The organism is Streptomyces sp. CNH189, from assembly GCF_000527195.1.
In genome coordinates, this window is the sequence record NZ_AZUS01000007.1 from 113,049 (window position 1) to 228,391 (window position 115,343).

87 protein-coding genes (2 of these 87 cut by a window edge) are annotated in these 115,343 nt (G+C 72.8%); 40 read left to right on the forward strand and 47 right to left on the reverse strand.

Going from position 1 to position 115,343, the window contains the following annotated elements; translation table 11 throughout:
- Both B100_RS0112020 and B100_RS0112025 read right to left on the reverse strand, forming a co-directional pair.
- On the reverse strand, positions 1-104 hold the start of the coding sequence (locus tag B100_RS0112020; RefSeq protein WP_024884684.1) for a type I polyketide synthase. The gene continues 4,147 nt to the left of window position 1, outside the view; the window shows 104 of its 4,251 coding nt (coding positions 1-104); it begins with the start codon at positions 102-104; its stop codon lies off the left edge, out of view.
- Complete coding sequence (locus tag B100_RS0112025; RefSeq protein ID WP_024884685.1) at positions 101-1,798, reverse strand: fatty acyl-AMP ligase; 1,698 nt, start codon at positions 1,796-1,798, stop codon at positions 101-103. Before B100_RS0112025 ends, B100_RS0112020 begins: the two co-directional genes overlap by 4 nt.
- 214 nt (positions 1,799-2,012) lie before the next feature.
- Between B100_RS0112025 and B100_RS0112030 the strand changes: the two genes are divergently transcribed.
- The gene (locus B100_RS0112030) at positions 2,013-3,425 is read left to right on the forward strand and encodes an MFS transporter (protein ID WP_024884686.1); all 1,413 of its coding nucleotides are present in this window, start codon (positions 2,013-2,015) and stop codon (positions 3,423-3,425) included.
- On the opposite strand, the gene B100_RS0112035 is transcribed toward B100_RS0112030, so the two are convergent.
- On the reverse strand, positions 3,373-4,878 hold the full coding sequence (locus B100_RS0112035) for an AMP-binding protein (RefSeq protein ID WP_024884687.1): 1,506 nt from the start codon (positions 4,876-4,878) through the stop codon (positions 3,373-3,375). The genes B100_RS0112030 and B100_RS0112035 overlap by 53 nt on opposite strands.
- A 183-nt stretch (positions 4,879-5,061) precedes the next feature.
- Here B100_RS0112035 and B100_RS0112040 point away from each other — a divergent pair, with 183 nt between their 5' ends.
- Positions 5,062-6,282 carry a helix-turn-helix domain-containing protein gene (locus B100_RS0112040; protein ID WP_024884688.1) on the forward strand — a complete coding sequence of 407 codons (1,221 nt, stop codon included), beginning with the start codon at positions 5,062-5,064 and terminating at the stop codon, positions 6,280-6,282.
- A 27-nt stretch (positions 6,283-6,309) separates the two neighbouring features.
- Here B100_RS0112040 and B100_RS33890 read toward each other — a convergent pair whose 3' ends face one another.
- The 4 genes from B100_RS33890 to B100_RS0112060 all read right to left on the reverse strand — a co-directional run bounded on the left by B100_RS33890 (position 6,310) and on the right by B100_RS0112060 (position 10,331).
- Positions 6,310-6,918 carry a carboxymuconolactone decarboxylase family protein gene (locus B100_RS33890; RefSeq protein WP_024884689.1) on the reverse strand — a complete coding sequence of 203 codons (609 nt, stop codon included), beginning with the start codon at positions 6,916-6,918 and terminating at the stop codon, positions 6,310-6,312.
- A gap of 202 nt (positions 6,919-7,120) precedes the next feature.
- Positions 7,121-8,200, reverse strand: a complete 1,080-nt coding sequence (locus tag B100_RS0112050) for a hypothetical protein (RefSeq protein WP_037722614.1) — start codon at positions 8,198-8,200, stop codon at positions 7,121-7,123.
- A gap of 366 nt (positions 8,201-8,566) precedes the next feature.
- Positions 8,567-9,031 carry a hypothetical protein gene (locus B100_RS0112055; RefSeq protein WP_051489976.1) on the reverse strand — a complete coding sequence of 155 codons (465 nt, stop codon included), beginning with the start codon at positions 9,029-9,031 and terminating at the stop codon, positions 8,567-8,569.
- 13 nt (positions 9,032-9,044) lie between these two features.
- Positions 9,045-10,331: a molybdopterin-dependent oxidoreductase gene (locus tag B100_RS0112060; RefSeq protein WP_024884692.1), complete on the reverse strand. Its 1,287-nt coding sequence runs from the start codon at positions 10,329-10,331 to the stop codon at positions 9,045-9,047.
- A gap of 115 nt (positions 10,332-10,446) precedes the next feature.
- Between B100_RS0112060 and B100_RS0112065 the strand changes: the two genes are divergently transcribed.
- Positions 10,447-11,823 carry a hypothetical protein gene (locus tag B100_RS0112065; protein ID WP_024884693.1) on the forward strand — a complete coding sequence of 459 codons (1,377 nt, stop codon included), beginning with the start codon at positions 10,447-10,449 and terminating at the stop codon, positions 11,821-11,823.
- Positions 11,824-11,838: 15 nt separating this feature from the next.
- On the opposite strand, the gene msrB is transcribed toward B100_RS0112065, so the two are convergent.
- The 4 genes from msrB to B100_RS0112085 form a co-directional block, all read right to left on the reverse strand.
- Positions 11,839-12,246: a peptide-methionine (R)-S-oxide reductase MsrB gene (gene msrB / locus B100_RS0112070; protein WP_024884694.1), complete on the reverse strand. Its 408-nt coding sequence runs from the start codon at positions 12,244-12,246 to the stop codon at positions 11,839-11,841.
- Between the two features lie 14 nt (positions 12,247-12,260).
- Complete coding sequence (gene murC / locus B100_RS0112075) at positions 12,261-13,649, reverse strand: UDP-N-acetylmuramate--L-alanine ligase (protein WP_024884695.1); 1,389 nt, start codon at positions 13,647-13,649, stop codon at positions 12,261-12,263.
- Between the two features lie 81 nt (positions 13,650-13,730).
- Positions 13,731-14,204, reverse strand: coding sequence for a hypothetical protein (locus B100_RS0112080; protein WP_024884696.1), 474 nt, complete (start codon positions 14,202-14,204; stop codon positions 13,731-13,733).
- A gap of 216 nt (positions 14,205-14,420) precedes the next feature.
- Complete coding sequence (locus B100_RS0112085; protein WP_024884697.1) at positions 14,421-15,233, reverse strand: pyrimidine reductase family protein; 813 nt, start codon at positions 15,231-15,233, stop codon at positions 14,421-14,423.
- Between B100_RS0112085 and zapE the strand changes: the two genes are divergently transcribed.
- The 6 genes from zapE to B100_RS0112115 all read left to right on the forward strand — a co-directional run bounded on the left by zapE (position 15,232) and on the right by B100_RS0112115 (position 22,914).
- Positions 15,232-16,371, forward strand: a complete 1,140-nt coding sequence (zapE, locus tag B100_RS0112090) for a cell division protein ZapE (protein WP_051489977.1) — start codon at positions 15,232-15,234, stop codon at positions 16,369-16,371. The genes B100_RS0112085 and zapE overlap by 2 nt on opposite strands.
- Before the next feature lie 642 nt (positions 16,372-17,013).
- On the forward strand, positions 17,014-18,468 hold the full coding sequence (locus B100_RS0112095; RefSeq protein WP_106966989.1) for a SulP family inorganic anion transporter: 1,455 nt from the start codon (positions 17,014-17,016) through the stop codon (positions 18,466-18,468).
- Positions 18,469-18,627: 159 nt separating this feature from the next.
- The gene (locus B100_RS0112100) at positions 18,628-20,022 is read left to right on the forward strand and encodes a PhoX family protein (RefSeq protein WP_024884700.1); all 1,395 of its coding nucleotides are present in this window, start codon (positions 18,628-18,630) and stop codon (positions 20,020-20,022) included.
- A 150-nt stretch (positions 20,023-20,172) separates the two neighbouring features.
- The gene (locus B100_RS0112105; protein WP_024884701.1) at positions 20,173-21,699 is read left to right on the forward strand and encodes an FAD-dependent oxidoreductase; all 1,527 of its coding nucleotides are present in this window, start codon (positions 20,173-20,175) and stop codon (positions 21,697-21,699) included.
- 162 nt (positions 21,700-21,861) lie between these two features.
- A complete protein-coding gene (locus B100_RS0112110) occupies positions 21,862-22,704 on the forward strand; it encodes a polysaccharide deacetylase family protein (RefSeq protein WP_024884702.1) in 843 nt (280 codons plus the stop codon).
- 18 nt (positions 22,705-22,722) lie between these two features.
- Positions 22,723-22,914: a hypothetical protein gene (locus tag B100_RS0112115; protein ID WP_024884703.1), complete on the forward strand. Its 192-nt coding sequence runs from the start codon at positions 22,723-22,725 to the stop codon at positions 22,912-22,914.
- A gap of 36 nt (positions 22,915-22,950) precedes the next feature.
- Here B100_RS0112115 and B100_RS0112120 read toward each other — a convergent pair whose 3' ends face one another.
- Both B100_RS0112120 and B100_RS0112125 read right to left on the reverse strand, forming a co-directional pair.
- Positions 22,951-23,214, reverse strand: coding sequence for a hypothetical protein (locus B100_RS0112120; RefSeq protein ID WP_024884704.1), 264 nt, complete (start codon positions 23,212-23,214; stop codon positions 22,951-22,953).
- 198 nt (positions 23,215-23,412) lie between these two features.
- Positions 23,413-23,778, reverse strand: coding sequence for a gas vesicle structural protein GvpA (locus B100_RS0112125; RefSeq protein ID WP_024884705.1), 366 nt, complete (start codon positions 23,776-23,778; stop codon positions 23,413-23,415).
- Between the two features lie 103 nt (positions 23,779-23,881).
- Between B100_RS0112125 and B100_RS0112130 the strand changes: the two genes are divergently transcribed.
- The 3 genes from B100_RS0112130 to B100_RS0112140 all read left to right on the forward strand — a co-directional run bounded on the left by B100_RS0112130 (position 23,882) and on the right by B100_RS0112140 (position 28,763).
- Positions 23,882-24,601: a peptidyl-tRNA hydrolase gene (locus B100_RS0112130; protein WP_024884706.1), complete on the forward strand. Its 720-nt coding sequence runs from the start codon at positions 23,882-23,884 to the stop codon at positions 24,599-24,601.
- A 200-nt stretch (positions 24,602-24,801) separates the two neighbouring features.
- The gene (locus B100_RS0112135) at positions 24,802-26,400 is read left to right on the forward strand and encodes an alpha/beta hydrolase (RefSeq protein WP_024884707.1); all 1,599 of its coding nucleotides are present in this window, start codon (positions 24,802-24,804) and stop codon (positions 26,398-26,400) included.
- Positions 26,401-26,699: 299 nt separating this feature from the next.
- Positions 26,700-28,763, forward strand: coding sequence for a neutral/alkaline ceramidase (locus tag B100_RS0112140; RefSeq protein WP_024884708.1), 2,064 nt, complete (start codon positions 26,700-26,702; stop codon positions 28,761-28,763).
- Between the two features lie 72 nt (positions 28,764-28,835).
- Here the strand turns inward: B100_RS0112140 and B100_RS34825 are convergent, their stop codons facing one another.
- Both B100_RS34825 and B100_RS0112150 read right to left on the reverse strand, forming a co-directional pair.
- Positions 28,836-29,510: a phosphatase PAP2 family protein gene (locus B100_RS34825; RefSeq protein ID WP_024884709.1), complete on the reverse strand. Its 675-nt coding sequence runs from the start codon at positions 29,508-29,510 to the stop codon at positions 28,836-28,838.
- An 81-nt stretch (positions 29,511-29,591) separates the two neighbouring features.
- A complete protein-coding gene (locus B100_RS0112150; RefSeq protein WP_024884710.1) occupies positions 29,592-30,110 on the reverse strand; it encodes a squalene/phytoene synthase family protein in 519 nt (172 codons plus the stop codon).
- A gap of 186 nt (positions 30,111-30,296) precedes the next feature.
- On the opposite strand from B100_RS0112150, the gene B100_RS0112155 reads away from it, so the two are divergent.
- Positions 30,297-31,622 (forward strand): MbnB/TglH/ChrH family RiPP precursor modification enzyme, encoded by a 1,326-nt coding sequence (locus B100_RS0112155; RefSeq protein ID WP_037722621.1) that lies wholly within the window; start codon positions 30,297-30,299, stop codon positions 31,620-31,622.
- Between the two features lie 68 nt (positions 31,623-31,690).
- Here B100_RS0112155 and B100_RS34830 read toward each other — a convergent pair whose 3' ends face one another.
- Entirely contained in the window at positions 31,691-31,990 is a 300-nt protein-coding gene (locus tag B100_RS34830; RefSeq protein ID WP_158686714.1) for a hypothetical protein, read from the reverse strand.
- A gap of 309 nt (positions 31,991-32,299) precedes the next feature.
- Here B100_RS34830 and B100_RS0112165 point away from each other — a divergent pair, with 309 nt between their 5' ends.
- Both B100_RS0112165 and B100_RS0112170 read left to right on the forward strand, forming a co-directional pair.
- A complete protein-coding gene (locus B100_RS0112165) occupies positions 32,300-33,079 on the forward strand; it encodes a TIGR04222 domain-containing membrane protein (protein ID WP_024884713.1) in 780 nt (259 codons plus the stop codon).
- A 122-nt stretch (positions 33,080-33,201) separates the two neighbouring features.
- The gene (locus tag B100_RS0112170; RefSeq protein WP_024884714.1) at positions 33,202-34,830 is read left to right on the forward strand and encodes an alpha/beta hydrolase; all 1,629 of its coding nucleotides are present in this window, start codon (positions 33,202-33,204) and stop codon (positions 34,828-34,830) included.
- Between the two features lie 13 nt (positions 34,831-34,843).
- Here the strand turns inward: B100_RS0112170 and hemQ are convergent, their stop codons facing one another.
- Both hemQ and hemG read right to left on the reverse strand, forming a co-directional pair.
- A complete protein-coding gene (gene hemQ / locus B100_RS0112175) occupies positions 34,844-35,575 on the reverse strand; it encodes a hydrogen peroxide-dependent heme synthase (RefSeq protein WP_024884715.1) in 732 nt (243 codons plus the stop codon).
- Positions 35,576-35,580: 5 nt separating this feature from the next.
- Entirely contained in the window at positions 35,581-37,038 is a 1,458-nt protein-coding gene (gene hemG / locus B100_RS0112180; protein WP_024884716.1) for a protoporphyrinogen oxidase, read from the reverse strand.
- A 158-nt stretch (positions 37,039-37,196) separates the two neighbouring features.
- On the opposite strand from hemG, the gene B100_RS0112185 reads away from it, so the two are divergent.
- Complete coding sequence (locus B100_RS0112185; RefSeq protein WP_024884717.1) at positions 37,197-38,189, forward strand: DUF4349 domain-containing protein; 993 nt, start codon at positions 37,197-37,199, stop codon at positions 38,187-38,189.
- A 37-nt stretch (positions 38,190-38,226) separates the two neighbouring features.
- A complete protein-coding gene (locus tag B100_RS0112190) occupies positions 38,227-39,624 on the forward strand; it encodes an FAD-dependent oxidoreductase (protein ID WP_024884718.1) in 1,398 nt (465 codons plus the stop codon).
- An 85-nt stretch (positions 39,625-39,709) separates the two neighbouring features.
- Here B100_RS0112190 and B100_RS0112195 read toward each other — a convergent pair whose 3' ends face one another.
- The gene (locus B100_RS0112195) at positions 39,710-40,069 is read right to left on the reverse strand and encodes a hypothetical protein (RefSeq protein WP_024884719.1); all 360 of its coding nucleotides are present in this window, start codon (positions 40,067-40,069) and stop codon (positions 39,710-39,712) included.
- A 133-nt stretch (positions 40,070-40,202) separates the two neighbouring features.
- Here B100_RS0112195 and B100_RS0112200 point away from each other — a divergent pair, with 133 nt between their 5' ends.
- The 3 genes from B100_RS0112200 to B100_RS0112210 all read left to right on the forward strand — a co-directional run bounded on the left by B100_RS0112200 (position 40,203) and on the right by B100_RS0112210 (position 43,745).
- Entirely contained in the window at positions 40,203-41,027 is an 825-nt protein-coding gene (locus B100_RS0112200) for a rhomboid family intramembrane serine protease (RefSeq protein WP_024884720.1), read from the forward strand.
- A gap of 49 nt (positions 41,028-41,076) precedes the next feature.
- On the forward strand, positions 41,077-42,612 hold the full coding sequence (locus B100_RS0112205) for a glycoside hydrolase family 43 protein (RefSeq protein WP_106966990.1): 1,536 nt from the start codon (positions 41,077-41,079) through the stop codon (positions 42,610-42,612).
- Between the two features lie 77 nt (positions 42,613-42,689).
- On the forward strand, positions 42,690-43,745 hold the full coding sequence (locus B100_RS0112210; protein ID WP_024884722.1) for a LacI family DNA-binding transcriptional regulator: 1,056 nt from the start codon (positions 42,690-42,692) through the stop codon (positions 43,743-43,745).
- Between the two features lie 15 nt (positions 43,746-43,760).
- On the opposite strand, the gene B100_RS0112215 is transcribed toward B100_RS0112210, so the two are convergent.
- The 5 genes from B100_RS0112215 to hemE form a co-directional block, all read right to left on the reverse strand.
- Positions 43,761-45,485, reverse strand: coding sequence for a CocE/NonD family hydrolase (locus B100_RS0112215; RefSeq protein WP_486585628.1), 1,725 nt, complete (start codon positions 45,483-45,485; stop codon positions 43,761-43,763).
- 5 nt (positions 45,486-45,490) lie between these two features.
- Positions 45,491-46,387: a carbohydrate ABC transporter permease gene (locus B100_RS0112220; protein WP_024884724.1), complete on the reverse strand. Its 897-nt coding sequence runs from the start codon at positions 46,385-46,387 to the stop codon at positions 45,491-45,493.
- Positions 46,387-47,409 (reverse strand): carbohydrate ABC transporter permease, encoded by a 1,023-nt coding sequence (locus B100_RS0112225; protein ID WP_024884725.1) that lies wholly within the window; start codon positions 47,407-47,409, stop codon positions 46,387-46,389. Before B100_RS0112225 ends, B100_RS0112220 begins: the two co-directional genes overlap by 1 nt.
- 9 nt (positions 47,410-47,418) lie before the next feature.
- A complete protein-coding gene (locus tag B100_RS0112230) occupies positions 47,419-48,708 on the reverse strand; it encodes an extracellular solute-binding protein (RefSeq protein WP_024884726.1) in 1,290 nt (429 codons plus the stop codon).
- Positions 48,709-49,014: 306 nt separating this feature from the next.
- On the reverse strand, positions 49,015-50,082 hold the full coding sequence (hemE, locus tag B100_RS0112235) for a uroporphyrinogen decarboxylase (protein WP_024884727.1): 1,068 nt from the start codon (positions 50,080-50,082) through the stop codon (positions 49,015-49,017).
- Between the two features lie 190 nt (positions 50,083-50,272).
- On the opposite strand from hemE, the gene B100_RS0112240 reads away from it, so the two are divergent.
- From B100_RS0112240 to B100_RS0112280, 8 genes are all read left to right on the forward strand, one after another.
- Positions 50,273-50,947, forward strand: a complete 675-nt coding sequence (locus B100_RS0112240) for a DUF3000 domain-containing protein (RefSeq protein WP_037722623.1) — start codon at positions 50,273-50,275, stop codon at positions 50,945-50,947.
- 269 nt (positions 50,948-51,216) lie between these two features.
- Positions 51,217-51,879, forward strand: coding sequence for a helix-turn-helix transcriptional regulator (locus B100_RS0112245; protein WP_006130493.1), 663 nt, complete (start codon positions 51,217-51,219; stop codon positions 51,877-51,879).
- Positions 51,880-52,068: 189 nt separating this feature from the next.
- Positions 52,069-53,349, forward strand: coding sequence for a ribonuclease D (locus tag B100_RS0112250; protein WP_024884729.1), 1,281 nt, complete (start codon positions 52,069-52,071; stop codon positions 53,347-53,349).
- Between the two features lie 193 nt (positions 53,350-53,542).
- Positions 53,543-54,856 (forward strand): Trk system potassium transporter TrkA, encoded by a 1,314-nt coding sequence (gene trkA, locus B100_RS0112260; protein ID WP_024884730.1) that lies wholly within the window; start codon positions 53,543-53,545, stop codon positions 54,854-54,856.
- Entirely contained in the window at positions 54,853-56,400 is a 1,548-nt protein-coding gene (locus B100_RS0112265) for a TrkH family potassium uptake protein (protein WP_024884731.1), read from the forward strand. The genes trkA and B100_RS0112265 overlap by 4 nt, the downstream gene beginning before the upstream one ends.
- 385 nt (positions 56,401-56,785) lie before the next feature.
- Entirely contained in the window at positions 56,786-58,609 is a 1,824-nt protein-coding gene (locus tag B100_RS0112270) for a hypothetical protein (RefSeq protein ID WP_024884732.1), read from the forward strand.
- A 166-nt stretch (positions 58,610-58,775) separates the two neighbouring features.
- A complete protein-coding gene (locus B100_RS0112275; RefSeq protein WP_024884733.1) occupies positions 58,776-59,993 on the forward strand; it encodes a thiolase family protein in 1,218 nt (405 codons plus the stop codon).
- A complete protein-coding gene (locus B100_RS0112280) occupies positions 59,990-62,119 on the forward strand; it encodes a 3-hydroxyacyl-CoA dehydrogenase NAD-binding domain-containing protein (protein WP_024884734.1) in 2,130 nt (709 codons plus the stop codon). The genes B100_RS0112275 and B100_RS0112280 overlap by 4 nt, the downstream gene beginning before the upstream one ends.
- A 107-nt stretch (positions 62,120-62,226) precedes the next feature.
- On the opposite strand, the gene B100_RS0112285 is transcribed toward B100_RS0112280, so the two are convergent.
- The 5 genes from B100_RS0112285 to B100_RS0112305 form a co-directional block, all read right to left on the reverse strand.
- Entirely contained in the window at positions 62,227-63,615 is a 1,389-nt protein-coding gene (locus B100_RS0112285; protein WP_024884735.1) for a GDSL-type esterase/lipase family protein, read from the reverse strand.
- 17 nt (positions 63,616-63,632) lie between these two features.
- Positions 63,633-66,497 carry a stealth conserved region 3 domain-containing protein gene (locus B100_RS0112290; RefSeq protein ID WP_024884736.1) on the reverse strand — a complete coding sequence of 955 codons (2,865 nt, stop codon included), beginning with the start codon at positions 66,495-66,497 and terminating at the stop codon, positions 63,633-63,635.
- 7 nt (positions 66,498-66,504) lie between these two features.
- Positions 66,505-67,449, reverse strand: coding sequence for a hypothetical protein (locus tag B100_RS0112295; RefSeq protein WP_024884737.1), 945 nt, complete (start codon positions 67,447-67,449; stop codon positions 66,505-66,507).
- Positions 67,446-69,155 (reverse strand): stealth family protein, encoded by a 1,710-nt coding sequence (locus B100_RS0112300; protein ID WP_051489978.1) that lies wholly within the window; start codon positions 69,153-69,155, stop codon positions 67,446-67,448. The genes B100_RS0112295 and B100_RS0112300 overlap by 4 nt, the downstream gene beginning before the upstream one ends.
- 374 nt (positions 69,156-69,529) lie before the next feature.
- Positions 69,530-70,651, reverse strand: a complete 1,122-nt coding sequence (locus B100_RS0112305; protein ID WP_078540873.1) for a hypothetical protein — start codon at positions 70,649-70,651, stop codon at positions 69,530-69,532.
- 333 nt (positions 70,652-70,984) lie between these two features.
- Here B100_RS0112305 and B100_RS0112310 point away from each other — a divergent pair, with 333 nt between their 5' ends.
- The gene (locus tag B100_RS0112310) at positions 70,985-72,067 is read left to right on the forward strand and encodes an LCP family protein (protein ID WP_024884740.1); all 1,083 of its coding nucleotides are present in this window, start codon (positions 70,985-70,987) and stop codon (positions 72,065-72,067) included.
- 69 nt (positions 72,068-72,136) lie between these two features.
- On the opposite strand, the gene B100_RS0112315 is transcribed toward B100_RS0112310, so the two are convergent.
- Positions 72,137-73,156: a hypothetical protein gene (locus B100_RS0112315; RefSeq protein ID WP_024884741.1), complete on the reverse strand. Its 1,020-nt coding sequence runs from the start codon at positions 73,154-73,156 to the stop codon at positions 72,137-72,139.
- A gap of 102 nt (positions 73,157-73,258) precedes the next feature.
- Here B100_RS0112315 and B100_RS0112320 point away from each other — a divergent pair, with 102 nt between their 5' ends.
- Positions 73,259-73,624 carry a hypothetical protein gene (locus B100_RS0112320; protein WP_024884742.1) on the forward strand — a complete coding sequence of 122 codons (366 nt, stop codon included), beginning with the start codon at positions 73,259-73,261 and terminating at the stop codon, positions 73,622-73,624.
- Positions 73,625-73,698: 74 nt separating this feature from the next.
- Here the strand turns inward: B100_RS0112320 and B100_RS0112325 are convergent, their stop codons facing one another.
- Positions 73,699-81,081 carry a type I polyketide synthase gene (locus B100_RS0112325; RefSeq protein ID WP_024884743.1) on the reverse strand — a complete coding sequence of 2,461 codons (7,383 nt, stop codon included), beginning with the start codon at positions 81,079-81,081 and terminating at the stop codon, positions 73,699-73,701.
- Between the two features lie 161 nt (positions 81,082-81,242).
- Here B100_RS0112325 and B100_RS0112330 point away from each other — a divergent pair, with 161 nt between their 5' ends.
- The 6 genes from B100_RS0112330 (at position 81,243) to B100_RS0112355 (ending at position 87,401) form a co-directional block, all read left to right on the forward strand.
- Positions 81,243-82,265, forward strand: coding sequence for a 3-oxoacyl-[acyl-carrier-protein] synthase III C-terminal domain-containing protein (locus B100_RS0112330; protein WP_024884744.1), 1,023 nt, complete (start codon positions 81,243-81,245; stop codon positions 82,263-82,265).
- Positions 82,262-83,194, forward strand: a complete 933-nt coding sequence (locus B100_RS0112335; RefSeq protein WP_486585629.1) for an alpha/beta fold hydrolase — start codon at positions 82,262-82,264, stop codon at positions 83,192-83,194. Before B100_RS0112330 ends, B100_RS0112335 begins: the two co-directional genes overlap by 4 nt.
- Positions 83,195-83,333: 139 nt before the next feature.
- Positions 83,334-84,932 (forward strand): AMP-binding protein, encoded by a 1,599-nt coding sequence (locus B100_RS0112340; RefSeq protein ID WP_024884746.1) that lies wholly within the window; start codon positions 83,334-83,336, stop codon positions 84,930-84,932.
- Positions 84,929-85,966, forward strand: coding sequence for an NAD-dependent epimerase/dehydratase family protein (locus B100_RS0112345; RefSeq protein ID WP_024884747.1), 1,038 nt, complete (start codon positions 84,929-84,931; stop codon positions 85,964-85,966). The genes B100_RS0112340 and B100_RS0112345 overlap by 4 nt, the downstream gene beginning before the upstream one ends.
- Positions 85,930-86,190: an acyl carrier protein gene (locus tag B100_RS0112350; RefSeq protein ID WP_024884748.1), complete on the forward strand. Its 261-nt coding sequence runs from the start codon at positions 85,930-85,932 to the stop codon at positions 86,188-86,190. Before B100_RS0112345 ends, B100_RS0112350 begins: the two co-directional genes overlap by 37 nt.
- The gene (locus B100_RS0112355; protein ID WP_024884749.1) at positions 86,187-87,401 is read left to right on the forward strand and encodes a beta-ketoacyl-[acyl-carrier-protein] synthase family protein; all 1,215 of its coding nucleotides are present in this window, start codon (positions 86,187-86,189) and stop codon (positions 87,399-87,401) included. Before B100_RS0112350 ends, B100_RS0112355 begins: the two co-directional genes overlap by 4 nt.
- Before the next feature lie 75 nt (positions 87,402-87,476).
- Here the strand turns inward: B100_RS0112355 and B100_RS0112360 are convergent, their stop codons facing one another.
- Positions 87,477-88,997: an amino acid permease gene (locus B100_RS0112360; RefSeq protein ID WP_024884750.1), complete on the reverse strand. Its 1,521-nt coding sequence runs from the start codon at positions 88,995-88,997 to the stop codon at positions 87,477-87,479.
- 182 nt (positions 88,998-89,179) lie between these two features.
- Positions 89,180-91,114 (reverse strand): 1-deoxy-D-xylulose-5-phosphate synthase, encoded by a 1,935-nt coding sequence (gene dxs / locus B100_RS0112365; protein WP_024884751.1) that lies wholly within the window; start codon positions 91,112-91,114, stop codon positions 89,180-89,182.
- 228 nt (positions 91,115-91,342) lie between these two features.
- On the opposite strand from dxs, the gene B100_RS0112370 reads away from it, so the two are divergent.
- On the forward strand, positions 91,343-91,975 hold the full coding sequence (locus B100_RS0112370; protein ID WP_024884752.1) for a LysE family translocator: 633 nt from the start codon (positions 91,343-91,345) through the stop codon (positions 91,973-91,975).
- A 133-nt stretch (positions 91,976-92,108) separates the two neighbouring features.
- Here B100_RS0112370 and B100_RS0112375 read toward each other — a convergent pair whose 3' ends face one another.
- From B100_RS0112375 to ngcE, 7 genes are all read right to left on the reverse strand, one after another.
- Positions 92,109-93,404, reverse strand: a complete 1,296-nt coding sequence (locus B100_RS0112375) for an ABC transporter permease subunit (protein ID WP_024884753.1) — start codon at positions 93,402-93,404, stop codon at positions 92,109-92,111.
- Complete coding sequence (locus B100_RS0112380; protein ID WP_024884754.1) at positions 93,401-94,192, reverse strand: ATP-binding cassette domain-containing protein; 792 nt, start codon at positions 94,190-94,192, stop codon at positions 93,401-93,403. Before B100_RS0112380 ends, B100_RS0112375 begins: the two co-directional genes overlap by 4 nt.
- Before the next feature lie 178 nt (positions 94,193-94,370).
- Positions 94,371-95,471: an ABC transporter substrate-binding protein gene (locus B100_RS0112385; RefSeq protein ID WP_037722631.1), complete on the reverse strand. Its 1,101-nt coding sequence runs from the start codon at positions 95,469-95,471 to the stop codon at positions 94,371-94,373.
- 134 nt (positions 95,472-95,605) lie between these two features.
- Entirely contained in the window at positions 95,606-96,817 is a 1,212-nt protein-coding gene (locus B100_RS0112390) for an ROK family transcriptional regulator (protein WP_024884756.1), read from the reverse strand.
- A 227-nt stretch (positions 96,818-97,044) separates the two neighbouring features.
- Positions 97,045-97,953 (reverse strand): carbohydrate ABC transporter permease, encoded by a 909-nt coding sequence (locus tag B100_RS0112395; protein WP_024884757.1) that lies wholly within the window; start codon positions 97,951-97,953, stop codon positions 97,045-97,047.
- Entirely contained in the window at positions 97,950-99,011 is a 1,062-nt protein-coding gene (locus B100_RS0112400) for a carbohydrate ABC transporter permease (protein ID WP_024884758.1), read from the reverse strand. The genes B100_RS0112395 and B100_RS0112400 overlap by 4 nt, the downstream gene beginning before the upstream one ends.
- 7 nt (positions 99,012-99,018) lie before the next feature.
- Positions 99,019-100,362 carry an N-acetylglucosamine/diacetylchitobiose ABC transporter substrate-binding protein gene (ngcE, locus tag B100_RS0112405; protein WP_037722679.1) on the reverse strand — a complete coding sequence of 448 codons (1,344 nt, stop codon included), beginning with the start codon at positions 100,360-100,362 and terminating at the stop codon, positions 99,019-99,021.
- 676 nt (positions 100,363-101,038) lie between these two features.
- Between ngcE and B100_RS0112410 the strand changes: the two genes are divergently transcribed.
- Positions 101,039-104,845, forward strand: coding sequence for a GH92 family glycosyl hydrolase (locus tag B100_RS0112410; protein WP_078540875.1), 3,807 nt, complete (start codon positions 101,039-101,041; stop codon positions 104,843-104,845).
- Positions 104,846-104,958: 113 nt separating this feature from the next.
- Positions 104,959-106,923 carry an alpha-glucuronidase gene (locus B100_RS0112415; protein WP_024884761.1) on the forward strand — a complete coding sequence of 655 codons (1,965 nt, stop codon included), beginning with the start codon at positions 104,959-104,961 and terminating at the stop codon, positions 106,921-106,923.
- Positions 106,924-106,937: 14 nt separating this feature from the next.
- Here B100_RS0112415 and B100_RS0112420 read toward each other — a convergent pair whose 3' ends face one another.
- Genes B100_RS0112420 through B100_RS0112440 form a run of 5 tightly spaced genes read right to left on the reverse strand, consistent with a single transcriptional unit; the run spans position 106,938 to position 112,710 of the window.
- Entirely contained in the window at positions 106,938-107,621 is a 684-nt protein-coding gene (locus tag B100_RS0112420) for a hypothetical protein (protein WP_024884762.1), read from the reverse strand.
- A complete protein-coding gene (locus tag B100_RS0112425; RefSeq protein ID WP_024884763.1) occupies positions 107,618-109,135 on the reverse strand; it encodes a GH39 family glycosyl hydrolase in 1,518 nt (505 codons plus the stop codon). The genes B100_RS0112420 and B100_RS0112425 overlap by 4 nt, the downstream gene beginning before the upstream one ends.
- A complete protein-coding gene (locus B100_RS0112430; protein WP_024884764.1) occupies positions 109,132-110,790 on the reverse strand; it encodes an ABC transporter substrate-binding protein in 1,659 nt (552 codons plus the stop codon). Before B100_RS0112430 ends, B100_RS0112425 begins: the two co-directional genes overlap by 4 nt.
- Before the next feature lie 55 nt (positions 110,791-110,845).
- Complete coding sequence (locus tag B100_RS0112435) at positions 110,846-111,727, reverse strand: carbohydrate ABC transporter permease (protein WP_024884765.1); 882 nt, start codon at positions 111,725-111,727, stop codon at positions 110,846-110,848.
- The gene (locus B100_RS0112440) at positions 111,721-112,710 is read right to left on the reverse strand and encodes an ABC transporter permease subunit (protein ID WP_024884766.1); all 990 of its coding nucleotides are present in this window, start codon (positions 112,708-112,710) and stop codon (positions 111,721-111,723) included. Before B100_RS0112440 ends, B100_RS0112435 begins: the two co-directional genes overlap by 7 nt.
- Before the next feature lie 250 nt (positions 112,711-112,960).
- Between B100_RS0112440 and B100_RS0112445 the strand changes: the two genes are divergently transcribed.
- Complete coding sequence (locus B100_RS0112445; RefSeq protein ID WP_024884767.1) at positions 112,961-113,953, forward strand: acetylxylan esterase; 993 nt, start codon at positions 112,961-112,963, stop codon at positions 113,951-113,953.
- A gap of 299 nt (positions 113,954-114,252) precedes the next feature.
- Here the strand turns inward: B100_RS0112445 and B100_RS0112450 are convergent, their stop codons facing one another.
- Positions 114,253-114,594, reverse strand: coding sequence for a hypothetical protein (locus tag B100_RS0112450; RefSeq protein WP_158686715.1), 342 nt, complete (start codon positions 114,592-114,594; stop codon positions 114,253-114,255).
- Between the two features lie 272 nt (positions 114,595-114,866).
- A protein-coding gene (gene acnA / locus B100_RS0112455; protein ID WP_024884769.1) for an aconitate hydratase AcnA crosses the window boundary here: on the reverse strand, positions 114,867-115,343 show its 3' portion. 2,247 nt of this gene lie beyond the right edge of the window; only the last 477 of its 2,724 coding nucleotides appear in the window; its start codon lies beyond the right edge, outside the window; the stop codon is at positions 114,867-114,869.

Genomic DNA, 115,343 nt, shown 5'->3' on the forward strand with positions numbered 1-115,343 from the left:
TCGGCGAACGGCCGGTCGTCGGTCACGTCCTCGGGGCGCACGCCGTACCACTCGCCGAGCCGGTCGGCCAGCACCTCCCGTACGAGCCGCGCCGTGGCGCTCACAGCGCCTCCGCCCGCAGCGCGCCGGAGCGCAGGCGTTCCCGGCAGGCGGCCCTGGCCACCTTGCCGCTGGAGGTGCGCGGCACCGTGCCCGCCTCGACGAGCACCAGCTCCGCCAGCCGCAGTCCGTGCCGCGCCGCGACCGCGGCCCGCGCCCGGGCCAGCCGCTCGCGGGCCTGCGCCCCGTCGGCCGTGGTGCCCCGCCGTACCTCGGCCACCACCACGAGGTCCTCCGGGCCGTCGTCGTCGTCGCGCGGGACGGTGAAGGCGGCCAGCCGGTCCCGGCGTACCACGTCCAACGCCGCCTGCACGGTCTCCTCGAGGTCCTGGGGGTAGTGGTTGCGGCCGTCGACGACGATCAAATCCTTCAGCCGCCCGGTCACCAGCAGCCTCCCGTCGTGCAGTGCGCCCAGGTCACCCGTGTGCAGCCAGCCGTCGCGGAAGGTCTCGGCGCTGCGTTCGGACTGCTTCCAGTAGCCGGTGCCCACGTTCGGGCCGCGCACCTGGATCTCGCCGACCCGCCCCTCGTCCAGCACGGTGCCCGACTCCGGGTCGGCGACGCGCACCTCCTGGCCGACCGGCCGGCCGCACGTGGTGAGCCGTGCCGTGCCGCCGGGCCGTACCTCCACCCGGCCCTCAGCCAGGGCCCCGGCGTCGCACTCCACGGTCAGCGGCGGCTCGTCGCGGCGGTCGGCGGTGACGAACACGGTGGCCTCGGCGAGTCCGTAGGCGGGGCACAGGGCCTCGGCGGCGAGACCGGCCGGGCCGAAGGCGTCGAGGAACCGCTCCAGGGTGGCGGGCCGCACCGGCTCACTGCCGTTGAGCAGCGCCGCCACCCGGTCGAGCCGCAGCCCGGCCACCTCGTCGGCGCCGACACGGGTGACGCAGTAGTCGTACGCGAAGTTGGGCGCGGCGCTGACCGCGCCCGGGTACCTGCCGAGCAGGCGCAGCCAGCGCACCGGGCGTTCCAGGAACGCCACGGGGTCGAGCAGGACGGAGGCGAACCCGGCGTGGACGGGGGCGGCGACGCTCAGCACCAGGCCCATGTCGTGGAAGAGCGGCAGCCAGCCGACGGTGGTGTTGCGTCCGGGGGCGGCGTCGAAGGCGGTGACGGCCTGCCGGGCGTTGGCGACGACGTTGGCGTGGGTCACCATCACCCCGGCCGGGGTGCGGGTGGAGCCCGAGGTGTACTGAAGGTAGGCGACGTCGTCGGGGGCGGGGCGGGGCAGCTCTGTGGCGGGCGGGCCCTGCGGCAGCGCGTCCACGGTCGTCACGGGCAGGCGCCCGCCGGTCACCCGTTCCACCTGCTCCCGCGACGGCCCGTCGGTGAGCACATGGGCCGGTTCGCAGTCGTCGAGCACGGCGGCCAGCCGGCCCCCGTGGCCCGCGAGGTCGGGCGTGAACAGGGGGACCGCGATGACTCCCGCGTACAGGCAGCCGAGGAAGGCCGCCGTGTAGTCGAGGCCCTGCGGCAGCAGCAGCGCCACCCGGTCACCCGGCCGCACCGTGCCGTGCAGCCGCCCGGCGACCGCGCGGGCCCGCGCGTCGAGGCCCTGCCAGCTCAGCGTGCGGTGCACACCGGCCGAGTCCGGTGCGGGAAAGGCGACGTACGTGACGGCGGGCCGATGGGCGCTGTGCGCCGCCCAGTACCGCAGCCGGTCGGTCAGCAGCGGGGCGGGCTCGAAGGTGTCGGTCATCTCGACTCCACTGTGTTGACGGGCGGTTCGGCTGAGGCCCTAGGTTCCGCTTTCGTGCGGCGGTGGCAGAAGACGGGCCGTTGACAGACCGTCCAACAGCGACTGTCAGCGCGGTGACAACACCCGCCCCGGCAATCAACGGCTCGCACAGCAGTGCCGGGAGCACCGGCCCCCGCACAATCCGTGGGACGCATCCGGCGGGAAGGGCGAGGTCATGCATCGTGGAAGGCTGTCGGCGTTACTGGTCCTGATGGCCCTGACCGGCTTTCTGACCACGCTGGACAACACGGTCATCAACGTGGCGCTGCCCACCGTCCAGGAGGATCTGGGGCTGGACGTCGCGGACCTGGAGTGGGTCGCGGCGAGCTACGTCCTGTCGTTCGGGACGCTGCTCCTCGCCGGCGGGCGGGTCGCCGACCTCGCCGGGCGGCGCGCCGTCATGGCCGTCGGCGTCGTGGTGTTCACCGTGTCCTCGTGCGCCGCCGCCCTCGCGGACAGCGGTACGGCGCTGATGGCGGCACGGGCCGTGCAGGGCGCCGGTGCCGCGCTGATCGTGCCCGCGTCCCTGGCGATCGTCGCCATGGACCTGCCGGCCCGGCGCCGCGCCACCGCCATCGGGCTGTGGACGGCGTCCCTGGCCCTGGCCCTGGCGCTCGGACCGGTCATCGGCGGGTTCGTCACCGAACACTGGGGCTGGACCTGGATCTTCCTGCTCAACGTGCCCTTCGGGGTGCTGGCCCTGCTGCTGGTGCCGGCGGTCCCGGCGGCCGGCCGGCGCGGCACGGTCCGGTGGTCCGCCTCGCTGCTGGACGTGCCGGGCGTCGTCCTGTCCGCCGTGGCGCTGTTCCTGCTCACCTACGCGCTCGTGAAGGGCGGCGAGCACACCTTCTCCACGCCCCCCGTCCCGCTGTTCCTGTGGCTGTCGGCCCTGACCGGCGCCGCTTTCCTGTTGGTGGAGGCGCGCGCCTTCCTGCCTCTGGTGGACCTGCGGATGCTCCGCGACCGGATCCTCGTCGGCGGTGTCGCGGCGCAGGTGCTGTGGGGCGTCGGCGTCAACGGCGTGTTCTTCTTCACCGCCCTCTACCTGCAACAGGTCCTCGGCTTCTCCCCCGTGGAGGCGGGCGCGGTGTTCCTGCCGCTGGCCGGTGCCCTGCTGGTGTGCACACCGTTCGCCGAACGCGCCGCCCGGATCCTGGGCGCCCACCGTTCCATCGCTGCGGGGCTGGCGCTGGTCGCGGCGGGACTGCTGCTGGTCTCCGGAACCGGCGCGGACGCCTCCTACGTGGATCTGCAGCCGGGACTGCTGCTCATCGGCGTCGGTTCGGCCCTGACCACGCCCCTCACCGTGCGGTCGATCGCCGACGTCCCCGCCACCCGGACCGGCATGGCGTCGGGTCTGGTGAGCGCGGCACGGGAGATCAGCGGGGTGTTCGGCGTGGTCCTGGTCGGCATCGTGCTCACCCGCACCGAACGGGACGCGCTGGCGGACGGGGTGGCCCCGCACACCGCGTTCCTCGACGGCTACGACACGGGACTGCGGCTGGCCGCCGGCTGCGTCCTGCTCGGCGCGGTGGTCAGTGTGGTGGCGCTGCGGCGTCCCGGCCGCCACCGTCGCGGAGCAGCGTGACGAAGCCGTCGGGGCCGCGTACGGCGAGGAGGCCGGTGCGCAGCCAGCCGCCCGCCGGGCGCCCGGGGTGGTCGCCGATCTGGGGTCCGCGCAGCAGGAGTTCGCCCGCGTGACCGGGCAGCACGTCCACGTCGGGGAAGCCTTCGACGGCGATCCTCGCCCGGGTGCGCGGCACCGTCAGTCCGGCGGTGCCCGGACGGGCGTCGGCGGTCGGCGGGTTGGCCAGGGCGACTCCGGCGGCGGCAGCGGGACCGTACGCCTCGATGACGCGGGCGTCCAGTGCCGCCCGTAACCGCTCGCCGGTGACGACGTCCAGCGGGGCCGTGACGACGGTGCGCACGGTGGCCAGGGCTTCGCGTTCGTGGGCGGGACGTTCCAGGAGGCGGCGCAGGTCCGCGGGGGGCGCCACCAGGACGGTGGGCGCGTGCCGGCGGGCCGCCCGCAGCGCGGCGAACGGGTCCCCGTCGGGCACCAGCACGGTCCGTGCCCCGGCCAGGAGCGCCGCCGTGACCAGGACGATCCCCCGGGTGTCCGACAGCGGGACCAGCGACAGCAGCCGTGGCTTGCGTGGTGCCGGGGCGGCCTGCCAGGCGACGACCTGGTGCGCCGCCGCCACGATGTTGCGGTGGCGCAGGGACACCCGCGTGCCGTCGCGGCGATGCACGAGGACGGCGACGTCGTCGGGTTCCGGTCCGCCGGACCAGTCCCAGTCCCGGTCCCCGGACGGGTCCGGCCGATCGGGCGGCCGCCGTTCCAGGTCCCGGTAGGCCACGATGTCCACGGGTCCGCGCCGCGGCCGAGGGTCCCGGGCGGCGGTGGCGCCGTACGACCCGCCGGAACCGGCCCGTTGGGCGGGGATGTGTCGCGCGTTCGGGGCCGGCCGGAGCGCCGCGACGGCCCGGGCCGGCCCGACGGGCGGCTGCTCGCCGGGCACGTCGGCGGCCCGCGGTTCCGCGGCCCGCCGACGGGAGGCGCCGGCCCTGCGGGCCGGCTCGGTCTCCACGGTCACGACGGCCCGCAGGAACCCCCGGTCCCCGCTCGCGGCGATCTCCCCGAGCCGCTCCTGCGGTACGACGGCCACCACGGCGTGGGCCAGTGCCCGCCGGGAACCGGAGGGGCGGACCGGTACGACGACCGCGCCGAGCCGCCACGCGGCGTGGCAGAGCACCACCGCCTCCGGGCAGTCGGGCAGCAGCATGGCCAGGTGGTCGCCGCGCCGCAGACCGAGCCGGGAGAGCGCCGGGGCGATCCGCGCGACCGCCCGGCGCAGGGCGCGGAAGCCGGTCCGGTTCCCCCGCGTGGCCAGGGCCGTACGGACGCCGTACCGGTGGGCGGCGGCGTCGAGCAGGTCGGGCAGCGTGTCCCGGGGCACGGGCAGGTGCCAGGGCACGCCGGAGGCGTAGAAGCGCAGTCCGGGTTCCTCGGGAGGCCGTCGCTCGAACAGATCCGTCATGTGCGGGATGGTGACCCATCACACCCTGTGGCCACTTGTGTCCGTACGCACAGGACAATCGGCCTCGTTGTCACTTGAATGACATACCCCGCGCCGGGATCCCGCCCGCCGCCGACAAGTCCGCTCACCGACCGGGCGGTACGGTGCGCGGGCCCCTGATGTCCCCCACACCGAGGGAGCGCCATGGCCGACGGAGCCCGCACCAGGACCGGACCTTCCCGCGGTGACGCGCCGCTCACCGCCCTGCCGGTTGAACTTCTGGACCACTTTCGCCCGTTCCTCGACGAGATCACCGAGGAGGTCGTCCGGACCATCGGCGTCGAGGTCGCCGAGTACGCCCGCCCCGCGGACGAGACGTACACGCACGTCATGAACCGGGGTGTGGCGCAGGCCCTGGAGGGCTTCCTCGCCCGTCTGTCGGGAACCGGGACCGACTGGGAGGACGTCAGGGCCACGTACCGGCGGATCGGGAAGGGCGAGGCCGACGAGGGGCGCAGTCTCGACTCGTTCCAGGCGGCGCTGCGGATCGGCGCCCGGGTGACCTGGCGCCGGGTGTGCGAACTCTTCGAGGTCCACCGGCTGCCGCCGGACGTGCTCATCTCGCTGGGCGAGACGATATTCCTGCACCTCGACGAGATGGCCGCCGCGACCGCCTCCGGGTACACCGAGGCCCGGCTGCACGCCGCCGGTGAACTGCAGCAGCGGCGGGGGCGGTTGATCGACCTGCTGACGGCCGACCCGGCGGTCTCGCCGGAGGCGGTCGCCGACCTCGCCCGGACCGCGCAGTGGCCGCTGCCCCGGGAGATCGCCGTCGTCGTCGCCGACCTGCCCGAGGAGTCGGGGTCCGTGCGCCCCATCGTGCCGACGGAGTTCCTCGCCCGGTTCGACGGACAGCCGGGCATCATCGTCGTGCCCGATCCGCAGGGCCCGGGCCGGGAGCGGGCCATCGCGGGGGCGTTACGCGGCCTGAACGCGGCGCTCGGACCCACCGTCGCCCTCGACTCCGGCGCCCGCTCGCTGCGCTGGGCCCTCGACGCGCTCGACCTCGCACGGCGCGGCGTCCTGCCCGGCACCGGGCTGGTCCGCTGCACCGACCATCTGGCGACCCTGCTGCTGTTCCGCGACGAGGACCTCGTCGACGCGCTCGCCCAGCAGTACCTCGGGCCGCTGGACGCCGTGCGCCCTCCCCAGCGTGAGCGGCTCGCCGAGACCCTGCTGTGCTGGCTGAGCTGCGCCCGCAACGCCAGCGAGGTCGCCCAGCGGCTCGCCGTGCATCCGCAGACCGTCCGGTACCGGCTGCGCCAGTTGGAAGAGGTCTTCGGCGACCAGATACGTGATCCGACGGCGCAGTTCGAGATGCAGCTCGCGTTGCGCTCACTGCGGCTGCGCCGCCCGCCGGAGTGAGCCGGGCGGCACCGGGGCGCGGGACGGTCAGCCGGCCGGTTCCCCCGCCGGCTGCCTGTCGAGCTGCACGCCGACCGTGTTCAGGGTGAGGGCGATCATGACGTAGTGGCCGATGAGCATGCACAGTTCGAGGGCCTCGTCGGGCGTGCAGTGGTCGCACAGGGCGGACCAGGAGGCGTCCGACAGGGTGCCGGAGGCGAGGATCTCGTCGGTGGCCCCGACCATGGCCCCCAGACGGGGGTCGTCGAACCGCGGTGACTCGGTCGCCGCGGCGCGCTTGTGGTGCTCCGGCACTCCGGCGGCCGCGGCCATGGGGCTGTGCAGGGACCATTCGTAGACGCACCCCTGCCGCCAGGCCACCCTCAGGATGACGAGTTCCTTCTCCGCCGCCGGGAGGCGGCCCTTGAGGAGGATCTGGGAGAGGAAGACCGCGTGTGCGGGGAAGATGCCGCGCAGCCGGGCCAGGGTGCGGAAGACGTTGTAGTCGTGCGGGACCCGGGCGCGCCGGCGGATCAGACGCAGCACCAGGCGGGCCGTCGGGCCCAGCGACCGGGGCGCCGCCGGTTCGATCCGGGCCCGGGACGCGAGGTGCCAGTTCCCGGCCGGAAGGTCGTCGAGCACGGGATGTTCGGTCACAGCCATCGTCCTTTCGCCAGGACGGAGATCGCGGCCGGACCGGCGGACGTGCGGTGCTTCCCTGTGCCGACCCGCTGACGTGTGCCGTGCGCTGCCCCGGAATGTAGGGCACACGTACGCGCCGGTCAATGAGGACGGCAGCCCGCCGATCGGCCCGCGTCCGTCACGGACACGGGCCGTTCACGGTCGGGTCGTCACCGGCCTAGGAGCGGGTCGCGGTCACGCAGCCGTCGGCCCCGGTCGCCGTGCCGACGGGCTCGCTGCGGTCGTACGGGTCGAGCCGGGACTCGTCGGCGGGCTGCTCGTCGGCCCTGCCGAAGGGGGGTACGAAGTAGCCGGTCGGGCCGGAGCACCCGCCGTTGGTCATGTCCACCGAGTACGACACGAGCGACATCGTGTCCGGTTCGGTGATGACCTTGGACGGGTCGTCCCAGCTCATCACCACCTCGCGCCGGACGATCGTACGGATCACTTCCGCGTCCGCCCCGCCGTCCCCCGCCGCCGGGGTGACCGGGTAGACGAAGGTGACGTCCGCCGTGACCTCGACGGCGCCCCGCTCGCCCTCGCGGTAGGTGAGCCGGCCGCGCGTCTTGACGACGTCGCCGACCAGTTCGGCCTGGTCCGGGCGGAAGCGGCTGAACAGCAGCAGCGGGTCCGTCTCCTCGGTGGGCGTCGCCGACGACAGCGCCGCGCGCAGATACTCCCGCACGTCCCGCTGATGCGGACTCAGCAGCGCGATCGCCCGCTCGGGACGCTTCCCGCGCAGCACACCGGAGTCGAGGCCGGCGGCCACCATGAACTCCTTGCTCCGCCGCAGCGCCCGCTCGACCTGGGCCGCGTCCATCCAGCCGGTGGCCCTGGCCGGGGGCACCGTGATCCCGTCGGGTCCGTCGGCCCAGCGGGCGGCGGGCGAGCCGCGGAACGGCTCGTCGAGCGTCGGGCGCAGGGCCCGCTCGGCGCCGGGGGCCGCGGTGGGCCGCTGCGACTCGGCGGCCATGGGCGTCCCGGCCGGCTCGCCGCCGTCGCCGCCGAACCATCCGACGACCTGCTGCGGGAACAGCGCCACGAGGACCAGCGCGACGGCCGTGACCAGCCCGGTCACGTACCAGCCGGTGCGGCGCCCGCGCGTGGCCGGCGTGTAGGTACGCCACCCCTCCGGCTGCCCTCCGCCCTTGCGCAGCCGTGCCTGCACCTCGCGGGCGCGCGCGGACGGCTCCACGGGCGCGTCGGCCGCGCCGTCCACCGACTCGCGCAGGAACCGCTCCCATTCCTCGTCCGGCATGGACGACCCGCCCTGCCCCCCGGCCCCGCTCACTCGGTGGTCCCCTTCCCCCTCGGGCCGGCCCCCGGCCGACCGTGACGATCACCGCTCATCCTAGGCCGCCCGTGCGGACCACGCCTCGGCCGGTCCGGGGCCGATCCGGCGGGTCAAGTCGGAGGTGAGCGACGGCCCTTCGCAGCCCGGTCGATCCGGGTCCGGGACGTCCGCCGCGAGGCGGACGCGGGAGTCGACGCGGTGGGGGTCCCCCGGTTCGAGCGAAGCCGAAGGGGGCGTAAGGGACCGACGACAACACCGCCGGGGCCGTTCAGGGCAGTGGGGTGAGGCGTGACAGGCCCCGCGTCTTCGGCATGCTCCGCCGGACAGGCCCTAGTCCTCCGGTACGGGGCTGCGGCGGCCCGTGCGGATCGCGAACAGGACCGCCGAGCCGGCGAACAGCGCCGCCGTCACCAGCAGCCAGCGGGCCGCGAAGCCGTCGGCGGACAGGGCGGTGACGGCCGCGTAGCGTTCCGACACCCGTCCGGTGATCAGCGGGAACCACACGAGGAGCAGCAGCCCGGACAGCACGGCCGGCACCCGTACGTGGTTCACCCAGGCCGCGCGCCGGCCGGTGGTGGTGATCAGCGCCCGGTCGGCCGCCGCGTACAGCGGCAGCAGCACCAGGTCGTGGATCAGGGCGGCACCCACGAACCACACGGTGATCATCAGCCAGTCACCGTCGAGCAGCCGTACGCCCGCGTACGCGCAGAGGGCGAACGAGCACAGCAGCACCAGCAGGTGGAACGGGCTGCCCAGCACCGGCCGGGGCACCCGGTTCAGCGGGGAACGTCGCATGACAGGCAACTCCTCACAACTCACCGAAGGTCAGCCGGGCGACCCACTTGGTGTTGAGCACGCCGGGGGCGGCGGGGACGATGACGCGGGCCGGGTGGCCGTGGTCGGGGGTGAGCTCCGCACCGTTGACGGACAGGGCCAGCAGCGAGCGCCCGTCGGCGACCTGTCGGGCGCTCAGCGCGGCGTGCCGCCAGGTGCCGCGCGGTTGCAGGGACTCCACGAACACGTCGACCGGGTCGTCGTGGCCGGCCAGCGCCGCGAGGTCCCGCAGCCGCACCCCGCGCCATTGCTGGTCGGACGTCGACCAACCCTCGACGCAGGCGATGGGCAGCGCGGCCTCGTGCTGCGGCAGGGTGAGCAGTTCGGCCTTGCTGAGCCGTACCGTGCCGCCGCGCCCGGTGACGGTGAGCCGCCAGGCCTCCTCGGTCGTGTCGTCGGGGCGGATGCCCGCGTACTCGGCCGTCTTGTTGACCTGGAAGGCGCCCGGTCCGCTGCCCGGTTCGGACCCGCCGTGCGGGGCGAGGACGGCCGTCTCACGCAGCGGCCCGTCGAAGTTGCGCCCGGCCGAGGTGGCGACGAGCAGCAGCGAGCCGCCGCCGACCAGGCCGAGCGCCCCGCGCCGGGACACGGTGGGCGGGTCGGGCCGGGGGGCGGCGAGATCCCCGACGGGCGCCTCGACCGGGTCCTCGTCCCCTCCCTCGCCGGCGCCCCGCCGCATCCGGCGCAGATTGCGGAAGGCCGCCGGCGCCTTCAGCACGGTGTGGGCGAGGAACGCCCCGAAGAACACCCAGGCGCCGTAGAAGTGCAGCGGGTAGAACGAGCCCGGGAAGATGTAGTCGAGCTGCACGTTGAGGATGCCGGTGGTGAACTCGAACAGCGCCCCGCCGACCAGGAGGAGCAGCGAGATCCGCTCCAGGGCGTGGGTGACCGAGCGGGCCGGCGGCAGGGTGAACAGCCTGGGCACGACCGACCACAGCTTGGCCAGCAGGACCGGCACCAGCGCGAGCCCGAGCGTGACGTGGACGCCCTGGGTCAGCCGGTACAGCCAGGGCGGATCGGTGGGCCAGGAGAAGAGGTAGAAGCCGAGGATCCCCTTGCCGGGGGTCCGGTCGTTCACCGGTGACAGATCCGGGTTGTACGCGGCGTACGACACCAGGCCCGTGACGAACATGACGGTGATGCCGGCGAGCAGGACCACGCCGAGCACCGACGTGAACCGGGGACCGCGCAGGGGGCTGCGCCAGAAGTCCGGTGCGAAGGGGCCGCGCGGGAGGCGGCCGGGGAGGGAAGACCGTGCCATGTGCCGACCGTAGGTCGGCTCCACCCCGGAAGAGGGTCCGCAACCGGTGACGAAACGCTGACGTCCCCGCTCGTCAGCCGCTTGCCGCAGGCTCGGCGGCCTAGCGTGTGACGACGTGAAGCGCACATCTCCCCGCACCGACCCCCGCGACCCGGTCCGCGGCTCCCGCGGCCCGCTGCTCGACGGGTACGCCGTCGTCGCCGCCGCGGCGCTGGTCCTGGTCGCCGCCCTGGTCGGCACCCGCATCCAGAATCGCTACGGCACCCTCCGTGTGGGCTGGCCGCCCCTGGTGGGGAACTGGATGCCGCACGTCGGCCCGGGCACCCCGGCGGCGATCGCGGTCGCCGTCGCCGTCGTGGCGTACGGCCCGGCGCTGGCCGCCCGGCTGCCGTGGCGGCGGCTGCTGCTCACCGTGTGGGGCGGCGCGCTGGCCTGGACGTGGTCGCTGGCGCTGGTCGACGGCTGGTCCCGGGGCGTGGCCGGCCGGCTGACCACCCGGCACGAGTACCTCCAGGTCGTCGGCCGGTGGCAGGACATCCCGGCGACACTGCGGGACTTCCACGCGCACATCCTCATCGGCACCCCCGACAACTGGCCGGCGCATGTCGCGGGGCACCCGCCGGGCGCCACCCTCACCTTCGTGCTGCTGGACCGGATCGGCCTGGGCGGCGGCGGCTGGGCCGGGGCGTTCGTCATCACGGCCGGCACCACGGCGGCGGTGGCCGTGCTCGTCACCGTGCGGCGGCTCGCCGACGAGGGATTCGCCCGCCGGGCCGCGCCCTTCCTGGTCCTGGCCCCGGCGGCGGTGTGGACGGGCACCTCCGCCGACGGCTGGTTCGCGGCGGTCGCCGCGTGGGCGCTCGCCCTGCTGGCCCTCGCCGTCACGGGCTGCCGGCCGGCGTGGACGGGGTTCGGCTCCGGACTGCTGTTCGGGCTGACGCTGTACCTGTCGTACGGGCTGACACTGGTCGCGGTGATCGCCGCGGCGGTGCTGCTGCTCGGCACCCGCCGGCTGCGGCCGCTGCCGTACGTGGCCGCCGGGTTCCTGGTCGTGCCGGCCGTGTTCACGGCGCTGGGCTTCGACTGGTGGGAGGCGTACCGGCTGCTGGTCACCCGCTACTACCAGGGCGCGGGCGGGGTGCGCCCGTACGGCTACTGGATCTGGGCGAACCTGGCGTGCGCGGTGCTGGTCGTCGGCCCGGCCACGGTGGCGGGGCTGCGCAGGGGCGGCGGCGTGCTGCTGGGCACCGCCCGGGCGGCGCTCCTGCGGGGTCCCGCGTCCCGGCTGGCGCTGCTGGTGGGCTCCGCGCTCCTGGCCCTGCTGATCGCGGACCTGTCCGGGATGAGCAAGGCGGAGACGGAACGGATCTGGCTGCCGTTCGCCCTGTGGCTGCTGCCGGCGGGCTCCTTCCCGCCCGGTCCGCGTGGCTGGCTCGCCGGACAGGCGGCAGTGGCCCTGCTCCTCAACCACCTGGTGCTGACCGGGTGGTGAGGAGCGGGCGTCGGATCAGGAATCGGCGGGCCGCAGGTTCAGCGAGATGCTGTTGATGCAGTACCGCTGATCGGTGGGCGTCGGATAGCCCTCACCCTCGAACACGTGCCCGAGGTGTGAGCCGCAGCGGGCACAGCGCACCTCGGTGCGCACCATGCCGTGCGAGCGGTCCTGCACCAGTTCCACGGCGTCGGTGTCCTTCGGGTCGAAGAACGACGGCCAGCCGCAGTGCGACTCGAACTTGGTGTCCGAGGTGAACAGCTCGGCGCCACAGGCGCGACAGGAGTACACGCCCTCGGTCTTGGTGTCGGTGTACTCACCGGTGAAGGCGGGTTCCGTCGCCGCCTGGCGCAGAACGGCGTACTCGGACGGCGACAGCTCCGCGCGCCACTGCTCGTCCGGCTTCTCCACGTCGTACGGCATGAGGTTCCAGCCCCTTAGTTCGACAGACGGTCCAGGATGCGCGGGCCGAGGTCGGTGACGTCGCCCGCTCCCATGGTGAGAACCAGATCGCCGGGCTTCGCCATTCCCGCCACCGCCCCGGGGATCTCCGCCGCGTCGCGGACAGCCGTCACGTCCGCGCCGGCCGCCCGGGCCGCCTCGATGATCAGCTCACTGGTGACCCCGGGGATCGGGTCCTCACGGGCCGGATAGATGTCCAGCACCAGCGAGGCATCGGCCAGGGCGAGGGCGACGCCCATCTCCTTGCCCAGCTCGCGGGTGCGGGAGAACAGGTGGGGCTGGAAGACGACGAGGATGCGGGCGTCCCCGGCGGCGGCGCGCATCGCCTCCAGGTCCGCGGTCATCTCGGTCGGGTGGTGCGCGTAGGAGTCGATCACCTGGACGCCGGCCGCCTCGCCCTTGAGCTGCAGGCGGCGCTTGACGCCGGTGTACGCGGCCAGCGCCGGGGCCAGCTCGGCGGCCGGGATGCCGAGCGCCACGCCCGCGGCGAGCGCGGCCACCGCGTTGTGGGCGTAGTGCCTGCCGGGCACCGACACGGTGAAGGTGAGCGGGGCGCCGCCCAGCTCGACGGTCACCTCGCTCTTCAGCCCCTGCGGGACGACCGAGAGCACCTTCACGTCGGCGTCCGCGGACTCGCCGTACGTGACCGTCTTCACCGAGCCGTCCAGCCGCCGGGTCAGCTCGCGGGCGCCCTCGTGGTCCGCGGAGATCACCAGGGTGCCGCCGGGCACGATCCGGCCGACGAACGTCTCGAAGGACTCGTGGATCTCCTCCATCGACGCGTAGTTGGCGTGGTGGTCCAGCTCCACGTTGAGGATGATCGCGACCTCGGGCGCGTACGTGTGGAAACTCCGGTCGGACTCGTCGGCCTCGGCGACGAAGATGTCGCCCGCGCCGTGCAGCGCGTTGGAGCCGGGGGCGTCGAGGTCGCCGCCGATGGCGTACGACGGCTCACGGCCCAGCGCGGTGAGGGAGACCGCCAGCATGGAGGTGGTGGTGGTCTTGCCGTGGGTGCCTGCCACCGCGATCGGGCGCAGGCCGTCCATCAGGGCGGCGAGGGCGTCCGAGCGGTGCACCACGGGGATGCCCAGCTCGGCGGCGCGCAGCAGCTCGGGGTTGTCCTCGCGGATCGCGGAGGAGACCACCACGCAGCTGGCGTCGTCGGCGAGGTGCCCGGCGGCGTGGCCGATGTGCACCGTGGCGCCCAGGCCGCGCAGCGCCTCGGCGGTGGCCGAGTCCTTGGCGTCGCTCCCGGCCACCGCGGCGCCCCGCTGGGCGAGGATCTTGGCGATGCCCGACATCCCGGCGCCGCCGATGCCGATGAAGTGCGGTCGGTCCATGGCGGTAGGAAGGCCGGGTGCCATGCGTGTTCTCCCAGTGGTGCGACGAGCGGGACGACGGTCTTCGCGCCCTCGCGGGAGAGCCGGGAGAGCGCCGGCCCCAGCCTATGCCTTGCTGTGCGAGAAGAGTTTCAGCACCGGCACCCCGACCTTGTGGCGGGCCCGGGACGCCCAGTCGCGGTGGAAGAACTCCTCCACGTAGTGCGGGTCGGTCAGGACGATCACCTCGTCGGCGCCGACCTCCTGGACCAGCCCCCGCAGCGCGTCCAGCGGGTGGTTCTCGACCAGGTGGCCCTCGGCGGTGTCGCCGGTCGTGCGCAGCGCCTGGACGGACACCGCCAGCGCCCGCTCCCCCATGGACCGGGCCTCGTCGCCCTCGGGGGTCTCGCCCTCGCGCACGGCCTCGTCGAGCTCGCCGAGCGCGACGTCGTCGATGGCTCTCAGCAGCCGGTCGGCCTGTTCGCCGCGTGGCTGGAGCAGGACGTGGAAGGAGACCGGCTCGTCGCCGTGCAGGGTGGTGACGAACTCCACGTCGGCGGACGTCAGGGCCTTCTCGATCATCAGTACGCTTGTGAACAACAGGCGCCCCTTACTCCTCGGAGGGCCCTCGGGCCCTCGCTGCTCCGTGGGCCGAGCCAGGCCCCCCGGAGATCATCCTTCCCCGTGCGGGCGCGAGTACGGCCGGGAATCAGTCTTGCCCGTCACCGCGCGGGACGGGCGGGTCGTTCCGCCGATCGCCGGACCGGCGGAAACCGGGTTCTCCTCCTTCCGGCGGGCGCGCCCCGGCCGGGCCGGTCAGGCCCGGCGGTAGCGCGTGAACAGGAAACCGTCCTCTTCCAACATCGACGACAGCGCGAAACGCCGCGGAAGTGTCACTGTCGGTCCACCGGTGATCCGCTGGGCGTCACCGGCGGTGAGCATCGGCGAGACGGTCAGGCACAGCTCGTCCAGCACGCCGGCGGCGACCATCTGCCCCAGCAGCCGGGGACCGCCCTCGGTCAGCAGCCGGGTGTGGCCCAGCTCGGCGAGCGCCCGCACGGCCCGCTCCGGGTCGACCGCCGCGCCCTCCCCGGCGACGACCACCCGGGCGCCGGCCTTCTCGGCGGCGGCGACGCGCCCCGGGTCGGCGCCGGCGCCGGTGAGGACGAGGGTCGGTACCAGCGCGGAGGTGAACAGGGGCAGCGAGAAGTCGAGGTCCAGGCTCGCCGTGACCACCGCGATCACCGGCGCCGGCGTCTGTCCCGCGGCCTCCCGGGCGGCGGCGAACTCGGCGCGGGCGCGGGCCGGGCGGTAGCCCTCCTGCCGTACCGTCTCCGCGCCGACCACGACCACGTCCGCCAGGGCCCGCAGCACGCCGAAGATCCGCATGTCGGCCGGGCAGGAGATGGGCTGCGAACGGCCCTCGTGCTGGGCGGCGCCGTCGAGGGTGGACACCATGTTGCCGCGCAGCCACGGCACGCGGCCCCCCGGGCCGGGCCCGGGGTAGGCGTACGCGGCGGCCAGCTCGGCCAGGCTCCACTCCCGGCCGGCCGCCCCGCCGGTGGTTGCCGCCTCGTCGGTGGCTGCCGTCTCGTCGGTCACGTCGGTCACGGGGAACAGGCGTCGCATGTCAGGCAGTCTTCCACGCCCCGTACGATGGGGGACCGTGTCGTCCTCCGCAGCCTCCCGTCCCGGTCCCATAGCCGACGTGACCCCGCTCTCGCTGTCCGCACGCGAGCCGCACGTCCCGGCGGACCGGCTCGTCGCCGAGATGGTGCCGCCGCCGCGGTTCGACGCCGTCCGCTTCGACACCTACATCCCCGACCCGAACCAGCCGAGCCAGACCGAGGCCGTGCGCGTCCTCGAGGGCTTCGCGGCGGGTCTCGACGGGAAACCGGGCGGGGACTCGGGCCGGCGCCGGCTGTTCGGCTTCGGCAAGGCGGCGAAGAAGGCCCCGTCCGGGCCGCGCGGGGTCTACCTCGACGGCGGCTACGGCGTCGGCAAGACGCACCTGCTGGCCTCCCTGTGGCACGCCACCCCGGCCGAGCCGGCGCTCAAGGCGTTCGGCACGTTCGTGGAGCTGACCAACCTGGTGGGCGCGCTCGGCTTCCAGCAGACCGTGAAGACCCTCTCCGGGCACCGGCTGCTGTGCATCGACGAGTTCGAACTGGACGACCCGGGCGACACCGTGCTGGTGTCCACCCTGCTGGGCAAGCTGGTCGAGGCGGGCGTCGCGCTCGCCGCGACCTCCAACACCCTGCCGGGCAAGCTGGGCGAGGGCCGGTTCGCGGCGGCGGACTTCCTCCGCGAGATCCAGGGCCTGTCGGCGCACTTCCGCGCGCTGCGGATCGACGGCGAGGACTACCGGCACCGGGGTCTGCCGGACGCGCCGCCGCCGTACGCCGACGACGTGGTGACCCGGGTCGCGCACGCCACCGAGGGCGCGTCGCTGGACGCCTTCCCCGAGCTCCTCGACCACCTCGCGCGGGTCCACCCGAGCCGCTACGGCGCCCTCACCGACGGCATCGGCGCGGTGTGCCTCACCGGGGTGCGTCCGGTGCCGGACCAGTCGACGGCGCTGCGGCTCGTGGTCCTCGCGGACCGGCTGTACGACCGTGAGGTGCCGGTGCTGGCGTCGGGGCTGCCGTTCGACCAGTTGTTCAGCGAGGAGATGCTGAAGGGCGGCTACCGCAAGAAGTACTTCCGTGCCATCTCCCGGCTCACCGCGCTGGCCAGGGACGCCAAGCGGCTCGCCGACACCGCCTGACCCACGCGCCGACCGCCCGGCGCACGCACGTTCGACGCTCGGCCGGGCCATCGGTGATCACGGGAGCGTTCGCGCCATCCCACCCGCCCTTTTCGGGCTCTCTCCGGCGTGGCTCACCGATGTGACCCTGCAAACGGCCACGCAGGGTTACGGTGTTTCTTGACCAACCGTTGACCAAGCGTGTACCTGCGGCACGGGGTGCGAACCACCTTTACAGGTACGCGTGTTGCGAGGTCGGGCGACCGGCGGGCACACCCCCGGCCCTTGCCGTCGCTTTACCTCCGCCGTCCGTTCCGCGGCTCCTGCGGCCTTTGCATCCGCGCACACGGTGCGTCAAGCGCGGGCCATGGATCAGCGGACCGGTCCTCGTCATGCCCGTCCGACGCGTCCCCACACGCGCCAGGAGGAACAGATGCACCGCCCTTTCGCCGGCCGCCCCCGTACGCCCGGCCGACACCCTGACCCGACGGCCCGCCGCACCGGGGGCCGGTCCTCCGGCGCCGTACTCCCCTCCGCGCGGTCCTCCGCACTCTCCTGCGCCCACCCTTCCGCAGTCTCCTCCGCGCCCCCTCCCGCCTTCCGCTCCGCCGACGTCGAGCGCGCCGCCTCCACCGGCCCGCGCCGGACCCGGTGAGGGCGCGCGTGCTCCGCTTACCCCATCTGCGGCAGGACGTCGCCGCCTCGCTCGTGGTCTTCCTCGTCGCCCTCCCGCTGTGCGTCGGCGTCGCCGTCGCCTCCGGGGTCCCCGCCGAACTGGGCCTGATCACCGGCATCGTGGGCGGCCTGGTCACCGGCCTGCTGCCGGGCAGCAGCCTCCAGGTGTCCGGTCCGGCCGCCGGACTCACCGTGCTGGTCTACGAGGCGGTGGACACCTACGGACTGCCCGCGCTCGGCGTGATCGTGCTCGCCGCGGGCCTGCTGCAACTGGTCATGGGTGCCCTGCGGCTCGGGCGCTGGTTCCGGGCCATCTCGTTGTCGGTGATCGAGGGCATGCTGGCCGGCATCGGCCTGGTGCTGATCGCCGGACAGCTCTACGCGGCCGCCGGGCTGGAGGCGCCCGCCGGCGGCGTCGACAAGCTCCTCGGACTGCCCGGTGCCGCCGCGGACGTGCTCGCCGGCCGGGAGGCGCTCGCCTCGCTGGCCGTCGGCGCGGGCACGGTCGTGGTGATGGTGCTGTGGCGGCGGCTGCCGGGACCGGCCGGGGCCGTGCCGGGGGCACTCGCCGCGGTACTGCTGGCGACGGCGGTCACGGCGGCGTTCGGCGTGCCGGCCGCCACGGTCGAGGTGCAGGGGCTGTTCGACGCCGTCCAGCCGCCCGGGGGAAGCGCCTTCGGGGCGCTCGCGGACGTGGGGATGTTCGGCACGGTCGTGGCCTTCACCCTCATCGCCTCCGCCGAGAGCCTGTTCAGCGCGGCCGCGGTGGACCGGCTGCACAGCGGTCCGCGCACCCGGTACAACAAGGAGCTGATGGCGCAGGGCGCGGGCAACACGGTGTGCGGGCTGCTCGGCGCGCTGCCGATGACCGCGGTCATCGTGCGCAGCTCGGCCAACGTCCAGGCGGGCGCGAGGACCAAGGCGTCCCGGGTGCTGCACGGGGTGTGGCTGCTGCTGTTCGCGGCGCTGCTGCCGTCGGCCCTCGCACTGATCCCGCTGCCCGCGCTGGCCGGCATCCTGATCCACGCGGGCTGGAAGCTGATCCCGTTCCGGGGGCTGGTCACGCTGTGGCGGGGGCAGCGGGGCGAGGCGCTGATCCTGGTGGTCACGGCCGTGTCGATCGTCGTGGTGAACATGTTCGAGGGCGTGCTGATCGGCCTCGCGCTGTCGGTGGTGAAGACCGCGTGGGAGTCCTCGAAGATCAAGCTGGACGTCATGGACAAGGGGGCGGGCCCGGTCCAGGTCCACCTCTCGGGCAACGCGACGTTCCTGCGGCTGCCGAAGATCCTCGACACCCTGGAGTCGCTCCCCCAGGACCGCCCGGTCGAACTCGACCTCACCGGTCTGCACCACCTGGACCACGCCTGCAGCACGGCGCTGCACCACTGGGCCGACCGCCACAGCTCCCCCGACACCCCACCGGTACGGCTCACCACGCAGTAACCACCGCCGGCGACCGGAGGAGGACGCCGGAACCGTCCCGGCCGCCGGACGAGGGTGCCGGGTCCGGGACACGAGTGGTTCGCGTGGTTCCCGGGACCGGCACCAGGTGATAGACACGGCTGGGTCACAGTTCCTGTCCGCCAGCAGGAAGGTTTCCCCATGTCAGAAAACGGGTCCCCCCACGGCTCCACGGCAACCCGACGTCAGATGCTCGCCCGTTCCGGTGCCGTGGGTGTCGGAATCGCCTTCACCGGCGCCCTCTCCGAACTGTTCACCGGCACCGCGGCCGCGCAGAACCTCGGCCACTCCGGCTACGGCCCCCTGGTCCCCGACCCCCACGGTCTGCTCGACCTGCCCAGGGGCTTCCGCTACAAGGTGCTCTCCAAGGAGGGCGACCAGCTCCGCTCCGGTGAGGGCCCCGTTCCCTCCAACCACGACGGCATGGCCGCCTTCGCCGGCCGGCAGGGCCGCGTCCACCTGGTCCGCAACCACGAGAACCGGGCGACCGGCAGGGTCCCGGTCCCGGTGATCGACGGCCTGACGTACGACCCGGAGGGCAAGGGCGGCTGTACCGCGCTGACCCTCGACCGGAGCGGCCGGGTGCTCTCCGAGCGGGTCGCGATCGCCGGTACGGCCGTCAACTGCGCGGGCGGCCCCACGCCGTGGCACACCTGGCTGACCTGTGAGGAGACGGAGGACAAGGCCGGCACCAACGGCTACACCAAGGACCACGGGTTCATCTTCGAGGTGGACGGCGCCGACCCGCGCCGTACCGGTGCCGTACCGCTGACCGCGATGGGCCGCTTCCAGCACGAGGCGATCGCGGTCGACCCGAAGCGGGGCGTGGTCTACGAGACGGAGGACGCCTTCGAGCGCCCCTTCGGCCTGTTCTACCGCTTCCTGCCGAAGAAGCCGCTGGGCGGCACGGGCTCGCTCCGCGCGGGCGGCAAGCTGCAGGCGATGCGGGTGCCCGGGGTGCCGGACCTGTCCTCGATCCAGGAGATCGGCGCCCGCTTCGACGACGTCGAGTGGGTCGACGTCCCCGACCCGCTGGCCGTCGAGACGCCCATCCGCTTCCAGGACTTCGGCCCGAAGGGCATCACGCACGCGCAGAAGCTGGAGGGCTGCTACTGGGGCGGCGGCTCCGTCTACTTCGTGTCGTCCTTCGCCCACGCCTCGGAGGGTTCGGCCGCCGACCACTACGGCCAGATCTGGCGCTACGACCCGGACCGGCGGCGTCTCACCCTGGTGATCGTCTTCGGCCCGGACACCGACATCCAGCTGCCCGGCGAGTCCCCGGACAACATCTGCCTCGCGCCCAGCGGCGGTCTGATGGTGTGCGAGGACGGCGGCGGCGCCCAGCACGTCTTCGGCGTGACCCGGCGCGGCGAGGTCTACCCGATGGCCCGCAACCGCCAGAACGTCGGCACCCCCGAGGAACCGGAGTGGGGCGAGTTCGCCGGCGTCACGTTCTCCCCGGACGGGCGGACGATGTACGTCAACTGCTACGACCCGGGCACGACGTTCGCCGTGACCGGGCCGTGGCGCCGGTAGCACCGTCACGGCCGGGGCGGAGGGTGTGACGCCCTCCGCCCCGGTACCGCGGGTGCGCCGTGGCCGGGTGTGACCCGGACGGCTCACACTCGGCCGCCGGTGAAACGCCCGACGTCGGTGAACCCCGGACACCGGGGTACCCGGCCCCGCATGACGGAGAAGCAGCACACGGGTGACTCGTACTGGCTGAGCACCGCACCGGGCGGGGAGCGCCGTCCCGCGCTCGCCGAGGACCTCGACGTCGACGTGGCCGTGATCGGCGGCGGCATCGCCGGCCTGTGCACGGCGTGGGAACTGACCCGGGCCGGCCGGAGCGTCGCCGTCCTGGAGGCCGGGCAGGTGGCGGCGGGCGTCACCGGGCACACCACCGCCAAGATCACCGCGCTGCACTCGCTGGTCTACGACAAGCTGCGCCGCACCCGCGGCGGCGAGGGGGCACGGCTCTACGCCCGCTCGCAGTCGGAGGCGATCGAGCGGACCGCCGAGGTGGTGGCGGAGCTGGGCGTCGACTGCGACTGGGAGCGCCGCAGCGCGTACACCTACGTCCGGGACGAGAACCGGGTGGACGAGCTGCGCGCGGAGGCGAGGGCCGCGCGGGAGGCGGGGCTGGCCGCGTCGTTCGTGACGGAGACCGGGCTGCCGTTCCCGGTGGCGGGCGCGGTGACGGTGACGGACCAGGCACAGTTCCATCCGCGCACGTACCTGCTCGCGCTCGCGGACGACATCGTGGCGCACGGCGGGCACGTGTACGAGGACACCACCGTGCTCGGCCTGGAGGAGGGCACGCCCTGCCGTCTGTCGACGTCGACCGGGGCCTCCGTGACGGCCCGGGACGTCGTGGTCGCCACCCATTACCCGCTTTTCGACCGCGCGCTGCTGTTCACCCGCCTCTCCCCGCGCCGCGAACTGGTCGTCGCCGGTCCCGTCCCGGCCGGGCTGGACCCGGACGGGATGTACATCACCCCCGACGAGAACACCCGCTCGGTGCGCACCGCCCCCTACGGCGACGACGGCTCCCGCCGGCTGCTGGTGGTGACCGGCGAGCACTTCACCCCGGGCACCGGTGACACGCGGGCCCGCTTCGACCGGCTCGCGGACTGGGCCAGGGGGCACTTCCCCGGCGTGGAGCTCACCCACTTCTGGGCCACCCAGGACAACGACCCCACCGACACCGTGCCGATGGTCGGGCCGCTGCACCCGGGCGCCGACCACACGTACGTCGCCACCGGCTTCGGCGGCTGGGGGATGAGCGGCGGCATGATGGCGGGCCGGCTGCTCACCACGCAGATCACCGGCGGGGAGTGTGCCTGGAGCGGGTTGTACGACCCGCGGCGCCTGGCCTCCGCGGTCCGTGAGGCGCCCGCCTTCCTCAAGCACCAGGCGCAGGTGGCCAAGCACTTCGTCGGCGACCGGCTGCGTCCGTCGCCGCCGGTGGAGGCGCTGCCGCCCGGGGAGGGCGCGGTGGTGCGCACGGAGGGCGGCCGGCTGGCGGTCTACCGCGACGACGACGGCGCCCTGCACGCCGTGTCCGCCCGCTGCACCCACATGGGCTGTCTGGTCGACTTCAACGCGGCGGAACGCGCCTGGGAGTGCCCCTGCCACGGCTCCCGTTTCGACACGGACGGCAAGGTCGTCCAGGGCCCGGCGACGCGGCCGCTGGAGCGCCGGGACATCTGAGCGGGGCGTGACGGCGGGGGGTGACGGCGAGGGGTGACGGCGAGGGGTGACGGCGGGGCGGCCCCTTTGCCAGGGGCCGCGCCCCCGCCGGTCGGGTGAGCGCGCCGTTCCCTCCGCACGCGCAGCGACGATCACCGCCGGGGGCCGTCCTACTGTCATACGGTGATCACACTTTCACGTCGTGTTATCGCCGTCTGTGCCCTCGCCGCCGCCCTGGCCGCCTGCGGCACCACCGCCGGGCCCGCCGCGCGCCCTCCCGCCCCCGCGCCCTCCCCCGCCGCCCCGTCGGCGCCCCCGACGCTCGCCGCGGGGCCCGCGGGCGTCACCCCGGTCTTCGAGCACGGCCCTCGGGACGGCGGGAAGACCGTCGCCCTCACCTTCGACGCCGACATGACCGCCGACCAGGGCCCGAGGGCCGCGGCCGGCGAGCACTTCGACCACCCGCGGCTGATCGGGACGCTGCGCGCACTGAAGGTGCCGGCCACCGTGTTCATGACGGGCCGGTGGGCCGAGGAGTACCCGGACCAGGCCCGCTCCATCGGCCGGGACCCGCTGTTCGAGGTCGCCAACCATTCGTACAGCCACTACGCCTTCACCGCCGACTGCTACGGCCTGCCCACGGTCACGCGGGAGCGGATGCGGGCGGACGTGGAGCGGGCGTACGAGGCGTTCCGGACCGTGGGCGTGCCCGACCCGATGCCGTACTTCCGCTTCCCGGGCGGCTGTTACGACCGGCGGGCGCTCAAGGCGCTCACCCCGGCCGGGGTCACCGCCGTGCAGTGGGACGTCGTCGGCGGGGACGCCTTCGCCACGGACCCGCAAGCGGTGGCGCGGCAGGTGCTGGACGGGGTGCGCCCCGGCTCGGTGGTCGTCCTGCACTGCACGCGCAGCGCGGCCCCGACCACGGAGGAGGCGGTACGGACGGTCGTCCCGGAGCTGCGCCGCCAGGGCTACCGCTTCGTCAAGGTCTCGGAGCTGATCGGCGCGGCGAACGGCCGCGGCTGAGCGTCCTACGCTGGAGGTATGAGCGACAACGGCACCGACCGCGACTACTGCCTCGTCCGGACGGAGACGCCCCCGAAGGCGGACGGCCCGCCGTACGCGGCGTGCGTGCTCTGCCAGGAGCCGACGGAGTACCCGGAGTCCTACAAGGGCATCACCCTGTGCCCCACCTGCGAATGGCGCGAAGCGGAACGCACGGCCTGCTCCGGCTGACGGACAGCCTCGGGTCCTACGAGGCGCGCGGCGCGGTCAGCCGCGTCGGAGACGCGCCGCGCGTACCTCCGAGGGCGCGCACAACCACCGCACGACGGTACTGGTCACGACGAGGTAGTGGACGCCGACCCGGCCGTTCTCCTTGTCGACGGGTGGCGGTGCGCCGTCGCGCCAGAACCAGCGCACATAGCGGCCGCGCACATGAGCCCCGGCCACGAGCAGGACCGGTGAGGCGAGCACGGCCGTCAAGGCCACACCCACCCTGGCAGCCGTCACCTTGGCGGTCGCATCGATGCGCATGGCCTCATGCCTTCCCAGCGAGCAGCCGGCCCAGCCCGCCCGCACCCCTTCGGACCGTCCCTCTCCCTCAACTGCCGAAGACGGCGGTACACCGCGTGCCGGTCCGCGCCGCGCAGGGTGACCAGGCGGGACGAGGGTCACATCCGGCGCAGCGACTGCGCGCTCCGGCCGGCCGTCCGGGGTCACCGGTCGCGTTCGCTACTTCCGCCTCGGTTCGTCGCGCGCCTGCTGGAACGCCTCGGAGACCGTCTCCACCGCGCCGGACAGCAGCCCCTTGGCCACTCCCTTGGAGCCCGATTCACGCATCTTGTCCGGAAGTTCGGTCAGCCCGGTGGGCTTGCGCGGCCCCGACTCCAGGTCCAGCCGGTTGCACGCCTCGGCAAAGCGCAAGTAGGTGTCGACGCTGGCCACCACGATGCGAACGTCGATCTTGAGTATCTCGATACCGACCAGTGACACCCGTATGAACGCGTCGATCACCAGCCCTCGGTCCAGGATCAGCTCCAGCACGTCGTAGAGACCGCTGGAACCTCCCCCGCCACGCTGCGGCACCACCTGGGTCATCGCTCATCAGCCCCTTCCCTCCACCCTGGTGCCCGCTCGGCGCCCCTTGATGTCCGACCGAGCCGTCCGTCGTGGCCGGCGCCGGGCTTGGCACACTGGGCGGGTGAACGACGACCGGACGACGCCCGCCCCCGACAGCCCCTTCCGCCCCGACCCGGGCTCGCGTGACGAGGCCCCCCAGTTCGTGCTGCCCCTGGTGGTCCGTATCGAGCGCGGCTCGCCGCCGGCCCGCACGGACGCCCTGGAGACGGCCGCCCGCGCGGTCCTGGTGATGCTGACCGACGAGCGGTCGGTGGGCGACGGCGAGTGGGCCCAGGCGGTGCGCGACTGGCAGGACGCCCGAATCCGCAAGGTGGTGCGCCGGGCGCGCGGCGCGGAGTGGCGGCGCGCCGAGGCGCTCCCCGGGATCACCGTCACCGGCAAGTCGGCCGAGGTGCGCGTCTTCCCGCCGGTGCCGCTGGACGGCTGGCCGAAGGATCTGGCCCGGCTCCAGGTCTCCGGCACCGACCTCGACGACCCGGATCCGGTACCCCCGGCCGACCCCGGCGTCCCCACGCTCTGGCTGAATCCCGCTCTGGAGATGTCGGCCGGCAAGGCCATGGCCCAGGCCGGTCACGGTGCCCAACTGGCCTGGTGGGAGCTGCCGGACGCGGCTCGCCAGACCTGGCGCGCGGCCGGGTTCCCGCTCGCCGTGCGCACCGCCGACCCGGCCGGCTGGCCGGCGCTGACCGGCGGGGGCCTGCCCACGGTGCGCGACGCCGGCTTCACGGAGATCGCCCCGGGGTCGTGCACCGTGGTCGCGGACCACCCGGCGCTGCGCTGACTCCGAGACCGAGCACCCGGCACCGCGAGTGGCTCCGGCACCGCCCGGCACCGCGCCGGCTCCGGCACCGCCCGGCACCGCGCCGGCTCCGGCACCTCCCGGTCCCGTCCGCCCGGCCGCGTCCGCCCGGCCCGCCGGCCGGGTCCCCCGGATGGGTGTGAGGCCGTGCGGCGGCGGTGGGGCCGCCGGAGGCTGAGCGCATGCCGACACGACGTACGACAGCCACCGCTGCCCTGCTGTCCGGTGCCGTCCTGCTCTCCGCCGCCCTGGCCGCCTGCGGCCCGGCGGGCGAGGGCGGCGCGGGAGGCGGAGGCGACGAGGAGGACGACCGCGGACGGATATGGGCGCAGTCCCTCGACTGGAAGGACTGCCCCGCCCCGTCCCCCCTGCAGGGCGGCGGAGAGGCGCCCGGGCCGTTGCCGGACGGCACCCGCTGGCAGTGCGCCACCGCGCGGGCGCCGCTGGACTGGGACAGACCCGACGGCGCGACGACCGAACTCGCCCTGATCCGGGCGGCGTCCCGCGCAAACGCCGCCGACCGCATCGGCTCGCTGCTGTTCAACTTCGGCGGGCCGGGCGAGTCCGGGGTGGCCACGCTGCCCGCCCTCGCCCCCGACTACGAGCAACTCCGGTCCCGTTACGACCTGGTGAGCTTCGACCCGCGCGGGGTCGGCGCCAGCGACGGGGTCACCTGCCTGGACGCCGAGGCGGCACAGGCGATGGCCGAACAGGACGACACCCCCGACGACGGCGAGGCCGAGGTGGCCGCCGTGCTGCGGACGCGGCAGCAGTACGCGGCGGCCTGCGCCCAGGAGTCGGGCCGGATGCTGCCGCACGTGGGTACCGAGGACGCCGCCCGCGACATGGACCTGCTGCGCCACCTCCTCGGCGACGACGAGCTGCACTACTTCGGCATCTCCTACGGAACCGAACTCGGCGGCGTGTACGCCCACTTGTTCCCCCGCCACGTGGGCCGCGCCGTCCTGGACGGGGTCGTCGACCCCACGCTGAACCAGATGCAGGGCGCCCTGGCGCAGGCCGCCGGATTCCAGCTCGCCTTCGACCACTTCGCCCAGTGGTGCGTGGACACCGGGTGCGCGCTCGGCGACAGCCCCGAGGAGGTCGCCGACCTCGTCAGGGAACTGGAGGCGGCCCTGGACGACGAACCGCTGACCGTCGACGGGGAGAGGGTGCTCACCGGCTCCCAGCTGATCGACGCCGTCATCCAGGCGCTGTACCTGGAGACCGCCTGGCCCGCCCTGGAGGTGGGCCTGGAACTGCTCGCCTCCGACGAGGGCGCGACCCTGCTCGGTCTCGCGGACGCCCTGAGCGGCCGCCACGCCCGGGGCTACAGCGACCAGCAGGACGCCCGGACCGCCGTCACCTGCGCCGACCGCAGCGACCGCTACACCGTGGACGACGTGCTGGAACAGGCCCCCGCGTTCGAGGAGGCGTCGCCCGTCTTCGGCGACACCATGGTGTGGGGCGCGCTGGAGTGCACCGACTGGCCGGTGCGCGGCAAGGCCGAGCACCCGGACGTCCGGGCGCCGGGCGCGCCGCCGGTGCTGCTCGTCGGCAACACCGGTGACCCCGCCACCCCCTACGAGGGTGCCGCGCGGATGGCCGAGCGGCTCGGCGAGGACGTCGGCGTGGAACTCACCTACGAGGGCGAGGGGCACGGCGCGTACGACTCCGGCAACACCTGTGTGCGTGAGGCCGTGAACGCCTACCTGCTGGAGGGCGCGGTGCCGGCCGCGGGCACCGTATGCGAGCGGGAGCCGATGCCGGGCAAGGGGTGACACCGGTCCGGTACCGGCACTGAGAACGCCGAGCCGGCCCGGCGGGTCCGTCGTGAACGGGCCCGCCGGGCCGGCTTCGTCGTGCCGGGTGCCGGCGCGCCGGGCCGGCTTCGTCGTGCCGGGGGTGCGGGGGCCGGCCTGGCGCTTCCGTCGCGGCGCCGGGGCCGAGCCGGCCTTTCTCCGGCCTTGTCACACCTCTTGCCGTGTCCATGTCGGGCGGTGTACCAATGAGGCGCGCGGAACTTGAATGTTGTTCATGTTTGCCCGCCGGGGGGCCGACCGACCCTGAGGAGCAGCGTATGACCGCGAAACGTCCTCCGTCGCGCAGCCGCCGGACCGTCCTGAAGGCCGGTGCCGTCACCGGCCTCGGGCTGGCGGGCGCGCATCTGGTCGCCCCGGGCGCCGCCGCTGCCGCCGCCGCGGGAGGCGGCGGCTACCTCGTCGGCCGGGGCATCTCCGACGCCACCGGTGAGGTGGCCGAGGTCGGCATGATGGGGTACGGCCGGTTCGACCAGCAGGCCGCGGGTCTGCACACCCGGCTGCGGGCACGGGCGTTCGTGGTGGCCGAGGAGGCGAGCGGCCGGCGTGTGCTGCTGATCGTCGCCGACTCCCCCATGATCTTCGACAGCGTCCACCGGGCGGTGCTGCGGCGGCTGAAGCAGGCGTACGGCGACCTGTACACCGAGCGGAACGTGCTGATCACCGCCACCCACACGCACGCCGGTCCGGGCGGCTACTCCCACCATCTGCTCTACAACACCACGACGTTCGGCTTTCACAAGGCGACCTTCGAGGCGGTGGCGGACGGCCTGTTCGAGGCGGCGCGCAACGCCCACGAGGACCTCGCCCCCTCCGAACTCCTGCTGAGTCACGGCACGTTGACCGGAGCCAGCGTCAACCGCTCGCGGACCGCCTTCGACCGCAATCCGAAGGCCGACCGCGACCACTTCCCCGACGCCGTCGACCCCCTCACCACACTGCTGCGGGTGGAACGGGACGGCCGTACGGTCGGGGCGGTCAACTGGTTCCCCGTGCACGGCACCAGCATGTCCGGCGACAACCGCCTGATCAGCGCCGACAACAAGGGCTACGCGGCCTACCACTGGGAGCGCGAGGTCCACGGGGTGGACTATCTGGCCGACGGCTCCCCGGCGTTCGTGTCGGCGTTCGCCCAGACCAACAGCGGCGACATGTCCCCCAACCTGGACCTGGTGCCGCCGACGACGCCCGCCGACTTCGGGTCGACCCGGGCGAACGGGCTGCGGCAGTACGAGGCGGCCGCGGCCCAGGCGGAGGGGCCGGGCGTGCGGCTGGCGGGCCCGGTCGACTCCCGGCTGGTGTACATCGATCTCTCGGACGTCACCGTGCGCCCGGAGTTCACCGGTGACGGGCGGACCCACCGGACGTCCAAGCCGTGCGTCGGCGCGGCCATGGCGGCGGGGAGCCTGGAGGACGGGCCGGCCTTCCCCGGGTTCGACGAGGGCGAGAACCCGTTCTGGGACGCGATCTCCAACTCCCTGATCTACACGGTGTCCCCGGAGCTGAAGCAGGCGCAGGCACCGAAGGACGTCTTCGTGCCGATCGGGGAGATGAACCGGATCTATCCGTGGGTGCAGGAGCGGGTACCGGTGATGCTGGTGCGCATCGGCGGCCTGTACCTGATCGGCGTCCCCGGCGAGGTCACCGTGTGCGCGGGTCTGCGGCTGCGGCGCACGGTCGCCGGGATCGTCGGCGCCGACCTCGACGACGTCCTGGTCGCCGGGTACAGCAACGCGTACTTCCACTACGTGACCACGCCCGAGGAGTACGACGCCCAGCAGTACGAGGGCGGCAGCACCCTCTTCGGCCGCTGGCAGCTCCCGGCGCTCCAGCAGACCGCGGCAGAGCTGGCGGTCTCCCTGCGCGACGGCACGAGCCTGCCGCTCGGCCCCGAGCCGCCGGACCTGACCGGCAAGGCGCTCTCGCTCCAGCCCGGGGTGGTCCTGGACGCGCCGCCACTGTTCCGGAAGTTCGGTGACGTGCTGGTGCGTCCGCGGGAGACCTACCGTCCGGGTGAGCGCGTCGAGGTGGTCTTCGCGGGCGCCCACCCCGGCAACGACCTGCACCGCGGTGACACCTACCTGCGGATCGAGCGCCGGGACTCCGGCGGCGCCTGGCGCACCGTCGCCGACGACGGCGACTGGACGACCCGCTTCCACTGGGCCCGCGACGGCATCGCCGCGTCCAAGGTCACGATCACCTGGGACGTCCCCCAGGGGACCCCCTCGGGCACCTACCGGGTCGTCTACCACGGCGACGCGAAGAGCCTGGGCGGGAAGGTCTCGTCGATCACGGGTGTGTCGACGGCCTTCCAGGTGCGCTAGATCTGCGGCTGACGGTCGCGTGACGACCCGGATCCCCAGCCGTCGCAGCCACCTGGACATTCCGAGCGGGTGTCACCGGGAAACGGCGGCAGCCGCGCGGGGCTTGTCGTCGGGCCGGTCGCGAAGGGTCAGCCGCCTGGCGACCGGAGGGAGTTCCAGGAATCCCAGGGTCAGCAACAGTGCGGCTGTCACGCTCAGTACCCCGCCTACGACGTCCGGGGGGTAGTGCACCCCCAGATACATCCGGGCAAGCGCCACCCCGGCCGTCAGCAGTACCCCGAGGACCGCCGCCAGCGCTCGCGCCCGCCCACGCACCACGAGGACCAGGGCCAGCGCAAGGGCCGCGGCGATCGTCGTGTGCCCGCTGGGGAAGCTCTGCGCGTTGTCCGGAAGCTCGACCCACAACCGGGCCGGCGGCCGGTGCTCGGCCACGGTCACCTTCGCCACGAGCGTCAGAGTCAGCGCGCCGACAAAGGTGAGCAGCACCCGCACAGCGTCCCGCCGCCGGTGCAACATCCACAACAGCAGGGGAAGCAGCAGTGCCGACGCCACCCCGACCGAGGTCTGCGACACGTCCGTTGCCGCTTTCGCCAGCCAGGTCAATGCGCTGGTGCGCCGTTCGGCGAGTTCCTCGTCGAAGGCTGTGTCCCACCGTGTCAGCACGGCTGTTTTCGCCACCGCCCCCAGCCCGAACAGCGCCACCAGTACGGCCAAGCCGCCGGCCAGTTTCCTCGCGCCCGAGAACACGTCACGTCCTTCCGTCGGGCGACGTGTGCTCGCCGCCGCATGTCGGTGAATGAGCGGCCGGAGTGAAACGGGCGAATCCGTTCACTGCCGGCGAGCACTGCGCCCGTCGACACCCGACAGGCCCCGGACGGCGATCAGGGTCTCCTCATGGACTGCCAGGGAGACCCGGCCGCGCAACACTGCCTCGGGTTCGCGCTCGAAGCGGTCGAGGAGCCTGCGGTAGATGCCCGCCATGGCAGCCACGCACGCCCCACTGCGCCTGTCGAGCATGGGCAGGAGACGAAGCCCTTCTTCGTACAGGGCCCGTGCCCGGTCGGCTTCGAAGCGGACCAGCCCCGCGAAGTCGGCATCGTGGGGCAGTGCGGGAGCGCGGAAACCCTCTCCGCATCCGAACTTCCGCATGTCCTCGGCAGGCAGATAGGTGCGTCCCACGGCCGCGTCTTCACGTACGTCCCGGAGGATGTTCGTGAGCTGAAGCGCGAGTCCCAGGGTGTCGGCGTATTCGACCGCGCGTTCCGTGCCGGGCGCGCCGGGAACGGTTCCGAACACACCGAGTGAGAGACGTCCGACGACTCCCGCGACGCGTCGACAGTAGAGCAAAGTCTCGGCGTCCTCGCTGCGATGAGGGCCCGCGGGGAGACGGCCGGCGAGGCGGGGAACCTCAAATGTTCCTCTGAAGGCGGCCGGAGGACGGTTCGGGCGCGGAGCCCGGGGTCATATCCCCGGCACGCCCGTGCGGGCGGAACCGGGGGCCGGGCGGTACGCCGGGTGAAGGAGGGGACGGGGATGACGGGGATGACGGTGCGACTGGGTACGGGGATCGGCTGGCGGCCGGAGATCGCGGACGCGGTCGAGGCGATGCCGGGGATCGACTGGGTCGAGGCCGTGGCCGAGAACGTCTGCCCCGGGCACCTGCCGGAGTCGCTGCTGCGGCTGCGCGGGCGCGGGGTGACCGTCGTACCGCACGGCGTCTCGCTGGGCCTCGGCGGCGGGGACCGGCCGGACGAGCAGCGGCTGACCGCTCTCGCCGAGCGGGCCACTGCGCTGGGGTCGCCCCTGGTCACCGAGCACATCGCGTTCGTGCGGGCGGGCGGGCCGCTGACCGCCTCCCCCGGGATCGAGGCCGGGCACCTGCTGCCGGTGCCGCGCACCCGTGACGCCCTGGACGTGCTCTGCGAGAACGTCCGCATCGCGCAGGACGCGCTGCCGGTGCCACTCGCCGTGGAGAACATCGCCGCGCTGTTCTCCTGGCCCGGCGAGGAGATGACGGAGGGCCAGTTCCTGTACGAGCTGGCCGACCGCACCGGCGTACGGCTGCTCATCGACGTCGCCAACCTGCACACCAACCACGTCAACCGCGGCGAGGACCCGGCCGAGGCGCTCTCCGAACTGCCCCTGGAGGCCATCGCGTACGTCCATGTCGCGGGCGGCTTCGAACGGGACGGCGTGTGGCACGACAGCCACGCCCACCCGGTGCCGCGGCCGGTGCTCGACATCCTCACCGACCTCGCCTCCCGCGTCTCGCCCCCGGGGGTGCTACTGGAACGGGACGAGAACTTCCCGGCGCCAAAGGAGCTGAAGGGCGAACTGGACGCGATCGGGCGGGCAATGGAGGCGGGGGCCCGCGAGCGGCGGGAGACCGCGGCCCCGGAGTACGCGCCGACGCGGGCCGCGGTCGCCGTCGAGGACGGGACCGCGCCGGCCCGGGAGCGGCTGGCGCTCGCGCAGACCGCGGTGCTGTCCGCGCTGACCGCGGGGACGCCGGTGCCCGAGGGGTTCGACCGGGTGCGAATGGGGGTGCAGGCACGGGCGCTGGCCGCCAAGCGGGCCGATGTCGTCGCCAAGGTGGCGCCCGAACTCCCGGTGATCCTCGGCGACGGCTACCGGGGGGCCTTCCTCGCGTACGCGCAGACGCGGCCGATGACCGGCGGGTACCGGCGCGACGCGCTGGACTTCGCCGGGGAACTGCTGCTGACCGGGCGACCCGGGGACGCCCGGGCGCGGCGCGAGCTGCGCGAATGGTGGCTCGACCGCTCAGGCCCGAGGCCCCGCTCGCACCGCCCGGTCGTCCGCCTGGCCCGCGCGACCCGCCGCGCCCTGCTCAGGCGCTGACGCCGGCCCGCACCGGGTGTCCGCCGGTGGACTCCCGGGCGAATCCGCGTCACTCGGGCGAGTCCGCGTCACCGGACGGCACGCGCCACGGCTTCGACCTCGCAGTGCGCGATCCTGTCGGTGTACCGGGTCTTGGCGGGCACCCGGTACGTGAACGTGTCCTTCGCGAGGACGTCCACCTGATCGCCGGTGTTCAGCAGAGGGAAGCCGTACGCGTCGGTGAAGTGGACCTTCACCTCCAGCACGGCGTCCCGTGCGTTGGGGTTCCTGATCTCCACGGTCGCGTACGGGTCCTCCATGTCCGCGCAGCGCACGAGGACGGCGGTGCCGTCCTTCAAGGGCGGGGCGGGGCTGACGGAGACGGACACCGTGGGTGTGGGCGTGGGCGTGGGCGTTGGGTGCGCACTGGCGCCGTTCTCACCGGCGACCCTCACGGAGTCGCCGGAGTCACCGCCTGACGAGCAGCCGGCCGCCAACAGCACGGCTGCCGCCGCCACACCCCAGCTCGATCGGCGTCGCCGACTTCCTCCGACCCGCATCCTGCCGTCCCCTCCCCTTGATGATCGTCAGCAGGATGTCATGGGACGGCTCCGCGGAACGTCACATACCCGCAACACCGTGTCCGCATGGTGAACAAGGCATGGTGCTCTCGCGACCGTGTCCCTTACAAACAATCCATGTTCTGGGTTCCTCTCCTGCTCCTGGCCTGGGCGATCGCCGCGATCTCCGGTCTGCGGCTGTGTCTCGCCGCGGCGCGTGACGCGGCGGCCGGTGACGGTGCGGGAGGGCGGCGCGGCCTGACGCTGTACGAGGCGGCGTTCCTGTCCGGCGGACCCGCCCGGGTCGCCGACGTCACGCTCGTCGCGATGGCGCGCCAGCGGCGGCTGCTGCTGGCCCACACCGGCTGGGCCACCGTCGTCGATCCGCGCGGGCGGGACGACGTGGAGCGGTCGGTGATCGGGGCGATCGGGCCGGAGGGGCAGTCGCCCATAGCGCCGGTGCGGAAGGCGGCGGCGGCCACGGAGGCCGTGCGCGCGCTGGCGGACCGGCTGGTCCGCGCCGGGCTGGCGGTACCCGAGGGCGCCGAGCGGAGCGTCGGGGAGGCGGTCCGCCGGCTGCGGCTCACGGCGCCAGCCGTGGCCGGGCTCGGGGCCGTCGCGCTGCTCATGCCGGTTCCGTCGGAGATGCCGCGTCAGCTGGTCGCCCTGTGGTTCGCACTCCCTCTGGTGTTCACGCTGGGCTGTCTGGCCGTGGCGCGGTTCGAGGCGCACCCCGCCTCGCGCTGGGCCTCCCCCGCCGGACAGCGGCTGCTGGACTCCGCGCGCCGGGCGGCTGCCGGTGACACCGACGACGACCGCGCCTACCTCACCTCCGTCGCGGTGCGCGGGGTGCACGCGGTGGGCGAACCGCAGGTGCGGGAGGCGTTCGCCCACCGGGAGCCCCGCCCGGGGTGGTGACCTGGGCCGAGCGATCCGCGGCCGACACCCGGTGAGTGGTCCTTGCCCGCACCCCTGCCGCCCGAAAACATCCCTTTTGCCGACGCGGCGCACCGGCGCGCAGCGCACCGAAGGGATCACCGATGAGAACCGCCGCCGTCCTCCTGGCCGCAGGGGCCGCAGGGTCCTTGCTCCTCACCCCCCTGGCCGCGGCCCCGGCCGGCGCCCGGACCCCCGCCGGTGAGGCGCGCGGCACCGCCGTCGCCGCCGCGCGCGCCGCCGAGGCGGGCATCGACTTCGGCCCGTGCGCCGAGGAGCAGGGCCTGCCGCCCACCGTGGAGTGCGGCACCTTGCGCGTCCCGCTCGACTACGCCCGCCCGGACGGCGAGCAGATCCGGCTCACCGTCAGCCGGTCCCGGGCCACCGGGACGGACCCCGTGACCGGGCGCACGGTGCCCCGGCAGGGATCCCTGGTGCACAACCCGGGCGGGCCCGGCGCCGACGGGATGTACTTCCCGATGCTCGGCCACGTCCCCGGGTGGAAGCGTCTCGCGGGGGCCTACGACCTGGTCGGCTACGCCCCGCGTGGGGTGGGCCGTTCCGCGCCGCTGTCGTGCACCGACCCGAGCACCTTCCACCAGGGTCCCGCGCCCGCGCCCGCGCATCCCTCGGCGGAGGTCAAGCGCGACCGCTCGGCCCGCGCCGCCGCCTACGCGCGCGGCTGCGCCGAGCGGACCGGCGACGCCCTGCGCCACTACACCTCGCTCGCCAACGCCCGGGACCTGGACGTGCTGCGCGCCGCGCTGGGCGAGACCCGGCTGACGTTCCTCGGGTCGTCGTACGGCACGTACATCGGGGCGCTGTACGCCACGCTGTTCCCCTCGCACGTCCGGCGGATGGTGTTCGACTCGGCGGTGAACCCGGCCCCGGAGCGGATCTGGTACCGCAACAACCTGGCCCAGTCGGCGGCGTTCGAGGACCGCTGGGCCGACTTCCGGGCCTGGGCCGCCGAACACCACGACGTGTACGGGCTGGGCGGCACCGCGCAGCAGGTGCAGGAGAGTTACGACCGGGTGCGGGCCCGGCTGGCGGCGCGGCCGGCGGGCGGGAAGGTCGGCCCGGCGCAGCTGCACACGGCCATGCTGAGGGCCGGCTACTACGACGACTACTGGCCGCAGCGCGCGCACGCCCTGTCGGCGTACCTGAAGGGCGACCCCGGGCCGCTGGTCGAGCAGGCCGAGGAGCATCCGGAGGCGGCGGCGGAGGCGGAGAACACGCGCGCGGTGTACCTCGCCGTGGAGTGCAACGACGCCCCCTGGCCTACGGACTTCGCAGTGTGGGACCGGGACAACACCCGGCTCGCGCGCCGTGCGCCGTTCGAGACCTGGGACAACGTGTGGGCCAATCTGCCCTGCGCCTACTGGCCCGCGCCCCGGCAGCGGCCGCTGGACGTGCGCGCCGGCCGGGGCGCGCTGCCGCCGACACTGATCCTGGCGGCCGAGCGGGACGCGGCCACCCCGTACGACGGCGCCCTGGAACTGCACCGCAGGCTGGCCGGGTCCGCGCTGGTGACGGAGCGGGACGCCGGCAGCCACGGTCTCGCGGGCGGGGCCAACGCCTGCGTCAACGAGCACCTGACGGCGTATCTGCTGGACGGCAGGGTGCCGGGCCGGCGCGCCTCCTGCGCACCGCACCCGGCACCCGCTCCGACCACACCGGCCACGACCGCACCCGCTCCGACGGCGCCCGCGACGCCCGCCCCCGCGGTCTGAGGCCGGGCGGGCGTCAGGCCAGGCCCGCGACCAGGTCCGCGACGTCCTTGCGGCGGCCCGTGTAGAACGGGATCTCCTCGCGGACGTGCATACGGGCCTCGGAGCCGCGCAGGTGGCGCATCAGGTCGACGATGCGGTCCAGTTCGTCGGCCTCGAAGGCGAGGATCCACTCGTAGTCGCCGAGGGAGAACGAGGCGACCGTGTTGGCGCGCACGTCCGGGTAGCCGCGGGCCATCTTGCCGTGGTCCGCGAGCATCCGGCGGCGGTCCTCGTCCGGCAGCAGGTACCAGTCGTAGGAGCGCACGAACGGGTAGACGCTCACGTAGTCGCGGGGCGTCTCGTCGGCGAGGAACGCCGGGATGTGCGAGCGGTTGAACTCGGCGGGGCGGTGCAGCGCCATGTTCGACCAGACCGGCTCGAGCGCGCGGCCCAGCTTGGTGCGGCGGAAGAGGTTGTAGGCCTCCTGGAGCTGGTCGGCGGTCTCGGCGTGCCACCAGATCATGAGGTCGGCGTCCGCACGCAGGCCCGACAGGTCGTAGGTGCCGCGGACGGTGACGTCCTTGGCGGCGAGCTGGTCGAACAGTTCCTGGACCTCGTCGGCGTAGCCGGCGCGGTCCTCCGGGAGGACGTCCTTCAGCTTGAAGACGGACCAGAGGGTGTAGCGGATGACCTCGTTGAGGTCCTTGGCCAGCTTGCCCTTGTTGGGGATCCGGTCGGGCGCGGGGGTGGTGGCGTCGTCACTCATGTCCCTTATTCTCCCGCTCCTCCGTGAAGGCTTTGCACCGGGTGGGCGGTGAGCTCCTGCACAGCGCGCAGGTCGCCGTTGATCTGGTCGGCCGCCGCGTACGCGCTCGCGATACACGCCGGGACGCCGACGCCGTCGTACGCGGCGCCGCACACGGCCAGCCCGGACAGGCCCGCGAGGTGTGCGCGGACGCGGGCCACGCGCGCGTGGTGGCCGACCGGGTACTGGGGCAGGCCGTCGTCCCAGCGGGTGACGCGGGTGGCGACCGGGGCGGCGGCCAGGCCGGTGGCGGCCTTCAGGTCGTGCCGGGACAGCTCGACCAGTTCGTCGTCGTCGCGGTGCAGGATCTCCGTCTCGCCGTGGCGGCCCACGGAGGTGCGGACGACGGCCAGGTCCGGGTTCTCCTCGGCGACCCAGCCCCACTTGTGGGAGGCGAAGGTGGAGGCCTTGACGGTCCGGCCCTCCACGGGCGGCACCAGGAACCCGCTGCCCTCGGGCAGCCGGGCCTCGGCGCGGCGGTAGGCCAGGGTGATCAGCGCCATCGAGGCGTACTCGACGGCGGACAGCTCGGCGGCGGCGCCGGGCGCCTCGGTGCGCAGCAGTCCGGCGGCGGCCGGGGCGGGCACGGCGACGACGACGGCGTCGGCGTGCAGCACCTCGTCGCCGGCGACGAGCCGCCAGCCGTCCTCGGGTTCACGGCGCAGTTCGGTGACCGGGGTGCCGGTGAGGATGCGGGCGCCCCGGGAGCGCAGGGAGTCGGCGACCGCGAGCGGGAGGGAGCCCACACCGCCCGCGACGCCCATGAAGACGGGGCCGGTCTGCTGGGCGGCGGCGGTCCTCGCCTGGACGGCGCGGACCGCTTCGCCCAGGGTGGCGTGTGCGCGGGCGGCCTCGAAGAGGTCCGGGACGGCCGAGCGCATGGAGATGCGGTAGGCGTCACCCGCGTACACGCCGCCGAGCAGGGGCTCGACGAGACGGTCGACGACCTCCCGGCCGAACCGTTCGGCGACGTACTCGCCGATGGCGACGTCGTCGCCGATCTCGGTGGGCGGCAGCTCGGCGTCGCGCTCGATCCGGGCGAGGCCCGCCTCGGACAGCACGCCGGCGAGGGCGGCGGCGGTGCCGGGGACGCCCATGACGTGCCCCTTCGGCATGGGGCGCAGGGCGCCGCGGGTCCACAGCGCGGCGGAGGCGGTGGCGGGCGGCCGCAGCCGGTCGGACAGTCCCACGGCACGGGCGAGGCCGACCGCCTCGGGCCGCCGGGCCAGCAGCGACTCCGCCCCGAGGTCGACGCGGGCACCCGCGATCTCGCCGGGCAGCAGCTTGCCGCCGACCCGGTCCGAGGCCTCCAGCACGGTGACCCGCGCCCCGTGCTCCAGCAGCCGGTGCGCGGCGGCCAGCCCGGCGATGCCCGCTCCGACGACGACGGCGTGCCGCCCGCCGTCCCTGTGTGTTCCGCTCATGCCTCCCACCTTCTCAAATGCCGCACGCCGGTCCGCCAGGGCCGTGTGGCCCCGCCGAGTCCCGACCGTGACCGCATCGCGACCGTCCGGCCCGAACGCCCGCCCCCCTCACGGCGTCTGAGGAGCGTCAGCCATGACGACACGAGGGGGAGTCCCGCATGCGCACACGACGATCCGTACGAACCGGCCCCGCCCTGGCCGGGGCCCTGCTGGCGGCGGCCCTCGCGGTCACCGGATGCAGCGCGTCCGGCGACGAAGGCGCGAGCAAGGCCGGCGGGCAGGGGGTGGCGGCGGACGAGAAGGGGGCCGCGGATGCGGCGCCCGAGTCCGGGAAGCAGGGCGCGCCGGGCGGCACGGCGGACCGCGCCGCGGCGTCCGCCCCGCGTGTGGCGGCGGAGCATGTCATCCGCACCGCCTCCCTGACCGTGCGGGTCAAGGACGTCCCGAAGGCGCTGGACGAGGCCCGCGCGGCGGCGGCGGACGCGGGCGGCTACATCGGCGACGAGACCACCCGACGGGACTGGCGGGGCCACGAGCACACGCGGGTGGTGCTGCGCGTCCCGGCGAGCGCGTACGAGGAGGTGCTGACCGGTCTGGAGGGCACGGGCACCCTCGTCGAGCGCAGCGCGAAGGCGCAGGACGTCACCGACCAGGTGGTCGACGTGGAGAGCCGGATCAGCACGCAGCGGGCCAGCGTGGCGCGCATCCGCGAGCTGATGGACCAGGCCACCCGGCTCAGCGACGTGGTGACCCTGGAGGGCGAACTGAGCAGCCGCCAGGCGGACCTGGAGTCGCTGCTCGCCCAGCAGGCGGCGCTGAAGGACCGTACGAGCCTCGCCACCATCACCCTGACGCTGTCCGAGACCCCGGTGAAGGAGGAGGCGAAGGACGACGACCCGGGTTTCCTGGACGCGCTCGCGGGCGGCTGGGACGTCTTCCTGACGCTGCTGCGCTGGCTGGCCCTGGCGCTCGGCGCGGTCCTGCCGTTCGCGGCGGTGGCGGCGCTGGTCGTCCTGGTGTGGCGCACGCTGGTACGCCCCCGGCTGCCGCGCCGGCCGGGCCCGGTGCCCCCGGCGGGCGGTCCGGGGTCGCTGCCCGTGGCGCCGCCGGTGCCGGGGCGTGCCCCCGAGGGCGGGGACGGCGAGGCCTGAGGGACCGCTCCGGTCCCGCCCCCGTAGCGTGGTCCGCATGGACACGAGCGCTGCGCACGGAGCGAGGGAACGCCTGGTCGTGATCGGCGGCGACGCCGCGGGCATGTCCGCGGCGTCGCAGGCCCGGCGGATGAAGGGCCCGGACGAGCTGGAGATCGTGGCGTTCGAACGCGGCCACTTCACCTCCTACTCGGCCTGCGGCATCCCCTACTGGGTGGGCGGCGACGTCGAGGACCGGGACCGGCTGATCGCGCGTACCCCCGAGGAGCACCGCGCGCGGGACATCGACGTGCGGCTGCGCACCGAGGTCACCGAGGTCGACCTGGACAGGGGGCGGGTCCGAGCGCGTGACCTGGAGTCCGGGGCGGAGGCGTGGACGTCGTACGACAAGCTGGTGATCGCCACCGGTGCGCGGCCGGTCCGTCCGGAGCTGCCCGGCATCGACGCGCCGGGGGTGCACGGGGTGCAGACCCTGGACGACGGGCAGGCGCTGCTGGACACGCTGGCCCGGACCGGCGGACGCCGCGCGGTGGTCGTGGGCGCGGGGTACATCGGCGTGGAGATGGCCGAGGCGATGATCAACCGCGGCTACGAGGTGACGGTCGTCAACCGGGGCCGGGAGCCCATGGCGACGCTCGACCCCGACATGGGCCGGCTGGTGCACGAGGCCATGGCCGGCATGGGCATCACCATGGTGAACGACGCCGAGGTGACCGGGCTGCCCACCGGGGACGACGGCCGCGTGCGGGCGGTCGCCACCGCGGACGCCGAGTATCCGGCCGACGTGGTCGTCCTGGGCATCGGCGTGCGGCCGGAGACGGCCCTGGCGCGGGCGGCCGGGCTGCCCCTCGGGGACCACGGCGGGCTGCTCACCGACCGTTCCCTGCGGGTGCGCGGGCAGGAGAACGTGTGGGCGGGCGGCGACTGCGTGGAGGTGCTGGACCTGGTGTCCGGGCAGCAGCGGCACATCCCGCTCGGCACCCACGCCAACAAGCACGGCCAGATCATCGGCGCGAACGTGGGCGGCGGTTACGCCACGTTCCCGGGCGTCGTCGGCACGGCGGTCAGCAAGGTGTGCGACCTGGAGATCGCCCGCACCGGGCTGCGGGAGAAGGACGCCCACCGCGTGGGCCTGCGCTTCGAGACGGTGACGATCGAGTCGACCAGCCGGGCGGGCTACTACCCGAACGCCTCGCCCATGACGGTGAAGATGCTCGCCGAACTGCGCACCGGCCGGCTGCTGGGCGTGCAGATCGTCGGCCGGGAGGGCGCGGGCAAGCGGGTGGACATCGCGGCGGTGGCCCTGACGGCCGGCATGACGGTGGACCAGGTGGCGGCGCTGGACCTCGGGTACGCACCGCCGTTCTCCCCGGTGTGGGACCCGGTCCAGGTGGCGGCCCGCAAGGCGGCGACGCGCCTCAGGGGCGCGCGCTGAGCGTGCCCCGCGCGCGCCCGCCGGCCGTCGCTCACGCCGCGCACACCGTCGACGCGGCGGGCGCCGTCGAGCCCGAGGGCGCCGCTCACGCCGTCCCGTTGATCCGCTCGATCGCCTGACGGGCCTGCTCCCCCGGTGGCCGGGACGGCAGCGAGGACACCGAGGCGCTCGACGACACGGATGCGGCCGACGGCACCGAGGAGGAGGCGGGCGGCACGGCGGGCGGCTGCTCCCCCGCGGGCTTGGCGTGCGCGGCGGCGGCCCGCGCGGACCGCAGGCGGCGGCTCACCGCCTCGTCCAGCGTCACCGGTCGCTGCATCTGCGTGGCGAGCCGCCCCGCCTCCTGGCCGAGCCGGGCGACGTCCTCCCAGGGGAGGCGCACCACGAGGGTGAGCTCGGCCTCGCCGTCGGGCAGCGCCTGCAGGGTGGTCACTCGGTCGTTCATCGCCTGTGTCCTCACGTCGGCCCCGCGGCCACTTCCCCGCGCCGCGGGCGGTTGGGGAGTCATACGCACGGCGTGCGGGCGGCGTTCAGGGGGTCCACGGATTCACCGGCGGCCGTCCGGGCACCAGTGGAACGTGGTCATCCCCGTTCATGACGTGAACCCCGCGCGCCGCACCCCCTGGGTGACGTACGCGCTCATCGTCGCCAACATCGTCGTCTTCGTGGCCCTCACGCCCGGTGTCGTGGGCTCCCTGACCGGGGGCGGCGGCAGCCTGGCGGAGCTGTGCCACCTCCAGGCGTTCCTGGACCGGTGGGCCGTGGTGCCGAGGGAGCTGATCCACCACCACCTGCCGAACCTGGTGCCGACCGGCGCCACGGGTGTGGGTCCACGGGGACCGGGGTGCGTGATCGGACCGCCCGGCTACGACAAGTCGCCGGAGCTGAGCGTGCTGACGGCGATGTTCCTGCACGGCGGCTGGCTGCACCTGCTGGGCAACATGCTCTTCCTGTGGATCTTCGGCAACAACATCGAGGACCGCATGGGGCACGTCCGCTTCCTGCTGTTCTACCTGGTGTGCGGGTACGCGGCCGCGTACGGTTTCGCGCTGCTGAACGCCGGTTCGGCCGAGCCGCTGATCGGGGCCTCGGGGGCGATCGCGGGTGTGCTCGGCGCCTACCTCGTGCTGTATCCGAGGGCACGGGTGTGGGTGCTGGTGCCGTTCCTGATCTTCCTGCCGCTGCGGCTGCCCGCGTGGATCGTGCTGGGGCTGTGGTTCGTGCTCCAGGCGGTGTACTCGGGCGGACAGGGCGTCACCGACGCGGGCACGGTGGCGTACGCGGCGCACGTGGTCGGCTTCGTCGTCGGCATGCTGCTGGCCTGGCCCCTGAAACCGGGCACTCCCCCGCCGCCCGAACCCCGCGGCATCCTCTTCGGCCGAAGGGCACGGACGGGCTGGTAGGGGCGCCTAGACTCCCTTTTCGGCGGCCCGCGGCCCGAAGGGGGAGACGATGTCCGAGCACCTGTACGACAACCCGGTGATCAGCGGGTTCCATCCCGACCCGAGCGTCTGCCGGGTCGGCGACGACTACTACCTGGTGTGCTCCAGCTTCGAGTACGTCCCCGGGCTGCCGCTCTTCCACAGCAGGGACCTCGTGCACTGGGAGCAGATCGGCAACGTCCTCGACCGGCCCGGGCAACTGCCCCTCCCTCTGCCCGGCGCCAAGGCGTCCGGAGGTCTGTACGCGCCCACGATCCGTCACCACGACGGCCGCTTCTGGGTCGTCAACACCAACATCGACGGCGGCGGCAACTTCGTCGTGTGGGCCGAGCGGCCCGAGGGGCCGTGGAGCGACCCGGTGTGGCTCGCTCTGGACGGGATCGACCCCGACCTGGCGTGGGAGGAGGACGGCACCTGCTGGTGCGCCTTCTCCGGCCCGGCCGGAGGCATCAACATCGCCAGGATCGACCCGGCCGGGGGCAAGGTGCTGGAAGGGCCCGTCCCCACCTGGTCCGGAAGCGGGCTCAAGTTCCCCGAGGCGCCGCACCTGTACCGCGTCGGCGGCTGGTGGTACCTGCTGATCGCGGAGGGCGGCACCGAGCGCGGCCACGCCGTGTCCGTGGCCCGCGCCCGCTCCCCGCGCGGCCCTTGGGAGGCCGCGCCCGGCAACCCGCTGCTGTCCCACGCGGGCACCGCGCGTCCCGTCCAGAACACCGGCCACGCCGATCTCGTCCAGGCTCCCGACGGCAGCTGGTGGATGGTGCTGCTCGGCGTCCGCCCCCGCGGCTTCACGCCCGACGTGCACGTGCTCGGCCGCGAGACGTTCCTGACCCCGGTGGAGTGGGACGCGGACGGCTGGCCCGTCGTCACGCCCGTCCCCGAGCGCCACCCGGCGCCGGGCGGTGCCTGGCATCCCGTTCCGGCCCCGCCCGCCCGTGACGACTTCACCGGCACCGCTCTCGCGCCGTACTGGGTCTCGCCGTTCGCCCGCCCGGAGGGCTCGTGGTCGCTCACGGAGCGCCCCGGGTGGCTGGTCCTGCACGCCACCGGACCCACTCTGGACAGCCCGGGCTACACCTTCGTCGGCCGCCGCCAGCAGCACCACGACTGCCGGGTCACCGCCCTGCTGGACCCGGGCACGGGGCGCGGCGGTCTCTGCGTACGGCTGGACGAGGCCCACCACTACGAGCTGGAGGCCGGGGACGGGGAGGTCCGCGTCGTCGCCCGGATCGGGCCGCTGCGCCAGACCGTGGCCCGCCGACCGGTCCCGGCGGGGCCGCTGCCCCTCACCGTGACGGTCCGGACGTCGGACCTCGTGCCCGCGTCGCCCCACCTCACCGACGGCGGGACCACGGGCCCCGACACCCTCGCCTTCTGGCTGGGCGACCCCGGCGCCCCGGACGCCCGGCCGCTCGCCGAACTGGACGGGCGCTACCTGTCCACCGAGGTCGCCTGCGGTTTCACCGGCCGTGTCATCGGCATGTACGCCACCGAGGGCTCGGTCGCCTTCGACTGGTTCGAGTACGTCCCGTCGCCCGCCGGGTGAAGGGCGGCCGGCCTGCCCGCCGAAGGCCCGGCTCCCGCCCCCGGAGGGCGCCCGCGCGGTTGGGCTAACCTTTCCCCATGCCACCCCGACCAGCCGGAACGCGCCCCACCCTGTCCCTGGTCGCGAAGACCGCCGGTACCAGCGTGCCGACCGTGTCGAAGGTGCTGCGCGGCGGGACGGACGTCTCGGCGGAGACGCGGGCGCGGGTCATGGAAGCCGTGCGGGCCGTCGGCTACGTCCGCCCGGCCGGCTCCAAGAACGAGGGCGTGCGCGACGAGCACGGCTGGTCCAACGTCCTGGACCTGGTGGTCACCCACTACGAGGGGTCGTGGGCGAACCTCCTCGTCGCGGGGGTCGGGCGGGAGGCGGCGGCAGCGGGACTCGACGTCGTCCTGACGCTCGCCGATCCGCAGAGCGACTGGGTGTCGCGGCTGCTGAGGAGGCGCACCCTGGGGGTCATCGGGACGCTGGTCGATCCCGCGTCGGCGCAGTTCGGCGCGCTCTTCGCGGCGGGCGTCCCCGTGGTGCTGGTCGACCCGATGACCACGCCCCCGTCGGGCGTGTCCAGTGTCGGCGTGGCGAACTGGGAGGGCGGCCGGATGGCCGCCGAGCATCTGCTGTCCCTCGGCCACGAGCGGCTGGGGGTGGTCGCGGGGCACGCCCGCCACCTCTTCGGCCGGGCCCGCGTCGACGGTTTCCGCGGGGTGGCCGACACGGCGTCCTCCGGTGCCGCCACGGTGTCGGTGGCCCACGGCGGATGGAACCGCGCCAAGGCGGCGACCGCCACCCACACCCTGCTCGACGCGGATCCGGGGATCACCGGGATCTTCGCCTGCGCCGACTCCATGGCCCTCGGCGTCTACGACGCGCTGGGCGCCCGGGGCCTGCGGGTGCCCGAGGACATCAGTGTCGTCGGCTTCGACGACCTGCCCGAGGCGCAGTACATCACCCCCGGGCTGACCACCGTCCGACAGCCCAGCACGGAGCTGGGCGCGGCGGCGGTCAGGCTGCTGACGGAGCTCGCCCGCGGCGAGGACGGTGGATCCCGGCCCGCCGCCCGTATGAAGCTGGCGACCGAGCTGGTCCTGCGTGCCTCCACCGGACCCGCCCCCGGGACCGCGCCCCGCCGGTGAGGCGGACGGCCGCCCTCACTCGGGTGGGGACGTGACGGTCTCCAGGACGAGGCGGCTCGGCCGGGCGGTGCCCTGGAGGATCGTGTACTCGGCCGCGACGGGCGGCGGGGCCTGGCCGGCCGGGGCGAAGGTGTTGCCGCCGACGTCCCAGCGGGGTGACGAGCTCGGGGCGATGTCGACGCGCACCCGGTGGCCGGGCAGGAACGTGTGCGCCGTCGACCAGAGGTCCACGGCGAACTCCTGCGCCCGGACCGGTTCGAGGGGACGCCTCTCACCCGCCCCGGTCACCGGGTCGACGGACCGCGCCGACCCCCGCCGCACCCCGTCGGCGACGACGCGGCTGGTGCCGTCCGGGTGCTCGTCGCACAGCCGGACCACCACGTCGGCGTCCGTCCCCGTGGTGATCAGGTGCACGACGGCGTGAACCGCGCCCATCACCGTGAGGTCCGTGTCCAGCGGCTCGGTGCGCCAGGAGACGACGTCCTGCCGTGCCTCGACCGCCGACTGGTCGGCGGGGCCCGCCGCGAACGGCCCGAAGAGCAGGACCGCGCCGCCGCACGTCGGGACGGGGGACGCCGGATCGCTGGTCAGCCGTCGTTCGGCGCTCGCGCCCGGCTCGGTCCCGAGCGTCCCCCCGGCGTTCAGGTACAGCGCGAGCGGCCGGGTGTCGCGCGGCGGGAACGCGTCCAGGTCGACCCACCGGTTCGCGCCCATCAGGAACACCCGCACCGGCGGGCCGTCCTCGGCGCGCGTGACGTCCTGGCGCAGGACGGTGTCGAACCACCGCAGGTGGTGCGCCGTGAGGTCCCCGCCGCCACCGGGCTCGTCGGCACAGGCGTCCGGTCCGAAGTCCGCGCCGGCGGCCCGGCCCGACAGGTCGTCGTGCGTCCAGGGGCCCACCAGCAGCCGTGGCGCCGGCCCGCCGGTGTCCCGCGCGCGGCGCAGCAGCCGCCGGTAGATCTCCAGCGTCGGTCCGAGGAAGACGTCGAACCACCCGCCGGTCAGGAACACCGGGACGTCGACCGCGTCGGTCCGGTCGACGACCTTGCCCTCACGGTGACGCGGCGAGCCGAGCGGCTCCCGGAGGAGGTCCAGTCCCCATCCGACGATCGCCTCGACGTCCCGGCCGGGGCGCAGGGCCCCGGCGCGGAACGCCTCGCCGGTGGTGAGCGCGCGTTCGGTCGCCTCCCAGCGTCCCCGCTCCGTCTCGCGGACGGCGGCGGAGCCGAGGCGGTCGATCATGTCCGGGGCAATGGCGTAGTGCGTCCAGGCGAGCGTGCTGCCGAGCTCCGGCACCCCGCCGCGGAACCGGAAACCGTCGAGCGCCGACATCGCGGGCGTCATGGCGGGGGCGATCGCCCGCAGCGCCGGGGCGCCGCCCAGCAGCGCGGCGAACTGGGTGTCGGAGGCGTACGAGGCGCCCCACATCCCGACGGTGCCGTCGCACTCGGGGCGTGCCGCGAGCCAGGCCACGGCGTCGGCGCCGTCGGACTCCTCCTGCCGGCCGGGGTCGAAGTCGCCCTCGGAGCCGAAGCGGCCCCGTACGTCCTGGAGCGCGACGAGGTAACCGGCGGCGACGAGACGGCCGACGTCCAGCACCCCGGGTTCCTCACCGCTCACGTCGTAGGGGTGACGGGTCAGCAGGGCCGGCCACGGTCCGCTCCCCCTCGGGAGCAGCAGCAGGGTCCGCAGCCGTGTCCCGTCGCGCGTCGCGCAGGTCACCTCACGTCGTCTCGCCACCGCGGTCAGCCCTTCACCGCGCCGGTGAGGCCGCCGACGATGCGCTTCTGGAAGACCGAGAAGAACACCAGCGCGGGCAGCATGGCGAGCGAGGTGAAGGCGAGCACCTTCGCGGTGTCCGTGGAGTACTGCGAGGAGAACACCTGGACACCGAGCGGCAGGGTGAAGTTGGCCTGCGAGTTGAGGACGTACAGGGGCAGGAGGTAGTTGTTCCAGCTGCCGACGAAGCCCAGGATGCCGACGGTGACCACGCCGGGCAGCGACAGCGGGACGGCCATGCGGAAGAAGAACCCCAGCCGGCTCATGCCGTCGATCGCGGCGGCCTCCTCGATCTCGTTCGGGATGGCCCGCAGGAACGGCACCAGGATGATGACCGTCGTCGGCAGACCGAAGGCGATCTGCGGGACGATCACGCCGAGCAGGTTGTCGACGAGGCCGAGGTCCCGGATGACGAGGTACAGCGGGGTGATCGCGATGACCATCGGGAACATCAGGCCCGCGGCGAACAAGGAGTACAGGGCGCCCTTGAGCCGGAAGTCGTAGCGCGCGATCACGAAGCTGACCATCAGGCCGAGCGCGACGATGCCCACGGTGCTGGCGAGCGCCACCATGAGGGAGTTGGCGAACTGGCCCCAGAAGACGGACGACTTGAGGATGCCGAGGTAGTTGCCCGTCACCCAGGGGCTCGGCAGGGCGGCCGGCTCGGTGGTGATCTGCGCGTTGGTGCGGAAGCCGCCGATCACGATGTGGACCACCGGCGCGACGCACACACCGACGAAGAGCAGCGCGATGAAGTAGGTGACGGGACTGCCCCACTTCTGCGGCCTGTCGCCGCGGCCGGCGGGCCGCTTCGGCCGGGGAGCGAAGGACGGGCGGCGGGGGGTGGTGGTCGTCGCGCTCATCACACGGTCCCTTCGGTGACGGCGCCCCTGAGGTCGCGGCGCAGGACGAAGCGCTGGTAGATCAGCGCGACGGCGAGCGAGATCACGAACATCACCACGGCGACGGCGCTGCCGTAGCCGTAGTTGCCGGCGTTGCGGCCCTGGGCCAGCATGTAGATCGCCATGGTGGAGGTCCCGGCGGTGCCGGAGACGTACTGGCCCCAGATGATGTAGACGAGGTCGAACAGCTGCAGCGAGCCGATGACCGACAGGAAGGCCCAGATGCGGATCGTCGGTCCGAGCAGCGGCAGCGTGATGCGGCGCTGGATCTGCCAGTAGGAGGCGCCGTCGATCTGCGCGGCCTCGAACATCTCGTCCGGGATCGACTGGAGACCGGCGAGCATCAGGATCACGGCGAAGCCGAGGTACTTCCACGTGATGATGGCCATCAGTGACCAGATGGCCAGGTCCGGGTCGGCGATCCAGTCGGCCTCCAGGGAACCCAGGCCGATCGAGCGCAGCAGGTCGTTGACGGCCCCGTTGCTCTGCAGCATCAGGCTCCAGCCGGTGCCGACGATGACCTCGGAGATGATGTAGGGCACGAAGATCAGGACGCGGATGGCGGAGCGGCCGCGGATCCGCTGGTTGAGCAGCAGGGCGACACCGATCGCCAGCGGCCCCTGGATGACCAGGGAGAGCACCAGGATCAGGCCGTTGTGCCACAGCACGTCGTGGAACGCGGAGTCGGTGAGGATCAGCTTGTAGTTGTTCAGGCCGACCCAGTCGGTGGGCTCTCCGTAACCCTTCCACTGGTAGAAGCCGTAGTACGCGGCGAGTGCGACCGGGAAGATCACGAACGCCAGGAACGTGATGACCGCGGGGGCGGACAGGACGGCGATCTCCAGTCGCGTCCTGCCGCGGCCCCGTCGGCGCGCAGCCGCTCGCGGCGGAGCCGGGGGGACGGACGTGTCCGCGCCCCCGGCTCCGGTCGAGCCCTGCGGCGTGCGGCCGTCGGCCGTGTCGGTGCCCAGGGTGTCGCTCATGCCGCCCGATCAGCCCTTCTCCGCCGCGGCCTTGACGTCCTTGACGATGTCGGCGGCGGACCCCTTGCCGGCCAGCAGGTTCACGACGGCGATGTTCATCGCGTTGCCGACGTTCTGGCCGTACACGGTGTCGAGGAACTGCATCGAGTAGGCGGCCTTGTTGAAGGCCTGGAGCGCGGAGATGTTGTAGGGCTCGGTGACGACGCCCTGGGCCGCCTTGTTCACCGGGATGGTGTCGAAGGCCTCGGCGTACGCCTCCTGCTGCTCCTTGGTCACGGTGAACCGGAGGAAGTCCAGGGCCTCCTTCGGCGCGTTCTTCGAGAGGGAGTAGCCGCCGGCGCCGCCCATGATGGCGGTCGGTTCGCCCTTGCCGCCGGGGACGGCGGGGAAGGGGAACCAGCCGAGGTCGGGGAGCTGCTTCTTGTCCGGGGTCAGGTCGGCGATCACCCCGGGGTTCCAGTTGCCCATGAGCTCCATGCCCGCCCTGTGATTGGCGATGAGGCCCGCCGAGGACCCGGCTCCCTGCTGCGACGTCGCCGTGAGGAAGCCCTTCTGGAAGGGGTCGCTCTCCAGGAGCTCGGCGAGGTCCTCACCGGCCTTGGTCCAGCAGGGGTCCTCGAAGGTGAGCGACTTGGCCGCCTCCTGCATGGTCTCCTGACCGCACTCCCGCAGGGCGAAGTTGTAGTACCAGTGCGCGGCCGGCCAGGCGTCCTTGGCGCCGACCGCGATCGGCGCGACGTCGATCGCCTTCAGCTTGGCGACGGCGTCCTTGAGTTCGTCCGTCGTCGTCGGCGGCGCGGTGATGCCGGCCTTCTTGAACAGGTCCTTGCTGTAGTAGATGCCCTCGGGCTGGGTGTCCATCGGCATCGCGTAGACCTTGCCGTCGATCGAGACGCCCTCGAGCGCCGCCTCGCCCACGTTCTCCCGGTCGGCGCCGGACAGTTCCAGTGCCTGGATCTGGCCGGCCTCCACCATGGCCTGCATCTTGCCGCCGCCGCGCTGGAGGAAGATGTCCGGCGCGGAGCCCGAGTTGAGCGCGTTCTGCAGCTTGCCGTCGAGGTCCTCGTTCTGCACCGTCTGGATCTTGATCGTGACGTCGGGGTGCTGTGCCTTGTACTCCTTCGCGGCGTTCTGCCAGAACACCAGGCCGCGTCCCTCCATCGCGTTCGTCCAGAGGGTCACCGTGCCCTTGCCGCCGCCGGACGCGCCGTCGTCCTCACCGCCGGCGCAGCCGGCGGTGGCGAGTGCGAGGCACAGGCCGATCGCGACAGCCGTGGCGCTGCGGGTCATCCTCGTCATCGTGGAGCTCCTGATCTGTCGTCAGTGATCCAACTGCTATGAGTTTGCGCAAACTAATGGCCCATCCGCGAAGTAGGAGCAGGTCTATCGCCGAAAATGAACGCGGGGCAACAAAGAGTTTTCGCAAGTTGCGCAATCGTTACCGACATAGCGACCGCTGTTCGAGATGGCGAACAGCGGAGGTGGCTACCGGACAGTCAGGGGCCGGGAACGGGGCGCGCACCCGGCCGCACGCGAAAGAGCCGGTGCGGCGCGCTCAGCGCGCGGCACCGGCTCGGCCGGCGGCCCGTGGGCCGCCGTACACGGTCAGCGGGCGGTGGCCGTGTGGACGTACTCCACGAGGCGGGTCAGGGCGTCCGGGTCGGTGGACGGCATGACGCCGTGGCCGAGGTTGAAGACATGGCCCTCCAGGCCGGCCGCCGAGTCCAGCACCTCCCGCGCCTTGGTCTCCACGGCCTCTCGGCCGGCGAAGAGCACGGTCGGGTCGAGGTTGCCCTGCAGCGCCTTGCCGGGCCCGACGCGGCGGGCGGCCTCGTCCATCGGGACGCGCCAGTCGACGCCGACGACGTCCGCGCCGGCCTCGCCCATCAGCCCGAGCAGTTCACCGGTGCCGACGCCGAAGTGGATGCGCGGGATCCCGTAGGAGGCCACCGCGTCGAACACCTTCGCCGAGGCGGGCAGCACCGAGCGGCGGTAGTCGGCGGGGGCCAGGGCGCCGGCCCAGGAGTCGAAGAGCTGGACGGCCGAGGCGCCGGCCTCGATCTGCACCTTCAGGAAGGCGGCGGTGATCTCCGCGAGCCGGTCGAGCAGGTCGGCCCACAGCTCAGGGTCGCCGTACATCATCGCCTTGGCGTTCTCGTACGTGCGGGACGGGCCGCCCTCGACGAGGTAGCTGGCGAGGGTGAAGGGGGCGCCCGCGAAACCGATCAGCGGGGTGGAGCCCAGCTCCCGGGTCAGCATCCCGATCGCCTCGGTGACGTACGGGACGTCCTCGGGGGTCAGGTCGCGCAGCCGGTCGAGGTCGGCGCGGGTACGCACCGGCTGTTCGACGACCGGGCCGACGCCCGGCTTGATGTCGAGGTCGATGCCGATGGCCTTGAGGGGGACGACGATGTCGCTGAAGTAGATGGCCGCGTCGACCCGGTGGCGCCGCACCGGCTGCAGCGTGATCTCGGTGACCAGGTCGGGGCGCATGCAGGAGTCGAGCATGCCGATGCCCTCGCGCACCTTGCGGTACTCCGGCAGGGAGCGCCCGGCCTGCCGCATGAACCACACCGGGGTGTGCGGCACCGGCTCACGCCGGCACGCCTTGAGGAAGGCACTGTCGTACGTCGAAGTCGGCTGGCTGCCCGTCGGGCTCACGTTGGCGCTCACACCGGCCAGTCTCGCATGTCGGGAACGGGGTCCGGCCGCCGGGCGCCCCGGGTGGCCCGGGTCACTCGCATCGACCGGCGGTCCCCCGGAGCGGGGGCGCGCGGCGGGGGTGCGGCGTGATCCGGACACCCCCGGACGGCACGGGTGTCCCTCCCTGCGCCGACGGCCCGTTCCGCTTAATCTTCCCCGCATGGCTGCGGCTCAGGGACGATTGTCGGACGGCGCTGGCGGAATGGACGAACCGAAGGAGGACGGGGCGAACACCGGACCCGGGGGTACGCCCCCGTTGCCCTTCCGGGCCGCTGTCGACGCGCTGCGGGGCGCGCGACTGCGGCCGCAGATCGAGGTCGAGCCCACACCCGCGCCCAAACGCCTCGCGCCGTACGCGCACGCGCTGGAGGCGGCGGTCGTGGACGGTGAGGACGATCTCGCGGACGGCCGGCTGGTGCTGCTGTACGACCCGGACGGGCACGAGGCGTGGCGGGGCGCGTTCCGCCTGGTGACCCTGGTGCGCGCGGAGCTGGAGCCGGAGATGGCGGCGGACCCGCTGCTGCCGGACGTGTGCTGGTCGTGGCTGACCGGTGCGCTCACCGCGCGCGGACTGGCGTTCGGGGAGCCGAGCGGGACGGTGACACGGGCGAGCTCCCACTACTTCGGCGGGCTGTCCGAGCGGCCCCCGGCCTCGCAGATCGAGATCCGCGCCTCCTGGACGCCCCGGGAGGGGCTGGGCGGGGTGCCGGACACGGCCGGCCACATGGTCGCCTGGTGCGATCTGCTGGCGCAGGTGGCAGGGCTGCCGCCGGCCGCGCCCGGGGACGCGTCGGTCGTGACGCTCCCGCAGCGGAGGGGACCGCAGTCGCGTTGAGCTGCCCGTGCCGGGCCCCGGTCAATCCTCGTTGCCCATCTCTTTGTCGATACGGCCACATTCGGAAGCGTTGCGACGCGGACCGAAACCGTTCGATCTTCGAATGATCGATCGTGCGTCCGAATTGCCCGGATTGTTACTCACCAGATCGTGATCATTTCCTAAAGGACATCAGGTTTGCTGCCGAAGACGACTGTGACCTTGAAAGCACGGTTCGTCCCGGCTTCACCCCCCACGAGCCGGCCCCGTCCCGCACCCCAGGAGGCCTGGTGTCCGTTCTCCTCGAGCAGCCCTCAAGCCTGGTCGCCTACCGCCCGAACAAGCCGACCGCCATGGTGGTCGTGGCCGACCCGCGCGTCCGATCCACCGTCACCCGCCATCTGTGGGCGCTCGGTGTACGCGACGTCATCGAGGCCTCGTCCGTCGCGGAGGCTCGTCCCCGCATCGGCAACCCCCGCGACATCTGTGTCGCCGAAGTCCACCTGCCGGATGGTTCCGGCCTCACCCTCCTCTCCGAGACCCGCGCCGCGGGCTGGCCCAACGGGCTCGCCCTCTCGGCCGCCGACGACATCGGCGCCGTGCGCAACGCACTGGCCGGCGGTGTCAAGGGCTATGTCGTCACCGGCACCCGCACCAACCTGGGGCTTCCCACCCGGCCCGGCGCCGCCCCCATCGGCGCCGCCGCCGCGCGCCTGCACCGCCGCCCCCCGGGTGCCCCGAGCCACCCGGGCGGCTACCGCGAGCTGTCCGGCCGCGAGGTCGAGGTGCTGCGGCTGGTTGCGGAGGGCCAGTCGAACAAGGCGATCGGCGTCTCCATGGGCCTGTCCGCCCTGACCGTCAAGAGCCACCTCGCCCGCATCGCCCGCAAGCTCGGCACGGGCGACCGCGCCGGCATGGTGGCGGTGGCCCTGCGTACCGGCATCATCCACTGACCCCCTCCCCCGTCCCTCACGCCCGCGCCCCCACTCCCCCTTCCCCCGCGCCCGCCGATGTCCCCATGTCGGCGGGCGCCCGCGCGTGCTGCCGTACGCGGGATCCGATGCGGCCTGTTTTCGCTGGTCGGCGCCCTCACCGGGCGGAGGGGCAGGTCGGGTACCGGCCCGTACGGATACTCTTGACAGGTGACCGACGCCCACGACACCGCAGCAGACAGTCCACTGCGCACCACCGGAGGCGCCCCTCCGGACGACGGCGGAGCCTCTGCTGCACAGGCGCCGATCCCCTTGCTGGAGCCCCGCGAGGGCATTCCGCCCGTGATCGCCGACGAGACCGCCCTCGCCGAGGTGGTCGCCGCCTTCGCCGCGGGCCGCGGTCCCGTCGCCGTGGACGCCGAGCGTGCCTCCGGCTACCGCTACGGCCAGCGCGCCTACCTCGTGCAGCTGCGGCGCGAGGGAGCCGGCACCGCGCTGATCGACCCGGTCGCCTGCCCCGACCTGTCCGCGCTCGGTGAGGCGCTGTCCGGCGTCGAGTGGGTGCTGCACGCCGCCACCCAGGACCTGCCCTGCCTGCGCGAGATAGGCATGGTGCCCACCCTCCTCTTCGACACCGAGCTGGCCGGCCGGCTGGCCGGGTTCCCGCGGGTGGGCCTCGGCGCGATGGTCGAGAACGTGCTCGGCTTCCTGCTGGAGAAGGGCCACTCCGCCGTCGACTGGTCCACCCGCCCGCTCCCCGAGCCGTGGCTGCGCTACGCCGCCCTCGACGTGGAGCTGCTGGTCGACCTGCGGGACGCCCTGGAGAAGGAGCTGGACCGGCAGGGCAAGCTGGACTGGGCCCGCGAGGAGTTCGACGCGATCGCCTCGGCGCCGCCGCCCGAGCCCCGCAGGGACCCCTGGCGGCGCACCTCCGGCATGCACAAGGTCCGCCGCCGCCGGCAGATGGCCGTCGTACGGGAGCTGTGGCAGACCCGGGACCGGATCGCCCGCCGCCGTGACGTCTCCCCCGGCAAGGTGCTCTCCGACGCGGCCATCGTGGAGGCCGCGCTCGCCCTGCCGCCCAACGCGCACGCGCTGGCCGGGCTGAACGGCTTCGGGCAGCGTGTGGGCCGGCGCCAGCTGGAGCAGTGGCAGGCGGCCGTCGACCGGGCGAGGGCGTTGAGCGAGGACCGGCTGCCGCAGCCGGGCCAGCCGGTGACCGGCCCGCCGCCGCCCCGTGCCTGGGCCGACAAGGACCCGGCCGCCGCGGCGCGGCTGTCAGCCGCGCGGGCGGGCGTGAGCGCGCTGGCGGAGCAGCTGAACATGCCCGCCGAGAACCTGATCACCCCGGACACGGTGCGCAGGGTCTGCTGGGAGCCGCCGTCCCCGGCGACCGCCGACTCGGTCGCCTCGGCGCTGACCGCGCACGGCGCCCGGGTCTGGCAGGTCGAGCAGGTCACGCCGGTGCTGGTGGCCGCGCTCACCGCCTGACCGCCGCGCCGTACGGCGCACGGAGCGGGGTCCGACGCGGGGCCGGCGGATCGCCGTCCGGACGGCCCTTCGCCGCACCGGCCCGACGCCCCACCGCGCCCGGCGGCCCGCAACGGCCGTGGCCACGCGCCGCCTTCGCGGAGAGGGCCGCCGGTGCCGGGCGGGCCGCCGGTGCGCGTGCCACGATGCAGGCATGCGGGTCGTCGTGGTGGGTGCGGGCCAGGTCGGTCACACCGTGGTCAAGTCGCTCGCCGAGGCGCACGAGTGCACGGTGATCGACATCGACCGGACACGTCTGGACGCCCTGTCGCACGCCTACGACGTGCGGACCGAGCACGGCAGCGGCACCCGCCGCGAGACGCTCCTTGACGCCGGTGTGGCCGGCGCGGACCTCGTCCTGGCGTGCACCTCGCGCGACGAGGTCAACCTGGTCACCGCCATGCTCGCCCGCCGACTGTCGTCGGCGCGGACGGTCGTACGGGCCACCGGGACGGACTATCTGGACGCCTGGCGTGCGGGTGACCTCGACGTGGACCTGCTCGTCTCGACCGCGTTCGAGACGGCGAGCGCCGTCGAGCGCGTCCTGCACGTGCCGGGCGCACGGCACGTGGACTTCTTCGTCCGCGGTGAGGTGGTCGTGCTCGGCGTCGACGTCCGGGGGGCGGCGGCGCCGCGGCTGGCCGGCCGTCCGCTGCGCGAGGCGGGGCTGCCCGCCGCGTCGCGGGTGGTCGCCCTCGTGCGCGAGGGGAACTGGACCGTCCCGGCCGCGCACGAGGTGGTGCGTCCCGACGACTGGATCATCGCGATGGCGTCCCCCTCGGCGGCGCGTGCGTGGAGCCGTCTGGTCACCGGGGCCGACCCCGTCGACGACGTGGTGGTGTACGGCGCCGGGCGCATGGGCAGGGCCGTCTCCCGGGTACTGCTCGACCGGGGCGTCCTGGTGCGGATCGTCGAACCGGACGCCGCCCGGGCACGCGCGGCCGCCGCCGCGCTGGACCGGGCGCGGGTGTTCCACGCGTCGGGCCTGGACCCGGCGTTCCTGAGCCAGGAGCGCATCGGTACGGCGGGGGCGGCGGTGCTCGCCGGCGGGGACGACTCGCGCAACCTGCACGCGGCGGTGCTCGCGAAGCTGCACGGGGTCGGGCTGACGATGGCGGTGCTCGACGACCCCTCCGCCGCCGGGGTCTTCGAGGCCGCCGGCACCGATGTGACGATCGATCCGGGTGACGAGACCGCCGAGAAGATGGCCCGCTTCACGTTCGACGAGCGCACCCGTCAGATGGCGATGCTCGGGGACGACCGTTTCGAGGTGCTGGACGTCACCGTGCGGCCCGGCAGCCGGTTCGCCCACGGTCCGGTCGACGCACTGCCCGGCGCCGGCGTGGGCGCGATCGTGCGCGACGGCACCGTGTTCTTCCCCGACGGGCGGGACGAACTCCTGCCCGGGGACCGGGTCGTCGTCCTCACCGAACCCGCCCGCGTCCCCGCGATCGAGCACGACCTGTGAGGCGGCCGCGCCCGTCGACGCCCCGGCGCCGGTGGAGCCCACGCGGGCGGACGGCCGTCGACCTGAGGACCGCGCTCGGGGTCGTCGGCGCCCTGCTCACCTGGTTCGCCCTCGCGTTCGCCGCCCCGGCGGCCGTCGCGCTGGCGGCCGGCGAGCCTCCGTGGCCGTTCCTCGTCACCGGGGCGGCCGTGGCCGTGGCCGGCGGGGTCCTCAGACGCCTCACGGGCAGCCGGCCCCCGCTGGGCGTCCGGGAGGGTTTCCTCGTCGTCGTGGCGGTCTGGCTGCTCGTGCCCGCGTTCGGCGCGGTGCCGTTCCTGCTCGGTGACGTCCCGCAGCTCGACCGGCCGGTCGACGCCTGGTTCGAGGCGATGTCAGGGTTCACCGCCACCGGTGCGACGGTGCTGACGGACGTGGACGCGCTGCGGCCCGACATGCTGTTCTGGCGCCAGTTCACCCATTGGCTGGGGGGTGCGGGGATCATCGTGCTCGCGCTCGCGGTGCTGCCCCGGCTGCGCATCGGAGGGCGCGAGCTGCTGCGCTCCGAGCTGCCGGGGCCGGTCGAGACGGAGTCGCTCGGCGCGACCGTCCGCGGGACCGCCCGCCGATTGTGGAAGGTCTACCTCGCGGTGACGGCTGCCGGTGTCCTGGTGCTGGCCGCGCTGGGGTGGGCCGGGCTGGACCGACGGATGGGCCTTTTCGACGCGTTCTCCTACGCGACGTCCGCCGTGGCCCTCGGCGGGTTCACCCCGGACGACGGCTCGGCGCGCGACCTCGCCCCGGTGACGCAGTGGGTGCTGTGCGGGCTGATGGCCGTGGCCGGGGTGAACCTGCTGCGGCTGTACCGCCTGGCCGTGCTGCGCCAGGTCAGGGCCGCCTCCCGCGACGAGGAACTGCGGCTCTACCTGGGCCTGCTGCTCATGGCCTCGTGCGTCGTGGCGGCCGAGCTGTTCGCCGCGGGCACCGTCACCGGGCTCGCCGGTGTCCGGCACGGGGTCTTCCAGGCGGTCTCCGTGACGACCACCACCGGCTTCGCGACGCTGGACTGGTCGGACTGGGGAGCCCTCGCGACGCTCACGCTCCTGGCGCTGATGTTCGCCGGGGCCTGTGCGGGGTCGGCGAGCGGCTCGGTCAAGGTCGTCCGTCATCTCGTCCTCTTCCGCTTCACCCGCCGCGAGCTGGAGCAGGCCGTGCATCCGGACGCCGTCCTGCCGGTGCGGGTGAGCGGCCGGGTGGTCGGCACTCCGGTGCTCCGCTCGGTGCTGCTGTTCGTCCTGCTCTACCTGCTCGCCCTCGCGCTCGGCACGCTGGGCCTCGCCCTGGACGCGGGAGCGGACGCGGGCGGCACCCGCGCGTTCACCGCGCTCGGCGCCGCCGCCGCCTGCCTGGGCAACGTCGGCCCGGCCTTCGGCGAGCTCGGCCCGTTCGGCTCCTACGCACCGCTCGGGCAGGCGTCGAAGGTGCTCCTGACCGCGCTGATGCTGCTCGGCCGCATCGAGATCGTGCCCCTGGCGGTGCTCCTGCGCCGCGGCTACTGGCGCGCGTAGGCGGTCATGGCCGTCCCGGAGGGGTCCGTGCGGCCGACGTGCGGGGTCGAGATCACGCCAAGATCCCCGTAGGCTCCGCGGGGGGCCGCCGGAACCGGGCCCGTGCGCCGCCCGGAGCGGCGCACGCCGCCGCGTCGTCGAAGTCCGGGTATTTTGGGGTCACTTGGACGCCATTCCGGCCCGCCGGCCGGGGCGGCGGCCGATGATCGGAAAAGCGCGGAGCGAGCCGTGGGACCGCCTCTCGCTCCACAGCGGCGGCATGGGTTAGCCTCGACCCGGCCGCTCTCCCTGTGAAAACGCCCGTACCCCACGTCGGAGGAGTTTCCTGCGGAGCGGCCCGAACTCCGAACGGAAAATCTCTGACAGGAACAAGGGGCACCATTTCATGGAACCCAGCCACGTCCGCCCGGCCAACCCGCAGCATTCGGACACACTCCCCCACACGTCCGAAAACTACAGGACCGCGACGATCCGCACGCCCGAGATACGTGTGGAGAAATACGGCAACTGGGAGATCGAGTACGAGTTCACGCCCGCTGCGGGCGACCACGGCAACCTCCTTGTCGTGTTTTCCTCGGTCGGTTCCAAGTACGGTTTCGGAAACGCCCTTTCCGGCGTCCAGTGCAACGTGCTGCGAATCCGCGACCGGTTCGACGGAGGAACGTCGTACTACGTGGCGCGGGCGATGGACTTCTCCGTTTCCGACGCGGTCGAGGAACTGATTACGCACTACCGCGAGAAGCTGGGCCTGTCCCGTGACACGGTGGTTCTGGCCGGTTCCTCGAAGGGCGCCAGCGCCGCCTTTTACTACGCCCTGAAGTACGGCTACCGGAACATCGTCGCCTCCACCCCGCAGTACTTCATCGGCAGCTACTCGCAGGGGCACGGGGTGCTCGGCGCGTGGGTCCTCGGCGAGGGCGAGCCGCAGGAGAACGTGGACCGGCTGGACGCGGTGCTGCCGGAGCTGCTGGCCGAGAACACCGACCTCGACCGCAACATCTACCTGTTCTCCTCGAGCCGGGACTACCAGTACGAGGAACACGTCGTCCATTTCCTCCCGGCGCTGCGGAAGTACTCCAACTTCAACTTCTTCATGGTGGAGTCCACCGCCCTGGTGAAGCACGCGGAGGTGACGCGGCAGGGACTCTCGGTGATCCTCAGCGTCATCTACGCGCTCACCGAGGGCACGGTGCCGCGGTTCGGCGAGGTCCAGGTCGGCTCCGGCGAGGTGGACGAGCCCGCCGCGACCGAACACCTCGCGGAGCTGCGGGCGCGGGACACCGCGACGGGCGTCCTGGTGGCCGCGCAGCTCTCCCCCGAGCAGGCCACGCTGACCGGGCACGCCTTCCTGCCCGGTGTCTCAGCGGAGCGGGGCGAGGAGGCCGGCGCGCAGGAGACCAAGCAGCTGGTGCTGGTCCGGGACGACCAGGCGTGGGTGGCCGACGCGACGTCGGTGCCGGCGGACCAGCTCTACCTCAAGTACTTCGACACGCACTTCGCCTCCTACAAGGACGGCGGCTTCACCTGTGACGCGAGGGAACTGCTGGACTCGCTGCCCGTCGGCGTCTACGACGTGTTCGCGCGGGTGACCAGCGAGAGCGAGGACTACGACCGCAGGGTCCCCCTGGTGGCCTACCGGACGATCGACCGGCGGGCCGCCTCCGGGGGCAGCGAGGTCATCCTGCGGGCCGACGTGAAAGGCGCCCGGGTGGTCAAGCGCGACCTCACGGGGGCCGGCCCCGGCGGCACGGTGTTCTCCCTGAAGCGCTTCGCGATGGACGGGGCCAGGCTCCGCGTGCACGGCGTGTTCTTCCTCCCGGGCCGCAACGCGGACCGCGCGACCCACTCCTCGTACTACCTCACGCTGCGCGGTGAGGAGAGCACGCACACCGTCGCCCTCAAGGCCATCAAGCGGGTGGAGAAGATCCAGCCGCTCATGGCGCCGGGCGACTTCGGCTCGTACGGCTTCGGGTACTTCACCGCGGAGGACCGCGACGGCGTGGACCTCTCCGACGTCCCGCCCGGCACGTACACGGCGGAGATCGCCATGAGCACCGGTGGCGCGCTCTTCTCGCAGCACGCGGGCGAGCTGGACGTGGCCGAGAACCGGTCCGCCTCGGTGGCCCGCCGCGTCTCCGGCCGCACCGAGCGGATCAGCACCCGGGCCCGGCTGCGCAGGGGCCTGCGGGCGCGGTTCCGGCGGTCGTAGGACCGGCGCCCGCACCGGGCGCGCACACGCTCGGCCGGCCCTCGTCCACGGGGCCGGCCGTGTGATGTTCGCCGCTCCAGTCGACGGGGGTGTGCAGTTACGTTACCCGCAAGTAGCATGGGTCGTAAGCAAGCGCTCAGCATCCCGTATCTGGAGGAGAGCCATCGTGCCTCGTACCGTCAGGGACGTCGTCTTCGTCGACGGCGTCCGCACCCCGTTCGGCAAGGCGGGCCCGAAGGGCATCTACCACGAGACCCGCGCCGACGACCTGGTCGTCAAGGCGATCCGGGAGCTGCTGCGCCGCAACCCGGGTCTCGACCCGAAGAAGATCGACGAGGTCGCCGTCGCCGCGACCACGCAGATCGGCGACCAGGGCCTGACCATCGGCCGCACGGCCGGCATCCTCGCGGGCCTGCCCACCTCGGTCCCGGGTTACTCCATCGACCGCATGTGCGCCGGCGCGCTCACGGCCGTCACCACGGTGGCCGGCTCCGTCGCCTTCGGCGCGTACGACGTCGCCATCGCGGGCGGTGTCGAGCACATGGGCCGCCACCCGATGGGTGAGGGCGTGGACCCCAACCCGCGGTTCGTCTCCGAGAAGCTGGTCGACGAGTCCGCCCTGTTCATGGGCATGACCGCGGAGAACCTGCACGACCGCTACCCGAGCATCACCAAGCAGCGCGCCGACGAGTACGCGGTGCGCTCCCAGGAGAAGGCCGCCAAGGCGTACGCCAACGGCAAGATCCAGGCCGACCTGGTGCCGATCTCCGTGCGCCGCACCTCGCCCGAGGGCGGCGAGACCGGCTGGGGTCTGGTCACGGCCGACGAGCCGATGCGCCCGGGCACCACGCTGGAGAACCTGGCGGGCCTGAAGACGCCGTTCCGCGTGCACGGCCGGGTCACCGCCGGCAACGCGGCCGGTCTGAACGACGGCGCCACCGCCTCGGTCATCGCCTCCGAGGACTTCGCCCGCGAGAACGGCCTGCCGGTCAAGATGCGCCTGGTCTCCTACGCCTTCGCCGGCGTGGAGCCCGAGGTCATGGGCTACGGACCGATCCCGGCGACGGAGAAGGCCCTCGCGCAGGCGGGCCTGTCCATCGACGACATCGGCCTGTTCGAGATCAACGAGGCCTTCGCCGTCCAGGTCCTCGCGTTCCTGGAGCACTACGGCATCGCCGACGACGACGCCCGCGTCAACCAGTACGGCGGCGCCATCGCGTTCGGCCACCCGCTGGCCTCCTCCGGCGTCCGCCTGATGACGCAGCTGGCCCGCCAGTTCGAGGAGCAGCCGCAGGTCCGCTACGGCCTGACCACCATGTGCGTCGGCTTCGGCATGGGCGCGACGGTCGTCTGGGAAAACCCGCACTTCGAGGGGGACAAGTGAGCACCACCGCAGAGCTTCTGAAGGGTGCGGCCGAGCTGTTCCCCGGCGAGGTCGTCACGCAGGCGCACGTACGCCACTTCGACCTGCCGCTGGGTGTTGGGCGCTTCGCCCTGATCACCCTGGACAACGGCCACGACCACACCAAGCCGACCACGCTCGGCCCGCAGTCGCTGGCGAACATCGACGCCGCGATCGACCAGGTCGAGAAGGAGGCCGCGGACGGCGAGATCGTCGGCGTCGGCGTCACCGGCAAGCCGTTCATCTTCGCGGTCGGCGCCGACCTCAAGGGCGTCGAGCTGCTGAAGCGCCACCAGGACGCGCTGGCCATCGGCAAGGGCGGCCACGACGTCTTCAAGCGGCTGTCGAAGCTGGCCGTGCCGACCTTCGCCTACTACAACGGCGCCTCCATGGGCGGTGGCGTCGAGGTCGGTCTGCACTGCACCTACCGCACGGTGTCCGCGGCCCTGCCCGCGTTCTCGCTGCCCGAGGTCTTCCTCGGCCTGGTGCCCGGCTGGGGCGGCTGCACCCTGCTGCCGAACCTGATCGGCGCGGAGAAGGCCGTCTCGGTGATCATCGAGAACAGCCTCAACCAGAACCGGCAGCTCAAGGGCAAGCAGGTCTACGAACTCGGCATCGCGGACGCGCTGTTCGAGGGCGCGGACTTCCTGGAGCAGTCGCTGATCTGGACCGCGTCCGTCCTCAAGGGCGAGATCACGGTCGAGCGTCCGGCGATCGACCGCGGCGAGGCCTGGGACCAGGCCGTCGCCAAGGGCCGCTTCATCGCCGACTCCAAGGTGCACGGCGCCGCCCCGGCCGCCTACCGCGCCCTGGACATCATCGCCGCCGCCAAGGACGGTGACCTCCAGAAGGGCTACGACGCCGAGGACCAGGCGCTCGCCGACCTGATCATGGGCGGCGAACTGCGCTCCGGCATCTACGCGTTCAACCTGGTGCAGAAGCGCGGCAAGCGTCCCGCGGGCGCCCCGGACAAGAGCCTGGCCCGCCCGGTCACCAAGGTCGGTGTCGTCGGCGCCGGTCTGATGGCCTCCCAGCTCGCGCTGCTGTTCCTGCGCCGCCTGGAGGTGCCGGTCGTGCTGACCGACATCGACCAGGAGCGCATCGACAAGGGCGTCGGCTACGTCCACGCCGAGATCGACAAGCTGCTCGCCAAGGGCCGCGTCAACCAGGACAAGGCCAACCGCCTCAAGGCCCTGGTCACCGGTGTGCTGGACAAGGCCGAGGGCTTCGCGGACGCGGACTTCGTCATCGAGGCCGTGTTCGAGGAGATGGGCGTCAAGCAGCAGGTGTTCGCGGAGGTCGAGGCGGTCGCCCCGGCGCACGCGGTCCTCGCCACCAACACCTCCTCGCTGTCCGTGTCGGAGATGGCGTCGAAGCTGAAGCACCCCGAGCGGGTCGTCGGCTTCCACTTCTTCAACCCGGTCGCCGTGCTGCCGCTCCTCGAGATCGTGCGCGGCGAGCAGACCGACGACGCCTCGCTCGCCACGGCGTTCGGCGTCGCCAAGAAGCTGAAGAAGACCGCGGTGCTGGTGAAGGACGCCCCGGCGTTCGTCGTCAACCGCATCCTGACCCGCTTCATGGGCGAGATCCAGAACGTCATCGACGAGGGCACCCCCGTCGAGGTCGCCGAGAAGGCCGTCGAGCCGCTCGGTCTGCCGATGTCGCCGCTGGTGCTGCTGGAGCTGGTCGGTCCCGCGATCGGCCTGCACGTCTCCGAGACCCTCAACCGGGCGTTCCCGGAGCGGTTCACCGTCTCCCCGAACCTCAAGGCGGTCGTCGAGGCGGGCAAGCGCGGCTTCTACGTCTACGACTCCGGCAAGCCGGAGCTGGACCCGGAGGTCGCCGCGCTGCTGAAGCAGGGCGACACCGTCCTGACCGAGGAGCAGGTCCGCGAGCGGGTGCTGGACGCGGTGGCGCAGGAGATCGGGCTGATGCTCGACGAGGGCGTCGTCGCCGAGGCCCAGGACATCGACCTGTGCCTGATCACGGGCGCCGGCTGGCCCTTCCACCTGGGCGGCATCACGCCGTACCTGGACCGCGAGGGTGTCTCCGAGCGGGTGAACGGCAAGCGGTTCCTGGAGCCGGGGGTGGCTTCGGTTCCGGCGTGACGGCCGTACCGGTCATCGACGGAAGGCCCCGACACCCGCGAGGTGTCGGGGCCTTCCCCGTCACGGTGCCACGCGCACCCGGCGCGCGTTCCTTCGCCTACGGCGGTTCACCAGGTCCCGGCGAAGGGAAGGTGCTCGCACTTCTCACCGCACGGTTCGCGCGAGGCGGCGGACGTCCTGATCCAGCTGTCGTCCGGGAGACCGTGGATCCGCATGGTCAGCCGGGCCGGCCGGGAGTGGAGGGCGCTGAACACCGAGACGAACTCCACCTCGTACCGCCCGGGCTTCCAGTCGTGCGGGTGGCGCACGCTCCACGTGCCGTCGTCCCGTACCGGCGCCTCGGCGATCAGACGGCCGCCCTCCAGCACCATGACCTTGGAGACATCGGGGCCGGCAGTCCCGGAGAAGCGGGGCCGCGGGCCGCTCCAGGCCCCCTCGCGGGGGCCCAGCACCACCGGCGGGTCCACGTGGTCGCGGACGGTGAAGGGCACACCGGCCGCCGCCGTCACACCGGAGTCGGTGATACCGACGACCCGCAGGAAGTGTTCGCCGCCCGGCCAGGACACCGCGCGCCGCCACAGCCAGCGGCCCTCCTCGTTGACGGAGGTGCCGCCCAGGTAGGTGTCGCCTTCGAAGAACAGCAGGTACGACGTCCCGGGCGGGGCCTCGCCGGAGAACTTGTGCAGTGGGCTCACGATCTTCGCCGGGGCGGGCGACTTGATGGCCGGCGGGCCCGCGACGGGATCGCCGTAGAGCGCCGATTCCGGGTTCGTGACGGTGAACTCCAGCTGAACGGGCGGATAGACGCCCTGCTGCTGAAGCGTCTCAGGAGCCAGGAGGCCCGGCGGCAGGCCCGGCAGCCCGTGGAGGACCGAAGCGAAGATCCGCGCCACCTCGCGTGCGCCCGCTTCGTTGAAGTGCGTCGAGTCGACGATGCCGTCCGGGTGGTTGGGGTGTTCGCCCGCGTCCGTCCACCGGTAGAAGCCGCGGGCCCGCGTGGGACCCAGCTCCTGGAGCAACTGTGTCGTGAAGTGGTTCAGGTCCACCAACGGGGCTCCCGTGGCGGCCGCGACCTCGCGGACCAGCGCCGGATAGCCGTCGTGCGAGTCCATGACGGCGCCATGGACGTCGAAGGTGCAGCGTGCGGTGGGCGTCACCAGTACCGGTATCGCACCTTCGCCGCTGATCGCCTCGACGTAGGCGGTCAGGAACTCGGTGAACTCTTGAGGGCTGTGATAGCGGAGGGGCACGTTGATCCGCTGTTCCACCGCACCGAAGTCGATGGCCACCACGTCCCCGGGGCCGAGCATGTTGAGCAGCTTGACGAACCGCTCCGTGTAGTAGGCGCGCGCGGTCATGGCGTCACGGGCATAGTTCTTCAGCTCGTAGCGGTCACCGAGGAAGTCCGTGAGGTACTGTCCCCAGCCGGCCAGTGGCGCTTCGGCCGGGGTCCGTGACGTCGCCACGGAATTGCCGATGATGCAGAACTTGTTCATGGTCTCCTGGACCCCCCTCACAACGGCCACGCGGGCAGTCGCCCCGCGTGGAACAGCTGGTTGCGGGGCGATCCTGCTTCGAACTGGCTGGCGATCGGGAAGTAGCTGGGCAGGAACGCGGCGAGCGTGGCGTCCTGTTCGTCCTCCGAGATGTCCCCGTCGTGGAAGTCGTTGAGACAGAAGACGTCGTTGGAACGGGACGCGAGCAGGTGGTGGAGGTTCTTCACCTGCTCGCTCAGCCCCACGTTGACGAAGCCGCTGGTGATGCTGCCCGGCACACTGCGGCCCGTGTAGTAGCCGACGTAGTGGTGCAGCGACGAGGCGACCGACACGTCGGTGCTGTCCCGGAGCTGGTTGTGCGCGGTGGCGCGCAGAGCGTCCGGGAAGTACTTCTCCAGGTCGTACATGACGCTGCGGCGCAGCGGATGTGGCGCGTGGATGAAGGAGTTCACGAGTGTCCGGCCGAACATCCCCGACACCAGGGCGCGGTTGTTCTTGGCCGCCATCCGGCTGAACTCGTCCTGGCTCGAGACGGCGCTCATCGGGATGGCGTTGGACGACATGAAGTGCTTGGCCTGCCCGTTGCCGAGGAAGAAGAGGTTCGGCTGAATGGCACGGGCGGCGAAGACGTCGTCGTTGAAGTAGAGGAAGTGCTCGGTCAGACCCTCGATGTGGTGCAGCCGGCTCTCGATGGCGTGCGAGTTGTACGTGGGCAGCGCACCCTCGTTGCCGAAGATCTCGGTGTGGTCCACCACGCGGACGCGCGGGTGCGAGACGTCCAGCCACTGCGGCACCTGACGGTCCGTCACCACGTAGATGTTGCGGATCCACGGGGCGTACATGTCCAGCGACCTGAACGAGTAGCGCAGTTCGTCGCGGTTGCGGAAGCGGGCGGCGCTTGTCGCCGCGTCCTCGGTCTCGATCCCCTTGGCGGCGAGCACCGCGTTCTTGCGTTCCAGCCACGCGACGTCGGCGCCGTCGACCCAGGTGTAGACGGCGTCGACGGGGAAGTCGATGTCGTGGTGCAGCGTCTGGTTGAACGCCTGGAGGGTGGGATACCGGCGCCCGCCCAGCACCGTCGGCTCGCGCAGCAGCGCGGACTTGGGGATCCGGCTGCCGATGAGCGTGCGGTAGGAGGAGACGACGCACTCGTCGTCGTCGGCGTCGTCGTCCCAGAAGGCCACGGTGCAGCCGTAGGCCGGGCCCAGCCGGAGGGTGCGGGACTGCGTGACCGCGCTCTGGTACACACGGACGCCCGGGCACGCGGTCTGCAGGTGGTCGGTCGCGAAGCCGGCGAGCGTGGTGGCGACGGACTGGTCCGCGCTGTTGAGCACGGCCATGTACACGGCCTGGTCCCGGCAGCTCTCGGCCAGGCTCTTGAGGGTCTCCTCCCGCAGGCTCGCGTGCACGGCGATGGTGTGGCGCACCTTGTTCGTCCGGCTGACGAAGTACGGGATGCGCGCCGCCTCGAGCGCGTCGGCGACGATGCGCAGATTCGCGTTGACGATGTCGAAGGGCGTCTCCGCCTGGACGACGCGGCACACCTGCCCGCCGGCACGCGTCAGCGAGGCGTCGTGCTTCAGCAGGCGCTCCTCGGTCGTCGCCAGCTTCCGGGTGTGCCGGGTGCTCTGTGGGACGGTGGTGGCGGCGGAGGCCGCTCCGCCGAAGACCCCGGAGACGAGTGCGTGGGCGGCCACCCGCCGGGCCCTCTCCTCGGCGCGCCGTCCCGAGCGCCGGTCGGCGTCCAGAGCGGCGAGGAGGTCGTCCCACGGCGCCGGGCGACGGAACCGCTCCGCCGCCTCGACCGAGGCGTCACCCATCGCCCCGCGCATCTCACTGTTCTCGATCATGTGCAGCAGCGCGGAGGCCAGCGCCTCGGTGTCGCCGGTCGCGGTCAGCAGCCCGGTCCGGCCCTCGGCCACCACCTCGCGTACGGCGTTGGGGCTGTCGTAGGCGACGACGGGTACACCGGCGGCCTGTGCCTCCATCAGCGACAGCCCGACGGCGTCCTCCTCCGCGGTGCTCAGGGCGATGCTGGCCTTCGCCCACTCCTCCGCGACGACGGCGGGCGCCTCCCCGACGAACTGGACACTGCCCTGCAGCGCCATCTGGTCGCGCCTGCCCACCAGGTTCCGGCTCAGTGGGCCGTCCCCGATGATGCGCAGGGTCCAGGTCGGCTGGTGCTCCAGGACCTTGGACCAGGCGGCCAGCGCCTCGGCGACGCCGGACTGCTTCTCCAGTCGCGCCACGAGGAGCACCATGCGCGTCTGGAGCGTGGAGCGAGGTCGGAAGCCGTCGCCCAGGAACGGCGGAACGTCGACCAGGGGCGGGACGCCCTGGCCGAAGGTCTCCGTGAACCACTCCCGGCTGCGGGCGCGGGGGAGGGCGACGGCGTCGCACCGGGTGAGGTACCGCAGCAGCGGCTCGACCTGGGGGCCGCCCGTTTCCGGCGCGGTCGTCCCGTAGTACACGGTCATCACCCGCGGGGGCGCGAAGCGTGCCGTGTAGGCGAGGAGCGCCGGTGAGGTCACGACCAGGACGTCGGCGTCCAGGTCCCGCAGGGCGTACTCCACCTCGATGTCGGACAGCCGGTGGAAGCGGTCGTCCCAGCGGCGCTCGACCACCTCGCTGGGCAGCGCGGCGAGAGCGGCGCCGGTGGCGGCGTCCGGGCCGGGCCGCCGCACCGCCCTGGACTGCAGGGACTCGACGAGAAAGCTGACGGCGACCCGCGGATCGGGTGCGGCGAAGCGGCGTCGGCGTGTCTTGAAGACACTGATGACCTGGACCTCGTGCCGCGTCGCGAGTTCCGACGCGTGCCCGAGCAGCGCCCGTTCGGCGTCGCCCATGACATCGGCCTCGGTCAGCAGAAAAGCGACCTTCATGTGTTCCTCACTCGGCCCCGGACTCGCGTCCGCAGGTGAACCGGAAGTTCCCCGCCGGCGTGTATCGGGGCTGGATCGTCATGAGCGCGCCGCGCACCGGGGACACCAGGATTTTCCGCATGGCGAAGACCCGTTCCGGTGTCCGCACGTCGTGCAGCCTCCGGGCCAGACGCAGCGGCGGGTGACCGTCCGTGTGGACCATGACGTTCCAGTGCTCGGCACGGTCGGTGGACGGGAGCATCTCGGCCAGCGGAGCCCGCAGTCGCCACACACCCGGCTCCACCTCGGCGAGCGGGCACTTCACGCTGCGCCCCGCGGCGACGAGCTCGGCCCGGGGAGGTGTTGGGCCGGTGCCGAGCACGCGCAGGTCGACCTCGATGCGCGCGTGCTCGATGTACACGTTGACCACCTCGGCGGCGGGCTTCGCCTGGATGCAGACGAGGCGCGCGTCGCCGCGCAGTGTGCGCCCGAGACGGTAGCGGTCGGCCGTCAGCGGCGCGTACTTCATGGGGCCCGTGCTCCCGCGGAGCGGAGTGGTGTGCTCCGCCAGCAGCAGCGGGAAGGTGCGGCTGCCGCGCCCCGAACGCACGCGGAGCCTCATCCTCCAGCGTCCGGGGGTGACGGAGGCACCGCCCACGGCCGCGCCCAGGAGTACCGCGGCGCTCATCAGCAGACGCCCGTCCCGGTCGGTGTAGACCCGGGCGGGAACGCGGAACGTGCGGCTGCGCCGGCCGAGGAGGATCTCCGCATCCCGCACGTCACGGATCTTGTCGGGGAGTTCCGCGTGAAGGTTGACGGTCTGCCCGTCGAGCACGGCCGCGTAGTCGAGGCGTGCCGTGCTGCCGACGCGCCGGGGGATGAAGAAGCGGGTCATCAGGCGGGAGCGCGTCGCCACGAGCCGGGCACCGGCACGCCGACGCATCCGCTTCAGCTGCTTGCGTCGAGGGATCATGCCTGTGCCGTCTCCAGCTCTGTCGGGCGGCGCGCGGCCGCCTGGTCGGGTCGCGGGCGCTCGTAGGGGCTCGGGACGGGGAAGTAGGCGTCCAGGAAGTCCGCGACCATCCGGGACTGGGCCGCCTTGTCGTCGGTGGGGACCGTGTCGTTCAGGCAGAAGGTGTCGAAGTTGCGCCGGGCGAGGAGGTTGTCGAGCCGGCGCTGGGCCGTGTCGGCGGCCAGGTCGACGTAGACGTAGCGGATGTCGCCGACCGTCGCGCGGGCCGAGTGGTAGGCGTAGTAGTGGTGCAGCGAGGACGCGATGGGCACGTCGTGCGGGGAGCGGAACCGGGAGTGCTGGGTGACCCGGTGGGCCTTGGCGTAGACCTGCTCGATCTCCGCGAGGACGCTGCGCCGCAGGGCGTGGGGGGTGTGCTTCATCTTCTGGGAGATGACGGTGCCGAACTGCTGGGCCACCAGGCCTCGGCTGTTCTTCCCCGCCGCGTCGACGGGCAGGTCCGCGGTGCTGGCGCGGCCGGAGGGGACCAGTGCCTTGGACGGGAAGAACTTGGTCAGGCCGTTGGCGTGGAAGAACTGGCCCGGCTGTGCGGGACGGCCGAAGAACACGTCGTCGTTCAGGTAGAGGAAGTGCTCGGCGAGTTCGGGAATGTGGTGCAGCTGGCTCTCGATCGCGTGCGAGTTGAACGTCGGCAGCGCGCTGGGGTCCGAGAAGATCTCCCGGTGGTCCACGACGCGCAGGCCCGGGAAGTCGGTGCTCAGCCAGGACGGTGCCTGTCCGGCGGTGACCAGGAAGATGTTCCGCACCCACGGGGCGTACTGGTGGATCGAGCGCAGGGAGTACCGCAGTTCGTCGCGGCTGGTGTAGCGGGAGTCGTTGGCCGCCAGTTCGTGCAGTCCGCCGCCGGTGACGCCGGTGAGCCGCGCGCGGGCGGCGTCCCGGCTCGCCCGCCACCGCGGGTCGGAGTCGTCGACCCAGGTGTAGACGACGTCGATCGGGAAGGTGTGGTCGTCGGGGAGCGTGGCGGCGAACTCGGGCAGGGTGCGGGCGTGGCCGGTGTTGTAGACCGCCGGAGTGATGCTGAAACGATTCTGATCCGCCCAGCACCAGCCCGCGTCCACCGGAACCTCGGTCACCACCTTGTTGGGCCGGGGGGCGACCAGCCGGCCGTCCTGCTCCGCCCAGAACTCGATGTCGCACCCGTACTCGGAACCGAAGACCAGGTTCCCGGAAGGGTCGCAGACGACCCAGGTCATCCGCAGCACACGGTGTCCGCGCAGGGCACGCCAGGCGGCCGGCGCGGCCGCGGGCCGCATCTGCCCCTTCGACGCGAGGCTCACGTAGCCGGGGTGGTCCACGCAGGTGAGCCGCAGCAGTTCCTCGACATCGGTACGCCACCGCGCCGGGACGGCCACGCCGGGCGTCGGGGACCCGTTGTCCCGTACGCAGAAGTAGTCGATCCCGGCCTCTTCCAGCAGGGCGACGAGGATGTGCAGATTGCGGGCCCGGGCGGCCCAGGCGGTGGCGCCGGGCACCTCCACGGCACGCAGATGCCGGCCGGCCGCACGGACGACCCGCACGGACGGTTCGGACTCCTGCTTGCCGGCCTTGCGGCTCCCGCCGAGCGCCCGGACCACCACGGCCGAACGCACGGCGTCGGCGGACGCCAGCGAGCGTTTCACCGAGTTGCGCACGGGGCCCGGCACCCGGCGGACGATCCGGCGCCTCGCCCCTACAGGCAGCAGAGATCGATATGTCGACACGAGCGCGCTCGCCTCGGGGTTATTGAGGCTCACCAGACTTCTGCACCATTCACATCAAGGCCGGAGCGAATCGCTCCGGCGAAATGACCCCACCCTGGTCGGCCTGCGTGACCCGTGGCGCGCTGTCCACAGGGACCGGCTCCACCGGCGTGTTCACCGTCAGCACCACCGGTCGTCACACACTGATCACCGGCCTGGCGGAATGTTTACATTACAAGCACTTGATGTCCACCGGTGATCGCTTATGCCGACGATCTGTCAGACATGCCACATCGCTACAACCTTCTCGCCCACTGCCGCATCCGCGTGCGGGCGCGTCACGACGGAACCCGCAGCCAGTCCGTGAAGGACAGCCCGGGGCCGACGCCCTGCCGCGCCACCCACAGGTCCCCGTCGGGGCCGAGGACGGCGAGCACCGCCCGGCCGTGGGCGTCGTGCGCCAGGGCAGGGTCGCCCAGGCAGGTCCGTCCGGTGTCCCCCCACCAGAGCCCCGACGCCTCGGCCTCCGTCCCGCAGACACCGACGAGCACGGTGCCGGCACGTCCCCGGTGGGCGATGACCGTGCAGTCGTGACCGTCGAGCGCCACGCGCAGCAGCACGTTGGCTCCGTCCGACGGGGTGCCGCTCAGCGGGACGGCCCAGGAGCCGGGCCGCCGGCAGACCAGGCCGGCGCCTGCCGGGTCGGTCCAGAACCAGGTGAGCCTGCCGGGCGCGGTCTCCAGGGCGGCGGCCGATCCGGGCAGCGCGCCGGGCCGTACGTCGTGGGAGCGCCGCGGCACGGCGCCGGGTTCCGGCTGACTCCAGGTGAGCGTGACGCCCCCGGTCGGGGCGAACACCTCGACCCGGCCGGCCGCGGCGGTCGCGGCCGGGCCGCCCCGCAGACCGGCTCCCCGCAGGTCGGCCCAGGGCTCCCAGCGGCCGCCTCGCCCCTCCCTGCGCATCATCAGCCCGCCGCCCGCGTTGCGTGCGAAGACGTGGACGTCGCCGGACGGGGCCACCGCCGCCACCGGCGCCCCGAACAGCACGGCCCGCTCGGGCGTGCGGTGCGGATTCCCCAACGAGCGCCACTCCGTGAGAGGCCGTCCGGTTTGGTACTGCACCGCGTGCACCACGTCGACCTGGACCGCGCCGTCGGTGTGCCGCTCGCGGCGGCCCACGAAGTGCACGTAGGTGTCGGCGCCCTGGGCCACGGCCAGGTCGGTGAGGTCGTCGACGGGAAGGAACACGGGCGCCGACCAGTCGGGGCCGCCCGGCCGGTGCTCGGTCCAGCGCAGCAGGCCGCCCTCGCAGCGGGCGTACGCGGTGAGCCGGCCGTCCTTGCCCCGCGCCAGCCAGGAGCCGGTCGCGGTGCCGGTCGCCGGCCGGCCGGAGGGTGCCGGAACGGCTGTGCCGGCGCGACCGCGGCGCGGCGTGCGCGCGGACCGATCCCGTATCGCCATGTCGGGCTCCCTGGAACGTTCACCCGATATGGACACGGGGCCTGGAACGCACACATGATATGCACACCGCATACATGCATCGGACAGCTAAAGGCGAGCGCACCGGTCCGTGACGGACGAGAGCCGCTCGCCCTGCCACACCCCAGCCGCCCACGACATTCCGTGATGTGGATCACTGTCGTACAACGCCCGGCCGGGGTCGTGGGTCTGTCCGTTCGCCCGAGCAGCCGCGCGCCGGGCGACCGCACCCGGCGCCACCGCCGGGCCGAGTACCTGCGGTTTCGCACCACCCGCACCGGCACCACGCGCCACGCACAGACGAGGACCCTTCGGATGACGACCCCAGCCACCGACACCCCGAGCACGTCGCGCCGTGGGCGCGGACCGGACGCGCCCCGCCGGCGGCGCACCGGCCGGTGGATCCTGCTCTCGCTGGCCGTGCTCGTCGTCGCGGGCGCCGGCACCGGGTACTGGCTCTGGAGCGGCCTCGACGGCAACATCAAGGGCGTCGACATCGACGACGCCATCGGCACGGACCGCCCCGAGAAGCTGCCCACGTCCGGCCAGAACGTCCTGATCCTCGGCTCCGACTCCCGCGCGGGCGACAACGCGGAGCTGAACACCGGCAAGATCGCCGGGGCGCGCTCCGACACCGCGCTCGTGATGCACATACCCGAGGGCCGCACCCAGGCCGTCGCCGTCAGCATCCCGCGCGACACCCTGGTGACCCGGCCCGAGTGCAAGGACGCGGACGGCTCCACGGTGGACTCGGCGGAGCGCGTGATGTTCAACTCCATCTACTCGCAGGTCGGTCCGGCCTGCGTGGTCAAGACGGTGGAGAAGATGTCCGGCGTCCGCATGGACCACTACGTCGAGATCGACTTCGCCGGTTTCAAGGACCTCGTGGACGCGATCGGCGGCGTCGAGGTCACCGTCGACGAGGACATTCGCGACAAGTCCAGCGGCCTGGACCTGACCGCGGGCACCCACCGCCTGGACGGCACCGAGTCCCTGCAGTTCGTCCGCACCCGGCACGGCATCGGCGACGGCAGCGACCTCGGCCGGATCGGTCTGCAGCAGGAGTTCATGGTCGCCCTGCTCGGCGAGATCAAGAAGCAGGACCTGCTGGGCAGCCCCACCAAGACCTACAAGATCGCGGACACGCTGACGGCCGCGCTCACCACCGACACCGAACTCGCCTCCCTCACCGCGCTCGCGGACTTCGGGCGCAGCATGAACGGTGTCGACCCGGGCTCCATGGAGACCATCATGCTGCCGGTGGCGTACGACAAGACCGACCCCAACCGCGTGGTGGCCGCCGAGCCGCAGGCGTCCACGCTGTGGAAGGCCATCCGGAGCGACCAGGAGATCCCGGAGTCGGCCAAGAAGTCCCCGGCCACCGGCGGCGGTTCCTGACCTGCCGGCCGGGTCGCCGCCGGCGTCGGCCGGATCACCCCCGCCGTGGGGCCGTCGTCCGGCGGCCCCTCAGACCTCCCGCCACGGACGCAGCGCCAGGCCGGGTTCGTCCGTGCGGCGGGTGACCCGGAGCGTGGCGGAGTCGGGTTCGAGGGAGGCCGCGACGACCTCTCCCTCGGCGTCGACGGCCAGGGCGACCAGGGTGCCGGACGGCAGTTGGGGGCCGGACTCGGTCCACCAGGCGCCCGCCTGCTCCTGCTCGGTCGGGTAGGCGGCGAACGCCACCCGGCCGCTCGCGGAGCGCTGGGCGAGCACCGTGCAGTCGTGCCCGTCGATGGCGCAGCGCACGGCCGCGACGGGGCCGGGTCCCGCCGCGGGAAGCAGCGTCACCGGCTTGCCGCCGGGGCGCCACGCGCACAGGTCGCCGTGCCGGTCGACGAAGAAGAGGGTGGTCCGCTCGGCGGACGTGCGCAGGGCGCGCAGGGTGCCCGGGCGGGCGGCGACCTCGGCCTCCTCCTCCCGGGCGGGGGTCCGTCCGGGCTCCTTCTGACGCCAGTGCAGGATCCGGTCGCCGGTGGCCGCGTACAGCTCGACGAGTCCGGACTCCCGGCTCGTGGCGGCGAGTTGGTCCTGGATGTCGGTGCCCGCGAGGTCCCGCCACGGGTACCAGCCGCCCCGCTCCTTCTGGACGAGGAGACTGACGCCGCCGCCCGCGTTGCGGACGAACACGTAGGCGCGCCTGCGGTCGTCGACGGCCACGGCGGGGGTGCCGGTGCGGTCGCCCTTGCCGTTGGGGTGGCCGACGGGGACCCAGTCCAGGGGGGCGAGGCGGGGGCGGAAGTGGGTGGAGTGCACCAGGCGGGCCTCGCCCTTCCCGGCCGGCCGCCAGGCCGCCAGATGGGCGTAGCCGTCGGCGCCCTGTCCCACGGCAGCCGGTCCCGGGTGGAGCCCCAGGCCGCCGCCGGCCTGGCGGAAGGGCTCCCAGGGCCCGCCGGGAGCGAGCTCCGCACGGCACAGGACGGCGTCGTCCGATTTCAGATAGACGGTGAGGCGGCCGTCGCGGCCGCGGAGAAGCCAGTCGCCGTTCACCTGTTCACCTTACGCACACGGCTCCGCGGGGCGGGCGCGGGGACCCCGCCGTACGGCCGCCCCCGCGGCGGGATTGCCCGGCTTGCGTGGGACCCTGACCGTATGGAAGACGCCCTGCTCGTGATCGTGGACGCCGCGAACGTCGTGGGGTCGGTGCCCGACGGCTGGTGGCGGGACCGGCGGGGCGCCGCGGAACGGCTGCGGGACCGGCTGGCCGCCGACGGGCTGCCCGGGCACGCCGGACGAGTGGACATCCTGCTGGTCGTGGAGGGTGCGGCGCGCGGGGTGGAGCCGGTGCCGGGCGTCCGGGTGGCGTCGGCGCCCGGCAGCGGGGACGACCACATGGTCGAACTGGTGGCCGCGGCGGGCGACCGCCCGGTGCTGGTGGTCACCGCCGACCGTGAACTGCGCCGCCGGGTGACGGCGCTGGGCGCGGACGTCACCGGGCCGCGCTCGGTGCGCCGCTGAGACGAGACGTACGGCCGTCCGCCGTGCCGGGCCGGCACGGCGGACGGCACGGCACGGCGGACGGTGTCGGCCGGCTACTCCTGGCCGGTCCCGGGGGCGAGGCGCTGGTGCACCAGGCGGGCGAAGTGGTGCAGGGTGCGCCCGGTGGCCAGGTCGGCCGGGGCGAGCCGGATGTCGAACAGGTCCCTCGCCTGGACCAGGAACTGCATGCCGAGCAGTGAGTCGAGCCCGTAGTCGGTGACGTGGTGCGCGGGGTCCAGGCCCGCCGGGTCGGTCTGGAGGACCGTCGCGAGGAGCTGGGTCAGCGTCTCGGTGATCTTTTCCACGGCCTCCTCGGCGGGCAGTCCGGCCAGCGTGCGCAGCAGTGCGTCGCGGGCGTCCGGGGACGCCACGGCGGAGGCCGGGGCCAGCCGGGCGAACCGGGGGGTGGCCAGGGCGGGCAGCAGATGGCGTGCGGCCCCCCAGCGGTAGCGGCCCGCCCCGGCGACGTCGGTGCCGGCGGCCAGCAGGCGTCCGGCCACGTCGAGGGCCTCGTCGGAGCTGAGGAGTTCCAGGCCGCGTTCGGTCATCGCGGACTCCATCCCGGTGCGGGCGACGTACCCGGTGCCGCCGATCGGCCCCCACGCCAGGGCCGTGCCCGGCCGGCCAGCGGCGCGGCGGGCCCGGGCGTGGGCCTCCAGGTAGGCGTTGGCCGCGGCGTAGGCGGCCTGTCCCGGGTTGCCGATGGCGGCGGACACGGACGAGTGGGCGAGGAACAGGTCCAGGTCGCGGCCGGCGGTGAGCCGGTCCAGCAGGGCCGCGCCGCCCGCCTTGGGCGCCAGCACGGCGGCGAACCTCTCGTCGGTGAGGTCGGCGAGGGCCGCGTCGTCCATGTGCATGGCCGCGTGCACCACACCGCGCAGGGGATGCCCGCCGGCGTCCACGGCGTCGAGAAGCCGGCGCACGGCGGCCTCGTCGGTGATGTCGGCGGCGTGCACGGTGGCCCGCACACCCTGTTCGGTGAGGTCCCGGAGCAGTGCGGGCGCCTCGGGCGCGTCGGGGCCCCGGCGGGAGACGAGGGCGAGGTGCCGGGCCCCCAGGCCGGCGAGGCGGCGGGCGGTGGCGGCGCCGAAACCGCCGGTGCCGCCGGTGACCAGGTAGGTGCCGTCACCGTCGAGGCGGGGCGTGCCGGGCCCGGGTTCCACCGGGACGGGTTCGTCGAGCGGGTCGAAGGTGACGACGACCTTCCCGGTGTGCCGGGAGTGCTGGAGGAGGTGGAAGGCCTCGTCGACCCGGGCGGCGGGGTGGGCGGTGTGCGGCAGCGGCCGGTAGGCGCCGTCGGCCACGAGGGCGCCGAAGTCCTCGATGAGCCGGGAGCGCAGGGCGGGGGCGTCGATCACGGCGTCGAGGTTGAAGCCGATGAAGGTGAGGCTGCGGTCGAACGGGCGCAGCGTGAGCGGGTTGTTGAGGAAGATGTCCCGCTTGCCTAGTTCGATGAAGCGGCCGTTGGGGCGGAGCAGGTCCAGGCCGCGGGAGACGGCCTCGCCGCTGAGGGAGTTCACCACGACGTCCACGCCCTGCCCGCCGGTGAGTTCGCGTACCCGGGGGACGAAGTCCAGGCTGCGGGAGTCGAGGACGTGGTCGGCGCCGAGCGTGCGGAGCAGGTCCCGCTTGGTCTCGGTGCCGGCGGTGGCGATGACCCGGGCGCCCTGCCGGCGGGCGCACTGCAGGACGGCGAGGCCGACCGCCCCGGCGCCGCCGTGCACGAGGACGGTCTCGCCGGCCGTGAGACGGGCCTGGTGGACCAGGGTGTGGTGGACGGTGAGGAAGGCGACGGGGAAGGTGGCGGCCTCCGCGAAGGTCATCCCGTCGGGGACGCGTACGACGGCGGCGGCGGAGGTCGTCGTGTGGGAGGCGAGGGCGGCGGGCATCAGGCCGGTGACCCGGTCGCCGGGCCGCAGGTCCCGCACGTCGGGTCCGACGGCGGTCACGACGCCCGCTCCGTCGGTGCCGAGCCCCCGGCCGAGGGGGCTGTTCTCCACCGCCTCGGGCGGCAGCAGGCCGTTGGCGCGCATGGGGTCGCGGTAGTTGAGGGCCACGGCCCGCAGTTCGACGGTGACCTCGCCGGGTCCCGGTTCCGGCAGTTCCGTCTTACGCCAGACGAGCCGCCGGTGCAGGCCGGGGTCGCGCACCTCCAGGATGTACGGCGTGCCGGGCGGGAGGGCCGGGGCCTCCCCCGCCGGATGCTGCGTCTGCCGGGGGACGAACCGGCCCCGCCCGGTCAGCACGACCTCGTCCTCGCGGGCGCCCGGGTCGTCGTCGCAGGGGGCGAGGAGTTCCCCGGCGAGGCGCCGGGCGTCGGTGGCGGGGTCGCCGGTGCGGTGGCAGGACAGGCGCCGCAGGTCCAGGTCGGGCCGCTCGTTGGCGAGGGTGCGGCAGGCCGCCCATACGGCCGCGTCGCCGGGGTGGGCCGGCTGCTCGGGGGCCGGGAAGAGGCCGGTGGGCCGGGTGACCAGCCACAGCAGGGGCTGTGTGCGGCCCTCGACGGACTCGCAGGCGGTGGCCAGGGAGCGCAGCAGGGCGGCGCGGCGCACGGTCCGCGGGACGGTGTCGTCCGGTCCGGGTTCCGCGAGCAGCAGGACGATCCGCGGGCCGGTGGCGGCGGGGAGCGTCGCGCGCCAGGCGTCGGGGTCCTCGGATGCGGTGACGACGGCGGCCCCGCCGAGGAGGGTGGCGAGTTCGCGCGCGGTCGGGGTCTCGGTGCCGTCCTCGACGGCGATCACCCAGGGGGCGCCCTCTGCCGTCAGGGGCGCCTCATGCGCGTCCTGTTGCGCGTCCTTTCGTTCCTCGGGGGCGGCGGCGAGGAGCAGGCTGCGGTCCTCGGGGCCGTGCTGGACGACACCGGTGAAGCCGCACTCCTCCAGCAGCGGCGCCCACCGGTCGTGGGGCAGGACGCGGCAGGCGGGGCGCAGGGCGTGGTCGTCGCGCTCCCAGAAGTCGTTCAGCATGGCGGAGCGCAGCGCCTGGAGCACCGTGTGGTGCGGTTCGGCGGCCAGCAGGTGGCCGCCGGGGGCGAGCACGTCGCGCAGCCGGCGCAGGGTCACGGCGAGATCGGTGGTGGCGTGCAGGGCGTCGCCCGCGAGGACGAGGTCGAAGCCGCCGCGCGGCAGACCCTGGGCGAGGAGGTCGCTGTCCGGGTCGAGGGTGCGGTACTCGGTGAAGTCGTAGGCGGCAAAGCGGTGTTCGGCGCGGGCGAAGCCGGTGCCGGCCGGGGCCGTGCAGACGTAGCGGGTGCGGTCGGCGGGAAGCACGGGCAGGACCGCCGCGGTCAGGGCACCGGTGGTGGCGCCGACCTCCAGGACGCGCAGCGGCCGGTCGGCGGGCCAGCGTTCGACGAGGGCTCCGAGCACCGCCTGCACGGCCCGGTGGGTGTAGCGGTGGGCGGGGCCGGTCTCGTGCAGCTGGTCGAGGGTGCTGTCGCCGGGCGGCAGCAGGTCGGCGGCGTCGGTCACGCCCCGCACCACCTCGGGCAGGCGGTACAGCTGCCGGTTGAGCAGGAGGGTCTCGGCGCCGTGGCCGGGGTGGTCCTCCACCAGCGCCCGCAGCACGGTTTCGGGCGCCTCTCCGGCGCCGGTCAGCTGCCAGTGGTCGCCGTCCTGCCGGGCGAGGCCGTGCGCGGCCAGCAGCGGCAGCATGAGCCGTGCCGCCCGCCGGTGCCGGGTCTGCATGCCGCCCGCCACCAGGTCGGCGACCGTGAACGGCGCCGTCGGGTCGGTGAGCAGGCCGCGCAGGGCGGCGGCCCAGCAGTGGGCGCCGGCGCGTTCGGCGGCCGCGACGAAGCGGTGGTGGCCGGTGTCGTCGAGGGCGGCCCGCGCCGCGGTGAGGCGGGGCGCGGCGGCGCGCACCAGCTCGGCGGGGGCGGGCAGCGGGCTCGGGCCGGCCGGGGAGCCCGGGCGCGGGGCGGCGCGGAGCACGGTGCGCTGGACGGTGAGCGGGGTGTCCCCGGTCATGTGGCCGCGGCGGGTGCGGCAGCCGTCGATCTCGGCGGTGACCGTGCCGTCGGGGTCGGCGTAGGTGATGTCCCAGCACATCTCGTTGGCGCTGCGGGAGCGCCGGCGCAGGTGCACGATCCCGGTGGGCGAGGGGGTGCGCCAGACGCGGACGGCGCCGAACACGGTGGGCAGGAATCCGGCGGACTCCGCCGTCGGTCCGGCGAGGGCGACGGTGGCCTGGAGCGGGGCGTCGAGCAGGACCGGGTGGGCGGTGAAGGCGGCGGCGTCGTGCCGCAGCCGGTAGGAGACCAGCACCTCGCCGTCGCCCGCGTCGATGCGGTCGATGAGCTGGAAGTCGGGGCCGCAGTTCAGGCCGATGGCGTGGCACATGCGGTAGAACGCGTCTCCGTCGAGGGTCCGTTCGCAGCGGGCGCGCAGCGCGTCCACGTCGAGCCGCTCCGGTGCGGCGCCGAGCAGGGTGCGGACCTGGGCGCGGACGACGGGTTGGCACTCCCCGTGGAGTTCCTCGCGGACGCTGACGGTGAGCGCGCCGTCGTCCGGGGTGACGGCGGTCTGGAGGGCGACCGGGGTCGGGTCGGGCCACGGCACGGACAGTGGCCGGCCGATCTCCAGGTGCCGTACCTCGACGGGGCGGTCCAAGGCCATTCGGCCCGCGCTGAGCGCCATGTCGACGTAGGCGGCGGCCGGCATGAGGACGTCGTCGCCGATCTTGTGGTCGCCGAGCCAGGGCACCAGCTGGGGTTCGACGGTGCCGTGCCACACCGGGTGCGGGGCGGGCATCCGCTCGCCGACCAGCGGGTGGTCGAGCAGGCCGTTGCCGCTGGTGCCGCTGACCAGGCCCTGTGGAGTGCCGTGCCAGTACCGCTGCCGCTGCCAGGGGTAGGCGGGCAGGTCGACGACGCGGCCCTGGCGGGGGAAGTGCGCGCCGAGGTCCGTGCCGGGCACGGCGGCGAGGACGGCGGCGACCGCGGCGGCCGTCTCGCGGGGGCCGTCGCCCTCGCGGTGCAGGGTGGGCACGCAGGTGGCGCCGGTGCGGCGCAGGTAGGGGCGGAGCACCGGGTGCGGGCCGATCTCCACGAGGGTGCCCGCGTGCCCGTCGGTGAGTCGGGCGGCGGCCTCGGCGAACCTGACCGGTTCACGCACGTTGCGCCACCAGTACGAGGCGTCCAGCTCGGGCCCGTCCAGGAGGGTGCCGGTGACGGTGGAGACGAACGGGATGCGGGCGCGGGCGGGGGCGAGTCCGTCCAAGGCGGTGAGCAGCGGCTCGCGGATGGGGTTCATGGCCCGGCTGTGGAAGGCGTAGTCCAGGCCGAGGTCGCGGAAGAACACGCCGCGGGCGGTGAGGCCGGCGCCCCAGGCGGCGAGCGCGTCGGGATCTCCGGCGACGGTCACGTCCCGGTCGCTGTTGACACCCGCGATCTCCAACGCGCCGTCATAGGCGGCGAGTTCCTCGCGGGCCGCTTCCTCGGGCAGGCCGACGGCGGCCATGCGGCCCCGGCCGGCGGTGGTGCCCTGGGTGCGGCTGCGTTCGGCGATCACCAGGGCGGCCTGCTCCAGGGTGAGGATCCCGGCGGCGTGCGCGGCGGCAACCTCGCCGACGCTGTGTCCGGCCACCGCGCCGGGCCGCACGCCGTACGAGGCGAGCAGGGCGGTGAGCCCGGCCTGCACGGCGAACAGGGCGGGCTGTGCGACCTCGGTGCGCTGCCAGGTGCGCGGCGCCGGGTGGGCTAGCTCCTTCATCACGGACCGGCCGAGATGCGGGGCGAGGGCCGCGTCGGCCTCCTCGACGGCCCGGCGGAAGACCGGCTCGGCGTCGAGCAGGTCGGCTCCCATGCCGGGCCACTGGGAGGCGTTCCCCGCGTAGACGAACGCGGTGCCCTCCCGTTCGCTCACGCGCACCACGGCCCCGTGCGCGGGTTCCGCGGCCGCCAGGAGGTCCAGCTGGCGGGCGGCGTCCGCCGGACCGGCGGCCAGGACGGCGGCGCGGTGCGGGTGCGCGGTGCGCCGTACGGTGCTGGTGCGGGCCAGGTCGTGGAACTCCCCCGGGTCCGCGGCCCGCAGCCGCTCGGCCATGCGGCCGGCCATGTCCTTCAGCGCCGCGCCGGAGCGTGCGGACACCATCAGGGGCAGCGGGCGTGCGGGCCGGTCGGGCTCCGGCTCCGGTTCCGGGGCGGCGGGCGGCGGGACGACCACGGCGTGGGCGTTGGCCCCGCCGAAGCCGAAGGCGCTCACGCCGACGGCGGCCCGGTCGCCGTCCGGCACCGGGACGGGCTCGACGGCGGGGGCGAGGTTCAGGCCGTCGAAGTCGATGCGGGGGTTGAGCGGGAGGGCGTGCAGGGAGGCCGGGACGAGCCGGTGGCGCAGCACCAGGATCGCCTTGAGCAGACCCGCCATGCCGGAGGCGGGCTCCAGGTGGCCGAGGTTCGACTTCACCGACCCGATCGGCAGCGGGCCGCTGCTGCGGCGCGTGCCGAGGGCGCGGCCGATGGCCTCGGCCTCGGCGGGGTCGCCGGCCTGGGTGCCGGTGCCGTGCGCCTCGACGTACAGCAGGTCGTCGGGGCCGACGCCGGCCCGCGCGTAGACCTCGTGCAGCAGCGCCTCCTGCGTCTTCGCGCTGGGCACGATCATGCCGGTGCTGCGGCCGTCGGTGTTGTTGCCGGTGGCGGCGAGCACGGCGTGGATCCGGTCGCCGTCCGCGACCGCGTCGGCGAGGCGTTTGAGGACGAGGACGGCGCCGCCCTCGGCACGGACGAAGCCGTCGGCGTCGGCGGAGAAGGCCGCGCAGCGCCCGCGCCGGGACAGCATGCCGGCGTACGAGAACCCGGCGAACGAGTAGGGGCTGATCAGGACGTTGACGCCGGCGGCCAGGGCGACGCGGCCGGTGCCCTCGTGCAGGGTGCGGCAGGCGCGGTCCAGGGCGACCAGCGCGGAGGAGCAGGCGGTGTCGACGGCCATGCTGGGGCCGCGCAGGTCGAAGGCGTACGACAGGCGGTTGGCGGTGATGGACAGGGTGGCGCCGGGCATGGTGTGCGGGCTGGTGTGGTCCTGCGTCATCGACAGGCCGACGCCGTACGCCGGGTCCGAGACGCCCACATACACGCTGGTGTCCGACCCGGCCAGCGACTCGGCGGGCACGCCGGCGTCGTCCAGGGCCTCGGCGGCCATCTCCAGCAGCAGCCGCTGCTGCGGGTCGACGTGCCGGGCCTCGGCGGGCGACATGCCGAAGTAGGCGGCGTCGAAGGACGCCACGTCCGGCAGGAAGCCGCCGGCGGCGGTGTAGCTGCGGCCCGGGCGGACCGCTCCCGGGTCGACCGTGCGGTCCTTGGGGAAGCGGTCGGCGGGCATCTCCCCGACCATGTCCCGCCCCTCGCGCAGCACGGACCACAGCCCGTCCAGATCGGTGATGCCTCCGGGAAGCCGGCAGCCGACCCCCACCACCGCAACAGCTCGTTCGCACTCCTGCATCGCCAAGTTCCCGCCCTCTCGCGCCGATTGCCAGCTTTGTCAGCGGAGTAGAGAACATCCCGGTTCGAAAAGGCCAGCGGCGCCCACTCGTTGGGGTGAAGATGATCGTCCGGAGGACGTTCCGGCCTGGTGGGCGGGGGCGTCGCCGCTACGGTGACGCGGTGCCCGAAGCCCTACGTGCCCGCATCGCGGCCGTCGCCGCTCATCTGCCGTCCCGCTACCGGACCATGGAGGAGACCCGCGACCGCATCGCCGCGACCGGCGGCTACGCGCCGCCTCCCGGCCTGCTGGAGGACCTCACCGGGGTGCGCGGCGTCCATGTGCACGAGGACGGCGAGAACGCCTCCGACCTCGCCGTGGCCGCCGCCCGCCAGGCGCTCGACGACGCGGGGCTGAAGATCGGCGACGTGGACCTGCTGCTGTTCGCGTCCACCGCGCAGGACCTGATCGAGCCCGCCACCTCGCATCTGGTCGCCGCGAAACTCGGCGCCGACTGCCCGGTGTTCGACGTGAAGAACGCCTGCAACAGCGTCCTCAACGCGATGGAGGTGGCCACCTCCTTCATCGAGGCGGGCCGCTACCGCACGGTCCTGATCGCCTGCGGCGAGCCCGCCACCCTGGCGACCCGCTGGCACGCCCCCGACCGGCAGACCCTGCTGCGGGCCCTGCCGGGCTACACCGCATCCGACGCGGGCGCCGCGATGGTCCTCACCGCCGGGCCGGCGGGCGACGGCGACCCCGGTGTCCTGTCGATGCGCTTCGTCAGCAACTCCGCGGCCTGGGAGGCCTGCACGGTGGCCGGCGGCGGCAGCATGCACCACCTGTCGGTGCACGACGACCACACCACGCTGCGGCTCAACGGCGACCTGCGGCAGGGTGCCCTCGACGCGCTGCCGCGCATCGTCGAGACGGCCGCGCAGGAGCTGGGCGCGGTGTCCTCCTGCGCCTTCGTCGCCTTCCACCAGATCGCGATGCCGCAGTACCGGGAGACGCTCGACATGTTCGGACTGCCGGAGGACCGGTGCATGCCCGCCGTGGCCGAGCACGGCAACTGCGCGGCGGCCTCCCTGCCGTTGCAGCTGACCAAGGCGGTGCGCGCCGACCGCGTCGAGCGCGGCGACCTGGTGGCGATGATCGGCCTGGCCAGCGGGTTCAGCTTCGGTCTGGCCCTGGTCCGGTGGTGACCGTGCGGGCGGGGCGGGCGCCCGCGTCCGACGTGCTGGAGCGGCTGATGCCCGGTTACCCGGGCCCGGGGCACTGGCGGCGCGTGCCGGTGACGGGGCAGCACTACCTCGACCTCGGCAGCGGGCGTCCGGTGCTGTTCCTGCACGGCAATCCGTCGTGGAGCTACGTCTGGCGCAAACTGCTGCACCGGCTGGCCCCGCACGCCCGCTGCCTGGCACCCGACCTGCCGGGGTTCGGGCTGTCCCGGCACCTGCGTCCGGCGGGCGGGGTGCCCGACCCGTACGAGGCGCAGTTGGAGGGCCTGGACGCCCTCCACCGCCACCTGGTGCGGGACCGGGGGCTGCCCCCGCGGGGGTGGACGTTCGTGCTGCACGACTGGGGCGGCCCGCTCGGCGCGGCCTGGGCGCTGCGCAACCCGGGCGTGGTGGAGCGGCTCGTCGTCTGCAACACCGTGGCCTTCCCCTTCCCCGAGGGGTTCCGGCTGCCGTTCTACCTGCGCTGGATCCGGGACCACCGGCCGGTCGCCGGCCTGGTCCATCTGACCAACGGCTTCGCGCGGACCGCCGTGCGGGCCGGTGTGCACCGTCCGCTGTCCCCCGCCGAACGCCGCGCGTCCCTGCGGCCGTACGCCCGCCGCACGGAACGCGGGGCGGTGACCGACGCCGTACGGGCGATCCCCCGCGACCCGGCCGACCCCGTCTGGCGGCTCCTCGAACCGCCCGCCGACGGACCGGGGCTGGCGGAGCTGCCGCTGCTCGTCGGCTGGGGCATGCGCGATCCCGTCTTCACCCCCGGCCTGCTGGGCGAGTGGGAGCGTCACTTCCCCCGGGCCGCCGTGCACCGCTTCCCGGAGGCCGGCCACTACGTGATGGAGGACGCGGCCCCCGAACTGGCTTACCTCATCCGCGACTTCCTGGGAGCACGATGACCACCACCGTCAGGGGCGACACGGCACCCGCACCCGCCCGTCCCCTCCACGACATCCCGGGGGGCACGATGACCACCACCGCCAAGGACGACACGGCACCCGCACCCGCCCGTCCCCTCCGCGACGTCCCAGGAGCAGCATGACCGCGACCGTTTCCGGGCTCGCCGCCCGGCTGGCCGAACGGCCCGACGGCCTGGCCCTGGTGACCTGCCGCGGGGGCACGTCCCGCGGGGCCGGCCGGGGCGAACTGCTGCGCCGCTGCCACCGGATCGCCCGGGCCCTGCACGACGCCGGGGTACGCCCCGGCCACAAGGCCGTCGTGATGACGCGCGACGCCCACGACCTGACGGCCGTCACCTACGCCCTCGGCGTGCTCGGCGCCGTCCCCGTACTCATCGAGCCGCGCGCCGAGGTGAGCCGCTGTCTGGAGGACGTCGCCCCGGACGTGTTCGTCGGCGAGGCCCTGGCCCACCTCGGGCGCCGCGTCCTGCGCTGGGGCCGGCCCCACGTGCGCGTCCCCCTGGTCACCGGCCCGGTCCCGGTCCCGGGCGTACGGCGGCTGGTCACCACGGCGCCGGACGCCGGCCCGGTCGCGCCGCCCGGCCTCCACGAGCCCGACGGCGACGACACCGCCCTGATCGCCTTCACCTCCGGCTCCACGGGACGGCCCAAGGGCGCCGAGTACCGCCTCTCCACGCTGGCCGGACAACTCGACGCGCTGACCACGCTGATCGGACCCCGGCCCGACGACGTCCTCCTCGCCGGTTTCCTGCCCGTCGCGCTGCTCGGCCCGCTGCTGGGACCGGTCACCGTCGTCCCTGCGGTCAACCACCTGGCCCCGGCCCGCACCCGGCCGCAGGAGGTGGTGGGCCCCGTCCTGGAACACCGCGCCACCGTCGTCCTGGCGTCACCCGCCGTGCTCACCCTGCTCGCGCGGCACTGCGTCCGCCACGGCATCAGGCTGCCCTCGGTGCGGCAGGTGCTGTCCTTCGGCGCCCCGCTGCGCGTCGGCCTCGCGGACGCCCTGCGCGCCGTGGTCCCGGACGACGCGGACATCCGCAGCGTGTACGGCGCGACGGAGTGCCTGCCCGTCTCCTCGATCGGCGACCACGAACTGCGCGACACCCGCTCCGCCCCGCCCGTCGGACACGCCGGTACCTGCCTGGGCCGCCCGCTGCCCGGCGTATGGGCCCGGATCCTGGACGCCGACGCCACCGGGGCCGGAGAGATCGCGGTGGGCGGACCCACCGTCAGTCCCGCCTACTCCGGGCGCCCGGACGCCGACGCCGCCACCAAGAGCGTCACCGACGAGGGCCTGCTGCATCGCACGGGCGACCTCGGCCGGATCGACGAGGAGGGCCGGCTGTGGTTTTTGGGCCGCAGGGCCCACCTGGTCACCGGAGTCGACACGGACACGGGCGCCGCCTTCACCCTCGCCCCCGAGGACCTCGAGGCCACCGCGGACACCGTGCCGGGCGTACGGCGTACCGCCCTGGTCGGCGTCGGCACGGCCCGCCGCGAACTGCCCGTGCTCTGCGTGGAACCGCTGCCCTCCGCGCCCCGCGCCGGGGCCCTGGCGGCCGTGCGGGACGTCGTGCGCAAGCACCCGGACGGCCACCGGGTGGGCGCCTTCCTGCTGCACCCCGGCTTCCCCACCGACCCCCGGCACAACTCCAAGATCGACCGGCACCGGCTGTCCGGCTGGGCCGCCCGGCGGCTGCGCGGGAGGCTGACATGAAGGTGCTCGTCACCGGAGGGAGCGGCTTCCTCGGCCTGGCACTCTGCCGCCGCCTGCGCGTCCGCGGGGACACCGTGACCTCCCTGAACCGGCGGCACAGCGCCGCGCTGCACCGGCTCGGCGTCCGCCAGCACCTGGGCGACCTCGCCGACGCCGGCGCGGTCTCCCGGGCGGTCGCCGGCCAGGACGCCGTCGTCCACAACGCCGCCCTGGCCGGGGTCAGTGGCCCGCCCCGGCCGTACTGGACCACCAACGTCACCGGCACCCGGCACGTGATCGCGCAGTGCCGTGCCCACGGGGTGCGCACGCTGGTGTTCACCTCCACCGCCAGCGTCGTCTTCCGCCCCGGCGGCCTGGAGGGCGTCGACGAGAGCCTGCCGTACGCGCTCCGGCACCTGGCTCCCTACCCGGCGTCCAAGGCGCGGGCGGAGGCGATGGTGCTCGCCGCGCACGGCCCGGACCTGGCGACGGTGTCGCTGCGCCCGCACATCGTCTGGGGGCCGGGCGACCCGCACTTCGTGCCCGCCCTCGCACGCGCCGTGCGGGGCGGACTGCTGCCGATGCCGGGAGACGGCGGCAACCTCGTCGACACCACCCACGTCCGCACCGCCGCGCACGCCCATCTGCTCGCCCTGGACCGGCTGCGGGACCACCCGGAGGCGGGCGGCCGGGCCTACTTCGTCGGCCAGGGCGACCCGCGCACCCTGCGCGAGATCACCGGGCACTTCCTGCGGGCCGCCGGGATCCGCGCCCGCTGGTGCGCCGTACCGCCCCCGTTGGCGGCCGGCGCGGCGACGGCGGCCGACACCCTGCTGCGCCTGGCCGGCAGCACCCGCACGCACGCCCTGAGCCGGTTCCTCGTCGAGGAGCTGCTGCACCCGCACCACTTCGACCTCACCGCGGCGCGCCGCGACCTCGGCTTCGTACCGCCCGTCTCGTTCGACGAGGGCGTCGCGGAGCTCGCCCCGTCCCTCCCCCACCCCAGCAAGGACACACCGTGCCGGACTCCTACGACGTTCTCCGATCCGTCCTGACCAGCTCCTTCCGCGTCCCCGAGGACGAGATCGAGCCCCGGCGCACCTTCGGGCAGCTGGACCTCGACTCGCTGGCCCTGACCGAGCTGGTGCTCGTGCTCCACGAACGCCTCGGCGTGCGGGTGAGCACCGAGGCGGCCTCCCGCACCGCCACCCTGGAGGAGGTCGCCCGGCACCTCGACGCGCTGCGGGCGGAGGGCGCGCGGCCGGTGGGCCCCGCATGACCGTCGCCGTCACGGGTCTGGGCCTGGTCACCCCCGCCGGGGAGGGCGTCGCCGCGACCTGGGAGGGGGTGTGCCGGGGCGTGGGGACGGCGTCCCACGACCCGGTGCTGGCGGGGCTGCCCGTGGACTTCTCCTGCCGCGTCCCGCTGTCCCGCGAGGAGCTGGACCGGCGCGTCGGGCGCGCCTCGTGGCGCATGGCGCGCAACACCGTGCTGGCGGTGCTGGCCGCCCGGGAGGCCGTCCACGACGCCGGTCTGGACCCCGTGACGTGGGACGCCCGGCGGGTCGCCGTCGTCATCGGCTGCGGCATCGGCGCGGACGCGGTGCGCGAGGAGCAGGGCAGGCGCCTGGAGCAGCGGGGCGCCGATCAGGTGTCCGCGCTGACCGTCCCTCAGATCCTGCCGAACATGGCGGCCGGGGAGGTGTCCATCGACCTCGGGGCGCGCGGTCCGGCCCTGGCCCCGGCCACCGCGTGCGCGTCCGGCGCCACCGCCCTCGCCGTGGCCCGCGACCTGCTGGCGGCCGGCCGGTGCGACGTCGCCGTGGCGGGCGGCACCGAGGCGGCCGTCGGCCCGCTGGCGGCCGCCGGGTTCTGGCGAATGGGCACGCTGTCCGGACGCACCGACGCGGTGGCCTCCGCGTCCCGGCCGTTCGCCGAGGACCGGGACGGCTTCGTCCTCGCGGAGGGCGCGGGCGTCCTCGTGCTGGAGCGCGCCGCGGACGCGGCGGCGCGCGGCGCGTCCGTACGGGCCCGGCTCGTGGGCTGCGGCAGCGCCTCGGACGCGCACCATCCGACGGCGCCGGACCCGGACGGCCGGGGCGCGGAGGACGCCCTGCGCACGGCCCTCGCGGACGCGGGCCTGGTCCCGGGCGACGTCGACCACGTCAACGCGCACGGGACGTCCACGCCGCTGAACGACGCGGGCGAGGCGGCGCTGATCTCCCGGGTGCTGCCGCACCGGCCGAGCGTGACCGCGCCGAAGGGCGTCCTGGGGCACAGCCTGGGGGCGGCGGGCGCCGTCGAGGCGGCGCTGACGGTGCTGACCCTCCAGCACCGCACGGTGCCTCCGGTGGGGAATCTGCGGGCGCCCGCGGCGGGCTTCGGCATCGACTGCGTCACCAAGGAGCCGCGCCGGCAGGACGTCCGGGTGGCGGTCAGCCACTCCTTCGGGTTCGGCGGCCACAACGTCGTCCTGGCGTTCGCCTCCTGACGTGCCGGAGCCCGGGGCGCGCACCGCTCGGGTGCGCGCCCCGGGCTCGCGGGGCCGGGCCCGCCGGGAAACGGGTCAGCCGGGTCCCTTGCCGGACGGTCCGACGGCTCCGGTCTCCGCGTCCTCCCCGCCGGCCAGCCGGCTGTGGCTGCGGCTGTAGAGGAAGTACACGACGATGCCGATCGCCATCCAGACGCCGAACCGGACCCAGGTCTCTGTAGGCAGGTTGAGCATCAGCCACAGCGAGGCCGCCACCGACACGATCGGCAGCACCGGCACCCAGGGGGTGCGGAACGCGCGGGGCAGGTCGGGCCGGGTGCGGCGCAGGATGAGCACGCTGATGGCGACGATGACGAAGGCGAACAGCGTGCCGATGTTCACCAGCGCGGCCAGTTCGTTGAGCGGGGTGAAGCCGGCCAGGATCGCGATGAGGACACCGAGCAGGATGGTCGGCCGGTGCGGGGTCTTGAACCGGGGGTGGACCCGGGAGAAGAACCGGGGCAGCAGTCCGTCGCGGCTCATCGCGAAGAAGACGCGGGTCTGGCCGAGCAGCAGGATCATGCAGACGGTCGTCAGGCCGACGGCGGCCCCGAAGCTGATGAAGCCGGCGTACCAGGGATGCCCGGTGGCCTTGAACGCGTCGGCGAGCGGGGCGTCCACGGACAGCTCGGTGTAGTGCTGCATGCCGGTCACGACGATCGACACCAGGACGTAGAGCAGGGTGCAGATGAGCAGGGAGCCGAGGATGCCGCGGGGCATGTCGCGCTGCGGGTTCTTGGTCTCCTCGGCGGCCGTGGCGACGATGTCGAAGCCGATGAAGGCGAAGAACACCACGGAGGCGGCGGTGAAGATGCCCATCACGCCGAAGTTGGCGGGGGCCCAGCCGAACATCAGCTGGATGAGCGGGGAGTCGAGACTGTCCCCGGCGGGCACGGGCTTGGAGTCCGGGATGAACGGGTCGTAGTTGTCGGCGGTGATGAAGAAGGCACCGGCGATGATGACGACCAGGACGACGGTCACCTTGATGGCGACGACGACCGTGGTGACCCGGGCGGACAGCTTCATGCCGAGGACCAGGATGCCGGTGAGGACCAGCACCAGGACGGCGGCGAGGATGTCGAAGCCGAAGACGTCGGAGCCCTCACGGCTGCCGAGGGCGGCGGGCATCTCCCAGCCCGCGTTGTCCATGAGCGACTGGATGTAGCCCGACCAGCCGACGGCCACCACCGCCGTGCCGAGCGCGAACTCCAGGACCAGGTCCCAGCCGATGATCCAGGCCGGAAGCTCACCCAGGGAGGCGTACGAGAACGTGTACGCGGAGCCCGCCACGGGGACGGTGGAGGCGAACTCGGCGTAGCAGAGCGCGGCGAGCGCGCAGACGACGCCGGCCACCACGAACGCCAGGGCCGTGGCGGGCCCGGCGTTGTCCTTGGCGACCGTACCGGTGAGGACGAAGATGCCGGTGCCGATGATGACACCGACGCCGAAGACGGTGAGGTCCAGCGCGGACAGGGACTTCTTGAGGGCGTGCTCGGGCTCCTCGGTGTCGCGGATGGACTGCTCTACCTTCTTCGTCCGGAAGAGGGGGCTTGTCACGGGTACCTCCCACGCTTGTCGTCCTCGACATGATCGAGAGGGGGCGTGGTTCGTATGCCCCGGCACGGACGCCTTCACGCGAACGGGCCGCGCGCGCCACACTTCACGGTGGCACGCGCGGCCCGTTCGGACCACGTGCGCGCGGCCGGACCGGTGACGGCGGGTCGCGCGCGGACGGCGGGTCAGTCCCGGGCGGGCTCCACCGCGTCGACGGCGTCGGCGGAGGACCGCTCGTACCGGCCGTCCAGCTTCGCCACCAGGCCGGTGACCTGACGGGCGATGTCCGGGGCGGTCAGACCGATCTCGGTCATCACCTCGGCGCGCGAGGCGTGGTCGAGGAACCGCGGCGGGATGCCGAAGTCACGCAACGGCATGTCCACCCCGGCGTCGCGCAGGGCCTGCGCGACCGCGGAGCCGACACCGCCGACGCGCGAGTTGTCCTCGACGGTCACGACGACGCGGTGCTTCTCGGCGAGCGGCGCCATGGCCTCGTCGACGGGCTTGACCCAGCGCGGGTCGACGACGGTGGTGGAGATGCCCTGCCGGTCCAGCAGGGAGGCGATCTCCAGGCACATCGGCGCGAGCGCTCCCACGGAGACGAGCAGCACGTCGGGCGTGTCGGTGCCGGGCTCGCGCAGGACGTCCATGCCGCCGACGCGGCCCACGGCGGGCACGGCGGGGCCGACGGCGCCCTTGGAGAAGCGCACCACGGTGGGGGCGTCCTCGACGGCGACGGCCTCGCGGAGCTGGGCGCGGACCTGGTCGGCGTCGCGCGGGGCGGCGAGCCGCAGTCCGGGCACCACCTGGAGGATCGACATGTCCCACATGCCGTTGTGGGAGGCGCCGTCGGTGCCGGTGACACCGGCCCGGTCGAGCACGAAGGTGACGCCGCACTTGTGCAGGGCCACGTCCATGAGCACCTGGTCGAAGGCGCGGTTGAGGAAGGTGGCGTAGACGGCGAAGACGGGGTGGACGCCCGCGTGGGCGAGGCCGGCCGCGGAGACGGCGCCGTGCTGCTCGGCGATGCCGACGTCGTAGACGCGGTCGGGGAAACGCTTGGCGAACTTGTCGAGGCCGACCGGCTGGAGCATGGCGGCGGTGATGGCGACGACGTCCTCGCGCTCCTCGCCGAGCTTGACCATCTCCTCGCCGAAGACGGACGTCCAGTCGGCGCCCGAGGTGGCGATCGGCAGGCCCGTGTCGGGGTGGATCTTGCCGACGGCGTGGAAGCGGTCCGCCTCGTCCTGGAGGGCGGGCTGGTAGCCGCGGCCCTTCTCGGTGAGGCAGTGCACGATGACCGGGCCGTTGAACCGCTTGGCGCGGGCCAGCGCGGACTCCAGGGCCTCGATGTCGTGGCCGTCGATGGGGCCGACGTACTTCAGGCCGAGGTCCTCGAACATGCCCTGCGGGGCGATGAAGTCCTTCAGGCCCTTCTTCGCGCCGTGCAGGGTGTCGTAGAGGGCCTGGCCGACGACCGGGGTGCGCTCCAGGAGGTCCTTGGTGCGGGTCAGGAAGCGCTCGTAGCCGTCGGTGGTGCGCAGGGTCGCCAGGTGGTTGGCGAGGCCGCCGATGGTGGGCGAGTAGGAGCGCTCGTTGTCGTTGACGACGATGACCAGCGGGCGGTCCTTGGCGTCGGCGATGTTGTTGAGCGCCTCCCAGGCCATGCCGCCGGTGAGGGCGCCGTCGCCGATGACCGCGACGACGTGGCTGTCGTCCCGCTTCATCAGCTGGTTGGCCTTGGCGATGCCGTCGGCCCAGCCGAGGACGGTGGAGGCGTGGCTGTTCTCGATGACGTCGTGCTCGGACTCGGCCTGCGAGGGGTAGCCGGACAGGCCGCCCTTCATCTTCAGCCGGGAGAAGTCCTGCCGGCCGGTCAGCAGCTTGTGCACGTAGGACTGGTGACCGGTGTCCCACAGGACCTTGTCCTTGGGGGACTCGAAGACCCGGTGCAGGGCGAGGGTGAGCTCCACCACACCGAGGTTGGGGCCGAGGTGGCCGCCGGTCTTGGAGACCGCGTCGACGAGGAAGGTCCGGATCTCCCCGGCCAGCTGGTCGAGCTCCTCCAGGGTGAGCCGGTCCAGATCGCGCGGTCCCGTGATGCGGGTCAGCAGCGGCACCCGTGCCTCCTTGCAGTAGAGCTGATCGAGCTGTTGCCGGGCGGGTCGAGTCTAATCTTCCGCCCGGGCGGCCGTTCTCCGGGCGGTGCGTCGTACGTCACCCGATCAGCAGTACCCACGAACGAGGCGTCGAGCCCTCCCGCCGCCCGTCCGCCTGTCCGCGTCCCGTACGGGTACCGGAAGACCGTCGGACGGCGGACCGGCCGCCGGGCGGGCCGAGGAGTGCGGATGTCGGTGGACCTGACGGGTTTCCTCGGTGTCGTCGTGGTGGCCTATCTGGTCCCGGGGCCGGACTTCCTGGCGGTGGTGCGCTCGGCCGCCGACAGTCCCGCCCAAGGGCGGGCCGCGGCGCTGGGCGCCCAGACGGGGCTGTGCGTGCACATGCTGGCCGCCGCTGCCGGCCTGTCGCTGATCGCGGCCCGCTCCCCCGTGGTCTACGGCGCCGTCAAGCTGCTCGGCGCGGCGTACCTGGTGTACCTGGGGGTCCGGGCGGTCCTGGCGGCCCGGCGGACCGCCCGCGAACACGGCACCGGGGCGGCGGCGCCCGAGGACGAACCGGCGCGCGGCCGGTCGGGCTTCACCGAGGGATTTCTCACCAACGTGCTCAACCCGAAGGCGGCCCTGTTCTTCCTCAGCGTCCTGCCGCAGTTCGTGCACGGCACGGACTCACCCGCACGGCCGATCCTCCTCCTCGGCGTCCTGGACGTCCTGATCGGTGTCGTCTTCTGGTTCGCCCTGGTCACCGTGGCCGCCCGGTTACGGACCGTCCTCGCCCGCCCACGCGTCCGCCACCGCTGGGACCTGACGACGGGCTGGCTCTTCATAGCCATAGGCGTAAGCCTGGCCGTCACCACCGCCTGACGCCGGAAACACCGTTGCCCGGCACCTGTGAAGGCACCGGGCGACGATGAGGCCCTTGACGGGGCGCGGGACTGGAGCGGCATGCGGCTCCGCGCGTTGCGCGATCAGCCCCGGCTCACCCGCGGCGAACCGACTAGGCCCGCCCCGCGGACTTCTGCGTCTTCCTGGTGACGGCGTCGATGACGACCGTCGCGAGCAGCACACCACCGGTGATCATGTACTGCACCGGCGAGGCGATGCCCTCCAGCGCGAGCCCGTACTGGATGGAGACGATGACCATCACACCGAGCAGCGCGTCCCACGTGCGGCCGCGGCCACCGAAGAGGGACGTACCGCCGATGACGGCGGCGGCGATGACGTTCATCAGGAACTCACCGGTACCGGCGCCCTGGTTGGCGGAGGCGATCTTCGACGCGACGAACAGGCCGCCCATCGCGGCGAAGGTACCGGCGATCGCGAAGACCGATATCCGGATCAGCTCCACGTTGATGCCCGCACGGCGGGACGCCTCGACGCTGCCGCCGAGCGCGAACACCTTGCGGCCGTAGGAGGTACGGCGCAGCACGAAGTCCGTGAGGACCAGGAAGGCCAGGAAGACCACCACGGCCAGCGGCAGGCCCTTGTACTGGTTGAACACGATCGCGACGGCGAACGCCAGGATCGCGAGCAGCACCGTCCGCACGATGATCTCGTTCAGCGGGCGGGAGGGCACACCGGCGGCCTCACGGCGGCGGTTGTCGAAGAACGCGGCGAGGAAGTACGCCACGGTCGCGAGCAGCGCCAGACCGTACGCGGCGGCCACGTCGGTGAAGTAGTAGCTGGTCAGCTTGACGACCAGCCCGTCGCTGTCCAGGTTGATGGTGCCGTTGTCGCCCAGGATCTGGAGCATGAAGCCCTGCCAGAACAGCAGGCCGGCGAGGGTGACGGCGAAGGCCGGGACGCCGATCCGGGCGAAGATGAAGCCGTGGATCGCGCCGGCGACCGTGCCGGTGAGGATCGCCAGCACCAGGGCCAGGATCTCGTTCATGCCGTGCGTGATGTTCAGCACGGCGAACGTGGCGCCCGCGACACCGCTGACGGAACCGACCGACAGGTCGATCTCGCCGAGCAGCAGGACGAAGACGATGCCGACGGCGATCATGCCGGTGCCGACCATGGCGACGGACATGTCGGAGAAGTTGCCGGCGGTGAGGAAGTTGCCGTTCAGGCTGGTGAAGATGGCCCAGATGATCAGCAGGCCGACCACGACGGGTATGGAGCCGAGGTCACCGGCCTTCATCTTCCGCTTGAACTCGTTCCAGTAGCCCGCGAGGCCCTGCTCGCGCACCAGCAGGCGCGGGTCGACCACGGTGACCGCCTTGGCGGCCGCTTCGGGGTTGGCCGCGGACTTGTCTTCGGCGGTGGGGGTGGAGGTCTTCTCGGTGCTCACTTCGCGATCTCCCCATTGGTGCGCGCCGCACGACGGGTCACGGCGTTGTCCGTGGCGCCCGTGATGGCGGAGATGATTTCTTCCTGCGAGGTCGACTTGACCTCGAAGACGCCGTTGTTGCGCCCGAGGCGCAGGACGGCGACCTTGTCCGCCACGGCCTTCACATCGGCCATGTTGTGGCTGATGAGGATGACCGCGTGGCCGCGCTCCCGGAGCCGCTCGACCAGGTCGAGGACCTGCGCGGTCTGCTCGACGCCGAGGGCCGCGGTGGGCTCGTCGAGGATGACCAGCTTGGGCTCGCCGAGCATGGAGCGGGCGATGGCCACGACCTGGCGCTGACCGCCGGAGAGCGAGGCGATCGGGATACGGACGCTGGGGATGCGGATCGACAGGGTGTCGAGGAGCTCGCGGGAGCGGCGCTCCATCTCCACCTCGTCCAGGACGCCGCGCCTGCGGAGCTCCCGGCCCAGGTAGAGGTTGCCGACGACATCGATGTTGTCGCACAGCGCGAGGTCCTGGTAGACCGTCGCGATGCCCAGGCTCTGGGCGTCGTGCGGCCTGCTGATCTGCACCGGCTTGCCGTCCCACTCGATGACGCCCTCATCGATGGGATGCACGCCGGCGATCGTCTTGACCAGCGTGGACTTTCCGGCTCCGTTGTCGCCCACCAGGGCGACCACTTCACCGGCGTGGACCTCAAGCTCGACGTCGGTGAGCGCCTGGACGGCACCGAACCGCTTGGAGACCCCGCGCAACGCCAGCACGGGCGTAGCGGACACGTGAACCATCTCCTTCGCCGCCTGACCCGGCGGGAGGTTGTGCAGAGGATTGGGGGGTGTTTCCGTCCGGCGCCCCGCGTAGCTTGCGGGGCTGTGGTGTGCGGGGCGCCGGCGGAAGCGTGTGGTAGCCGGTCCCGTAGGGGAGTCCGGGTCACGGACTCCCCGGGTCACGGGAGGCGGGGGCTGCTTACTTCAGGTTGATCGCGTCGCAGGCGGCCTTGTACTTGTCCGTGCAGATCTCCTGGACGGTGTAGATGCCGTCCTTGATCACGGTGTCGTTGATGTTCGCCTTGGTCAGCGACACGACCGGGACGATCACCGACGGGATGCCCTTGTCGGTGGGGCTGTCGACCTTGTCCTTGGCGATCGAGTCCAGCGACTTGCCCTGGGCCAGCGCGACGGCCATCTCCGCGGCGACGTTCGCCTCCTGCGGGTACGGCTTGTAGACGCTCATGTACTGCTCACCGGTCACGATGCGCTGCACACCGGCGAGTTCGGCGTCCTGGCCGGTGACCGGGATGTTCTTCAGGCCCGCGGCCCTGAGAGCGGTAATGATGCCGCCCGCCATGCCGTCGTTGGCGGAGTAGACGCCGACGATCTTGTCCTTGCCGAGCGCGGAGATGGCGCCCTGCATGTTGGCGTTGGCGTTCTCCGGCTTCCACTCCTTGGTGTCGTACTCGCGGCCGACCTTCACCTTGCCGTCGAGGACGGAGTGCGCGCCCTCCTTGAACATGGCGGCGTTCGGGTCGGTGGAGGAGCCGTTCATCATGACGATCTGGCCGCTCTTGGCCTTGTCGCCCAGCGCCTGCAGCAGGGCCTCGCCCTGCGTCTTGCCGACGGTCACGTTGTCGAACGACGTGTAGGCGTCGATCGGCCCCTCGGCGAGGCGGTCGTAGGCCACGACCGGGATGCCGGCCTCCTTGGCCTTCTTCACGGAGCCGGCGATGGCCTTGGCGTCCACCGCGTCCACGATGAGCACGTCGACCTTGTTGGTCACCATCGTGTCGACCTGCTGGTTCTGCAGGCTGGCGTCCTGCTTGGCGTTGGCGTAGACGACCTCGCCCTTGTTGTTCGTGAGCTCCTTGACCTTCTTCTCGATCAAGGGCTTGTCGAGCTTCTCGTACCGCGCGGTCTGGTTCTCCGGCAGGAGCAGGCCGACCTTGATGTTGTCGCCCTTGGCGGCGGAGTCACCCGAGTCGCTCTTGTCGCCGGACTCGGCGGCGCTGCCACAGGCGGCGAGCGAGACGGCCATCGCACCCGCGGCAATGGCAAAGGCTGCACGACGCATACGCGTGTTCACTTCTAGAAACCTCCCTGACGAGGCCGCGTCGTTGCGGCCGAGGTGGCTGGAAGTCAACTCGGCCGCGCGTGCGACGTCAAGAAGTAAATCCTTAACGAGATGGCAACGGTGCCATCCGTTCTCTAAGTGAAGGCAGGGGTGGACGCGGCGAGGGACCCCGTCGCCGTTCCGTCCAAAAGGGTCGAATCGCCCATTTCACTCAGAGCCAGGGCGAGGGCGCCGAGCACCTCCGCACGGCCGCCAAGTGCCCCCGGAAGCACGGACAGTTGGCGTGCCGCACTGGGGATGGCATAGCGTCCCACAGACTCCCTTATGGGCCCGAGGACCAGCTCGCCCGCCTCGGCGAGATCGCCGCCGAGCACCACCCGGCTCGGATTCAACAGGTTGCAAAGATTGGCCACACCCGACCCGATATGACGCCCCACGTCGGCGACCACGCGCCGGCAGCCCGGGTCGCCGTCCCGCGCCAGCCGTACGACGCCCTCCATGGTCAAGTCCGTTCCGTGGCTGGGCTGGAGGAGCGGCAGCACGTAGCGCGCGGCCGTGAAGGTCTCCAGGCAGCCGCGGTTGCCGCAGCGGCAGACCGGACCCGACTCGTCAAGGGTGATATGTCCTATTTCGCCCGCAGTTCCGCCCGGCCCTCGGTAGATCTTGCCGCTGATCACCAGACCCGCCCCCACACCGCTGGCGACCTTGATGTACGCCAGGTCGCGCACACCCCGGCCGCTGCCCCAGACCATCTCGCCGAGGGCGCCCAGGTTGGCGTCGTTGTCCACGTGCACCGGTACGCCGAGCCGCCCCCGCAGCTCCTCGGCGGGCCGGGTGCCGGACCAGCCGGGCAGGATCGCGGTGGATCCCAGCGTGCCGGACTCCACGTCGATCGGCCCCGGCACACCGAGGCCCACCCCGGCGACCTTGGAACGATCCACCCCGGTCGCCTCGATCAGCCGGCTGACCAGCTGTTCCGCCCGGTCGAAGCCCTGCGCCGAGGAGGCGTCCACGTCCAGCGGCTCCGCCTCCTCCGCCAGCACCTGGTGGGCGAGGTTCCCGACCGCGACCCGCAGGTGGGTGTGGCCGAAGTCGACTCCGATCACGATGCCGGCGTCCCCGCTGAGCGAGACGGCGCGGGCCCGGCGGCCCCCGGCCGACGTCGGGGTCACCTCGACGGTGCCGCTGTCCTTGAGCTCCCGCACGATGTTGGAGACCGTGGCAGCGGACAGACCGGTCGTCCTCGCGATCTCGGCCTGGGTGAGCGAACCCGCAAGACGTACTGCCCGGACGACCCGCTCCAAGTTGGCTCGGTGCAGCGACGACTGCGACCCCGGAGTCTCCATTGACTCTCACCCTCATCCCTGGCCCGCGTCACCCTGGGGCGACGAGGCCTTGTACAAGTTATGAAGTCCAAACTCCGCTGAATCGCCCAGTGCCGTCAAGACCTTGACAGAAATCGGTTCCAGGCCGTACCCGGCCGACTACTCGCGGTGCGCCACAGGGGTCCGGCCCCGGAGAGCTGTCTCTCCGGGGCCGGACCCCTGCGTACGACGGGTGGAGCGGCGGTGGGTCAGCGGAAGGTTCCCTGTGACACCGAACCGGCGATCCGCCGCTGGAAGACGCAGTACACGGCCAGTACGGGCACCACCGTGATCACGATCGCCGCGAACAGCGCGCCGTAGTCGATGTCGTAGACCTGCGAGGACGCGTAGGCGGCCATGCCCTGGGTGAGGACCCACATGTCCTGGTCGGTGTTGAGCGCCACCGGCAGCAGGAACTGGTTCCACAGGCCCAGGAAATTGAAGATCGCCACTGCCGCCATGCCCGGACTGGCCATCGGCAGCATCACCTGGAAGAACGCCCGCCAGTCCCCTGCACCGTCGATCAGCGCGGCCTCGTACACGTCGTGCGGCAGCGACCGGAAGAACGAGTAGAGGAAGAACATCGTGAACGGCAGCGCGAACGCGACATAGGTGAGGATCAGTCCGAGACGCGTGTTCAGCAGCCCGAAGTTCTGCAACTGGAAGAAAAGCGGAACGATCGCCAGAAAGACCGGAAAAGTCAGGCCGGCGAGCATGACGTAGTAGATCAGCCGGCGGCCGGGAAACTCGAACCGGGCGAGAATGTAGGCGCACATCGCGCCGAGCAGCATCACCAGGATCAGTGCCGAGACCACGACGATCACGGAATTCAGGAAATACCTTCCGATGCTCGCGTCGGTCCACGCGTTCGCGTAGTTCTCGATCCGCCAGTGATCCGGCAGCGAGAACGGCGACGAAAGGATCTCGCCGGTCGATTTGAACGACGACATCAGCACCCACAGCATGGGCACGATCACGATCACGGACCACACGATCAGCAGGGCGTGCGAGATCGCCGCGAATCTGCGGTCGCTGCTCACGGCGACGCGCGTCAGCTTCCGGTCTTTCGCCGGTTCACGGTCACTGACCCGCTTCCGGTCGGCGGCGATGACGCTCACCCGGCACCTCCCTTGGCTGCGGCACGCCGAGCTCTGGACCCAGGTGCTTTCCTCTTGCTCTCGCCCTCGCCGCCGCCCGTGAGGCGGTTGACGAGGAACACCAGCGCCGCGAACACCAGGGTGACGACGGCGAGGACGACGCCCATCGCGGTGGCGTAGCCGAACTGCTGCTTGGCGAAAGCGACGTTGAACAGACGCTGGCTGATCGTCAGGGTCGAGTTGTCCGGGCCGCCGTTCGGCACCATCGCCTGGACGTAGACGAACGCGTCGAGGGCGGCGATGCCCAGGTAGATGTACGCCGTCTGCACGCTGTCCCGGATCGCCGGCAGGGTGATCGAGATCGTGGTGCGGAACCGGCCGGCCCCGTCGATCCTCGCCGCCTCGTACAGCTCCGCGGGAACCCCCTTGATCGCGGCGATGAAGAGCACCGCGTAGAATCCGACGAGCCCCCAGACGATGACGAACATCACGGCCGGCATCGCCGCCGCCTTCTCGCCCAGCCACGCGAACGTGTCGAACTGGTCGAGGCCGAGGCCCGTGAGGACGCCGTTGAGCAGCCCGGCGTTCGGGTCGTACATCTGCGCCCAGATCAGACCGACGATGATCGCCGGCACGACGTAGGGAAAGAACGAGATGATCCGGTAGAACGACGCTCCCCGGATCCCTCGGACGGGGCCCTTGCCCGGCCCTCCCAGGGTGATGGCCACGGCGACCCCGAGGGCGAGCGTCAGCGTCACCAGCGGTACGAAGACCGCGAGGAGTGCGACGTTGCGCAACGCCTTCAGGAAGATGTCGTCCTGGAACATCTTCGTGAAGTTGTCGAAGCCGACGAAGTTGTAGTCCGGGCTGAAGCCGCGCCAGTCGGTCATCGCCCAGAAGATGGCCTGGCCGAACGGGATCAGGACGAAGATCACGAAGATGGCCAGCGGGACACCGAGGAACGCGAGGAAGAACGTCACCCGGTCGAACGTGAGCTTGCGGCGCCGTGGCCGCCCACCGCGAGCGGCCGGCTCGGGCCGGCGGCTCGCGGTTTCGGCAGTGGGGATCGTGTCCTTCATCGCGGTGCTAGCTGACCTTGACCTTGTCGACGGAGTCGTCCTCCCGGACCTTGTCGGAGATCTTCTGCAGGGCCGAGGTCAGCCCCTTGCCGTCGAGGTCACCGGCGAGGAACGAGTTCCACGGCACCAGCTGGTCGGTGTTCATCCCGTAGGTCTCGACGAACATGTAGTTGAAGATGTTGGTGCCCGCGGCGTCCAGCATCGTCGTCTGCGAGACGAGGGCCGTCGATCCGTAACCGTCGGCGGGCACGGTGCCCTTGACGATCGTCGGGGCCAGCTTCGTCCTGGAGAAGTTGGCGGCCGCCTTCTCCGACAGCATCGCCCGCAGCACCTCCTTGGCGCCGGCCGGGTTCTTGCCCTGCCTGGGCACGATGAACGGCTCGCCGGCGGCCGCGCGGAGCGACTCCCAGGGCAGCGCCGGCTTGTCGGTGAGCGTCATCGACGGAAATCCGGTCATCTGGAAGTCCGCCTTCGTGGCCTTCTTCATCTCGTTCTCGATCCAGCCACCGGACGGGTAGAGCAGTGCCTTCTGGTCGTTGCTCCAGATCGCCTGCGCCTTCTGGAACTGGGTGCCGGAGCCACCGGGGACGAACATCTTCTGCCTGACCATGGTCTCCATGACCTTGATGACGCCCTGGACGGCCGGGTGCGACCAGCAGCCCTTCTCCAGGTTCTCCAGGCCGAGCCGGACCTCGTCGCCGCCCTCCTTGATCGCCGAGTCGATCAGGAGCGTGCGGTAGTAGGTCGCCGCCTCCTTGCCGTGGACGAAGAGGTACTTGCCCTTCTTCTTCGCCTTCTGGCCGAGGTCGAGCGCCTCGTCCCAGGTCTTCGGCGGGGTCCAGCCGTTCTCCTCGAAGAGCGTCTTCGAGTACCAGACGCCGTACACGGTCATCACGTAGTTGAGCGCGACGAACTTGTCCCTGAACGTGCCGGGGGCCTTGACGCCGGGGTAGACGATGTCGGCGATCTTCTTGCCTTCGTAGGTGTCGGCCTCGAAGAGGTCGTCGAGTTCCTCCAACTGGTCGAGGATGCCCAGGAAGCCGATCTGGTCCTCACCGGAGTTGTCGATGAGGTCCGGCGGGTTGCCGCCGACGAACCGCGGCTGGAGCTGGGGGGCGATGTCGACGACCGGCTTGACCTGGACCTTGAGGCCCTTGACCTGGCTGCCGAGCACCTGGTTGGTGTAATCGACGTAGTCGGTGCCGTAGCCGCCGTCGAAGATGGCCGCTTCGACCGTGGAGTTCGCGGCGACACCGAACGGGTTCGTGGCGCTCTTCTCGCCCTTCGGGCCGCTGCCGCCGTCGCTGTCCTTGCTGGAGGGAGAGCTGCACGCTACCGCGAACGATCCCACCGCCGCGGTGGCGATGGCCCCGCGCAGGAGCGTCCGCCTGTCAAGAGAGCCGGCACGAATGGTCATCTCTGCATCCTCACTGATCGATTGGCTCGGTACGGGTGTGCTGCGTGTGCGCCCCGTCGTGGCCGGACCGGTTCCGCGCCGGCCGCACGTGGGGCGTTGTCGCCGTCGTGTCGGAGCCGCCATGCGGCGCCGGTGATCAGCTGAGCGATGCCGGCACGGAAGTCGCCGGGGCCGGAGCGGTGGCCGCACTCCGCCTGATCAGATCGCAATGGCCTACGCCGGAAGTGGATCCCATGCTCAAGTCCTCGCCTTCTCCAGGACTCAGGCGGTGAACCGGATCCTTCCCGGCACCGCGTTCGGGTCAAGCTGGGTCGTGCAGGAAGTGCGGCTGGTACGGGGCGGGTGCGGTGAAGATTGCCCCGGAGTGCCGACAGGTATAGTCCACTTCACGCCGACGGAGCAAGATCGAATGCAAGGTTCCCCGTACGTCTTTTCCGAGTTGAGACCTCCAGGAAATAAGAGCCTCGGGCACCTTCCACAACGGAAATGTCTCCGCCATCGGATGCGAATGCCACAATCAACCCCTTGACACCTTGGACCACTTGACCCACTACTGGTCCTTGCGCACTGCAATTGACAACGTTGTCCAGCGCAGGGAGGGTGCTCGCGCATGCAACAGAGGGTTCGGCACAGATGGGGTTCGGCGGTCGTCGCGGCGACCGCTTTCGCCTTGGCCGCGGGTTCGCAGGGCGTCGCGGTGGCGCTGCCCGCGACACCGCCGAAGGCCGACCGGGAGTTCGCGTCGTCGTTCGAGTCGGGTGAGCCCGCGCCGGACTGGCTGAACACCGTCGAGACCACGCGGGGCGGCGGCAAACGCGCCTCAGGGGTGAACGGCGGGTACAGCTCCGGCATCCCGGGCAACGTCACCGACCACGTCACCGAGGTCCGGGCGAGCGCGGAGAACACTGCCGGCCGGGAGGTGAAGGAGCACCTCGTCGACAGTCTGTCGAGCACCAAGTGGCTGGCCTTCGAGCCCTCCGCCTGGGTCGAGTTCGACTTCGACGCGCCGGTCGAGGTGCAGCGCTACGCGCTCACCTCCGCCAACGACCACGACGAGCGCGACCCGCGCGACTGGACCCTCAAGGGTTCCACCGACGGGGAGGACTGGAAGACCCTCGACACCCGCTCCGGCGAGACGTTCACCGAGCGCTTCCAGACGAAGACGTACACGCTGGACGCGTCCGTGGTCGGCGAGTACCGCCACTTCCGGCTGGAGATCACCAAGAACGGCAGCGGCGACCTCGTACAGCTCGCCGACGTCCAGTTCGCGGCCGGCGGCGAGGACGAGCCGGTGCCCGAGGACATGCTGTCGCTGGTCGACCGCGGCCCGACGGGCTCCCCGACCGCCAAGGCACGGGCGGGCTTCACCGGTACGCGCGCGCTGCGCTACGCCGGCCGGCACCTCGCCGACGGACGGGCCTACTCGTACAACAAGGTGTTCGACGTCGACGTGAAGGTCGAGCGGGACACCCAGCTGTCGTACCGGGTCTTCCCGTCGATGGCGGACGGCGACCTCGACTACGACGCCACGAACGTCGCCGTCGACCTCGCCTTCACCGACGGCAGCTACCTGAGCGACCTGCGCGCCACCGACCAGCACGGCTTCCCGCTCACCCCGCGCGGGCAGGGCGACGCCAAGGTCCTGTACGTCAACCAGTGGAACAACGTGGTCTCCCGGATCGGCTCGGTGGCCAAGGGCAAGACGGTCGACCGGATCCTGGTGGCGTACGACTCCCCCAAGGGCCCGGCGAAGTTCCGCGGCTGGCTGGACGACGTGGCGCTGAGGCAGGTGCGGCCCGAGCCGCCGAAGGCCCACCTGTCCGACTACGCGGTGACCACCCGCGGCACCAACTCCAGCGGCAGCTTCTCGCGCGGCAACACCTTCCCCGCCACGGCCGTGCCGCACGGCTTCAACTTCTGGACCCCGGTGACCAACGCCGGTTCCGACAGCTGGCTGTACGAGTACGCGGCGGGCAACGACGACGACAACCTGACCACGATCCAGGCGTTCAGCGCGAGCCACGAGCCGAGCCCCTGGATGGGCGACCGGCAGACCTTCCAGGTGATGCCGTCGGCCGCGGAGGGCACCCCGGAGACCGGCCGTGAGGCCCGCGCACTGCCCTTCCGGCACGAGAACGAGACCGCCCGGCCGTACTACTACGGGGTGCGGTTCGAGAACGGCGTGAAGGCCGAGATGGCGCCGACGGACCACGCGGCGATGATGCGCTTCACCTACCCCGGTGACGACGCGAGCGTGGTCTTCGACAACGTCACCGACCAGGCGGGACTGACGCTGAACAAGGAGGACTCCTCCTTCACCGGCTACTCGGACGTGAAGTCCGGTCTGTCCACCGGCGCGACCCGGCTGTTCGTCTACGGCGAGTTCGACAAGAAGGTCACCGGCGGCGACTCCAAGGGCGAGCGGGGCCACCTGCGCTTCGACGCGGGCAAGGACCGCACGGTCACCCTGCGCCTGGCCACCTCGCTGATCAGCGTCGACCAGGCGAAGGACAACCTGCGCCAGGAGATCGGCCGTAAGACCTCGTTCGACAAGGTGAAGCGGGACGCGCGGCGCCAGTGGGACCGCATCCTCGGCAAGGTCGAGGTCGAGGGCGCCACCCCGGACCAGCTGACCACGCTCTACTCCAGCCTCTACCGGCTGTACCTGTACCCGAACTCCGGCTTCGAGAAGGTCGACGGGAAGTACAGGTACGCCTCGCCGTTCCAGCGGATGCCGGAGCAGGACACGCCGACCCACACGGGCGCGAAGATCGTGGACGGCAAGGTGTACGTCAACAACGGCTTCTGGGACACCTACCGGACGACCTGGCCGGCGTACTCCTTCCTCACCCCCTCCAAGGCCGGTGAGCTGGTCGACGGCTTCGTGCAGCACTACAAGGACGGTGGCTGGACCTCCCGCTGGTCCTCCCCCGGCTACGCGGACCTGATGACCGGCACCTCCTCGGACGTGGCGTTCGCGGACGCCTACGTCAAGGGCGTCGACACCTTCGACGCGACGGCCGCGTACGACGCCGCGGTGAAGAACGCCACCGTGGTGCCCCCGTCGTCCGGCGTGGGCCGCAAGGGCATGGAGACCTCGCCCTTCCTCGGTTACACCAGCACCGAGACCCACGAGGGCCTGTCCTGGGCCCTGGAGGGCTACCTCAACGACTACGGCATCGCCAAGATGGGCGAGGCGCTGTACAAGAAGACCGGCGAGAGGCGCTACCAGGAGGAGTCCGCGTACTTCCTCAACCGCGCCCAGGACTACGTCAACCTGTTCGACTCCGAGGCCGGCTTCTTCCAGGGCCGCGACCTCAAGGGCGACTGGCGGGTGAAGTCCTCCGAGTACGACCCCCGGGTCTGGGGCTACGACTACACCGAGACCAACGGGTACGGATACGCGTTCACCGCCGCCCAGGACAGCCGGGGCCTCGCCAACCTGTACGGCGGGCGCAAGGGCCTCGCCGACAAGCTCGACGAGTACCTGTCCACGCCCGAGACGGCCTCCCCGGACCTCAAGGGGTCCTACGGCGGCGTCATCCACGAGATGATCGAGGCGCGCGACGTCAGGATGGGCATGTACGGCCACTCCAACCAGGTGGCCCACCACGCCCTGTACATGTACGACGCGGCCGGGCAGCCCTGGAAGACGCAGAAGAACGTGCGCGAGGTGCTGTCCCGCCTGTACACCGGCAGCGAGATCGGACAGGGCTACCACGGCGACGAGGACAACGGCGAGCAGTCGGCCTGGTACTTGTTCTCCTCGCTCGGCTTCTACCCCCTGGTGATGGGCAGCGGCGAGTACGCCATCGGCTCCCCGCTGTTCACGAAGGTCACCGTGCACCTGGAGAACGGCCGCGAGCTGGTCGTCAAGGCGCCGAGGAACAGCGCCAAGAACGTGTACGTGCAGGGGCTGAAGGTCAACGGCAAGCGGTGGAACTCCACGGCGCTGCCGCACTCGGTGGTCGCCAAGGGCGGGGTGCTGGAGTTCGACATGGGCCCGCGCCCGTCGTCGTGGGGCACCGGCAAGGACGCGGCGCCGGTGTCGATCACCCAGGACGACGAGGTGCCCACGCCCCGCACGGACGCCCTGAAGGGTGACGGCGCCCTGTTCGACAACACCTCGGCGACCGGCGCGACGGTGACCGAGGTCGCCCTGCCGGTGGAGAAGGCCGCGAAGGCGGTCCAGTACACGCTGACCTCCTCCGACCACACCAAGGCGCCCACCGGCTGGGTGCTCCAGGGCTCGGCGGACGGCACCACGTGGCAGGACCTGGACCGGCGGACGGACGAGTCCTTCCGCTGGGACAAGCAGACCCGCGCGTTCTCGATCGCCGAGCCGACGGCGTACGAGCACTACCGGCTGGTGCTGACCGGTGAGGCGACGCTCACGGAGGTGGAACTGCTGAGCTGATCCCGCGCTCACCTGGCGGGCCCGGACCCCTGGTCCGGGCCCGCCCTTTTCGGCTGGGGACGCCTCCTGGCCACGGGTTACCCCGGCGGCCTCCGGTGCAGCAGAATGGGGCCATGACGGACTCGGGGGACTTCGACGCCGCCTGGCTGCCCGCCGCCGCGTTCCGCGCGGTCGGCACCCGCCGTTCGGTCCTGCGGGGCGCCTCGGGCCCTCTGGCGGACACGGTGCACGGCGAACTCTCCGACGCCTGCGCGCGCTTCGGCGGCGAGGTGGTCCGGGACGGTGACGCGGAGGGCGCCGATCTGGTCCTCGAACTCACCGGCGACGCGCCCGCCGACGAGGGCTACACACTCCGACGCGGGCTCGGCACCACGACGTTGACCGCGTCCGGCGGCCCCGGGCTGCTGTACGGCCTCCTCCACGTCGTACGGCTCGGCGAGGACGCCTTCGCCGGTGACCTCGCACCGCGCGCGTACCGGCCCGCGCTCGCCACCCGCATGCTGGACCACTGGGACAACGTGGCCGTGCACCCGGTGATGGGCCAGGTCGAGCGCGGGTACGCGGGCGGCTCCCTGTTCTGGGCGGACGGCCGGGCGCGTGGGGACCTGGACCGGGTGCGGGCGTACGGCAGGCTGCTGGCCGCGTGCGGGATCAACGCGGTCGCCGTGAACAACGTCAACGTGCACGCCACGGAGGCGCGGCTGCTGACCGGCCGGCTCGGGGACGTCGCCGCGATCGCGGGCGCGCTGCGCCCGTACGGCGTGCGCACGCATCTGTCGGTCAGCTTCGCCGCGCCGATGGTGCTGGGCGGTCTGCCCACCGCCGACCCGCTCGACGGGGCCGTACGCGGGTGGTGGGCGGAGGCGACCGCCCGGGTGTACGGGGCGATCCCGGACTTCGGCGGGTACGTGGTGAAGGCCGACTCCGAGGGGCAGCCGGGCCCCTTCGCCTACGGCCGCTCCCACGCCGACGGAGCGAACATGCTGGCGGCCGCGCTGGAGCCGTACGGCGGCACGCTGCACTGGCGGGCCTTCGTCTACGACCACCGTCAGGACTGGCGGGACCGCACGACCGACCGGGCGCGCGCCGCGTTCGACCATTTCACGCCGCTGGACGGGGAGTTCGCGGCCAACGCGGTGCTCCAGGTGAAGCACGGGCCGATGGACTTCCAGGTGCGCGAGCCGGTGTCCCCGCTGATAGGCGCGATGCCTGACACCCGGCTCGCGGTGGAGCTCCAGGTCACGCAGGAGTACACCGGCCAGCAGAAGCACGTGTGCTGGCTGGGACCGATGTGGAGCGAGGTGCTGCGGTTCCGCCCGGACGGCGAGGTGAGCGCCGGACGGCGGGCCGACGGGCTGGTGGCCGTGTCCAACGCCGGCGACGACCGGTTCTGGACCGGGCACCCGCTCGCCCAGGCGAACCTGTACACCTTCGGGCGGCTGGCGTGGGACCCGGCGGCGGACCCACGGGCCGTGCTCGACGAGTGGATCGCGCTGACCCACCCCGGCGCCCCCCGGCGGCTCGCCGAGGGACTGCACGCGATCATGGACGGCTCCTGGGCCACGTACGAGAAGTACACCGCGCCGCTCGGGGTGGGCTTCATGGTGCAGCCGGGGCACCACTACGGGCCGAGCGTGGACGGCTACGAGTACAGCCCGTGGGGCACCTACCACTTCGCCGACCGGGACGGCATCGGCGTCGACCGCTCGGTGGCGACCGGCACCGGCTTCGCCGGGCAGTACGCCGAGCCGTGGGCGAAGCTCTACGAGTCCCCCGACACCTGCCCCGACGAGCTGCTGCTGTTCTTCCACCACGTCCCGTACGGCCATGTGCTGCACAGCGGGAAGACGGTGATCCAGCACCTCTACGACACCCACTTCGAGGGTGTGGAGGAGGCCGAGGAGGCCCGCCGGGTGTGGGCGGGCCTCGCGGACCTGGTGGAGCCGGAGCGGCACGCACGGGTGGCGGAGCGGTTCGAGGAGCAGGTGCGCGGCGCCCGCGAGTGGCGGGACCAGATCAACACCTACTTCCTGCGCAAGTCCGGGGTGCCGGACGCGCACGGGCGCACCATCCACTGAGCGCCCGTGCGGCCTCAGGCCGTGAAGTGCTCCCGGGTCTCCTCGATCACCGGGCGGCTGCCGTGCAGCAGCGACAGCAGCAGGGGTGCGGCGAGCAGCGCGGGCAGCGCCTCGGTGAGCAGCGCGGTGCCGGCGGCGGTGAGGATCAGCAGCGACAGGGCACCGAGGGTGGCCCGTGGTCGCCGCGGCAGGAAGTGGGCGGCGAGGCGGGCGGTGTCCCGGGCGCGGAAGGCGAACAGGGCGGTCAGCACCAGCGCGTGGGCGCCCCACAGCAGGCTCCCGGTGCCGATCACGGCCAGCAGGAACGCCCACCAGCCGGGCAGCCCGGTGGCCGGGAAGTGGGTGAGGGTGAACGCGATCACCGTGAGCCAGCCCAGCAGCGGCGCCCAGAGTTTCAGCGCGGGTACGGCGTTGAGCCGCCAGCCACGCAGGAAGGCACGGGCCGGACGGAGTTCGGTGAGGTCGCCGACGCGGTGGTGCAGGGCGTAGAGGGCGGCGGCGGCGGACGGGCCGAGGGGCAGCAGGCAGACGGCGGCCAGCGGCAGGTTGGCGGGGTCGGGGGTGAGCAGGAGGAGGCCGGCGAGGCCCGGCGCCGCGGTGAGCAGCAGCAGGGCCTCGACGGTGAGCAGCATGTGGATGAGGGCGGCGCCGCGGGAGAGCGGGCCGGTGCCGAAGGCGTCGGCGCGGACGGTGCTCACGGCTCCTCCCCGCCGAGCAGCAGCCGCTCGTCCCACCAGGGCGGGGTCTCGTCGTCCACCGGGGTCAGCTCGACGAGGGTGATCTCGTGACGGGCGAGCGTGACGGTGAGGTCCGTCCGGCCGTCCTCGACGGGCAGCCGGGAGTGGCTGCGGGCGGGCTCGGCGGCCTCGTGCAGCATGTCGAGCTGCCCGGGGCGCGGGGAGCGCGGGGAGCCCATGTGCCGCCAGGCGGTGTAGGCGTTGCCGCGTTCCTCGTCGACGCAGGAGCGGCGGACGAACACCTCACCGCGCCCTTCTGTGCCCACCGGGAGGGACAGGCGCACGGTGTGCCGGTCCGGGCCGGGGGTGCGTCCCGTGGGGTCGACGGGGGCCCAGGCGAGCAGGCTGACCCGGCCGTCCGCGTGCCGGGTGACCAAGTGGTCCTCACCTCGTGCGAGTTGCTGCTCCCCCAGCCGGGCCATGAAGGCGTACAGGTGGTAGGTGGGCTTGCGGACCTGGCGGTGGGTGAGCAGGCCGAAGCCGCCGTGGAACAGGGCGGTGGGGATGCCGGTCTCCTCGAAGACGTCGCTGAACGTCCAGTAGGAGAAGGAATCGGCGTGGTCGCCGCCCGACGCCACCACGGGCGCGAGGTAGGCGGCGTGGAAGGCGGTGTCGTGGATCAGGTTGTCGGGGCGGTAGGAGGAGTTGAACTCGGTGATGTGCACGGGCAGTCGGGCCAGGCGGGTGCCTTCGAGGGCCCGGCGCGGCTGGGCGAACTGGTCGAGCAGGGTGCTCGCCGGGGCCAGGGTCTGGTGGGTGCCGAACGGGACGGTCCGGGCGGGCCCCGAGGCGTAGGCGTGCCGGGACACGAAGTCCACCGGCACGTCACGGCGTTCGGTGAACTCCGCGAACCGCTCCAGCCAGCCGTCGGCGGCCGGGGACAGCGCGGGACCGCCGACCCGCAGCTCCGCGTCCACCTCCTTGACGGTGCGCGCCGTCGCCTTGTACAGCCGGTGGTAGGCCGCCTCGTCGGCGTCCTGCCAGAACGGGGGCAGGTCCGGCTCGTTCCACACCTCGACGGGCCAGGTGCGCACCTCGTCGAGGCCGTAGCGGTCGATCAGGTGGGTGAGGACCGCGCGGACCAGGCGGGTCCACTCCTTCTCGTCGGCCGGCGGGGTGACGTTGCCCTCCCACCAGAAGACCGTCTGCTTCCCGGAGGCCATCTCCTGCGGCATGAAGCCGAGTTCGAGGAAGGGGCGGATGCCGGTGGCGAGGCAGGCGTCGAGCACCTGGTCGAGGTAGGTGAACGAGTGGTGGGTGCGGCGGGCGCCCTGCCACTCGTAGGGGCGGTGGACGCCCATGCCGTCGCTGAGCAGGCCGTGGCCGCGCAGATGCCGGAAGCCGATCTCGCGCTGGAGCAGCGAGAGGGAGTCCTGGTAGTCGCGGCGCAGCGCGAGGTCCATCCGGCCGGTGCCGACGCAGGCGCGCCAGGCGTCGGACAGCCGGCCGGCCGGCTCGGTGGGCACGTGGATCACGCGTTCTCCTTCTTGAACCGCTCGTGGGCCTGGTTGTGCAGCTCGATGAACCGGTCCATGTTCTTGGCCTTGAGCTCCTTGACGTAGTCGTCCCACTCGGACAGGGGACGCTTGCCGAGGACGAACCGCAGGGCGTTCTGCGTGACGTGGTCCTTCAGCGGGGTGTCCCAGAGGGTGGCCTGCTCCTGCTCCTCGGCGCGCAGGGGGTGCGGCGGGTCGGTGGGCAGCTCCTCGCGCGAGGCCATCGCGTCGGTGAACCTCTTCTCGTCCGGTCCGAAGGAGGAGGACACCAGCGCCCAGCTGCCGCCGTAGGTGAACACGCCGTTGAAGAAGCCGAAGTCCTTCTGCAGGTCCTTCGGGGCGCCCGGGTCGGAGCCCATGAGGGAGATTCCGGGCCTCAGGTCGTAGCCCGTGGTGCCGGAGCGGGTGAACGTGGTGTTCTCCACGCCCCACTTGCAGAACTCCTGGCCCGCGTCGGAGTACCAGAGCCAGTCCACGAACTGCATCAGGGCGACGAAGTCGTCCCGCTCGAGCGCCTTGCTGGAGATCATCATGCCGTTCTCCAGGCGCCCGCCGCCCATGAGGACCGGTCCGGCCGGGCCGATGGGCACCGGGATCATCTCGATGGTGGCGCCCTCGACCTGCCGCTGGAGGTTGTAGCGGTAGTTCTGCACCAGCTCCTGCGCGTTGGCGCTGATCGCGAAGGCCTTCTCCCCCAGCAGTTTCCTGACCGCCTCCTCGTCGGTCTGCGTGAAGCTCTCGGGGTCCATCAGCTGCTCGACGACCAGCTTGCGCAAATACTCGACGACCTGGCGGAAGGCGTCCGTGGCGCCGGTGAACACGAACTGCTCCGCCTTGGCGTCCCAGGTGGTGTTCAGGTACGACCAGCCGGCCCGGACGCCGTGTGCCTGGCCGAGGTACTGGAACAACGCGCCCGCCGGGAAGGGCGTGTTGGTGCTCCAGCGGTCGGTGAACGGGTAGCGGTCGGGATACTCCTGCCGCAGCGCCTTCAGCGTCGTGTACACCTCGTCCCAGGTGGTGGGAAGGGCCAGCCCGTGCCGGTCGAGGACGTCGGTGCGGAAGGACAGCGAGTACTGCTGGCGCACCTTCTCGTGCAGTCCGGGCAGCAGGTAGTAGCGGCCGTCGGACTGGCGCAGGGAGTCCACCTCGGGCTGGAGCCGCCATCTGGTGACCTTCTCCCGGAAGTGGGGAATCAGGTCGATGTACTCGCTGACCGGCAGGACGGCCCCGGAGGAGACGAAGGCGGTCTCCGCGCCCGGGTAGGTCTTGGGGATCAGCAGCGGGGCGTCGCCCGCGCCGATGAGGAGGCTGCGCTTCTTCTCGTAGTCGCTCAGCGGGACCGGGGTGGCGTCCAGGGTGACGCCGGTGCGCCGGGTGAGCTCCTTCCAGAACAGCCAGCTCTCCTTCATCGGGTAGACCGGGTTGTCGTTGTGCAGGACGGAGAAGGTGAGCGGCTCGGTGGCCTTGAACTGCTGTCCGGGGCGGTAGTCCTTCATGGCGCCGGTGCGCTTCTTCGTCAGGTCCTTGGTGTCCCCGCCGTCACCGTCGCTGCCGCAGCCGGTGAGCGTGGCGAGGCCGATGAATCCGGCGGCGGCGAGGACCTGGCGCCGGGACAGCGGTCCGGTGTTCTTCACGATGACTCCTGGGACGTGGGGTGGGGAGTTAACGGAGGGGGAGCGCCGGCGGTCGTCAGCCCTTGACCGCGCCGAGCATCACGCCGGAGACGAAGTAGCGCTGCACGAAGGGGTACACGCAGAGGATCGGCAGCGAGGTGAGCACGATCGTCACGGCCTGGATGTTGGCGTTGACCTGGGTGAGGTTCTCCGTGGTGGCGCCGGCGCCGGTGCCGCCGGTGGCGCCCGCGAGGAGGTTGCGCAGATACACGGTGACCGGCATCAGCTCGGTGCGGTCCATGTAGAGGAACGCCGAGAACCACGAGTTCCAGAAGGACACCGAGTAGAACAGCACCATGGTCGCGACGACCGCCTTGGACAGCGGCAGCACGATCCGCAGCAGGATGCCGTAGGTGCTCAGGCCGTCGATCTGCGCGGCCTCCTCCAGCTCCGACGGCAGGCTCTCGAAGAAGGCCTTCATCACCAGCAGGTTGAAGACGCTGATCGCGTTCGGCAGGGCGATGGCCCACACGCTGTTCTTCAGCCCGAGGCTGGTGACCAGGACGTAGTTGGGGATGAGGCCGCCGGTGAAGAACATGGTGAACACGGCGATCCCGACCAGCGCGCCGCGGCCCTTGAGGTGGTGCTTGGACAGGACGTAGGCGTAGCAGGTGGTCAGCACCATGGCGACGGCGGTGGCGACGACCGTGTAGAGGACGGTGTTGCCGTAGTTGCGCCAGAACATCGAGTCGGAGAAGACGATCTCGTACGTGGTGAGGTTGACGCCCTTCGGCCACAGCGTCACGTCACCGGCGCGGATCTCCTTCTCGCCGCTGAACGACCGGGCGACGATGTTGACGAACGGATACAGCGTGATCAGGACGACCAGGGTGAGGACGACGCCGTTGACGCCCTGGAAGACGCGCTGCCCCCGGGAGGGGCGGACGGTGCTCACCACAGGCTCGTCCCCACCGTGCGGCGCGACAGCTGGTTGGCCGAGGTGATCAGCACCAGGCCGATGACCGCCTCGAACAGGCCGATGGCGGCGGCGTAGCTGAAGCTGTTGGACTCCACCCCGGTGCGGTACAGGTAGGTGGAGATCACGTCGGCGGTCGGATACGTCAGCGGGTTGTACAGCAACAGGACCTTCTCGAAGCCGACGGCCATGAACGTGCCGATGTTGAGGATCAGCAGCGTGATCATGGTGGGACGGATGCCGGGCAGGGTGACGTGCCAGATCTGCCGCCAGCGGTTCGCACCGTCGATCCGGGCGGCCTCGTACAGGTCCTCGTCGATGGTGGTGAGCGCGGCGAGGTAGAGGATGGTGCCCCAGCCGGCGGTCTGCCAGATCTCCGAGCCGACGTAGACGGTGCGGAACCAGTCGGGCTCCTGGATGAAGCGGACCGGGTCGTGCCCGAACCAGCCGAGGACGTGGTTGACCGGCCCGTCCGTGGCGAGCATCTGCATCGTGATGCCGGCGACGATCACGACGGACAGGAAGTGCGGCAGGTAGGACACCGACTGCACGAATCGTTTCAACGACCTGCGGCGGACCTCGTTGAGCAGCAGGGCGAGCACGATCGGGACGGGGAAGCAGAAGACGAGCGTGAGCCCGCCCATCCACAGGGTGTTCCTGAAGACCTGCCAGAAGGTCGGGTCGGACAGGAACATCTCGACGTAGCGCAGCCCCACCCAGTACTCGCCGAGGATCGACCCGCCCGGCTCGAAGCGGCGGAACGCGATCACGTTGCCGATCATCGGCAGGTAGCGGAACACCAGGAAGAACAGCAGCGGCAGCACGGCCAGCGAGTAGAGCTGCCAGTCCCTGCGCAGCGCGCGCCGCCATCCGGTACGCGCGGGTGACCGGATGCGGCGGCGCGGGGGTGCCGGCGGCGGGTCCTGCGTGTCCCGGGGCGGAGCCGACGTGGTGGGGCTGCTCATCGCTCGGGCCTCCCGTGCCTGACGCGGATCCGAAACTTTCGAGCACATGTCGGTAACTCCGCGGCAACCTATGAGCCGGGGTAAGCGCTGTCAATGCTTGGTGCGCGCGGGACTTCGCCTACGACGGGGTGGCGCGAAAGTCCGGAACGCAGCGCTGTGGAGCGGGCTCTGGATCTGTTACCGTCCCCGAAATTTCTGCCGTACGCCCGCAACGATCGGGCCGCGTCCGTCCGACCCTGCGAGGTGCCGCGTGCCCGCGTTCGACCTGCCCCCGGCCGAGCTGGAACGCCACCGCCCGGACGTCACCGAACCCCCGGACTTCGACGCGTTCTGGAAGCGGACGCTGGACGAGGCGTCGGACGCGGGCGACGTCGTCGTCTCCGCCGGGCCGGTGGACAGCGGGCTGCGGCTGACGGAGACCTGGGACGTGACCTTCCGGGGCTTCGCGGGCGACCCGGTACGCGCCTGGTTCAGCCGTCCCGCGGGGGCGAGGGCCCCGCTGCCGGCCGTGGTGGAGTACGCGGGGTACGGACGCGGGAGGGGCCTCCCCCACGAGCGGCTGACCTGGGTGAACGCCGGATACGCGCACCTGCTGATGGACAACCGGGGCCAGGGCGACCAGTACGGCTGCGGCGGCGACACCCCCGACCCGCACGCCGACGCCCCGGGCGGCCCCGGACCGGCGGTACGCGGACTGCTCGACCCGCACGACTACCACTACCGCCGGCTGATCACCGACGCCGTGCGCGCGGTGGACGCGGTCCGCGCGCTGCCGGGCGTGGACGCCTCCCGGGTCGCGGCGGTGGGCAACAGCCAGGGCGGGGGTCTGGCGCTGGCGGTCGCGGGGCTGATGCCCGACCTCGCCGCGGTGCTGGTCACCGCGCCGTTCCTGTGCGGGATCCGCCGCGCGCTCGACCTCACCGACCTGCCGCCGTACGGAGAGATCAGCGCGTACCTCGCCGTCCACCGGGGCGCCGAGGAGGCCGCCCACCGCACCCTGAGCCACGTCGAGGGCGTCTCCTTCGCCCGCCGCGCCCAGGCCCCGGCCCACTTCGGCGTGGGCCTGCGCGACACGGTGTGCCCGCCGAGCGGGACGTACGCGGCGTTCAACCGCTACGCGGAGTTGTCGGGCGGCCGGCCCAGCAAGGTCCTGCACGCCTACCCGTACAACGGCCACGAGGGCGGAGACGCGGTACATGTACGCCGGCAACTGGGGTGGGCGCGGGAGGTGTTGGGGAGGTAGGGGGCGGGCATCCGCGGGCGGGTGCAGCGCCCGAGGGCCGGCACCGGGGGCGCGAGGTGTCATGCCGCCCGGCGGCGAGGGCCGCAGCGGGCACGCGCCCGCGCCGCCCGGCAGGGGACGTCAACCGGCCCGGCACGCCAGGACCGTCCCGCCGTGGAGGGTCCGCCGGTTCGCGGACAGGGCCGCCCGGAGACCACGGGCCACCAGCACGGGACGCCCAGCGCCTCCGGCTGCGCGGCCGGCACGCCGGCACGGGACTGCGGCATTGATGCGCCCCCGGAACCACCCAGGGGCGGACGTCAACCAGCCCGGCACGACAGGACCGTCCCGCCGTGGACGGTCCACCGGGCCGCGGGCAGCGCCGCCCGGAGACCACAGGCCACCGGCACGGGCCGCACGGCACCTCCGGCGGCGCGGCCGGCACGCGCGGAAGCCTCCGGCGCGTCCTTGCGGCACAGCAGGCCGAGAACGTCAGGGCGCGGCAGCGCGCCCGTGCGGGTCTGGGTGACGGCGCCGGACGTCAGGGCCAGCCCGGCGGCGGGCACGGCGGCCAGCAGGCAGACCAGGACGACGAACAGCACCCTGCTGCCGGTACGCAGCGCCGGCCGGGCGCCGGCACGGGCGGGCGTTGGCGCGTTCATGAGCACGTGACCACTTCCGTCCGCGCTGTGGGGGTCGACGGATGACGGAGACGCGGGGCCGGACGAGGTGGCGGCGCCCCGGCGGCGGGTTCCGGTCCGCCACGCTCATGGGAGCGCTCCCACCCCGCCCGTGAGAGGGACGCTAGCGCCGGGGCGCGGGGTTGTAAACGGTTACCGCGCGTATCCGGCCGCACGCGAGGGGACCAGCCGTAGGACGCCGAGGGCCGCACCCCCCTGCGGGGATGCGGCCCTCGGTCCGCCCTGCCTGCCGCTTACTTGCGGATCAGGCTGCGCAGCACGTACTGCAGGATGCCGCCGTTGCGGTAGTAGTCGGCCTCACCGGGGGTGTCGATGCGGACGACCGCGTCGAACTCCACGCCCGTGTCGGTGCTGACCTTCACCGTGCTCGGGGTGGTGCCCTCGTTGAGCGCGGTGACGCCGGAGACGGAGAAGGTCTCCTCGCCGGTCAGACCGAGGGACTCGGCGGTGTGGCCCTCCGGGAACTGCAGCGGCAGGACGCCCATGCCGATGAGGTTCGAGCGGTGGATGCGCTCGTACGACTCGGCGATGACGGCCTTGACGCCGAGGAGCGCGGTGCCCTTGGCCGCCCAGTCACGGGACGAGCCGGAGCCGTACTCCTTGCCGGCCAGGACGACCAGCGGGACGCCGGCGGCCTGGTAGTTCTGCGAGGCGTCGTAGATGAAGGAGACCGGCCCGCCGTCCTGCGTGAAGTCGCGGGTGTAGCCGCC

Excerpts from the sequence above, each read along its gene's own strand:
- B100_RS0112055 (WP_051489976.1), bottom strand. The coding sequence starts at position 9,031 with ATGCGACGTTCCCCGCTGAACCGGGTGCCCCGGCCGGTGCTGGGCAGC.
- B100_RS0112415 (WP_024884761.1), top strand. The coding sequence starts at position 104,959 with ATGACGGACTCGGGGGACTTCGACGCCGCCTGGCTGCCCGCCGCCGCG.
- B100_RS0112290 (WP_024884736.1), bottom strand. The coding sequence starts at position 66,497 with ATGAAGGTCGCTTTTCTGCTGACCGAGGCCGATGTCATGGGCGACGCC.
- hemG (WP_024884716.1), bottom strand. The coding sequence starts at position 37,038 with ATGAGCGGAACACACAGGGACGGCGGGCGGCACGCCGTCGTCGTCGGA.
- B100_RS0112450 (WP_158686715.1), bottom strand. The coding sequence starts at position 114,594 with ATGAACGCGCCAACGCCCGCCCGTGCCGGCGCCCGGCCGGCGCTGCGT.
- B100_RS0112370 (WP_024884752.1), top strand. The coding sequence starts at position 91,343 with ATGTCGGTGGACCTGACGGGTTTCCTCGGTGTCGTCGTGGTGGCCTAT.
- B100_RS0112040 (WP_024884688.1), top strand. The coding sequence starts at position 5,062 with ATGGCCGACGGAGCCCGCACCAGGACCGGACCTTCCCGCGGTGACGCG.
- B100_RS0112270 (WP_024884732.1), top strand. The coding sequence starts at position 56,786 with ATGGAACCCAGCCACGTCCGCCCGGCCAACCCGCAGCATTCGGACACA.
- B100_RS0112225 (WP_024884725.1), bottom strand. The coding sequence starts at position 47,409 with ATGAGCGACACCCTGGGCACCGACACGGCCGACGGCCGCACGCCGCAG.
- B100_RS0112385 (WP_037722631.1), bottom strand. The coding sequence starts at position 95,471 with ATGCGTCGTGCAGCCTTTGCCATTGCCGCGGGTGCGATGGCCGTCTCG.
- trkA (WP_024884730.1), top strand. The coding sequence starts at position 53,543 with ATGCGGGTCGTCGTGGTGGGTGCGGGCCAGGTCGGTCACACCGTGGTC.
- B100_RS0112440 (WP_024884766.1), bottom strand. The coding sequence starts at position 112,710 with ATGAGCAGCCCCACCACGTCGGCTCCGCCCCGGGACACGCAGGACCCG.
- B100_RS0112105 (WP_024884701.1), top strand. The coding sequence starts at position 20,173 with ATGACGGAGAAGCAGCACACGGGTGACTCGTACTGGCTGAGCACCGCA.
- B100_RS0112325 (WP_024884743.1), bottom strand. The coding sequence starts at position 81,081 with ATGCAGGAGTGCGAACGAGCTGTTGCGGTGGTGGGGGTCGGCTGCCGG.
- B100_RS0112115 (WP_024884703.1), top strand. The coding sequence starts at position 22,723 with ATGAGCGACAACGGCACCGACCGCGACTACTGCCTCGTCCGGACGGAG.
- B100_RS0112305 (WP_078540873.1), bottom strand. The coding sequence starts at position 70,651 with ATGGCGATACGGGATCGGTCCGCGCGCACGCCGCGCCGCGGTCGCGCC.
- B100_RS0112390 (WP_024884756.1), bottom strand. The coding sequence starts at position 96,817 with ATGGAGACTCCGGGGTCGCAGTCGTCGCTGCACCGAGCCAACTTGGAG.
- B100_RS0112410 (WP_078540875.1), top strand. The coding sequence starts at position 101,039 with ATGCAACAGAGGGTTCGGCACAGATGGGGTTCGGCGGTCGTCGCGGCG.
- B100_RS0112035 (WP_024884687.1), bottom strand. The coding sequence starts at position 4,878 with ATGACGGATCTGTTCGAGCGACGGCCTCCCGAGGAACCCGGACTGCGC.
- B100_RS0112380 (WP_024884754.1), bottom strand. The coding sequence starts at position 94,192 with ATGGTTCACGTGTCCGCTACGCCCGTGCTGGCGTTGCGCGGGGTCTCC.
- B100_RS0112170 (WP_024884714.1), top strand. The coding sequence starts at position 33,202 with ATGAGAACCGCCGCCGTCCTCCTGGCCGCAGGGGCCGCAGGGTCCTTG.
- B100_RS0112345 (WP_024884747.1), top strand. The coding sequence starts at position 84,929 with ATGAAGGTGCTCGTCACCGGAGGGAGCGGCTTCCTCGGCCTGGCACTC.
- B100_RS0112240 (WP_037722623.1), top strand. The coding sequence starts at position 50,273 with ATGGCTGCGGCTCAGGGACGATTGTCGGACGGCGCTGGCGGAATGGAC.
- B100_RS0112310 (WP_024884740.1), top strand. The coding sequence starts at position 70,985 with ATGACGACCCCAGCCACCGACACCCCGAGCACGTCGCGCCGTGGGCGC.
- B100_RS0112165 (WP_024884713.1), top strand. The coding sequence starts at position 32,300 with ATGTTCTGGGTTCCTCTCCTGCTCCTGGCCTGGGCGATCGCCGCGATC.
- B100_RS0112340 (WP_024884746.1), top strand. The coding sequence starts at position 83,334 with ATGACCGCGACCGTTTCCGGGCTCGCCGCCCGGCTGGCCGAACGGCCC.
- B100_RS0112140 (WP_024884708.1), top strand. The coding sequence starts at position 26,700 with ATGACCGCGAAACGTCCTCCGTCGCGCAGCCGCCGGACCGTCCTGAAG.
- B100_RS0112190 (WP_024884718.1), top strand. The coding sequence starts at position 38,227 with ATGGACACGAGCGCTGCGCACGGAGCGAGGGAACGCCTGGTCGTGATC.
- B100_RS0112155 (WP_037722621.1), top strand. The coding sequence starts at position 30,297 with ATGACGGGGATGACGGTGCGACTGGGTACGGGGATCGGCTGGCGGCCG.
- B100_RS0112060 (WP_024884692.1), bottom strand. The coding sequence starts at position 10,331 with ATGGCACGGTCTTCCCTCCCCGGCCGCCTCCCGCGCGGCCCCTTCGCA.
- B100_RS0112220 (WP_024884724.1), bottom strand. The coding sequence starts at position 46,387 with ATGAGCGCGACGACCACCACCCCCCGCCGCCCGTCCTTCGCTCCCCGG.
- B100_RS0112125 (WP_024884705.1), bottom strand. The coding sequence starts at position 23,778 with ATGACCCAGGTGGTGCCGCAGCGTGGCGGGGGAGGTTCCAGCGGTCTC.
- B100_RS0112400 (WP_024884758.1), bottom strand. The coding sequence starts at position 99,011 with ATGAAGGACACGATCCCCACTGCCGAAACCGCGAGCCGCCGGCCCGAG.
- B100_RS0112205 (WP_106966990.1), top strand. The coding sequence starts at position 41,077 with ATGTCCGAGCACCTGTACGACAACCCGGTGATCAGCGGGTTCCATCCC.
- B100_RS0112295 (WP_024884737.1), bottom strand. The coding sequence starts at position 67,449 with ATGATCCCTCGACGCAAGCAGCTGAAGCGGATGCGTCGGCGTGCCGGT.
- B100_RS0112025 (WP_024884685.1), bottom strand. The coding sequence starts at position 1,798 with ATGACCGACACCTTCGAGCCCGCCCCGCTGCTGACCGACCGGCTGCGG.
- hemQ (WP_024884715.1), bottom strand. The coding sequence starts at position 35,575 with ATGAGTGACGACGCCACCACCCCCGCGCCCGACCGGATCCCCAACAAG.
- B100_RS0112195 (WP_024884719.1), bottom strand. The coding sequence starts at position 40,069 with ATGAACGACCGAGTGACCACCCTGCAGGCGCTGCCCGACGGCGAGGCC.
- B100_RS0112100 (WP_024884700.1), top strand. The coding sequence starts at position 18,628 with ATGTCAGAAAACGGGTCCCCCCACGGCTCCACGGCAACCCGACGTCAG.
- B100_RS0112135 (WP_024884707.1), top strand. The coding sequence starts at position 24,802 with ATGCCGACACGACGTACGACAGCCACCGCTGCCCTGCTGTCCGGTGCC.
- B100_RS0112210 (WP_024884722.1), top strand. The coding sequence starts at position 42,690 with ATGCCACCCCGACCAGCCGGAACGCGCCCCACCCTGTCCCTGGTCGCG.
- B100_RS0112050 (WP_037722614.1), bottom strand. The coding sequence starts at position 8,200 with ATGCCGGACGAGGAATGGGAGCGGTTCCTGCGCGAGTCGGTGGACGGC.
- zapE (WP_051489977.1), top strand. The coding sequence starts at position 15,232 with ATGTCAGGCAGTCTTCCACGCCCCGTACGATGGGGGACCGTGTCGTCC.
- B100_RS0112320 (WP_024884742.1), top strand. The coding sequence starts at position 73,259 with ATGGAAGACGCCCTGCTCGTGATCGTGGACGCCGCGAACGTCGTGGGG.
- murC (WP_024884695.1), bottom strand. The coding sequence starts at position 13,649 with ATGGCACCCGGCCTTCCTACCGCCATGGACCGACCGCACTTCATCGGC.
- B100_RS0112185 (WP_024884717.1), top strand. The coding sequence starts at position 37,197 with ATGCGCACACGACGATCCGTACGAACCGGCCCCGCCCTGGCCGGGGCC.
- B100_RS0112285 (WP_024884735.1), bottom strand. The coding sequence starts at position 63,615 with ATGAACAAGTTCTGCATCATCGGCAATTCCGTGGCGACGTCACGGACC.
- B100_RS0112120 (WP_024884704.1), bottom strand. The coding sequence starts at position 23,214 with ATGCGCATCGATGCGACCGCCAAGGTGACGGCTGCCAGGGTGGGTGTG.
- msrB (WP_024884694.1), bottom strand. The coding sequence starts at position 12,246 with ATGCCGTACGACGTGGAGAAGCCGGACGAGCAGTGGCGCGCGGAGCTG.
- B100_RS0112230 (WP_024884726.1), bottom strand. The coding sequence starts at position 48,708 with ATGACGAGGATGACCCGCAGCGCCACGGCTGTCGCGATCGGCCTGTGC.
- B100_RS0112085 (WP_024884697.1), bottom strand. The coding sequence starts at position 15,233 with ATGCGACGCCTGTTCCCCGTGACCGACGTGACCGACGAGACGGCAGCC.
- B100_RS0112355 (WP_024884749.1), top strand. The coding sequence starts at position 86,187 with ATGACCGTCGCCGTCACGGGTCTGGGCCTGGTCACCCCCGCCGGGGAG.
- B100_RS0112030 (WP_024884686.1), top strand. The coding sequence starts at position 2,013 with ATGCATCGTGGAAGGCTGTCGGCGTTACTGGTCCTGATGGCCCTGACC.